This is a genomic window from Kribbella sp. VKM Ac-2566 (assembly GCF_004366005.1).
In the GTDB taxonomy this organism is placed as follows: Bacteria; Actinomycetota; Actinomycetes; order Propionibacteriales; family Kribbellaceae; genus Kribbella; species Kribbella pratensis.
Genome location: NZ_SODT01000008.1, coordinates 975,839 through 1,087,591, shown reverse-complemented (window position 1 = coordinate 1,087,591; position 111,753 = coordinate 975,839). Strand labels below are relative to the sequence as shown.

Genomic DNA, 111,753 nt, shown 5'->3' with positions numbered 1-111,753 from the left:
GTACCGGCGGGCTGCCGCGATCGCCTCGTCCACCCCGGCCGGTGTGATCCCGGCATGTCCGAGGACAACCGACGTACCCGGATAGCGTTCCGCGACCGCCTCGAACAGCCGCGGCGCGTCGTACGGCGACTGATGCTCGGAGTGACTGAGCACGGGACAGCCGGTGGACTCGGCGAACGCCCACACCGCGGCGTACCGCGCGCCGGTGACCGGGTAGCGGTGCAGGCTCGGATGCACCTTGATTCCGACGAACCGGTCGTCTCCCGCGAGCCGCTCGAGCTCGTGCTCCGGCTCCTGCCACGGGTTGATGACCGCGTACGCCGCGATCCGGTGCGGGTACGCATCGACCGCGGCGAGCGACTGCGAGTTGCCCAGGTGCGCGTCCTGCTGGATCGCGCGGTTCGCCGCGAGCACGGTGACGTCGGTGCCGGTCCGGTCCATCACCGCGACCATCGTCGCGGCGTCCGACTCGGGGATGAAGAACAGCGAGTACGGGCCGAGGTGGGCGTGCACGTCGACGATCCGATGCTGCGGCCGGCGCCCGATCATGCTCGTACCCCCTGGAGCAGCCGGCGCGCGTTTCCCGAGCCGACCAGGCGGACCGTCGCGTCGTCGAGACCGGACCACGCGAGCCGGACGATGCTCTCGCCGGGATCGCGGACCCCGAGGCCGGTGGCGAAAAGCAACCGGTCGGCGAGGTCGTTGGCGGCGAGCCACTCGACGCCCTGATGCGCGGCGAAGTCGACGAGATCGACGAAGACGTTGGTGTGCCCAACAAGCGCGGCCCAGAGGTCGCGGAGCTTCCGGTACCCGAGGTTCGACACGACGATCGGCAGCTCCGGGAAGCGGGTCGCGATCGTGTTCAGGTCCGGCCAGGAGAGTTCCGCGGCGTCGACGCACAACGGCAGGCGGTTGGTCTGGAGCGCGTCGTACAATTCGATTAGCAGAGCGGGGGAGAAGCCGTGCGACGCGGGGTGGATGCGGAAGGCCGCGACGCCGTCGTCCACGGCGCGATCCACCAGGTCGGTCAGCGAGTCGAGCTCACCGGACGTCGCCGGGACCGCGGTCCAGCATGCCAGTACGCCGCGGTCGGCCAGGTCGTGTGCGATCGCAGACGCTTCCGCGTTGCCGCCGATCGGGTCGTGCAACCACGATGCCATCGCGCTCACCAGAGCGCCGGACAGCGCGTAGCGGTCCAGATGCGCGGCGATCGCGTCCCGGTCGGTGGGTGGGAGCAGGGAGGCAGGATGCGCGCCGGTGACGATCCGCGCGTCGAACCACCCGCTGGTTACGTCGTCACTCATAGCGAACCCCGTCAACAGTCCACGCCCCGGCGTACGGAAGCGTCAAGTGCGCCCACTCGTCCTCGACGATCGCGTCGATCAGCATCCCGTTGAGCCTGATCTCACCGTGTGCGCGAATCCACAGCCCGCAGCGTCCGGAGCAGGTGATCTCGAAGCGCAGCGTGTCGCCGGTCGGCCTGGCCAGTACGTCGACGTTGTCAGTCGCCCGTAGGAGGCCCGGCAGCGTCCGCACCCGCCACCCGGTTGCCCAGGTCAACTGACCGTCGACGGTCCGCGTCCACGTGGACGGCCCGATCCGGTCGACCGTCTCGTCGAGGGCGACCACCAGCTCACCGTCGACCCGATCCACCGACACTGCGGCCGGCTCGGCGCCGGCGTGCGGCACCAGCACCGTCGTGAAGTCGCCGGTCGACCGCGTCACCGTGAGCGAGTGCAGCGGGCCGTACTCAGCCGTCCGACGCTCCAGCACCGGATGACGAGCTACGCCCTCGGTCAGCTCAACCTGAGTAGCATCACCGGCGTCGATCAACAGCAAGCCCGGTCCGTTGGGCGCAGAGGCGTCGTACGCGAGCTGCCCCACCTCACGCCACGGGTGCAGCGCGTGCCAGCAAGCACGGAAGGTGTGCGTGTCCGGCGCGTGGTCGGTGACAACGACGTACGACGGGCTCTCGCGGACCAGTGCGATCGTTCGGGTCTGCTCGAGGCCGTTGCCGTGGTGACGGCCAGAGAACACGGCGAGCACGTTGGCGTCGACGAGTGGGTCGACGTCCACACTGCGGTCCGTCGACAGCTCCTGGCCGTCGACGAGGATCGTGTTGTGGCCGCGGCCCGACTGGTACCACGTCAGGTAGCCCGGATCGTCGTAGCTCGGTGGACCGCCCGCCTCCCACAGCAACGGCTGCTGCCACCCGTCCAGCACCAGGTCCAGTACGGCGCGATGTGAGTGCGACTCCAACTCGTGCTCGACGTGCGGGCCATGGTTGATCACCGCACGCAGTTCTGGACTCCGCAGGATCGTGTACCCCGACTCCGGCAGCACAGTCGCCTGCGGCAGCTCAGGAACTCCGCCTGGCGACAGCCACCGGTCCTCACGCTCTGGCCGGGCAGGAAACGTCGCCACCTCCGCAGCGAGCTCCGACTGCGACATCCATTGCGCTGCGACCCGCGCGAACACAGGGTCGTTCAGCAGGTAACTGCCGCGCAGCAACGACGCTGCGGGCCACTCGATCCCACTGTCCTGCAGGTGCGGCAGCCAGCCGCCCGACGAGACCAGCTCGCACATCCACGTGTGCATCGCGGCAAAACGGGGATGCGCCGCCACGGCCGGGTCGATCCGTGCTGCTGTCTGCAGAGCCGTCAACACCATCCGGTGGTACCCGGGTGAGCGCTCGTAGTGCCCGCCGTCCGGATAGATGTCCAGTAGCAGGTGCTCCTCGATGCGCTGCCGCGCACGCTCCGCCCACGCCTCAGACTCGACGAGAGACGGCAGCACGGCGCTGAGGTGCAGCAGTTCGGTCGCGCACACCAGTTGCCAGTTCCCGTGCCGGAACACGTCATGCTCGTCGTACGACCAACGAGCTCCGCCGACGAGTGTCGCGACCAGTCGGCCCCACACGCGGTCGGACAGCGGCGAGGAGGTCAGTACCTCGAGTGTCGGCAGCAGACTGCGGCAGCGGGCCCACGTGCCGAGCGAGTACCAGATGACATCGAGACCTGGCCACTCACCGGTCACCGAGTCACGGTGCTCCACCCACTGATCGAGGTGCTTTTCGAACGCATGCAAGTAGCGCTCGTCACCGGTCAGCAGCCACGCCTGCACTCCAGGCGCGAGCCACCCGAGGTAGTGGAAGCCGTACAGCTGCGACCGCCCGAGTCCACGTCCGGTGACATTGACACCATCGAGTAGTGGAGCAGCAGCTGCCAGTACGGCGTCCGGTGTAGCTCGAGTCGCCTCGGCCCACTCCGGCAAAGGCCAGGCGGGTCGCCTCAGCTGCTCGCCCACAAACGCGCGGAGGCCTGCCAGGTCGCCGGCCGGTGAGCCGAACGCCTTGATCAGGTCGTCGGTCCCGATCCGATTGATGCGCCCGTCGATGTGCCGCGGCTTCTCAGGTCCTTCGGTCATGCGACCAGCATGGACACGTCGACGGGCTGGCGCGTCTCGATCGACAGGTGGGCGGCCTCGAGCACGGCGGTGACGTTGCGGCTGCTCTCGATCGTGATGAGCGGTTCCCGACCGGTACGGCAGCAGTCGACCCAGTGCGCGATCGCGTCGGCGTACGCACCGGACGGGATCCCGTGCATGACCCGCTGCAGCATGTTCCGCGGATAGCTGTAGCCGTCCGGCTTTGCCAGTACGACGTTCTCCCGCTGCCGGTCCAGCTGCACCACACCGTCGTCCGCGACCACTGCGACGTACGAATCAACTGTCGTCGGGAACGTGTTCGGGTAGATCCACGCGGACTCGAAGGTCGCCACTGTGCCGCGCGAGTACTCCGCCTGGATCTGGATCGCGTCCGGCGTCTCGATCCCGAGCAACCGGAGTTTGCCCCAGCGCGCGGTCGCGTAGACCCGTCGTACCTGGTCTCGGAGCAGCCATGACACCAAGTCGATGTCGTGGCTGGACAGGAACCAGGCGCAGGTCGTGCGATCCGCCCAGGACAGCATCTCGGTCGGCACGAAGATCGTGTCGTTCTTGCGCGCGTACGCGACCGCAGCGTCGCCGAGATCCGCGAGCAGCTCGTAGGCCTGCGCGTACGCCGGCACCCACCGGTGGTTGAACAGGCACATCGCGATCACGCCGTTCTCGCGGATCGCCTTCACCGCGGCGTCGGCCTCCGCGACCGACGTCGTCATCGGCTTCTCCACCAGGATGTGCTTCCCGGCCTCCGCGGCGCGGACCATCATCTCGCCGTGGACGTCGTCCGGCGTGGTCAGGACGACCGCGTCCACGGCGTCGTCGTCCAGCAGGGCGCCGAGGTCGGGATGGATCGTCGGCCGCGGCGCGCCGCGCTCGGCGATCTCGTCCGCGAGCTGCGCGGCGGAGTCGGCGGATCGGCTGGTCACCGCCGTGATCTCGGCGTCGGCCCGGCCGGACAACGACAACGCGTTGCCGCGGCCCATGATCCCGGCGCCCACGATCCCAATACGCAGCACGCTACTTGCCCTTCGCCAGTGTGTCGTTCCATGCCTTCTCGGCGTCGTCCAGGGCCTGCTTCGCCGACTTGGTCCCGGACATGAACGCCCGCACCTGGTCGTCGAACAGCTGCCGCAGCTGCTCGTCGTTGCCCGACCCCATCGACGCGTCGATGCTCTGCTTGAAGGTGTCGACCAGGATCTTCCGCGCCTGATCAGCCGGCGTGGTGCCGGAGATCTCGGTGAAGAACGGGTCCTCGAGCGCCTTCACCGAGGACGGGTAGATCGGCACCAGCTTGCACAGCGCGAGCTGCTGCTCGGGCGCGGCGACGTACTTGAGCCAGGCTGCCGCGGCGGCCTGGTTGTCCGACTTAGCGGGGATCCCCATCACCTGCTGGCCCGGCATGTAGAACTTGCCGTCGGCACCGGTCACCGGCGGGCCGACCGTGATCGAGGAGTAGACCGCGGGCGCGTTCTTCTCGACGTTCAGCAGCGAGCTGGACACGGCGGCCGGGTTGAACGCGATGCCCTTGTTCTCCAGCGACTGCGGCATGTCCCGCGGGTTCTCGCTGAGGCTTCCGGGGGCGATCGCGCCCGAGCTGAAGAGCGGCTTGAACTTCTCCAGCAGCGCGAGGGTCTCCGGTGTGTTGAACGCGGCCGTCTTGCCGTCCTCCGAGAGCAGCGGGATGCCGTTCGCCTGCACGACGCTGGAGTACGCCATGAAGTTGGTCGCCGACTTGCCGGTCGCGTCGTGGTACGTCTTCGCGAGCGTGAGCGCGTCGTCGTACGTCTTCGGTGGCTTGGCCGGATCGAAACCCGCCTTGGCCAGCAGATCCTTGTTGTAGAACGCCAGTGACGTGCCGCCGTTGTACCACGGGATCGCGATGCGCTTGCCGTCGACAACCAACGGCTCGGCCAGGTTCGGCAGGTACGCGGCGACGTCGTCGGCGCTGAACAGCGAGCTCAGGTCGGCCATCGAGCCGGCGAACAGGCCGGTGGTCGCGGAGGTGAAGTTGACGACGTCCGGCACCTTGCCGCTGGCGATCGCCGCCAGCAGCTTGGTGGTGATGTCGGCACCCGGTACGTCGACCCACTTGATCGAGACCTTCGGGTGCTCCTTCTGGTAGGCGTCGATCCACTTCTGGATGTCCGGCCCGTAGTTCTTCTGCAGGTTGATCGTCCACCACTCGACGTCACCGGAGTAGGCGTCGCCGGACTGTTTCTGGTCGTCACCGCCGCCCGCGGGACTGCCGGACACACAGCCGGTGAGTGCGAGGACGAGCGTGGCGACAACGGCGGTGAGTCGGAGTCGGGCCATCATTGGCTCCTCATAGGGGAATGTCCTAAACCTGGCTTACAGACATCAGAGTGTTCGCCATCTGTTCGCACGAGTCAACGGAAGATGCCGGAAATTTTCTGGAGTTACCGCTTCCGGGCCGCTGCGTTCTGCGTTACGGTTCCCGTCAGCTTGGTATCTGAAATCCGGGTTTCAGACACGAGGAGCGGGTATGCCGGGTTTGAAGGGCCGCGTGGTCGGTCAGCACTGGTACACGCCGTACGTGTTCATGCTGCCCGGGCTGCTGTTCTACGCCGCGATGTTCGCGTGGCCGGCCGTGATCGCGATCCAGCTCGCGTTCTCCGACTACGACATCGTGCATCCGGTGCGCTTCTCCGGGCTGGACAACTTCGTCCGGATGGCGCACGACCCGCGGGTCTGGATCGCGCTGCGGAACTCGCTGCTGTTCGTGCTGATGTTCCTGCCGCTGACCGTGGTCGCGCCGCTGTTCCTGGCGATGCTGGTGAACCTCAAGCTGCGCGCGATCCAGGCGTTCCGGATGCTCTACTACCTGCCGGTGATCACGTCGATGGTCGCGGTGGCGGTCGCCTGGCGGTACGTGTTCAACCGCGAGGGCGTCGTGAACTGGGTGCTCGGCCTGTTCGGCGCCGGACCGACCGACTTCCTGCTCGACCGGCACTGGGCGCTGCCCACGGTCGTGCTGCTGGAGGCGTGGAAGAACGCCGGTCTGTTCATGATGATCTACCTGGCCGGGTTGCAGTCCGTCCCCTCGGACCAGATCGAGGCGGCGACGATCGACGGTGCGAACGCGTGGCAGCGGCTGCTGAACGTCGTCGTACCGTCGCTGCGGCCGACGTTCGCGGTGACGCTCGTGCTCAGCATGCTCGAGGCGATGCGGGCCTTCGAGTCGGTGTACGTGCTGACCCGGGGCGGGCCGCTCGACGCCACTCTCACCCTCGGCTACTACATCTGGTCGAAAGCCTTCGAGGACTACGACATGGGCTACGCGAGCGCCGTCGGCCTGCTGCTGTGGGCGATCATGATCGTCCTGGCCGGCTTCAACCTGTTGGTGACCCGGCGGAGGGACATCTGATGGCCAGGCGGCTTTACCGGCGTACGCCGAGGCTCAACGCGCGCCGGATCGGGCTGTATCTGCTGCTGATCGCCGTCGCCGCGTTGTTCATCGGGCCGTTCCTGATCCTGCTCAGCGCCGCGACCAAGCCCGCCGGCCAGGACGTGTTCGGGTTCCCGCCCGACCTGATCCCGCGGCCGCCGGTGGCCGAATGGTTCCGCGAGGCGTGGACGACGATCCCGTACGCGCGGTTCCTGGTGAACTCGGTGATCTACGTCGGCATCACGGTCCCGGTGTACCTCGTGGTGTCCGCGCTGACGGCGTACCCGCTGGCCAGGATCGCGTTCCGCGGTCGCGGCGTGTTCTTCATGCTGTTCCTGTCGATCATGTTCCTGCCCGGCGAACTGATGCTGATCCCGCGGTTCCTGGTGATGAGCGAGCTCGGGCTGACCGACACGTTCGCCGCGGTGATCCTGCCCGCGATCCTGTCGTCGCTCGGCATCTTCCTGCTCCGCCAGGCGTTCTCGCAGATCCCGGACGAGATCGTCGAGGCCGCCCGCGTCGACGGTGCGAACGAGTTCGCGATCTTCTGGCGGATCTGCGTGCCGATCGTGGCGCCGACGCTCGCCGTACTGGCGATCCTCGGATTCGTGTCGGTGTGGAACAGCTTCATCTGGCCGCTGGTGGTGCTGACCAGCCAGTCCAAGTTCCCGATCGCGCTCGGGATCGCCTACCTGAGCGGCGTCTCCGGCACCGACGTCCGCGGTCTCGCCGCCGGCACCGTGATCTCGCTGGTCCCGGTCGTCGTCGTCTTTCTCCTGCTCCAGAAACGCATCCTCAACAGCATGGGCGGCGCCGTCAAAGGCTGACCCGCCCTCCCGCCCAACCCCCGCCCACCCCCAATTCTTGTGAGGCACCGATGCACCCTGAGCTCAGCCGCCGCACGCTCCTACTCACCACCGCCGCCGGCGGGGTCGCAGCCTGGGCCGGTCTCCCGGCTCTGTCGGCTCTGTCAGCACCCACAGCCGATCCACTCGTCTACGACTCTCCGGCCGCGTTCGACGCAGCGCAGGCCGGCTATCTCGCGTCCAACGCCCAGGACAACGAGGCCGGTCTGTACGCCTGGGGTGAGTCCTACTTCCTGCTGGGCCTGCTGCGGATGTACGAGGCCTACCAGGACGAGCGCTACCTGCGCACGTTCGAGGACCGCGCCAGGCACCTGATGAAAACCACCGACCACGCCAGGCGCGTCGAGGATTACACCGGCCGGGCCGGAAAGGTCTGGCGCACAGCCGGCAACTACACCGCCGGCCACGGCGTGCTCCCCGACGCCACCGGCGCTCCGGCGATTCAGCTCCGCTGGGCCGGGATCAGATCGGCCGAGTCGACCGCCGAGGTGCTGAACGTTGCCGACGGCACCTTCGACCTCGTGCTCCGCAACCCCGCCACGACCACCGTCGTCACGCTGCCCGCCGTCAGCCTCGATCCGGCGTCACCGACGTACGTCGTGACAGCGGTCAACAACGCCTACAACGCATCGCTGCGCTGGACCGCCGTCGATCTGCGGACGGCTCCCGCGGCCGCGCCCGCACCGGCGGCGACCACGATCGCGTTCAAGTCGCAGTACTACGTCTTCGCTGTGCACACCGGCATGATCACGTTCCCGTTGGCCCGCTACGCCCGGATGGTGCTGCAGTCGCCGAAGCTCCGGCGCGGCGAGCGGCAGGAGTTCGCGAGGGAGGTTCTGGATGCGGCGACCGCGGCGGTCGCGTTCCATGACCCGGAGTGGGTGTCGCGTGCGGACGGCACGGGTGACTACGTGTGGCCGAAGGGCGCGCCGATCCCGTTCGACGGGACCATCCAGCCGTACAACCAGAGCCAGGGCATCGGCCAGGTGCTGGTCGAGCTGTTCCGCGTGACCAGGCAGCCGCGCTACCGGACCCGGGTCCTGCAGATGTTGAAGGCGTACGAGCCCGCGCTGCGACTCGTTGGCGACGCCTACGTCTGGACCTATTGGCCGCCGTACAGCCAGCTGTACGCCGGGTACACGAAGACCGCAGGGATCTCGGAGTACACGCCGTCGTACCCGGCCTCTAAGCAGATCGAGGACCTGAGCCACGCCGCGATCAGCACCGAGTTCGTGCATGCGGCGTACGACGCGGGGATCGTGGGCGGACCCGCCACGGACATCCAGCGTTTCACGAAGACGTTCACACAGAAGCTGATCCGGTCCGCGACCGAGGTCTGGTACCGGGTCGACGGGACGGGCGTCGCGGTGCCGGCGAATGCGGTGCAGTGTGCCCGCTGGGGTGCGTACGCCGAGCAGGATCTGCTGGTCTATCAGCAGTCATTGCGCGTGTACGACGCCGTACAACTCGTGCCTGTGCAAGGCTCGCACGCCTTGGGTATCGCGTACCTGAACTGGGCGAAGAACTCTGGTTGGAGGAACAAGTGAGACTGCTCCGGATCCACACCGACGACGGACTGCGCGACGCCGTACTCGCCGACGACGGCCGGGTGGCGACGTTGCCTGGTACGTCGGAGGCGTTCGACCCGGACCGTTGGCGTGAACGGGCCGCCGCGGCCACCGGCCCGGCGGTGGAGTTCGAGGCGGCGCGACTGGCCGCACCGCTCAGCCCCGGGAAGGTCGTGTGCGTCGGACTGAACTACGCCGACCACGCGGCCGAGGGCGGGCAGCAGGCGCCGGCCGAGCCGATCCTTTTCATGAAGGCGCCGGACACCGTGGTCGGCGCGCATGACGACGTGGTGATTCCGCGCGGCGGCGAGAAGACCGACTGGGAGGTCGAGCTGGGCGTGGTGATCGGGCGTACGGCGTCGTACCTCGCCGACGAGGCAGCGGCGATGGAGCATGTCGCCGGGTATGTGCTGGTGAACGACGTGTCCGAGCGGCACTTCCAGCTCGAGCGCGGCGGGCAGTGGGACAAGGGCAAGAACTCGGCGACGTTCTGCCCGCTCGGCCCGTGGATCCTGACCGCGGACGAGGTGCCGGATCCGCAGGCGATCAAGCTCGGGCTGGACGTGAACGGCGAGGCGCTGCAGGACAGTTCGACGGCCGAGATGATCTTCGGCGTCGCGCACCTGGTGCACTACATCTCGCAGTTCATGACGCTCTACCCGGGCGACGTGATCAGCACCGGCACGCCGGCCGGCGTAGGTGCGGGACAGAAACCACCCCGGTACCTACGCGCGGGCGACGTACTACGGGTCTGGGCGGATGGCCTGGGCGAGCAGCACAACCAGCTCGTCGCGGCTCCTTAGGCGTTCAAAGCGGCGGCGATCGTGTCCGCGATCGGGGTGGTGGGGCGGCCGATGAGGCGGGAAAGGTCGGATCCGCGGCCGGCCAGCAGGCCGCGCTTGATGGCGTCGTCGACGCCGACGAGGACGGGGACGAACGGCGCCGGGATTCCGGCAGCTGTCAGCACCTGGGTGAGATCCTCGGGGGAGAGGTTGTTGTAGGCAACGTTCTGACCGGACTGCTTCGACAGCTCGGCGGCGTAGTCGGTCAGTGTCCAGGTCGTGTCGCCGTTCAGCTCGTACGCCTTCTTCTCGTGCCCTTCGCCGGTCAGTACGACGGCAGCCGCCGCCGCGTAGTCCCGCCGCGCGGCCGACGCGATCCGCCCGTCACCCGCGCTCCCGACGACCCCGTTCACCAGCTGTACGGCGATCTGGTCCGTGTAGACCTCGCTGTACCAGCCGTTGCGCAGGAACGTGTACGGCAGCCCGGAATCGAGGATCGCCTGCTCGGTGGCGATGTGGTCGGCGGCCAGCTCGAAGTCCGCGTCAGGTCCGCCGAGCACGCTGGTGTACGCGATCCGCGCGACCCCGGCGTTCATGGCGGCCGTGATGACGGCCTGGTGCTGTTCGAGGCGGTTCGGGTCGAGGCCCGAGATCAGCAGCACTGTGTCATCAGCGCCGAAGGCCTTCGCGAGCGCGTCCGGGTCGTTGTAGTCGGCGACCCGGACCTCGACGCCGCGGTCCGCGATCGGGGCCGCCTTCGCGGCGTTGCGTACGACCGCGACGACCTCATCGGCGGGGACCCGCTGCAGCAGCTCGTCGATGACGAGCGTGCCCAGGTGCCCGGTGGCGGCGGTGACGACGATGCTCATTGATACTCCTAGTCGTTGGGTTCTGTCACCGACAGTAGGCCGCTGTGGCGAGCGGATCTATGTCCATTGAGCGCAGCTTTATATCCGATCGTCTTGATTGGTGCGCGTATGATGCCAGGTATGGATGTGCTTGCCGATGTCGTCGCCGCGATGAGGACCGGCCCGGCCACGTCCGGGCGCACCGACGTCCGGGGGCCGTGGGGACTGCGCTTCGTGCACTCGTTCGGCGCCACCTTCCACCTTGTCCTGCAAGGTACTGCGTGGTTGCTGCCGCCGGACGGCGACCCGATCCCGCTCGGCCCGGGTGACGCGGTCCTGCTGCCGCGCGGCGTCGAGCATGCGATCGCGGACCATCCCGATTCGCCGCTGGTCGACTTCGACCCGTCGGTCGAGGAGCCGCCGCAGGGTCAGGGCGCGCGGTCGTTGCTGCTGTGCGGCACCTACCGGCTGGACCGGGAGCGCCCGCACCCGGTGCTGAGCAGGCTGCCCGACGTGGTCGTCGTACCGGCGAACCCCGGCCGCCACCGGTCGTTGCATACGGCCATCAGCATCCTGGGCGAGGAGCTCGACGCGCAGCGGCCCGGCGCGGCCGCGGTCGTGCCGGCGCTGGTGGATGCGCTTCTCGTGCTGATCTTGCGGGCCTGGTTCGAGGACAGCGACTGCCCGGCGGATCGGGGCTGGTCGCGGGCGCTGACCGATCCCGCGGTCGTGCAGTCGCTGGAGCTCCTCCACGAGCGGCCGGGCGCCGCGTGGACGGTCGCCGACCTGGCCTCCGAGGTCGGGTTGTCGCGGGCTGCCTTCGCGCGGCGGTTCACAGAGGCGGTCGGGGAGCCGCCGCTGACATACCTGTCCCGTTGGCGGATGACGACCGCGGCGCGGCTGCTGCGGGACTGTGATCGCCCGATCGCCACGGTGGCGAAGGAGATCGGCTACACGTCGGAGTTCGCGTTCGCAAAGGCGTTCAAGCGCGACTTCGGCGTACCGCCGGGGACGTATCGCAAGCAGCTCATCCCGGCCTGAGCGTCGCCACCAGTTCGCCACGGCTCCGGACGCCGACCTTGGCGAACGCCGACTTCAGGTGGTCCTGGATCGTGTGCGGCGAGATCGACAACCGGTCGGCGATCGCGCCGGTGGTGTGCCCGGAGATGATCTCCAGACAGATCTCCCGCTCGCGCGTGGTCAGGCCGTACGCCGCGAGCAGCATGCCGACCAGGTGCTGACCCGAGGCAGGCTCGATCGTCACCACCACCTCGTCCTCGCTGTCACCCAGCAGCCGGCTGCCCTGCATCAGCACCCACTCGCCGGCGGCGGTCTGCACCCGCGCCTGGAAGGTGCCGGAGGCTCGGGTGCCCGTGACGACGGCCCGGAGCAGTACGTCGAAGCGTCCCGGCGCGATGTCGTCCAGCTCGTCCTGCCAGATCTGGGCGGCTGCGGTGATCGCCCGCGGCGCGCCGGTCGGTCCGGTGACGACGATCGACGGGCCGACCCCTCCGCGGTACCCGTGTGCGTCCGTCCGTACGGCGACCCGCGTCGCAGCGCCGATGATCGGCGCCACCGACCCGAGGAACTCCACCTCCCGGTCACTGAAGTCGGGACCGCTGCGGACGAACCCGGCCGCGCCCCAACAGTCCCCGTCGACGACGAACGTCGTCCGGACCTCGTGCTCGATCCCGAGCGGCCGCCACACCTCGTTCAGCCGTCGGTGTCCGACCACCTCGCGGTACGGCAGGTCCGACAAGCGTGCGACCTGGTGTGACGTGCGGGCCAGTTCGGCGAACGAGTTCGGCACGGTTCCGGCGTACTCCGTCTCCGCCAGCCGCGGCTCGTACTCGGCTGGGATGCGGGCCGCGCCGCTCGTCATCGAGCTGATCACCAGCGTGCCCGGGTCCATGCCGGCCCAGCAGGTGAGCTCGCTGCCGACGACCTGTTCGACCACCTCGATCGCGGCCGCGTGCAGTTCCGCGACGCCCATCCCCGAGGTCGCCAGTGCCGCGATGTCCCGGCGCGCGGCCCGCGCCCGCCCCTCCCACATGCGCTCAGTATGCGCCGACGTACCCCGGCCGCCTATCCCCGAAATGTGGGGATTCGGGTGGCTGCGACGAGCACAGCCGCACGGGATACCTCCGCCGTACGCCGCTTCCTACCGTCGCAGTCATGAACGAAACAGTGCATCTGAGCAATGCGGGCAGCGGTGTCGAATACGCCGCCCCGGACGCGACCGTGACGGTCAAGATCGGCGCCGAGCACACCGGCGGGCAGTACGAGCTGTTCGAGATCGACGCGCCGCGCGCCGACGCCTCGCCGCCGCACAGCGAGTCGTGGAGCAAGGCGTTCTACGTCCTGCAGGGACGGATCCTCGTCCAGGCAGGGGACCAGGGCTACGACCTCGGACCTGGCGCCTCGATCAGCATCCCGGCCGGCACCGTGAACACGTTCTCGGTGCTGACGCCGTCGGCGAAGTTCCTCGCTGTCAGTCAGACCGGGCGGATGGGCGCGTTCTTCGCGGACCTGGCCGGCGCCGATCCGGCCGACTACGCCGCGCTGGGTGAGATCACGAGCCGGCACGGCGTCAGCCTGGGGGCTGCGTCATGAGGACGGCGGCGCAGATCCTCGCGATCGCCATCGCGGTCATGCTGGCGTGGGTCTGGCTGATGGAGTCGTTCTTCTACCGCCATCCGCGGCTGTATCCGCTGTTCCTGCTGGAGCGCCGGGACTTCGACGCGGTCAGGTTGTGGATCGTGAACCTCGGGTTCTACAACTTCACGACCGCTGTCGCGCTGGCGCTCGGCGTCGTCCTCGCCCGGACCGGGCATGTGCCGCAGGGTGAGGCGCTGGTCGCTTTCACCGCAGCGCAGCACATCTTCCTGGCGCTCGTCCTGCTCGCAACGGAGCGGCGACTCTGGTTGAACACGTTGCTGGAGGGCGTTCCGGCCGCCGTACTGCTGCTGCTCGTTCTGCTGTAGGAAATTTACCAATTCTGCGCAATCATGGGCACGGAGCACCGCACACACTCAAGGTTCCCGAATGGTCACCCGCAGTTCGACCGATCCGGGGGCCTACCGCCCTGAGTACCCGTGAAGGTGAGGCCTCATGAGCCCAATCAGTCGCAGGACCCTTGTTCTCGGCGGACTCGCCGCAGCTGGGGCCGGCGCCCTCCCGGCTGCCGCCCAGTCGTCCGTGATCACCGCCACCGCCGCCGTCCCGTACCCGTTCCAGCTCGGCATCGCGTCCGGTGAGCCCGACGCCAACAGCGTCGTGCTCTGGACCCGTCTGGCACCTTCGCCGCTGAATGGCGACGGCCAAGGCGGCATGGCGAACGCCGATGTCGCCGTTGACTGGCAGGTGTCGACCACCGACACCTTCAGCACGCTGGTCGCGTCCGGCACGGTGACCGCGAAGTACGCCTCCGCCCACTCGGTGCATGTCATCGCAGGCGGCCTCAGCCCGGACGCGGACTACTTCTACCGCTTCCGCGCGCAGGGCCACCTGTCACCCGTCGGCCGCACCCGGACCGCTCCGGCTGTGGGCACCAACGGGCGAGACCTGGTGATGGCCTTCACCTCCTGTGCGCATTACGAGGAGGGCTACTACACGGTCTACCGGCGCATGGCCGAGGAGAACCCGGGCCTCATCCTCTTCCTGGGTGACTACATCTACGAGTACGGCGCCACCACCGGAAGGCCTCGCCTGCACGCGGGTGCGAGCGAGATCGTGTCGCTCGCGGACTACCGTCGCCGGTACGCGCAGTACAAGTCGGACCCCGACCTGCAGGCAGCGCATGCGGTCGCGCCGTGGCTCGTCGTACCGGACGACCACGAGGTGGAGAACAACTACGCCAACATGGTGCGAGCGGACAGTACGCCGTCTCTGACGACAGCGCAGTGGACCGCTCGCCGGACTGCGGCGTACCAGGCGTACTACGAGAACATGCCGCTGCGGCCCGCCCAGGCGAACAGCGGCAACTCGATCCCGCTCTACCGCCGGCTGCGGTGGGGGAGTCTCGCGACGTTCCACATGCTCGACACACGGCAGTACCGCAACGACCAGGCCTGTGGCGACGGCTGGAAGGTGTGCTCCGACGCTGACCTCGCCAGCCGCAGTCTGCCGGGCAACACCCAGGAGACCTGGCTGCTCGACGGTCTCAACCAGCACTACGGCACGTGGGACATCCTTGGACAGCAGGTGTTCTTCGCTCGCCGGTTCGACTCGGCCGGTGCGGGGAGCATGGACTCGTGGGACGGCTACCGCGCCTCGCGGGCCCGCATCCAGCAGGGCTGGATCGACCGCGGAACCCGCAACCCGGTCGTCCTGACCGGTGACGTCCATCGCGCGTGGGCCAGCGATCTGAAAGCCGACTACAGCAACGCGAACTCGGCGGTCATCGGGTCCGAGTTGGTGACGAGCTCGGTCACCTCGAGTGGCGACGGCGACGGGGCAACCACGATCCCGAACCTCGCGGAGAATCCGTGGCTGCGGTTCTACCAGAACCGTCGCGGCTACGTCCGGACGACGATCAGCCCGACCCAGCTGCGGGCCGATTTCCGTGCTGTCGCGAAGGTTTCGGAGCACGGCGCCGCCGTGAGTACGGCGAAATCGTTCGTCATCCAAGAGGGTCAACCCGGACTGCAGGCGGTGTGACGATGAAGAAGACGCTTGCTGTTACAGCGATTGCGGCGACGGTGCTGACCCTCACCGCGACCACCGCCGAGGCGCACATTGCTGCTCCCACCTGGGTGGCGGCGAACAGTGTCTCCACCGGCGATCAGGATGCAGCCTCCGTTGCGATCAACCGCAACGGGTACGTCGCGGTGGCGTGGGAGGACGACCGCGACACCGACAACGCGACCGACAACGTGCACAGCGAGATCTACCTGCGGCTCTTCCGCAACGGCACTGCGGTGTACGAGACGAAGCTGTCCGCGGGCGGAAGTAGCGGTGTGACGAACTGGCGGCACCTGCACCCGGACGTCGGCCTGGACGACAAGGGCAACGCCGTCGTGGTGTGGCAGGACGACCCGGACGGCAACGGGTACTACAACATCCCGTACCGCGTCGTGAACACCGCCGGTACCGTCACAGCGTCCGGCAACTCCAACAGCAGCTCCACCGGCCAGCAGATCAACCCGCGAGTCGCTGTCGACCCGGACGGCGCACCGTCCGGTGCTGCAGTCGCATTCACCGTGGCGTGGGAAGACATCCAGACCGGTACGCCGGCAACAGTGAAGGCGGCCGGCTTCACCGGACCGACCACACGCGCCTGGGAGGTGACCGCCTCGCAGACCACCGGTCAGCACCACAACCCGGATGTGGCCGTGTCGGCGTCAGGTGACGCGGTCGTCGTGTGGGACGAGGACGGCGACGCCAACGGCGACTACAACATCGGACTGATCCGGCTGGGCCGCACGAACGGTGCAGCCACGCTGTCGCGCCGGGTCGCCAACTCGAACACCACAGGTCAGCAGACGCATCCAGCTGCGGCAGCCAACTTCAACGGCGATTTCGCGGTCGCCTGGGAGTCGGCCGGCGCTGTGGCGACGCGTGCGTTCAACACTGCGGGCACTGCTCGGTACGCCGACGTACAGGTCGCGGCTGCTGGTGTGGCACCGTCGATTGGTATCGACGACCAGTCGCAGACGGTCGTGGGCTGGACAGTGGCCGGCGCTGATCCGGACGTGTGGGTACGTGGCTTCGGCACCGACGGCACCGACACAGGTCGGTTGTCGGCGCAGCGGCTGAGCTCCGTGGCCACAGGTAGGCAGGAGCAGATGACGGTCGCGGTGTCGCCGTTCGCCGAAGTAGCGGTCGCCTACACCGACGACAACGACGGAAACACCTACGACCAGGTCTACCTGGGCACGGGAATCTCCAACAACAGTTGGTGAGTCAGCGCGTCGTGGGGGACACCGTGCTCAGTACGGTGTCCCCTGCGTCGACCACTTCGAGGTGGTCGATGTCGCGGAGCGGGATCGACGTACTCGCGGGAACCTGTGCGTGGTAGCTGCCGTTAGCAGCCCACCAGCCGGCTGTCTCTACGGTTCCGTCGCGGCCGTGGACGACGAGCATGCAGTGCTCGTACGGCTTCAGGTCGGTCAGGCGGAGCTGGATGTCCGTGCCCCAGCCACGGCTGACCAGCTTGGCCGTCGTGTCGAGACCGCCAACCCCGTCCGTCGCCGTCCACGTTGCTGACGCCGGCGCGGACAGCAGTCCCCAGCCGGCGACACCAGCCATCGCTGCCGCTGCTGCGGCGGCCAGCACCCACCGCGGCCGCCTCGTCTTGCTCAGCTGAAGCGGTGCGGGCTCCGGCTGCTCCGCTTCGATGTCCTCAACCGGTACGGCGTGCAGCAGCCCAGGCAGATGCGCGAACTGCAGCAACGTCTCGCGGCACGCCGTACAGGTCACGAGGTGCTCCTCGACCGCGAGACGCTCGGTCGCCTCCAGCGCACCGAGCACAAAGGCCCCGATCGACATCGTCTCCGGGCACGTCATGAGCCAGTCACTCCTCGTTCCTCCAGCGCGGCGCGCAACGCGTGCAGTGCGTAGTAGCTGCGCGACTTCACCGTTCCCGGCGGTACACCGAGGACAGCGGCCGCCTCGTTGACGGTGAGCCGGCGGTAGAACAGTTCGACGATCACCTGCCGGTGGTCCTTACTGAGTCCCCGCAGTACGTCGATCACCTGCCAGACCTGCAGCACACGATCGATGTCGTCGCCGAGCGCCGGGAACTCGCGGTCCTCGATCGGCACCTCCGTCGCCCGCGCGGTCTGCCTGCGGCGCCCGGAGATCACCAGGTTGCGGGCGACCGTGAACAGCCAGCGCCCGGCCCGGTCCGGGTCCAGGTCGGCCGCATGCGTCCAGGCGCGCGTCATCGTCTCCTGCACGATGTCCTCGGCGTACTGCCGGTCGCCCACGGAGCGCAGGACATACCCGAACAGCGGCCGCCGGTACTTGTCGTACAGCGCGCGGATCACCGTGTCGTCATCCACACCCAGGGAATACGCGGTACGGCGGTGAAAGGTTCAACTGAACCGCCGGGCCGGATCTCGCGTATCTGTGGGGGAGAGGAGATCTCGATGAAAACCACAATCTTGTTGCTAGGAGCAACGGTGGCGGCGCTCGGCGCGCTCACCGCCTGCGGTGCCGACGCGCAACCTTCCGGTGGTGGCGGCCCCGCGGCGGCCGCCGTCTCGGTGAAGGACGTCAGCGGTGTCGGTCAGACGCTGGTCGACGCCTCCGGGAAGACGCTGTACTTCGCCGACCAGGAAGCCGGCGGCACGATCAAGTGCACCGGCAACTGCCTGAGCTTCTGGATGCCCGCGACCGGCGACGCGCAGGCTGTGAAGGGTTTGGCCACGATCAAACGCTCCGACACCGGCGCGGAGCAGCTCACCTTCCAGGGCAAGCCGCTCTACACGTTCAAACTCGACACCGCCGCCGGCGAGGCCAAGGGCAACAACCTCGCCGACGCGTTCTCCGGCGTCAATTTCACCTGGCACGCCGCGACCACCTCAGCCGCGGCGCCCGCCCAGGCCCCGTCGTCGTCCGACGGCGGCTACGACAACGGCAACGGTTACTGATCCGGCTCGACCAGTACCCGCACGTCCCAGGGGCCGAGGTCCAGCTCGCCGTTGGTCGGCTGGTTCGCGAGTACGTCGTGAGCCGGCCCGGGCAGCTTGAGGTCGACGCTGTCCCACGACCAGTTGTGGACGAACCGGATCCGCCGGCCATCCGCACTGGTCGCGGAGGTGACGGTCACCCCGGCCGGCAGATCGGTCCAGGCCGCGGGTTTGATCCACCGGAACAGCGCCGCGGACAAGGCCGGGTTCGGCACGGTGCCGACGTACGTGATCCGGCCGGAGCCGTGTGCCCGCGAGGTGATCGCCGGCCACCGCCCGAAATGCGGGTCGTCGTAACCCACCAGTACGTCGGCGCCGTCGACGGTGAGCCCATCGATCCAGCGGCTCCCTGCAGCGCCGGTGCCCAGTTCCAGACCGGTGCCGCGTACTGGTACGTCCACGCTGACGTTGCTGAACTCGTCGTACCAGACGCCGGCTGCGGCGGCGAGCTTGGCCGGCTGTACGTCCGTGCGCGCGCGTGCCTCGTGATCGGCATACCCGGTGCGCGGTCCGACGACCAGGTGCCCACCAGCCTCGGCGTACGCGACCAGTTGGTCCAGCAGTTCGGTGTCGGCCAGGTAGAGCGCCGGTACGACGAGAACCGGGGCGTCCTGCACCGAGCCGGTGAACTGGCTCGTGTGCAGGATGCGGACCTGCAGACCGGCGTCGAAAGCCCCACGATAGAAGGCATCGAAGAACCCGTGGTACGAACGCTCGTCCGGGCTGCCGTCCGCGTGCGCGAGCGCCGGGTACTTCTGCATCAGCCACTTGCTCGGCGTCGAGTAGAGCATCGTCACGTCGCTGTCCGGAGTGAGGTCGGCGACGAGTGAGCCGGCGGCCTCGAACTCGGCACCGAGTTGCGTGACCTCCCGGTACATGCGGCCCGGCTGCCCGCTGTGGGGGAGGACTCCGCCCCAGTACGTCTCCGTGCCGAAGTGCAGCGTGTGCCAGTGCCAGTACTCGATCATCTTGGCGCCACGTGACACGAGCGCCCACGCGGCCTGCCGCCACTGGCCGTCGTACGCCGGGCGGTTCTGCCACGGGGCGCCGATCGCCTGGGCGTTGGTCTCGGTGACGAGGAAGGGGCTCTGCTTGGACGAGTACATCCGGTCCGCGCTGAGATAGAGCGCCCAGGTGCCGTTGGTGGTCCAGCCCTGGCTGGCCGACCCGGCGTGCGGGTGCTGCAGTCCGTCCTGCATGGAGTAGTACGGGTTCCCCGCCGTCAGGTCGAGGCGTCGTACCAGCTCGTCGTCGGCGACGGCAGGGCGGTCGTAGGCGATGCAGGTGGTCACAAACTGGTCCGGACGAGCGTACTCGCGGACGATGTCGGCCTGCCAGCCGATGAACTCGGTCGTCTGGTCCGCCTGGAACTGCCGCCACGCGACGTCGTACTGCGGCTGCACGTTGCCGTCCGGCGTCCACAGGTCGGCCCAGTCCGACAGCCGGTGCGACCAGTAGACGAGACCCCACTCGTCGTTCAGCGTCTGCACGTCACCGTACTTGTGCCGCAGGCTGTCCACGAACCGCTGGAACACGCCGTGATTGTGCAGCAACTCGTTGCCCGGCTCGTTGTCGACCTGATAGCCGATGACCGCCGGGTGATCGGCGTACCGTTCCACGATCTTGCGGATCACCCGCTCGGCGTGGAAGCGGAAGCCGGGGTGAGTGAAGTCCACCTCCTGCCGCGCGCCCCACCCGATCCGCTGACCCGTCTTACGCTCCCCGGTGATCTCCGGGTACAGGCGGGCCAGCCACGGCGGGACGGCGTACGTCGGGGTGCCGAGCAGCACCGCGATACCGCGGGAATGCGCGCCGTCGAGAACAGGCTGCAGCCAGTCCAGGTCGAACCGCCCGTTCTCCGGCTCCCATGTCGACCACACCGACTCGCCCACGCGGATCACCGAGAACCGCGCCTCGGCCATCAGGTCGAGATCGAGCTCGAGCCGGTCGTTCGGTTGATATTCGTGGTAGTACGCAGCTCCGAAAAGCACACGTTCGTGCACAGTAGTTTCTCCAAATTTAGAAGGGAATCAGGCTTTGATGCCGCCGGAGGCCAGCCCCGACTGCCAGTACCGCTGCAGCAGCAGGAACGCGGCGATCAGCGGGATCACCGACAGGAACGAACCGGTGATCACCAGGGACAGCACTGCACCGGTCGTCCCGCCGCCGGCACCGGCCTGAGACGACCACTGCGCGAGCCCCACCGTGACCGGGTACAGGTCGGGGTTGTTGAGCATGATGAGCGGCAGGAAGTAGTTGTTCCAGGTCGCGACCAGCGTGAACAGCACCACCGTGACGATGCCCGGGGCAAGCATCCGGGCCGCGACCTGGAAGAAGATGCGGAACTCACCCGCCCCGTCGATCCGCGCGGCCTCGATGATCCCGTCCGGAACCGCGTCCTGGGCATAGATGCGCATCAGGAACAGGCCGAACGGGCTGACCAGTGACGGCAGGATGATCGCCCACGGCGTGTTCACCAGCCCGGCCTTGCTGAACAGCAGGTACGTCGGGATCGCGAGGGCCGTGGTCGGCACCATGATCGCACCGAGCACGAGCCCGGACATCGCGGCGTTCCCCCGGAACCGGTACTTGGCGAAGCCGTACCCGGCGAGCGCACACAGGAACGCCGCCCCGCCCGCGCTGACCACCGAGTAGAAGACGGTGTTGGCCATCCAGCGGGAAAACACCCAGTCGCCGTTCGTCACGGTGGCGCGGATGTTGGACCACAGCGAGAAGTCGTCGGCGAACCACAGGCCGAAGCTCGAGAACAGGTTGCCCACCGTCTTGGTCGAGGCCACGAACAACCAGAACAACGGCAGCAGGAAGTAGATCAGCAACGCCACCATGCAGATGGTCAGCATGTTGCTGTGTCGTGCCCTCATGACCGGCTCCTTCGGGTCGTGACGAACAGAACGGCGTACGACACGACGACGATGACGGCGCCGAGCAGGAACGAGACCGTCGCGGCGTAGTTCACCTCCTGACCCGTGAAGGCCAGGGTGTACCCGTAGAGGTTCGGTGTGTAGCCGCCGTCGATGACGCTGGGCGCGAGCCGCTGCATCAGCTGTGGCTCGCTGAACAGCTGGAAGCTGCCGATGACCGAGAAGATCAGGCAGACCAGCAGGGCCGGCCGGAGCGCCGGGATCTTGATGCTCCACGCCGTCCGGATCGCCCCGGCGCCGTCCACCGCGGCGGCCTCGTACAGGTCGTGCGGTACGGCCCGCAGAGCGGCGTACAGGATGATCATGTTGTAGCCGGTGAACTCCCAGGTGACGATGTTCGCGATGGAGCCGAGCATCCAATCGCTGCTGAGGAACTTCGGTGGCGACAGGCTCAGCTTGTCTGCCAGTTGGGCGAACAGACCGAAGTCCTGGCCGTAGAGGTAGCCCCACATCAAGGTGGCGACCACGGCTGGGACGGCGTACGGCAGGAAGATGCCGAGCCGGAAGCCCTTCGCCACCCGGAGCAGCCCGCTGTCGATGGCCAGCGCCGCGAACAACGCGATCGCGAGCATGATCGGCACCTGGATCAGGAAGAACAGCCCGACCCGGCCGACTCCGTGCAGCAACCGCGGATCCGTGAGCGCCCGGGTGTAGTTGCCGAGCCCGGCGAACACCGTGCCGCCGATCAGCCGCTCCTGGAACAGGCTCAGGTACGCCGCGTACGCGAGCGGCAACACCAGCAGGCCCAGGAAGACCAGCATGAACGGCGCGACGAAGAGGTAGCCCGTGCGGGCGTGGCTCACGCCGCGCGCCCGCCGGCGTACCTCGGCCCGGCTCGGCGCCCGCGCGCCGAGCCGATCGGTCGTGTTGACGCTCATTGCTCGACCTTGAAGCCCTGGTTCTTCGCGTACTTCGTGGTCCGGTCCTGCCACTGGTCGAGGGCGGTGCTGGTATCGCTCTTGTTCGCGAACGACTTACCGACGGTCTCGCCCCAGTCGCTGTAGGCCTGGTCCAGGAACGGCGGCCACTGGAACTTCGTGTCCACGGTGTCGCTGATCCCCGCGAACAGCTTGTTCACCGTCTGGCCACCGTAGAAGGGCAGCGGGCGGTCGACGAACGAGGTGTCGGCCAACAGGGACTTCGTCACCGGGAAGAGGAACTGCTGGGTCGCGAACATCTTCGTCGACTCGGGATCGGTGTTGATGAACTCGGCCAGCTTCGCCGCCGCGATCGGGTTCTTCGTCCCCTGCACCACCGCGGTCGTGGAGCCGCCCCAGTTGCCGGAGACGTTCTTGCCCGCCTCCCATTGCGGGAGCGGCGCCGCGCGCCACTTGCCGCTGGTCGCCTTCGCACTGCCTTCGAGGAAGACCGGGCCCCACGCCGCGGTGATCCAGGTGGCGTACTTGCCGCGGTTCAGCGCCTGGTACCACTGGTCGTTGAAGTCGGCGTCGGTCGAGACCGAGCCGTCCTTGATCAGTCCGCTCCAGTAGTCGGCGACCTTCTTGGATTCCGCACCGTTCAGATCGACCTTGACCGAGTCGGCACCGGTGTTCTCGAACGGCTTCACGCCGGCCTGCCAGAGCAGGCCGAACCACACGCCGGCCTGGCTCTGCGCGAGGTTCGTCAGGTAGACCTTGGGATCCGCGGCGTGCAACTTGCGGGCCGCCGCGGCGAACTCGTCCCACGTCTTGGGTACGGCGATGCCGTACTTGTCGAAGATGTCCTTGCGGTAGAGCATCCCCATCGGTCCGCTGTCCTGCGGGACCGCCCAGACCTCGCCGTTGGAGCCGACCACCTGCTGCCAGGTCCACCCGACGAACTTGTCCTTCAGCGCCTCGGCGCCGTACGGGCGCAGGTCCATCAGGCTCTTGGTGAGCGAGAACGTCGGGATGTACTGGAACTCGATCTGAACGGCGTCCGGGAAGCCGGCCTTGGCTTTCAGAGCCGTGCGCAGCTTGGTGTACTGCGGTCCGCCCTGCCCGGCGTTGACCACCTTCACCTTGATCGCGGGGTACTTCTTCTGGAACAGGTCGACTTCCTTCTGGATGTTCGGCACCCAGGTCCAGAAGGTGAGGTCGGTAGGCGTGGACATGGCCTTGTCGATGTCGGCCTGGCTGACGGTCTTGGCCGCCGCGGGCTGACCGCCGGAGCTGTCACCGCCACCGCCGCAGGCGGCCAGGGCGAGACTGCCGCTCAGGACGAGCGCCGCGGCGAGCGCGACTCGGCGCCGCAGGGATGTGCGTTGGAAACGGAACACGTGGAACAACTCCTTGGGATCTGAGCAAACTTCACCCGGGATCGCGGCCTCGGCCGGCCGGTGCGGACCGCCCCTCAGGGCAGACGTGTCGGTTCAGCGGTGCCGCTCGGGTGGAGCGGCAGTGGAGTGGCGGATGACCAGCCGGAGTGATGGTCGCTCCGGCGCGGGAGACCGGTCGCCGGTGGGCGACTCGATCTCCTTGACGAGGTTGGCGATCCCGCGGGCGACATGGAGGTCGAAGTCCTGCGGGACGGTGGTCAGTGGGGGTGTCAGGAACGCCGCCGTCGGGATGTCGTCGAATCCGACGATGCTGACGTCGCCGGGGACCGATCGGCCGGCCTCGGTCAGCGCGCGCAGCACACCGATGGCCATGTCGTCGTTGGCGACGAAGATCGCGGTGACGTCGTCGTCGGCTGCCAGTTGCTGACCGGCCGCGTAGCCCGAAGCGGGGAGCCAATCACCTTCCAGCACGGGTGGTTCCGGGGCGCCGGCGTCGGCGAGGGCCTGTCGCCAGCCGGCCATCCGTTCCCGGGCGGCCCACCAGCGATGCGGGCCGGCGACGTGCCAGACCGTCCGGTGTCCGAGGCCGAGCAGATGTTCGGTCGCGGCCCGGCCGGCGTCGACGTTGTCGCCGCCGGTGTCCAGGCTCGGCTTCGCGGTGAGACCCGGGAGCCGTCCGAAACTGAGAACCGGGATGTCGACGTCGATCGGCCGGGCGTCGCCGCCCTCGTCGATCGGTTCGGACAAGATGATGCCGTCCACCCCCTGCACCAGCAGGTGCTCGATCGCGTCGGCGACGGTGTCGCCTTCGAGGGTGTTGACGATGCTGACCGAGTAGCCGGTGGTGCGGAGGGTGCGTTCGATCGCCACCAACTGCGTTGCCGGACCGAACAGCGCCGTACCGAGGCAGACGACGCCGATCCGTTGGGTGCGGCCGGAGTTCAGCGCTCGCGCGGCGTCGTTGCGGCGGTATCCGAGCTCCCGCATCGCGGCCTGAACCCGGAGCCGGACCTCCTCCTTGACGTACGGCTCGCCGTTGACGACCCGGGACACGGTCTTCTGCGAGACACCGGCCAGCCGGGCGACGTCCGTACTCCCCGGACGACGGCGCGCCCGACCGTCCTCGGAGCCCGGTTTCGCCACGGTCATGGAGCCTCCACCTCTTGACGTTGTGACTACGCAGTCAGGTTCTGTCTACGTAGTCAGAACGTCAATGGCTCGTTCTATGTGACCTGCATCACGCAAGTTCAGCGGGAGTAGAGGCCGGTGATCCGGCCGCGGGCGATGGTCTTGGCGTCGATCGCCTTCAATGCTTCGTCGAGGCCGGCGCCGTCCAGGAGGCCGGTCGCGCCGGACAACGCGTAGACGGTGAAGCGGTAGTGGTGCGTACCGCTCGGCGGACAGGGGCCGTAGTACCCGGTCTTACCGGCGGAGTTCTTCGCCTGCTTGACGCCCGGCAACACGCCGCCTTCAGCCAGAGAGGCGGCAGCCGCTTCGAGGTCGAGCACGATCCAGTGGGTGAACGTGCCGTGGGGTGCATCGGGGTCGTCGACGACCAGAGCCAACGCTCCGGAGTTCGCCGGGATGTCCTTCCAGGCGAGCGGTGGCGGCACCCCCTCGCCGTCGCAGGTGTACTTGCGCGGGATCGTCTCGCCGTCGCGGAACGCCGGACTGGTCACTGTGATGCTCGAGGGTGCGGTCACGGCAGGCTCCTTCCCGGACCCGGCGCCGCCGCAGGCGGCCGTGCTCATCAGCACAGCCACCAACAGCAGCAGTCGCATGCTTTCAACGTACTACCGGTTCAGCCCTTCGGGACGAAGACGATCGCGTCGCCGACTGCGCGCTCGGCGCCGCCGGTGCTGCTCGGGTGGTTGACGACGGTGCCGTCGCCGAGCGCCATCGCGGTGGAGCCGCCGCCGTCCAGGTTGATGGCGTCGTAGAGGCCGAGTGCCTTGGCTACCGCGGCGGTCTCGTCCATCGTGGTGCCGACGCTCGTGGTCTGGCGGCCGTCGACGGTGGCGAGAACGATCTTGCCGCCGCGCGTGGTCCCGGCGATCGTGCGCGGGTTGCGATCGAAGAAGCTTCCGGTGCCGTCCGGTACGACGATCTCGCCGTTCTTCGTCAACTGGTAGCGACCGGTCACGCCGTACAGGCCGCTGCGCAACGGGACCGTGCGGCCGTTCTCGTCCGACACCGCGAGCTCCGTGCGCAGGCAGCCCTTTGCCAGCTTCAGGAGCGCGACGGTGTCCTGGCCGGTCGCCTGCAATGACGTCTGGCTAGGGCTGAGCGCCGTACCCCGCGTGGTCGACGTACGGACGACGCAACCGCGGCGGTCGAGTACGACCTCGACGCCGGCGCCGGCCGGAGTCGAGGCGGCGAACTCGGGCGTGAACCGGACGACGTCACCCGGCACCGTGCAGGTGGTCTGGTCGGGGAGCGTCGCACACGCGGCCGGGATCACCGGCGGGTGGTTGAGGAACTCGAGTGGCAGCTGAGCGCCGGTGAAGAGATTGCGGACGGCGCCGGTCCAGCGCAGGTGCCCGGTCACCACTCTGTTGCTCTTGGCATCGATCACGAGGTTGGCCTCGGTCGGATCGGCGAGCGGCTCGCTGAGCAGCTTGCCGTCGGAGAGGCCGAGCCCGACCGGGTCGCCCGGGTACTGCGGGTTCGCGGTGAAGGTGAAGAACGACGCGTTCACGCCCGCCAGCGCGCCGGACGACTTCACCAGGTCCGAGGTCTTCTCGACGCGGGCCAGGTCAGGGCCGTACGTCGCCTTCAGGTGGCCGTCGGCCGTCCGGGGGTCGATCGTGAGCACGTTGACGACCCAGGGGCCGCGCGGCGTGGTGTTGATCTGGTCGGCCGGCGCCGGGTCGGTGCCACGGACGATCCGGGTCAGCGTCACGCCGCGCGCCAGCGTGCGGTCGGTCCGGGTCTCGACCAGATCGGCGTCCCCGATCGGCAGGCCCTGCACGGCCGTTTGCAGGCGCACCGGTGCGGCGCCGGCCGTCGACAATCCAGTCGCCAGGACGCCGAACACCGCGGCCGTGCCGAGGGCAGCCTTGAACACTCGAGCGGAAGTAGTCATGCCGCCTATCCTCCGAGCAGGCGGTGGAATCTTTCTAGACCTCGCTCTGACTTGTCAGCATCTTCCAGGTGACGGTTCAGTGCCGCTCGACGAGCCGGATGACCGGGAGCTCGCGATCGGTCTGTTCCTGGTACTTCGCGAAACCGGGCGCCGCTGTGGTGATGCGCTCCCACGCCTCCGCACGCTCCGCTCCGTGCAACTGCTCGGCGTGGACCTCGATCGCCTCGCCGGCGACCTCGATGCGGACCTGGTCGGGGTTCGCGGCCAGGTTGTAGTACCACGCCGGGTTGCCGGCCGCGCCGGCCGCGGAGGCGACGACCAGCCGGTTGCCGTCCGCGTCGGCGAACCAGGCGACCGGCGTCGCCCGCTCGGCGCCGGACTTCCGCCCGATCGTCCGCAGTACCAACGCGTCGCCGCCCCTGAACTTGCCGCCGCCGCGCCGCCGGATGCGACGGGCGTTGAACCTGTTGAACCAGTGCAGGAGCCGGCCGCCGGGCTGCCGAGCGCCGCGAGTGCCAGGACGAGTGTCGAAGCTCATCGGGTCTTCACCGCCTCCGGCGTGTGCACGGTGCGCGTCGTGGTGACCAAGGTGTCGTGGGTGAACGGACGGCCCTCGAGGTTGAAGCTCCAGGACACGGTCGGCGTGATCCGGAGGTACTCCGACGTACCGAACTGACCGTCGCGCTCGACGAGGTCCGCCTCACCGTAGATCCGCAGGTAGCGCGGGACCCACGGACGCGTGGACACCAGATCGTCGACGACGAACGCGACCTTGGTGTTTCCGTCACGGACGTTGCGGTGCTTGCGGGTGCGGACCGGGTCGATCCCGCCGATGTAGAGGTGCGTCCCGTCGTACTCGAAACCGACTGGGACGGCGTCCGGCTGACCGTCGCCCGAGACGGTGGCGAGGCGGCCCAGGGGCTGGGACCGCAGATAGGCGATCTCCGCTTCGCTGAAGGACATCGGTTCTCCTCTGATAGTTAATGGCATTTACTGTATGCGTCATTAACTATACATCCCATGTACCGTGGGGAGGTGAGCAAGACTTCATCGGAACGCGCCCGACCCCGCGGCGGGCGATTCGCCGGGTTCGCGCAGGTCCACGGCGCCGGTGTGGACCCTGCGGAACTGGATGTGGCTGGTGGGTTGGTGCAGCTCACCGGCGTGGTTCAGGGGCTCTACGCGGGCATCTCCGAGCGGCATGACCTGACGCCGGTGCAGGCGAAGCTGCTGTGCGTCCTGCTCGACGGGCCCAAAGGCATGGCTGAACTCGCGCAGTGCTTCGGGGTCGAGAAGGCCGCGCTCACCGGTCTGATGGACCGCGCCGAGAGGCGCGGCCTGGCCGAGCGCTCGCCGGTCCCCGGCGATCGGCGCGCCGTGCAGGTGACGCTGACCGACGTCGGCCGCCGGGCCGCGATCGCCTTCCACGCCGAGGTCGGCGAGGCCCTGAACGAGCTGATCGGGCATCTCAGCGCTGCCGACCGGGAACACTTCCAGGCAGTCATGGCCGGCATCATCACGAGGTGCCGCACGTCACCATCCAGCTCCTGAGCACCCACGCGTCGCGGACAGCGCTTCCCCCTACGATCGACGGGTGTCCACCCCGCTGAGAAGCTGAGATGTCCGCCGTCGTAGGTGCCTTCGGCGCACTGGTCGCTGTGGCCGTGCTGGGGTACGTCGTCGGCATCTTCGGCGTACTGCGGAAGGACGACGAGCTCGTACTGTCTCGGCTGGCGTTCTTCGTGGCGACTCCGGCGCTGCTGTTCACGACCGTCGCGCGGGCGGACCTGCGGGCGATCTTCTCGGTGGTGCTGGTCACGAACCTGGTGAGCCTGTTCGTGGTGCAGGCGTTGTTCCTGTTGATCGCCGCGGTCATCTGGCGGCGCACGCGGTCCCAGGCGACGATCGGAGTGCTCGCGTCGTCGTACGTGAACGCGGGGAATCTCGGCGTACCGGTGGCGGCGTACGTGCTGGGGGACGGTGCGTTGGTCGCACCAATCGTGTTGTTCCAGGTGCTGATCATGGCGCCGGTCGCGTTCGCCGTACTGGACGGTGACCGGCAGGGGAGCGGACGGCGCGTGTCGCTGCGGACCATCGTCACGCGGCCGTTCCGCAATCCGTTGACGGTGGCATCGCTGCTCGGGCTGCTGGTGTCGGTGGTCGGCGTACGGCTGCCGGAGCTGGTGATGCGGCCGATCGACCTGGTCGCCGCAGCAGCGGTTCCCGTCGCCCTGGTGGCATACGGCCTCAGCCTGAGCGCAGGCACCAAGGACTCGATCACCGTACGGCGGGACGTCGTACTAGCCGTTGCACTAAAGACGTTCGTGCAACCACTGACGGCGTACGCAATCGCCCGCTGGGCCCTGGACCTCCACGGCACGGCCCTCCTGGCCCCGACCCTCCTGGCCGCCCTACCCACAGCCCAGAACGTCTACGTCTACGCCGTCCACTACCGAGCCAGCCGCACCCTGGCCCGCAGCGCAGTCCTCCTCAGCACCCTGCTCTCAATCCCGGTCATGGTCCTCATCGCAGGCCTCCTCACCTGAGCGCAATCCTGGAGAAGGCAGGCGTTCCGGGCGACAGCCGGAACTGCACGCCGGAGCCCGAGGAGCGCCATCAGCAAGCTGGGGGTGGGTAGCTCGCGAGCCGGGGCGGCGCCGGGGTGACCGTGGGGAGTTGGTGGGGTGTGGAGACACGCGCTGGTGACTGGGGACAGGCAATAGCAGGTTCCCACCCACCATTGCCTGTCGCACGACCCCGGATCGGGTTGACCCGCTACCTCATCGCTTTGAAGGCTTCTTCGGTCACGGGTTCTACCTGGTCGACCGTCACGCCTTCGTTGGCGGACTGGGCTATGACGGTGAGGGTGTTGGAGCCGCGGTAGCACTGGGTCGGCAGGTTGCCGGCGGCTTCGATGCAGGTGGACTTGCCGATCTTCTTGACCTTGTCCGCGCTCGCACCGGAGTCCGCGACGACCTTGTCGATGTCGACCCGGCCGCGGAGCGCGATCAGCACGTAGAACCGGTCGCCCTCGAGGCTGCCGTACGCCTCGACCATCACCTGCTTGCCGTCGTTGATCCGGCTCAACGCGTCACGGGTCTGATCTAGCTGTGCCTGGCTGCGGATCTCGGGATCGGTGATTCGATCCAGGCCCGCGATCTTGGCGGGCGGGGTGATCGCCCGCTTGGCGTTCAGCAGGCTGAGTGGCACGAGGCCCAAGAAGTACCCGAGCACTGCCAGCACGGTCAGCACGACGACCGCACCGCCAACCGTCACCCAAGGCCCACGAACCTTGAACCGCCGCAACCCCTTCTTCTTCGGCTCCTCACCCGCGTCCGCCGACGCATCCTTCGCCGCGACAGCCGTTCCCCCGGCATCCTTCGCAGCACCCGCCCCGGCAGCACCCGCCCCGGCAGCACCCGCGCCGGCAGCGCTCGCCCCCGCGGCGGCCGTCCCGCCGGCGTTCTTCGTCGCCCCAGCCGCTGTCGTCGCCCCAGCCGCTGTCGTTGCCTCGGCTGCCTTCGGTTCGGCTGCCTTCGGTTCGGCAGCCTTAGGGTCGAGAGCTGGGACGGGAGCCAGTTCGGTGGTGTCCGCGCCGGCGTCGTCGGTCCGGTTCTCGGGACCTGCCGGGCTGGTGGGGTCGCTCATCGATTGGCTCCTCGGACGTCAGGGTCACGGGGTGCGGCGGTCGGCTCGTCCCGATGGTTCCACATCAGGACAAACCGTAGTCGAACCGCCGAACGCACAAGTGCCCGCCTCCCCAGCGGAAGACGGGCACTTGTGTATGCCATCAGAGCGTCGCGACGACCTTCACGGCGTCGGAGTCGTCCGCGTGCCAGACGATCTCGCCGGTGATCCGCCCGGCGGCGCGCAGGTCCGGCTCGGCGCGCTCGGCGAGCGCGAGCCGCGCGGCCGGCCCGGTGACCTCGACCTTGGAGACCTCGGTCTTCATCGAGACCTTCTCCTCGGACTTCGCGCCGCGGATACCCGCAAGGACCTCGGCGACCGCGTCCAGCACCTCAGGCTCCTGCGCCGCGACCGGCAGGTCGCCGTCCGGCGTCGGCCACTGCGAGGTGTGGATCGAACCCTCCTGCCACCACGACCAGACCTCTTCGGTCGCGAACGGCAGGTACGGCGCCAGCAGCCGGAGCTGCACCGACAACGCAACCGCGAGCGCCGCCTTCGCCGAGGCGGCGCCGGCGTCACCCTGACCGCCGTACGCGCGCTCCTTGACCAGCTCGACGTAGTCGTCGCAGAACGTCCAGAAGAACCTCTCGCTGATCTCGAGCGCGCCGGTGTAGTCGTACCGCTCGAAGGCCGCCGTGGCATCGGCGACGACCGCCCGCAGCCGCTGCAGCATCGCGAGGTCGACCGGCTCGGTGACGGCGGACGGGTCGACCGTGGTCGCCCCGAACCCGAGAACGAACTTCGACGCGTTCAGGACCTTGATCGCGAGCCGGCGCCCGACCTTCATCTGCGACTCGTCGAACGGCGAGTCCAGCCCCGGCCGCGCCATCGCGGCCCGCCAGCGCACCGCGTCCGAGCCGAACTTCTGCAGGATCTCCGACGGAATGATCGCGTTGCCCTTGGACTTCGACATCTTCTTGCGGTCCGGGTCGACGACGAACCCGGAGATCATCGACCGCGCCCACGGCAGCGAGCCGTTCTCGAAGTGCGCCCGGACGACGCGCGAGAACAGCCAGGTGCGGATGATCTCGTGGGCGTGCGTGTTCAGGTCCATCGGGAAGGTACGGCGGAACAGGTCGTCGTCCCGCTCCCACCCGCAGACGATGTGCGGCGTCAGCGACGACGTCGCCCAGGTGTCCATCACGTCGGGGTCGGCCTCGAACCCGCCCGGCTTGCCGCGCTGCGACTCGTCGTACCCGCGCGGCGCCTGCGAGGTCGGGTCGATCGGCAGCTCCGCCTCGGACGGCATCAACGGGTGCTCGTAGTCCGGCTCGCCGTCGTGGTTCAGCGGGTACCAGACCGGGAACGGGACGCCGAAGTACCGCTGGCGGGAGATCAGCCAGTCGCCGTTCAGGCCCTCGACCCAGTTCAGGTAGCGGTGCCGCATGTGCTCCGGGACCCAGGCGAGCTCGTTGCCGCGCTCGAGGAACTCCTGCTTGAGCCCGGCGTCGCGGCCGCCGTTGGTGATGTACCACTGCCGGGTGGAGACGATCTCGAGCGGCTTGTCGCCGTTCTCGTAGAAGTTCGCCATCCGCTCGGTCTTCTTCGGCTCGCCGTCCAGGTCGCCGGACTCCCGCAGCTTCTGGACGATCAGCTCGCGCGCGCTGAACACGGTCTTTCCGGCGAGTTCGGCGTACAGCTCCGAACCCTCGAGCCACGCCGGGGTGTCGCGCAGCAGCCGGCCGTCGCGGCCGATGACCGTGCGGACCGGGAGCTGCAGCTCGCGCCACCACTGGATGTCGGTCTGGTCGCCGAAGGTGCAGCACATCGCGATGCCGGCGCCCTTGTCCATCTCGGCGGCCTCGTGCGCCAGGACCGGGACCTCGACGCCGAACAGTGGCGACTTCACCGTCGTACCGAACAGGTGTTTGTAGCGGTCGTCGTCCGGGTGCGCGATCAGCGCGACGCAGGCCGGGATCAGCTCCGGGCGGGTGGTCTCGATGTAGATCGGGCCGTCGGCGCCGTGGAAGGAGATCCGGTGGTAGGCGCCCGGATACGGCCGGGCCTCCATCTCGGCCTGCGCGACCGCGGTCTGGAACGTGACGTCCCAGACCGTCGGCGCCTCGGCCAGGTAGGCCTCGCCGCGCGCGAAGTTGCGCAGGAACGCGCGCTGCGACGTACGCCGGGAGTCCTCGGAGATCGTGGTGTAGAGGTACGACCAGTCGACGCTCAGGCCGACCTGCCGCCACATCGCCTCGAACGCCTGCTCGTCGATGTGCGTGAGCTCACCGCACAGCTCGACGAAGTTCTGCCGGGAGATCGGGACCTGCTTCTTCGGATCCGGCTTGGCCGGCGGGGTGAAGGCCGGGTCGTACGGCAGCGAGGGGTCGCACTTGACGCCGTAGTAGTTCTGGACCCGGCGCTCGGTGGGCAGGCCGTTGTCGTCCCAGCCGATCGGGTAGAAGACCTTCTTGCCGCGCATGCGCTGGTACCGCGCGACCAGGTCGGTGTGCGTGTAGCTGAAGATGTGCCCGACGTGCAGCGATCCCGAGACCGTCGGCGGCGGCGTGTCGATGGAGTAGACATCGGCGCGCTCGGCGGTGCGGTCGAAGGCGTAGGTCTGCTGCTCCTTCCATACGGCAGCCCACTTCTCCTCGAGACCGTCGAGGCTGGGCTTGTCTGGAACACGGGACGTCTGGCTCATGCGCACAATGTTAGTGGTTGTCAAGGGGTGCTCCGACCGCTTTATCCACAGCCCTCTCTAGACTTGGCTTTCTGATGAGCGACCTTTCCTTCGCCGAGGTATCGGCACGGCTCCAGCAGCGCTGGCCGGAGCACAAGATCGAGCCCACCCTGGAGCGCGTGCAGCGGCTCGTCGAGCTGCTCGGCGACCCCCAGAAGGCCTACCCGGTGGTGCACCTGACGGGGACCAACGGCAAGACGTCCACGGCCCGGATGATCGACACCCTGCTGCGCGAGGCCGGGCTGCGTACCGGCCGGTTCACCAGCCCGCACCTGGAGTCGGTCCGGGAGCGGATCACACTGGACGGCGAACCGATCAGCGAGCAGCGCTTCGTCGAGGCGTACGAGGAGATCGCGCCGTACCTCGACGTCGTCGACGCCGAGCAGGAGCACCCGCTGACGTTCTTCGAGGTGATGACCGGCATGGCGTACGCCGTGTTCGCGGACGCGCCGGTCGACGTCGCGGTGATCGAGGTCGGCCTCGGCGGGAGCTGGGACTCCACCAACGTCGCCGACGGCACGGTGTCGGTGATCACCCCGATCGCGGTCGACCACGCGCACCTGCTGGGTGCGGATCCGGTCACGATCGCGGGCGAGAAGTCCGGCATCATCAAGCCCGGCGGTACGACCGTGATGGCCCAGCAGAGCCTGGAAGTCTTCGAGGTCCTGCTCCGCAAGGCCGCCGAGGTGGGCGCGCAGGTCGCCCGCGAGGGGATCGAGTTCGGCGTCGTCAGCCGTGCGCTCGCGGTCGGCGGCCAGGTCGTCTCGATCAAGGGCCTCGGCGGCGAGTACGAGGACGTGTTCATCCCGCTGCACGGCGAGTACCAGGCACACAACGCGGCCACCGCGATCGCCGCGGTCGAGGCCCTCCTCGGCGCCAGCCCGGAGACCGAGGGCCGGGTCACCACCGAACTGCTGCAGGCCGGCTTCGAGCAGGTCACCAGCCCCGGCCGGATGGAGGTCGTCCGGCACAGCCCGACGATCGTCGTCGACGCCGCGCACAACCCGCACGGCGCCGAGGCGACCGCGGCCACGGTCTCGGAGGCGTTCCAGTTCCAGCCGCTGATCGGCGTGCTGGGCTGTATGAAGGACAAGGACGTGTACGGCCTCCTCGAGGCGTACGAGCCGATCATGGAAACGGTCGTCTGCACCCGGAACAGCTTCGTCGAGCGGTCGATGCCGGCCGAGGAGCTGGGGCAACTGGCCGCCGAGGTGTTCGGCGAGGAGCGGGTCCTGGTCCGCCCGCACCTGATCGACGCGATCGACGACGCGATCCGGCTCGCCGAGGAGAACGCGGTCGCGCTCGGCAGTGGCGGCGTACTGGTCACCGGCTCGGTCATCACCGCCGGCGAGGCGCGGGCGCTGCTGGTCCGCAAGGGGAAGGGCGAGCAGTGAGGTCGCTCGCGTCGATCGTGCTCGCGTTCGAGTCGGTCGTGCTCGCGCTGGTCACGCCGGTGATGATCTCGGTGGCGGACATCCGCCCCGCGATCGCGGTCCCGGTCTGTCTCGGCCTGGCGGCGCTCGCGATCGTCTCGGCCGGGCTGCTCCGGTTCCAGGCCGGGTACGTCCTCGGTTCGGTGGTCCAGGTCGGCGCGGTCGGACTCGGCTTCGTCGTCTCCGTGATGTTCGTGCTCGGCGTCGCCTTCGCGGCCTTCTGGGTCGCCGCCATCGTGCTCGGCCGCCGCATCGAGGAAGCCAAGAAGGCGCACCAGGCACAGACCGGTTAGGCTCATCCGCCCCGGCTACTTCGAGAGAGAGTTGACAGATGTCGCAGCGCACCCTGGTCCTGCTCAAGCCCGACACGGTCCGCCGTGGCCTCGTCGGTGAGGTGCTGGGCCGGTTCGAGGCCAAAGGGCTCCGGATCGTCGCCATGGACCTGCGCACGATCGACGGCGAACTGGCCGACCAGCACTACGCCGAGCACGTCGACAAGGCCTTCTACCCGCCGCTGCGGGACTTCGTCACCAGCGGCCCGATGGTCGCGCTGGTCCTCGAGGGCGACGAGGCGATCGAGGTGGTCCGCGCCTTGAACGGCGCCACCGACGGCCGCAAGGCCGCCCCCGGCACCATCCGCGGCGACCTCTCCCTCTCCAACCGCGAAAACCTCGTCCACGGCTCCGACTCCGAGGAATCAGCCACCCGGGAAATCAAGATCTGGTTCCCCGACCTTCCCTGACGGCGTCGCGGACAGCGGACCTTGCGGGACCTGGAGACGGCCGCCGAATCGCAGTAGTTCCAGGTCGTTGCGGACTGCAAGTGCCTGGACCGATACGATCTGTTCTGGGCGGGCGAGTCGTGTCGGTCCACGGGCTGTGCGCGGGCGGCGCTTAGCCTGGGTCGGGGTCGATTGGGAGGTGCCGCGGTGGCGAACAGCATGCTGGGCCGCGACATGGCGGTCGATCTCGGGACGGCGAACACGCTGGTGTACGTGCGTGGCCGCGGCGTCGTGCTGAACGAGCCGTCCGTGGTGGCGACCCGGACGGACGAGCCGCGCGAGGCGGTCGCGTTCGGGCACGAGGCGAAAAAGATGATCGGCCGTACGCCGGGCAACATCACCGCGATCCGGCCGCTCAAGGACGGTGTGATCGCCGACTTCGACGCCGCCGAGCAGATGCTGCGGTACTTCATCCAGCGCGTGCACCGCCGCCGGTACTTCGCGAAGCCGCGGATCGTGGTCTGCGTCCCGTCCGGGATCACCGCGGTCGAGCAGCGCGCGGTCCGCGACGCCGGGTACATGGCCGGCGCCCGCAAGGTGTACATCATCGAGGAGCCGATGGCCGCCGCGCTCGGCTCGAACCTCGAGGTCCGCGACGCCACCGGCAACATGGTCGTCGACATCGGCGGCGGTACGACGGAGGTCGCGGTCATCTCGTTCGGCGGCATCGTCACCAGCCAGTCGATCCGGGTGGCCGGCGACGCCATCGACAAGGCGATCGTGAACTACTGCAAGAAGGAGTTCTCGCTGCTGCTCGGCGAGGCCACCTCGGAGCAGATCAAGATGACGATCGGGTCGGCGTTCCCGACCACGGACGGCCCGGACAGCGAGATCCGCGGCCGGGACATGATCTCCGGGCTGCCGCGGACCGTGAAGGTGTCGTCGGCGGACATGCGGCAGGCGATCGAGGAGCCGATCACCGCGATCGTCGACGCGGTCAAGGCCACCCTGGACAAGACGCCGCCGGAGCTGGCCGGCGACATCGTCGACCGCGGCATCGTGCTGACCGGCGGCGGTGCGCTGCTGAAGGGCATGGACGAGCGGCTGCGGCACGAGACCGGCATCCCGATCCACGTCGCCGAGAACCCGCTGGACGCGGTCGTCCTGGGCGCCGGCAAGTGCGTCGACAACATCGAGACCCTCAACCGCATCCTGGTCACCGACAACCGGCGCTGAGGTAGCAGGCGATGCTCAAAGACCTCGGTACCCCGACGACCAGGAGCGCGTTCCGGTCGGCGGGGGAGACCCCGCTGCGTTCGGCCGGTACGCCGCGCGACGTGCGCCGCCGCCGTACCGTGCTCGTGCTCGTGATCCTGGCCTGTTTCACGCTGATCGTGCTCGACGCCCGCCGGTCGGCCGGATCGCCGGTCGAGCCGCTGCGGGAGGCCGCGGCCGGCGTTTTCGGCCCGCTGGAGTCCACCGCGACCTCGGCCCGGCAGCCTGTGGACAACCTCCGCGACAGATTCGCGGAAATGGACAGGTTGAAAGCAGAGAACGAAAAACTGAAGAAGGACAACGAGGACCTGACCCGGGAGCTGACCACCTCCGACTACGCCCGCAACCGTGCGCAGGAGCTGGACAAGCTGCTCAAGGTCGCTCCGGCGTACACGATGACGCCGGCCCGGGTGATCGGGATCGGCAGTGCGCAGACGTTCAGCCACACGGTCACGATCGACGCCGGGACGGCGGACGGCGTGCACACCGACATGACCGTGCTGAACGGGACCGGTCTGGTCGGCCGGGTGGTGCGCACCACCCAGGGGACCGCGACCGTGCTGCTGATCGGCGACCGCAACTCGACCGTTGGCGGCCGGCTGAACGCGTCGATGGCGCTCGGTTTCGTCTCCGGACGCGGCGAGGTCGGCGGCACCCTCGACTACAAGCTGATCGACCCGAAGGCGCGGCCGAAGGTCGGCGACCGGATCGTCACCTGGGGCTCCAGCGGCAACGCGCCGTACGTGCCGGGCGTCCCGATCGGCGTCGTCACCTCGGTGACGGCGAACGAGGGGTCCCTCGGGTCCACCGCGACCGTCAAGCCGTACGTCGATCCGACCCGGATCGACACCGTCGGCGTGGTGACCGGACCACCTGCGCGGCCTCCGCGCCCTCAGATCACCGGAAAGGGGAACTGACGTGATTGCACTACGGATCGGGTTGGCTGCCCTGTTCCTGATGATCGCCGTCACCGTGCAGACGTCCGTGCTGACGAACATCGCGGTCGCCGGCGTGACGTGCGACCTGACGCTGATCGTGGTGATCGCGCTGGCGCTGTCCCGCGGGCCGGAGTGGGGCGCGATCGCCGGTTTCGCGGGCGGTCTGCTGCTGGACGTCGTGCCGCCGGCCGACCACACCGCCGGACGCTGGGCGTTGTCGCTGGCCATCGCCGGGTACATCGCCGGGCTGATCCGCCGCGAGACCTCCGGCAGCCCGGTCGGGCCGCTCGGCGTCGCGCTGACGGTCGTGCTCGGGACGGCGGTCTCGTTCTTCGTCTACAGCGCGACCGGATCGCTGCTGCACGACCCGTCGGTCGACTGGGGTGAGTTCGGCGTTCGCCTCGGCATCGCCGCCGGGTACGACGTGGTCGGTGCGATCGTGGTGATCCCGCTGGTCATGTGGATCATGGGCCGCGTCCAGCCCGCCCGCGAACGCCGGCGAGTCGCCCCATGAGCACTCATCTGTCCTGCCACTCCCGTCGCCACGTTCTCCCGCCCGAAGGGTCGTTGCCATGAGCTGGGACGGCCTCGAGGCCCCGCTCAAGGCCCGGCTCCGGTTGTTCGTGATCGGGGTGCTGGTCTTCTCGTTGCTGTGCACGCTGTTCGGCCGCCTCTGGTACATGCAGGTGATGTCGAGCGCGGACTACAGCCAGGCGGCGACCGCGCAGCACATCCGGCAGGTGCTCGTCCCGGCCCCGCGCGGCACGATCGTCGACTCGCAGGGCCGGACCCTCGTCGGCAACCGGGTCTCGGTGGTGATCACGGTCGACCGCTCGGTGCTCGCCAAGCTCCCGGAGAGCCAGCAGAACGTCGTCCTCGCCCGTCTCGCGAAGGTGCTCGGGCAGAAGCCGAAGGACCTCAAGGCGCGCACGATGCTGTGCGGTGAGCCGGGCGCGTCCAAACCACCCGCCTGCTGGAACGGTACGCCGTACCAACCGATCCCGGTCGCGAAGGACGTCAGCGAGCAGGTCGCGATCGAGGTGATGGAGCGCCGCGAGGACTTCCCGGGGATCGCCGCCGACTCGCAGACACTGCGCGCGTACCCCTCGCCGTACAAGGTGAACGCGGCACACATCCTCGGGTACCTGTCGCCGATCACCACCGAAGAGCTCGAGGACATGGACAAGGCCGGGCAGGACTCGGTCCCGCACCGCTCGGACCTGGTCGGCCGGGCGGGCGTCGAGCGGTCGTACGACAAACTCCTGCGCGGTACGCCGGGCGAGAAGGACGTGATCGTCGACGCCGTCGGGTACACGACCGGTATCAAGAAGCAGACCGCTCCGGTCCCGGGCGCCACGCTGGTGACGACGATCGACGCGCGCATCCAGGCGTCGGTCGAGGCCCAGCTGAAGAACGCGATCATGACCGCCCGGAAGCAGTACGACAAGATCACCAAGAAGAAGTACGTCGCCGACTCCGGCGCCGCGGTCGTGATGGACACCAAGACCGGCCGGGTCGTGGCGATGGCCAGCTATCCGACGTACGACCCGGGGGTCTGGGTCGGCGGCATCACCCAGCGCGAGCTGGACGCGCTGTACTCGACCAAGTCCGGCACTCCTCTGGTGTCCCGCGCACTGCAGGGGCAGTTGGCGCCGGGGTCGACGTTCAAGCCGATCACCACGGCGGCCGCGATGGGCGCCGGGTACAGCCCGAAGACGCGGCTCGACTGCTCGTCGTACTTCGAGGTCGGCAACCGCCGGTTCAAGAACTACGAGTCCGCGTCGTACGGGATGATCGGCTTCGACCAGGCGCTGGCGCTGTCCTGCGACACGTTCTTCTACCGGATCGCGTACGCGCTCTGGCTCAAGGAGGGCGGCAACTCCAGCGACATCGGCACCCGCGACCCGCTGGTCGAGATGGCGCAGAAGTTCGGGCTCGGCAAGCCGACCGGGATCGACCTGCCCGGCGAGGTCAGCGGCCGGATCGCGGACCGCAAGTGGAAGAAGACGTACTACGACTCGCAGAAGGACTACTACTGCAAGATCGCGGCCAACCCGCCCGCCGGGACGTCGGCGTTCCTGAAGCAGTTCGCCCGCGAGTTCTGCGTCGACGGGTACAAGTACCGCGCCGGCGACGCGGTGAACTTCGCGATCGGCCAGGGCGACACGACGATCACGCCGCTGCAGCTCGCGACCGTCTACTCGGCCCTGTCGAACGGCGGCACGCTGTACGAGCCGCGGGTCGTGCAGTCCTGGGTCGGCGCGAACGGCAAGCCGCACGAGATCAAGCCGGTCGTGAAGTCCAGGCTCCCGGTCCCGCGGAACACCCTGAAGTACATCGACACCGCGCTGAAGCAGACCACCGTCTCGGGTACAGCGGCCTGGAAGTTCCAGGGCTTCCCGCTCGACAAGATCCCGGTCCGCGCCAAGACCGGTACGGCCGAGGTGTACGGCAAGCAGACGACGTCGTGGCTCGCGTCGTACACCGATCGGTACGCCGTGGTGATGATGATCAGCCAGGCAGGTACCGGTTCGGGCGCCGGCGGTGACGCGGTCCGCAAGATCTACGAGACCCTGTACAACATCAAGCCCGCGCCGCCGCCCGGTCAAGGAAAGCCGGTGCAGTGAGATGGCGTTACTGACCCCGATCCGGACCCGGCCGCGGATGGACCGCCGGTCGACGGTGTGGCACGTCGACTGGATCCTGGTGTTCGGCGTCGTCGCACTGTCGTTCATCGGCGCCCTGCTGATCTGGTCCGCGACCCACAACCGCACTTCGCTGACCGAGGGCAAACCGGACGCGTTCCTGGTCCGGCACGCGCTGAACTTCGCGATCGGCCTGGTGCTGGCGATCGGCGCCGCGATCACCGACCACCGCCGGGTCCGGATCCTCGCCCCGCTGCTGTACGCCGGCTCGGTCGTCGGACTGATCCTGGTCCTGGTGCCCGGCGTCGGCTCGACGATCAACGGTTCCCGGTCGTGGATCCAGTTGCCGTTCATGTCGATCCAGCCGAGCGAGTTCGCCAAGCTCGCGGTGATCGTCGGTATGGCGTTGCTGATCGCGGAGAAGAGCGAGACCGATCGCCACGAGGACGCGCGGACCATCGACGTCGCGCAGGCGGTCGGGGTCGCCGCCGTACCGGTGGTCCTGGTGATGCTGCAGCCGGACCTCGGCACGGTGATGGTGCTCGGGTCGATCGTGTTCGGGATCATCGCGGTCTCCGGCGTACCCAAACGCTGGATGCTCGGGTTGCTCACCGCGGGCGTGCTGGTGGCGGCGATCGCGATCAAGCTGCAGGTGCTGAAGGAGTACCAGATCGCCCGCTTCACCGCGTTCATGCACCCGTCCTCGGACCCGCAGGGCATCGGGTACAACGTGAACCAGGCGCGGATCGCGATCGGGAACGGCGGGGTGTTCGGGCAGGGCCTGTTCCACGGCGGCCAGACGCAGAACGCGTTCGTCCCCGAGCAGCACACCGACTTCGTGTTCACGGTCGCGGGCGAGGAGCTCGGGCTGATCGGGGCCGGCACGATCATCGTGCTGTTCGCGATCATCCTGTTCCGCGGGCTGCGGATCGCGGTGACCGCGCGGGACGCGTTCGGCCGGCTGGTGGCGACCGGGATCGTCTGCTGGTTCGCGTTCCAGGCGTTCGAGAACATCGGGATGACGCTCGGCATCATGCCGGTCACGGGCCTGCCGCTGCCGTTCGTGTCGTACGGCGGTTCCTCGATGTTCGCGTGCCTGCTGGCGGTCGGCCTGCTGCAGAACATCCACCTCCGCTCGCACCGCTACTGACCGCTCGACTGACCCGTCAGGTACGCTGCTCCCTGCTCGGCCCCCGCCCAGAGCCTCGGAAGGCCCATGATCAGGTCAGTTTCGTTTCCGCTCACACCCGTCCTCATGCTGTCTCTCGCCGCCTGTGGGGGAGGGGACGACAAGCAGGTCGCCGGTCCGCCGCCCAGCACGCCGGCGCCGACCTCTACCGCCACTGCCTCGACGCCGGCCGCACCTGTCACGCGGACGACCGCCGAGCTCACCAAGGCGATGCTCGAGCTCGCCGATCTGCCGAGCGGGTTCACGGAGGACAAGGAGGAGGCTGACGAGGGCTCCAAACCGTTCTCCTCGTCGAGCAGCCGGTGCAAGACGCTGGTGAAGTACCTGAACGCCACCAAGGCGCCCGGCTCGAAGGCCAGCGTGACCCGGACGTTCACCGGCGGTCAGGAAGGCCCGTACATCGACTACGGCCTCGACGCGATGGGCACCGCGGACGACGTCACCGACCTCCGCGACAAGTACGCCGAGGCCGTCGACTCCTGCACCAAGCTGACCTTGAAGACCGACGGCGCCGCCAGCACGTCGATGAAGGTCGAGAAGATCACCGCCCCGCAGTACGGCTCGAAGCCCTTCGCGTTCCGCCTCACCGGCACCAGCGGCCCGAAACGCGGCCTCGAGTACGCCGCCGTCGTCACCGGCGTCGACGACGTGATCATCTCCGTCGGAGTCCTCGCCGGCCAGGGCACCGAGCTCGACCCCGCCACCGAAGCAGCCGTCACGAAGGCCCGGCACGTCCTGAAACCCGCCTGACCCGGAGAAGCTTTGCGCTGTGTGGCACGTGTTGGATGGCGGTATGAGTTCTGATCTCGAGGTAGCGATCGCGGCGGCTGCGGCTGGGGCTGCCGTGGTGCGGGGCAAGTACGGCACTGTGGTCGCGCGGCATGGCAAGTCGGCGACGGACTTTGCGACGGACGCCGATCTTGCCGCCGAGCGGGCGATCGTCGAGTTGATCCAGAGTGCGCGGCCCGGGGATGCGATTCTCGGCGAGGAGTACGGCGCGAGCGGGGAGGCCGATGCTTCGCGGCGCTGGTTGGTCGATCCGTTGTGCGGCACGCTCAACTTCGCCGCTGGTACGCCGCTGTTCTCGGTCAACGTTGCGTTGCAGGTCGACGGCAGGACAAGCGTCGCCGCGGTGGCGGACCCGGTCTCCGGTGAGATCTTCTGGACCGATAGCGAAACCACAAGCGTCCGTCGCGACGGTTTCGATCTGCCGCTGGTGCCGTCCGCGGACTCGCTGCTGGTGGACGTCAACCTCGACCCGATCACGGACGGCGGGTTTCTCGGGTCGCGGCTGCTCGCGGATCCTGCCTTCCGGGGCGCGTTCGGTCAGCGAGTCCTGTCGACGACGTTGGCGGTCGCGTGGGTGGCGGCGGGGCGACGTACGGCGTATGTGACCGATGGCAGCCTTCGCGACAGCGTTCATTTCACAGCCGGCCTCGCGCTCTGCCGCGCCGCCGGGTGCGTCGTGACCGATCTGCGTGGGGGTCCGCTCCACTCCGGTCCGGGAGTCATCGCCGCCGCCGATGAGAAGAGCCACGCGATCCTGCTCGAACTCATCACCCCGCACTTGCCCGAATAGCTGGTGAAGGGGAGCACCCCATCAGCGGCGGACGGAGCGGCCCGATCAGCGGTGGAGCGGGCGCGCTCGGGTCAGCGCTGGAGCGGGGGCGCTTGGGTCAGCGGTAGAGGGGGAGTGCTCCGGTCAGGGAGTCGATGGAGGCGCGCGGACCGTAGAGGGCCAGGCCCAAGTACTCGATGTCCTCGGGCTTCGTGCCGGCGAGCGTCGTGGACATCTGCTCGTAGGTGCGGGCCCGCTGGGCGACCTGGTGCATGTCGTGGATCGTGACGTCGGGGCGCGCGGCAGCCTCGGCCCGGAGCGTGCTGAGGGTGTCGGCGGGGGCGCGGAGGATCGGGATCGGGTATGCGCACATGCCGGTGTGGGGGACGCCGGCGGCATCGGTGGTGTCAGGTCCGACGGTGTCGTCGTGGTGCCTGCCGACGCCGACGCCGAGCAGGGCGGCGGTGTTGAGGGCGACACCGATGGGGGCTTCGGCCGCGATGATCACGACCATCTTGTTCGTCAGCACGGCGGTCACGCTAGCCCGATAGGCGGCCGATCTCGGCGTACTCCGAACATCGTTCGGCGGATCTGGGAAACTGGGCGGCATGGACGAACTTGATACGGCGCTGCTGCGGATGCTGCAGAACGACGCCCGCCGGACCAACCGGGACATGGCGGCCGAGCTCAAGATCGCGCCGTCGACGTGTCTGGAGCGGATCCGCGGGCTGCGCGATCGTGGGGTCATCAGCGGGTACCACGCGGCCGTCGACCTGAAGGCGATCGACCGGTCGACCCAGGCGATCATCTCGATCAAGCTCCGCCCGCAGGCGATGGCGGTAGCAACCGCCTTCCAGAAGTACGTGATGGACCTGCCGCAGACCCTGGACATGTTCATGGTCTCCGGCGGCTCCGACTTCCTCGCCCACGTTGCCGTCAAGGACACCGAGGCGCTCCGCGACCTGGTCCTCGCCCTCGCGAAACGCCAGGAGATCGCCGACATCCGCAGCTCGGTCGTCTTCGAGCACCACCGCCGCACGACAGTGATGCCGCTACCGGACCACTGACCCCAGACGCCGAATCAGCTCGTGGTGTGCAGTTCGACAGGTGGTGTTGGGCGGTGGGGTAGTGCACCTGAGCGTGGCGACGTCGGATGCGTACGGTGTCTCGGGGTGCTCTACCTGTCGAGAGTGCACATCATCGGGGTTGTCAGGTCGCGCTCCGCGTCCGGGCGGGCGGAGTTTCGTAAGGTGGGGGCATGCGACTGAACTACGTGGAGACAGGACCGGCCGATGCGCCCGTAGTGCTGCTCGGGTCGTCGCTCGGTGCCGATCAGGGGATGTGGGCGCCGCAGGTCGACGTACTGGCGAAGCGGTTCCGGGTGGTGGCGTTCGATCACCGGGGTCACGGCGGGTCGGAGGTCCCCGACGGGCCGTACACGATCGACGACCTGGGCGGCGACGTCGTCGAGTTGCTGGACACGCTCGAAGTCGAGCAGGCGTCGTACGTCGGGATCTCACTCGGCGGCGCAGTGGGCCTGTGGCTGGCGCAGAACGCCCCGGACCGCTTCCACCGTTTCGCGCTGCTCTGCCCGCCGTCCAACCCGGCCGAGAACCCGCAGATGTGGACCGAGCGGGCCGCCCAGGTACGGGCCGAGGGCACCCAAGCCATCGTCGACGCGACCCTGGGCCGCTGGTTCCTCCCGGAGTTCAAGGACACCGAGCCCGTACGACGGATGCTGCTGGACTGCCCCGCCGAGGGCTACGCCGCCTGCTGCGAGGCCCTCAGCACCACCAACCTCCTCCCCGGCCTGTCCACGATCACCGCCCCGGTCCTCCTGATCACGGCCGAATCCGACACGTCCGTCCCACCCGAAACCGTCGTACCACTGGCAACCCAGATCCCCGGCGCCCACCTGGAAATCATCGAAAACGCCGCCCACCTGGTCACCTACTCCCACCCCGAAGTCATCAACCCCCTCCTCCTCGCCCACCTCGGCTGAATGCGGCATCCAGCCGTCGCGGCGTTAGGCTGGTGGGTGCTCTGATCGCTGACTGGAAGTGGCTATGACTGTCGAATCGCTGTTCCCGCGCCTGGAGGCGTTGCTGCCGAGTGTGCAGAAGCCGATCCAGTACGTCGGTGGTGAGCTGAACTCGGTCAGCAAGGAGTGGGACGCCGTCAGTGTCCGGTGGGCGCTGATGTACCCGGACGCGTACGAGGTCGGGCTGCCGAACCAGGGCGTGCAGATCCTGTACGAGGTGCTGAACGAGCGCGACCACATCCTGGCCGAGCGGACGTACTCGGTCTGGCCGGACATGGAGAAGGTGATGCGGGACAACGACATCCCGCAGTTCACCCTGGACAGCCACCGGCCGGTGCGCGCGTTCGACGTCTTCGGGCTGTCGTTCTCGACCGAGCTCGGGTACACGAACATGCTGACCGCGCTCGACCTGGCCGGGATCCCGCTGCACGCGGTCGACCGCACCGACGAGGACCCGATCGTGCTGGCCGGCGGGCATGCCGCGTTCAACCCGGAGCCGATCGCGGACTTCATCGACGCCGCGGTGCTCGGTGACGGCGAGGAGATCGTTCTGGCGATCTCCGAGGTGATCCGGGAGTGGAAGGACGAGGGCCGCCCGGGCGGTCGCGACGAGGTACTGATGCGGCTGGCGAAGTCCGGCGGTGTGTACATCCCGAAGTTCTTCACCGTCGACTACCTGCCGGACGGCCGGATCCAGCGCGTCGTACCCAACCGCCAAGGCGTTCCGTTCCGTACGGCGAAGCACACGGTCATGGACCTCGACGCGTGGCCGTACCCGAAGAAGCCGCTGGTCCCGCTCGCCGAGACCGTGCACGAGCGGTACTCCGTGGAGATCTTCCGCGGCTGCACCCGGGGCTGCCGGTTCTGCCAGGCGGGCATGATCACCCGGCCGGTGCGCGAGCGCAGCATCACCACGATCGGCGACATGGTCGAGAACGGGCTGAAGCAGTCCGGGTTCGAGGAGGTCGGCCTGCTCAGTCTCTCCAGCGCCGACCACAGCGAGATCGCCGACGTCGCGAAGGGCCTGGGGGACCGGTACGAGGGCAGCAACGTCTCGCTGTCGTTGCCCTCGACAAGGGTCGACGCGTTCAACATCACGCTGGCCAACGAGTTCTCCCGCAACGGCCGGCGCAGCGGTCTGACCTTCGCGCCGGAGGGCGGGTCGGACCGGATGCGCAAGGTGATCAACAAGATGGTCACCGAGGAGGACCTGATCCGCACGGTCGCGGCGGCGTACAGCCACGGCTGGCGGCAGGTGAAGCTGTACTTCATGGTCGGCCTGCCGACCGAGACCGACGAGGACGTGCTGGCGATCGCGGCCCTCGCGAAGCGGGTGATCGAGACCGGCCGCGAGGTGTCCGGCCGGCGCGACATCCGGTGCACGGTGTCGATCGGCGGATTCGTGCCGAAGCCGCACACGCCGTTCCAGTGGGCCGCCCAGCTCGGCGCGGAGGAGACGGACGCGCGGCTGGCGAAGCTCGGTGCGGCGATCCGGTCCGAGAAGGGCTACGCGAAGGCGATCGGTTTCCGGTACCACGACGGCAAGCCCGGCATCATCGAGGGACTGCTGTCCCGCGGCGACCGGCGCGTCGGCCGCGTGATCGAGGCGGTGTGGCGCGACGGCGGCCGCTTCGACGGCTGGAGCGAACACTTCTCGTACGACCGCTGGATCGAGTGCACCGCGAAGGCGCTCGCCGACGAGCCGGTCGACCTCGCCTGGTACACGACGCGCGAGCGCGAGTACGCCGAAGTACTGCCGTGGGACCACCTGGACTCGGGGCTGGACCGCGACTGGCTGTGGGAGGACTGGCAGGACTCGCTCGAGGAGGACGGCGCGATCGAGGTCGAGGACTGCCGCTGGACGCCGTGCTTCGACTGCGGCGTCTGCCCGCAGATGGGCACGGAGATCCAGATCGGTCCGACCGGCAAGAAGCTCCTGCCGCTCTCGGTCGTCTAGGTTGTCAGCGGCCTGAGCTCAGCCGGGCGACGAGCTGGTCGCGCAGCGGTTTCGGCGTGAGCTTGACCAGGTCGGCCACGGTGACTTCCTGCAAGGTCGAGCGCCACGCCTGGTGCGCGCGATCCATCACCGCCGCGACCCCGCACGGCCGGCGGCACAGCTCCGGCGGAGTGGCGGCAAGTCCCCGCTGCCGGATCTCCTGACAGGTGAACGGTGAGGCGCTGCCCTCGATCGCCTCGACGATGTCCAGTGCCGTGATCCCGGCCGGGTCGCGCGCGAGCCGGAACCCACCGGTCGGGCCGGTGGTCGCCACCAGGACGCCGGCTCGCACCAGGGCCTTGAGGTGCTTGGCGAGGTAGGCCTCGGGCAGGTCGTAGTTCTCGGCGAGCACACGGCGCGCCACTGCTGTCCCCGTGGGCGCCTGCGCGATCACCGCGACGCTGTGCAGCATCCACTCCACACCCTGGGACAGTTTCATCCCGAAACGATAGCACTTCATGGATATAGTGGATAACAAGTATCCATGATAGATATGTTGCCATGACTCGTCCTGCAACGGATCCCCAGGCCGGAAGCCGTTCGGTCCCGGCGGCTGTCCTCGTCGCGCTGCTGACGGGGACGTTCATGGCCCAGTTCGACTTCTTCGTGGTGAACGTGGCCGCGCCGTCGATCGGGCTCGATCTGCAGGCCACCGAGGCCGAGCTGGAGCTCGTGGTCGGCGGCTATGCGTTCGCCTACGCCGGCGCGCTGGTGCTGGGTGGCCGGCTCGGCGACCTGTTCGGGCACCGGAGGCTCTTCGTGAGCGGAATGATCGCGTTCGCCGCGACCTCCGTGCTGTGTGGCCTCGCGGTCAACTCGGGGCAGTTGATCGGCGCGCGGCTCGGTCAAGGACTCTCGGCAGCCCTCATGCTCCCGCAGGTCCTGGCGCTGATCTCGTCCGGCTCGTCCGGTCACGGACGCGCCCGGGCGATGGCTTGGTACGGCGTAGCCGGCGGAGTCGGCTCGATCGCGGGACAGGTGCTCGGTGGTCTGCTCGTCACTGTGGATCTGGCCGGCCTCGGCTGGCGCCTGATCTTCTTGATCAACGCGCCGATCGGTGTGATCGGTGCGCTCTTCGCCCAGCGAGTCCTGCCGGGCCAGGAGCCCGGCCGGAGCAAGGGTGCCAAGCTCGATCCGCTCGGCGCCTTGGGCTTCGCGGTCGGGCTCGGTCTGCTGCTGGTGCCGCTGACTGTCGGTCGCACCGCCGGTTGGCCCCTGTGGGTGTGGATCCCGCTGGCGGCCTCGGTGCCTGCTCTGGCGGCGACTCTGCGGTGGCAGCAGGCTCTGCACCGGCGCGGCGGTCAGCCGCAGTTGGAGCTTTCACTGTTCCGCGCCGCGTCGTTCCGCTCGGGGATCCTGTCGAACCTTGCCTTCATGCTGTACTTCCCCAGCTACATGTTCACGCTGGCGCTGCTTCTGCAGGGTGGTCTCGGGCTCGGGGCGTTCGAGGCCGGGCTCGTCTTCGTGCCGGCCGGCGTGACGTTCTCGGTGAGCGCGTTGCTCGCGCCACGCCTCGCTGCCCGGTACGGATCGTCCGTCCTGGCCGGCGGCTGCCTGCTGGCCGCCGCCGGCCTGGCCGCGCTGGCCGTGGTGACCGCGACCGGCGGCGCCGACGCGTCGGTCGCGGTCATCGTTCTGATCACCGCTGCGATCAGCTTCGGCAACGGGTTGATCCTTCCCTCGCTGATCGGCGCCGCCCTGCTGGACGTGCCGCCGCACCACGCAGGAGCCGCGGCGGGCGCGCTCACGACGACCCAGCAGTTCGGCAGTGCGGCAGGTGTGGCGTTGGTCGGGACCATCTACTTCGCCGCAGCCGAGCATGGCGCTGGGATCGGCATGGCATGGGCATGCGCGGTGAACGTCGTACTGGTCCTGTCCGTTGCTGCCGCCGTCCGCTACGGGCTCGTCGTACACCGGCGAACCGCCGTCCACCAGCGGAGTCAGTTGCAGTAGTACGCCGGGGTTGGGGTCGTCTCGGTCTGGTCCTGCCAGTGGGCCACGCCGACGTAGTAGCCGCAGCCGGTGCCTTCGTCGAACCAGGCGCCGCCGCCGGAGTACGCGTACGTCTCCGCGACCGTGGTGAACGGTCCGCTCGCGCTGGCGCCCTTCTGCAGCTCGACGCGCACCTCGGTCACGCTGTTGGAGCAGCCCTCCAGGCCCACGGCGACGTACAGCATCAACGCCGAGTACCCGACCGACTTCGCCGTCACCAGATCGCAGGCCGAGGTCGAAGCCTTGGCCGGCGCCGCGACCGTCAGACCTGCCGCAGCCGCCGCAACGGCCGCGACCGTCGTTACGAGTTTCCGCATCTGACCACCCTTTAGTTGGAAACCTACAGAGGGTCAGCAGATTAGGTCACTCAGTTACGAGACGTCGAGACTTTCGGCGCGGCGGAGAGAAGCAAGTCGGTGAGCAAGAGCTCGTCAGCGCTGCCCAGAACCAGGTCGGCCTCGGCCACCGCGTCGGCCGTGACGAACGGATTGGGTACGGCGACGGCGTACATGTCGGCCGCCTGCGCCGCAGCCACCCCGTGCGCCGTGTCCTCGACAGCGATCGCCGATGAGCCCGGTACGCCGAGACGCTGCAGCGCCAGCTCGTAGATCGCCGGATCGGGTTTGTGCGTCTCGACCTCGTCGCCGGTGACGATGTGGTCGAAAAGATCGACCGCACCGACCCGCTCCAGGTGGCCGACCACCCACTTGCGTGGCGAGCTGCTGGCGATCGCCACCCGAAGGCCCAGCTCCCGCGCCGCCGCGATCCAGGCCCGGATCCCCGGCCGGAAGTCGAGCTCGGCGTGCAGCCGCTCCCGGTGCGCGAGGCGGCGAGCGTGACTCGCCGTCCGGTCGAAGTCGGTGCCGACGGCCGCCGCGAGGATCGCGTACCGGTCCTCGGTGATGTCACCGCCGTGGCCGGGCCAGAAGCTGTCCAGCTCGAGTTCGAGACCGTGGTGCGCCCACTCGGCCCGCCAGCTCTCGACCATCGTGGTCTCGGTGTCCATCAGCAGGCCGTCGAAGTCGAACACGATCGCCTGCACCTCGACCGGCACGAGCCGCGTGGCGAGCCGGTGGATCTGGGCCGCGCTCAACCCCAGCCAGGACAGGTACGCACGCACGCCGCCGAGCTCGTCGAGGTGCTCGAGTGACCCGAGGATCGTCTCCGGAAGGGTCCGGGTGAACTCCGGTCCGTCCTGGATCCCGAGGTGCACCTCGCTGATCGCGTAGTCGGCCGCGATCAGTTCCCGCGGTACGCCGGCCAGGTCGAGCAGCACCGCGATCGTCAGGCCGGTCCGGTCCTTGCCCGCCTTGCAGTGCACCACGACCGGCCGATCCGCCGGCGCGTCCGCGATCGCGGCGAAGATCCGGCCGATGTGGGCCGCGTTGCGCGTAAGACTGTTGCGGTAGACATCGACCAGCCGCGGCTCCGCATCCGCATCACGCAGCCGCTCGGCCTCCGGGTCGATCCACGGGATCCGCTGGTACGCCGGTGTGCCCTCGAGCGGATGTGGTTGCTTGATCTCCCAGTCGGACCGCAGATCGAGAACGAGTCCCGCGTCGAGCGCCTCGAAAGCGGCCAGGTCCGCGGCGTCGAGGGAATCGCTGCGGACGACGGCCCGCGGCCGGGTCTGGACGCCGTACCGCGTCGGAAGTCCGCCAACGTCACGCGCATTCGGGCTCCACATACCTGACAGCTTAGAGGGTGTCTGAGGACCCTGCGCCTACTGCGCGGGGTCCTCAGACACCCTCATACCGTGCCCAGCGCCTCGAAATCGTGCCAAGAACCGTCGAAAGCCTTGTGGAGCAAGGCGGAATCCGTGCTGACCGCGAAGACGTCGATCCGGCCCGGGCCCCAGGAGACCACGGAGCCGGTGGGGCGTGGGCGCACGGTCGCGGGCTCCAGCCAGCCGGCGAGGGCGGCGATGTTCATCCGCAGGATCTCTGTGGCGAACGACCAGTCGATGAAGTTCAGTGTGTCGTTGGCGGAGTGGATGTGACCGTTCGCGCTGTCCGCACCCTCGATCGTCAGCACCGCGGGCATCCCCGCGTCGATGAATGGAACGTGATCGCTCGCGAACGGGTTGAGCGAGGTCTCCACCTTCAAACTTGTGTACGTCGCGGCGGCGGTCGCCAGCGCACTGATCTGAGCGGCCGATACCTGTGCGCCCTCGAGGAGAACGGTCGGTGTAGCGGAGTTCTTGGTCGCGATCATGTCCATGTTGAGTACGGCGCGGACGCGGGATCGCTCGGCCGGCGGCAGCGTGGCGACGTACTGCTTGCTGCCGAACAGGCCCTCCTCCTCGCCGCCGAACAGGATCAGGCGAATGTCGTGTTTCCACAATCGGATTGCCAACAATCGACCGAGCTCCAGCACCCCGGCCGATCCGCTGCCGTTGTCGTCGGCTCCCGGTGCCGCTGCGGCCGGGCCGCCCGCCAGGTTGATCGAGTCCAGGTGGGCGGTGACGATCACCAGTCGACGGCCGGATCCGATACCGGCCCGGTCGCCGATCAGATTCGCGGAGCGGCCGGCGCCCACAGTGACCGGCGTCCGGACCATTTGGTAGCCGAGGGCCACCATTCGGTCGGCGGCGAAGTCCATCGCCTGCGTGAACGTCGTACTCAGCGAATGCCTGGTCGGCAGGCTCGCCAGCCAGGTCAGGTCGCTCTGGTACGCCGTCGTGGACACGTCGGCGACGAGTTGCGCGACGGCCGGGTCAGCGCGCGCCGGTACGACGGGAGGGGTGTCGATGACCGTCGTACCGGCTCGCAGGGGCTCGATTCGCCAGCAGTGGTTGGACCGTCGACGGGGCTTGTCGGCGGCTGAGATCACCAGGTGCCGGCCGTGATCGAGCAGGGGGGAAACGTCGGGGTACTCGTTCTGGAAGCTGCGGCCCACCTGGGTGACGAGCAGCAGTCCGGGAGCGGTTCGGGAGGCCCGGCCGAGGCGTTGGTCAGCCGGGACCCAGAGGAGCGTCCGCTCCCCGAACCGCGCCGACTGCGCGCCGTCGGCCGCATCCGCAGTCGGTACGACCAGATAGCGCACGGGTCGTGTGGTCATGGTTGTCCCCAAGCGATCTCGAGGCGGTCGGGTGTCGCCGAGACGATGCGCCCGGGTCCGGCTTCCAAGGACGTTCCCTGGAAGGGGTTGGCATCGGCCGGGGCGGGGGCGAGGCGGCCGTCTGGGGTCCAACGACCCACCGGACCTGCCTGCGGGGCATCGCCGCGGCCGATCATCAGGGGAACGAACGTTCCGTCCGCGCGGAACTCCACCCCCCGCCGGCCGCGGGCCGGCGGGAAGGCGTAGTCGTCGCGCCGGTAGACGCTGATCCCGTCGTGGTCTTCCTCGACGGAATGTGTCCAGTGCCCGATCGGTGAGGTGGTCAGAGCCCCACCCCCTGGTGGATCGTGGCCGGCGAGTCGGGCACCGTCACCTTGAAGTCACTGATGACGCCGCCGAGCGGCTCGTAGCCGTTCCACGCCGATCCGTCCCACCACTTGTGGTAGAGCTGCTTGTCGGTTCCGGTGACGAACACGTCCAGCCGGTTCGTGTCCCACGAGACCACGCGCGGCTCGTCGGTGCAGATCCCGCCCAGGTACTCGTACCCGGTGAGCGACGGTCCCCACGCGGAGCCGTCCCACCACTTGTGGTAGAGCGCCGAGTCCGTTCCGAGCACGAACACGTCCAGCCGGTCCGGACCCCACGAGACCACGGTCGGCGCCGTCGTACACACACCGCCCATGTACTCCCAGTCCGACCACGCCGACCCGTCGTACCACTTGTGATACAACGCCGAGTCGGTGCCGATGACGAACATGTCCAGCCGGTCGGAGCCCCAGGCGACGACGCGCGGCGGTGAGGCGCAGACGCCGCCGAGGTACTCGTACCCGTTCCAGGCCGTGCCGTCCCACCACTTGTGGTAGACCGCGTTGTCCGTGCCGAGCACGAACGCGTCGAGCCGATCGGGGCCCCAGGCAACAACCTCCGGTGGGCTCATGCAGATCCCGCCGAGGTATTCGTAGCCGTTCCAGGCCGTGCCGTCCCACCACTTGTGGTACAGCGCCCGGTCGGTGCCGAGGACGAACGCGTCGAGCCGGTCCGGGCCCCAGGTCGCCAGCCGCGGCGGGCTCATACAGACGCCGCCAAGGTTCTCGTAGCCGTTCCAGGCCGTGCCGTCCCACCACTTGTGGTACAGCGCGTGATCGGTGCCGAGGACGAACGCGTCCAGCCGGTTCGGCGCCCAGGACGCGACTTCAGGAGCGCTCATACAGATACCACCCTGGTACTCGTAACCTGCGACGGACGGTCCCCAGGCCGATCCGTCCCACCACTTGTGATACATCGCCAGGTCGGTGCCGAGCACGAACGCGTCGAGCCGGTTCGCGCCCCACGCGACGACCGATCCGGCGGGTTCCGGCGTACCGGCGCCGCCGAAGTCCGGAAGGTCCTTGCGCACGGTGTCCAGACACGCGTGCATCCGCGTCACCTGGTCGGTGGTGAACATGACCATGCCGCGATCGTCGGTGTAGTCCATGTAGTCGTAGAACAGGTCGCCGTTCGGCCCGTTGCTGCAGGTCACGTGCGGGAACGTCGGTACGCCGAAGTTCGGGCCGGCCGCGTTCGGGGTGTCGGCGCACTCGTCGCTGCCGCTGCAGCCGCTGCCGTCGTCGCCCCAGATGTGCAGCAGGTTCAGGTAGTGCCCGACCTCGTGGGTCGCGGTCCGGCCGAGGTCGAACGGCGCTGTCGCCGTACCGTTCGTGCCGAAGCCGCTGTGCAGGATGACCACGCCGTCGGTGTTCGCCGGGCCGCCGGGGAACTGTGCGTACCCGAGCAGGCCGCCGCCGAGCTGGCACACCCAGATGTTCAGGTAGTGGGCGGTGTCCCACGGGTCGATGCCGCCGGTGGCGGACGACTTCACCTTGTCGTCGGTGCCGAAGCTCGCCGTACTCGTCTGGGTCCGGGTGACGCCGGTCGTCGGGTTCCCGTTCGGGTCCTCGGTGGCCAGGTAGAACTCGATCCGGGTGTCCGCGATCAGGCCGCTGAACACGCCCGGAACGATGCTCGTGTCCGGGTTGGTGGCACGGTAGTCGCGGTTCAGTACGTCGATCTGGCTGTCGATCTGGGCCTGCGAGATGTTCTGCGCGTTGGTGTTCCAGACGACGTGGACAACACAGGGGATGCGGGCGATCCCGGTGAACCGTTGCTGCGCTGCGACGTAGCTCATCGTCGCGGTCTCGAGTGCCGATCGAGCTGCGGCGTACGCCGGTGAGGTCGACAGCAGTCGCCGGTGCACGTCCATCACGCCGCACTGGCGACGGGTCGGGAAGTCCGTGCGTCCGCTGTCGGTCGCGCCGCTCATACCGGCACCACCGGCCTGGCCGCCGCCCGACATCCCGGCACCGCCAGGCGATCCGCCACCTGTCATGCCTGCCCCGCCGGGTGTTCCGCCGCCGCTCATTCCGGCGCCTGCCGGCGATCCGCCGCCGCCCATGTCCGCGGCCGGCGATCCGCCTCCACCTATGTCTGCGGCCGGCGATCCGCCGCTCATGTTCGTCGTACTGCCGGAAGCCGGCATCCCGTTCGCCGTGGGTTGTTCGCTGGTGGCATGCCCGTTCGACTCGCTCGCCGGGGCCTCGCCCGGCATCCGGTCGTCCCGGTGCTTGTCCGCCCGCCCGTTGGCCTTCCTCGGCATCTCTCCCCCTTCTGCGGGGGCGCACGAGCAGGCCGGCGCACGCCGAACCGAGGAGAGACCACCCCCAGCGCACCCCTCGACCGAAGACGGTCCTGCCGCCTTCCCCCACCGAACAGTCGGCCCCCAAGTCGCTGCTCTGGTTTCACGATCCGCTCATCACCGCCCGTGCACAACCCTTCGCGGACCGGCAGTAAAAATTCACGTGATTCGCTGTGGTGGTTGACGAATTTCAAGCGCTTGGAGGGGTCCGGTGACGACGGCCGCTGCGCCGGATGCGACCCTGTGGTCGTGATCGGGTCTCGGAAGCCGGCGGCCCGCCTGGTGCTGACAGTGGTTCTGCTGTCCTGGGTAGTCCGGGACGCGATCGAGCACCACGGCCGGATCCACGCGGTCGGCACGAAGGTCGTGGTCTGTACCGCCGAGCACCCGCATGACGGACGGGCGCAGGTGCTGGATCACCTGGCCGACTGCGCCTACCGCGCGATGCGCAAGCTGTAGCTAGAGCGTTCGCTCCCACATCGTGCGTTGGGCGACCGGGCGGAAGCCGAGCTTGGTGTTGACGGCGATCATGGGCGCGTTCTCGGGGGCGTTCCAGGTGTGGAGTACGGCGGGGAGCGCGACGTCGGCTTGGAGGGCGCGGAGATTGGGGCCCTTCACCGCGATCCCGAGACGGTTGCCGCGGTGCGCACGTCGTACGTAGGTGTCGTACTGGTTGAGTCGGTCCGGGGTTTCCGGCGTACCGCCCATCTGCGTGTACGCCGCCAGCTCGCCGGACGCGGTGTGTACGGCGGCTGTGGTGTAGGTGAACCGGCCCTGGGCGACGCGGCGCTCCTCGGCGTCCCGGACGAGGTCGGGCGTCCAGCGAACCGCCTCGGAGGTGCGATCGCCGGTCGGTACGTCCTCGCTCATCCCACTCAGCAACTCCACGAACTGCTCGAGCCACTCGTCCGGCGCGTGCTCCCGCCACTGGACGATCTCGTACCCGTCGACCGGCTGCTCCCCCACGTCGGTCATCGGCAGCTCGGCGACCTGATGCAGCTCGGCATGCTTCTTCACGAACCCCCGCGCCGCCGCGAACGCCGTACCCGGGCTTTCGCCGGTCACCGGATCGCCGGCGACGTTCGTCCCCGAAACGATCCGCCGGCCGTCGGCCCTTGCGCGCTCGATCGCCGCGTCGAGCAGCTTCGTCGCAACCCCACGCCGCCGGTACGCCGGAGCAACCGCGAGCTCCACGTCCACGGCGTCGGTGTTCCCCACCAACCACCAGTCGAGCCACGCGACCCCGAGCCACGTGTCTCCGTCCACCAGCCCGAGCCCGTCCGCCCGCACTTCAGCATGCTCCCGCGCCATGAACACCCGAGCCTCTTCGAGCCCCATGCCCGCCGGAAACTCCAACTCTTCCCGCCGTACGTCGAACTTCACCTCGTAGAACCGTCGAAACGCGTCCGCATCCCGCCCGTCCACCCGCACAATCTCCACCCCGCGACCCTAAGCCGCCCCATCCGCCGCTGCCCGCGAATTACCATCCTCCGATGGGCCCGGCACCGCAGCACCACTTCGGTGTCTACGCCCGCATCCGCGACGCGGACCGCATCCTCCTGATCCACAAGACCCGGGGCCCGTACACCGGCCTCCTCGACCTACCTGGAGGGAGTCCCGAACCGGGGGAGTCCTGGTCGGACACCCTCGAACGCGAACTCCAGGAAGAGCTCGGCCTGCACCTGGCGACGGTCGGCCACTTCAAGCCCTTCGCCCTTCACGTCCGAACGACCTCCACCGGCGCGCCCATCAACTTCCACCACCGCGGCGTCTTCCTCGACCTACCCCGCCCACCGACCGCGCCGTCCACGCTCGTCTCCCCGGACACAGCCGGGTGGCAGTGGTTCGACACCAGCACCGACGACAAGACCCACCTGAGCCCCGTCGTACAGGCTGTCCTGGCCCTCTGATCCAACTGGGAACAGGTGCTGGGGAGTGGGGACAGGCAATTGCCTGTTCCCAGTGACCGTGGGGTGTGCCGCGCTAGTGGAGGGCTCGGTTGGCGGGTGGGCGAGGGAGCGGTTGGACCGAGCCGAGGAGTTCGTCGGCGAGTTGTTCGGGGGACCGGGCTTCGGTGACGTCGAGGCGGTTCAGGGCGAGTTGTTCTACGAGGGCGAGCATTCTCGTCTGGTAGCCGATCGACCGGGCGAGGAACTTGTCGACCAAGTAGCGGCCCTCCGCAGGCAGATCGTCGTACCTGCTGGTCCTGTGCATGCGGGCCGACAGGACACGCTCATTCGCGCTGAGCCACACAGCAGAGGTGTACGGCGTGGTCAACCGCGCCACGTTTGCGGGCCAGATCCCCGATCCCTCGAGCACCAACCCCGCCGCCGCAGTTGAACGACCCGTGACCAGCTCCTCGATCCGCGGCCACATCCGCTCGTAGTGGTCGAGCAGCGCGTCGACCAGCTCCTCGCCGGTCAAGGACCGATAGTGCTCGACGACATGCGACGGCACCTCGTGGTACGGCGTAGCCCACGGTCGCCCGGGATGCCTGCCGAGCTTGTCTGTGGACAGGTAGTCGAAACCGAGTCGCGCTGCCAGAACCTGGGCAACCGTCGACTTCCCGACATTCGAGGTCCCACCGACCAGCACCACGCGCACGTCGTGCACTGGAGCCATTCAGTGGTGGGGGCGGAGGGCTCGGTTGGCGGCGGGTTCGGCTATTTGGGTGCGGAACTCGTTGGCGGGGTAGACGCCGAGGATGCGGACCTCTACCGAGAAGAAGGCGAGTTCCTCGAGCGCCAGCGCTACGTTCGGGTCCTCGGGGTGGCCTTCGATGTCGGCGTAGAACTGGGTGGCGAAGAACATGCCGCCCAGCTGGTACGACTCCAGCTTGGTCATGTTGACGCCGTTCGTCGCGAAGCCGCCGAGGGCCTTGTACAGCGCGGCGGACACGTTCCTTACCCGGTACACGAACGACGTGATGGTCGGCCCGGACCCTACCGGCGGGACCTCGGGTTCGCGCGACAGGACCAGGAAGCGGGTCGTGTTGTGGTGCTCGTCCTCGACGTCGGACGCCAGTGTCTCGAGCCCGTACAGCCCGGCCGCGGCCCGCGGGGATAGCGACGCGACGGTCGGATCGCCCAGCTCCGACACCTCACGCGCCGCGCCCGCGGTGTCGTCGGCAACGACCGTCGACCACCCGTGCTCACGGATGATCTTCCGGCACTGCCCGAGGGCGTGCACATGGCTGCGGACCGTGCGGATCTGGTCGAGCGACGTACCGGGAACACCCAGCAGCTGGAAGTGGATCGGCAGGAAGTACTCGCCGACGATGTGCAGCCCGGACTCCGGCAGCAGGTGGTGGATGTCCGCGACCCGGCCGGCGATCGAGTTGTCCACCGGGATCATCGCGAGTCCGGCACGTCCGCTGCTGACCGCCTCGAGCGCGTCCTCGAACGTCGTGCATGGCAACTGCTCGCGGTCCGGGAACATGTCGGTGCACGCCATCGCCGAGTTGGCGCCTGGCTCACCCTGGTAAGCGATCGGTCCGTCCACGATCTCCCAGAGTAGACCCACCCGATCTCACGAACCGGATCAGGTGTCCGTCTTGCGGACCTTCTCCGGTGCCCCGGTGACCGCGCGGCCCTCGAGCGCCTTGGCCTTGGTGGCGTACATGTCGATGTACTCCTGCCCGGACAGCTCCATGATCTTGTACATGATCTCGTCGGTGACCGCCCGCAGGATCAGCCGGTCGCTCTCCATCCCCTCGTACCGGGAGAAGTCCAGCGGTTCACCGAACTTCACCGTCGGCGAGGCGAACGACGCGACGATCTTCCCGGGCGGGGCGACCACGTCGGTCCCGATCACGCCGCACGGGATCACCGGCACCTTGGCCTCGAGCGCCAGCCGCGCGACGCCGGTCCGGCCCTTGTACAGCCGCCCGTCGTGCGAGCGGGTGCCCTCCGGGTAGATCCCGAACAGCTCGCCGCGCTCGAGCACCTTCATCCCGGCCCGCATCGCGCCCTCGGACGCCGACCCGCCGGACCGGTCGATCGGCACCTGGCCGGTGCCCTTGAAGAACCCGCGCTGGAACCGGCCTTTGATCCCGGCCCCGGTGAAGTAGTCGGACTTCGCCACGAACGTGACGCGCCGCCGCAGCACCAGCGGCATGAAGATCCAGTCGGAGTACGAGAGGTGGTTGCTGGCGATGATCGCGGCGCCGGTCTCCGGGATGTTCTCGGCGCCGACCACGTTCGGCCGGAAGATCCGCTTCACCGGCGGTCCGACGAGCACGTTCTTCAGCACCCAGTAGATGCCCTTGCCGTCGCCGTCGCCGGCATCCACGACCGCAGGGTCTGGCTCCCGCCGCGGCGACTGTGCCGGTTCCGTCATCGGTGGTCCCTTCCGTAGAGGTCACGCAAGAGGTCACGCAGCCTCACGCGTTCCCCGACCCCTCATGATGCCGCACGATTGCCCGCTTGGCTCGTACGTCGCCACGCGGGAAGTCCTCACACTCGGCGGCAGGCCTTCGTAAGCTGCTGACGGCACCGTCGCCCAGGTGGGGGAGAGATCCATGCGCACGAAGCTCGTCACCGCAGTTCTAGCACTGCTAGCTGGAGTCCTGGTGACCCTGCCCGCGAGAGCGGCCGCCCCGGACGCGACCGTCGTACCGATCCAGGTGACCGGTCCGGCGGCGTCGCGGTTCAACCTGGTGGTGATGGGCGACGGCTACACGGCGGCCGAACTGCCGAAGTTCCGCGAGCAGCTGGACAAGCACCTGAACATCCTCTGGAGCATCGAGCCGTTCAAGTCGTACCGGAACTACGTCAACGTGTACGCCGTCGAGATCGCGTCCCCGGAGTCCGGCGTCGACTGCGATCCCGGTCTGACCGACCCGAAGCGCGACACCCCGCTGCAGATGGGCTTCTGGGGCGGCTGCAACCCGTCCAGCGTCCAGCGCCTGCTGACGGTCAGCCAGGCCGCCGCGACGCAGTACGCCGACCTCGTCCCGGGGACCACGAGCGCCAACCGGCAGATCCTTGCTATCGGCAACAGTGACACGTACGGCGGTGCGGGCGGGACGTACGCCACGGCGTCCGGGGGCAACGCGCTGTCCGCCCTGATCACGCCGCACGAGCTCGGTCACTCGCTCGGCGGGCTGCAGGACGAATACGACTATTACGCCCGCGGCGAGCGCGGTGCGCCGTACGTCGGTCCTGAGCCGTCCTCGATCCACCACACGCTGCTCACCGAGAAGCAAATGCTGGATCAGCACAAGAAGTGGTGGCGCTGGCTGGGGGAGAAGTCCGAGTCCGGCGGGACGATCGGCCGGTACGAGGGCGGCATGTACGCCGGTTCGGGCGTCTGGCGGCCCAGTGCGCACTCGATGATGAAGGCCCTCGGCTACTACTTCGACCAGCCGTCGCGGGAACGGATGACCCAGCGCCTCTCCGCCAAGGCGAACCTCTTCCAGGACAGCACCCCGGCCGGACCGGTCGCGCCCGACCAGGTCGTTTGGCTGCAGACCCTGCACCCGGTCGACCACGAGCTCGACGTCACCTGGGCCGTCGACGGTACGGCGCTGCCGACCGCGAACGCCCGTTCCGTCGACCTGTCGACGCTCGATCTCGCGTCCGGGCCGCACACGCTTTCCGCGACGATCGTCGACCCGACCGAGTTCATCCGCGATCCCGCCGTACGGCCGACGGCCACTCGTTCGTGGACAGTCGACCCGTCCCTTCGGGCGGCTGCACAAACGTTTGAGCCGACGTTCATCGGGTCCACGTCGACCGAGCATCCGGTCGGCGCCGACGAGGTCGTGTACGCCGAGACCAAGCAGTCCGCCGGCGCGATCGTGTGGAAAGTCGACGGTCGGATTGTCGACAACCCAGGCAACGATCGCGATTTCGATCTCGCCCCGCTGAAGCTGACCGGGCGGCACACCCTGACCGCGCAGACCGGCTCCGAAACACTCAGCTGGGACGTCGACGGCGTACAGCCCGTCGTGACGCCCACGATGTCGAAACCGCTGCTCACCGTGCAGAAACCGAGCGGGCCGGAGTACATCTACAACGACGCGTTCACGATGGGTCTGGCCGCGACGGACGACAGCGCGGGGTACGTCGTACCGGAGTTCCGCGTCGACGGGGACGGTTGGTACAACTACTACGGCTGGCCGACCGACGCATCCGCGCCGTTCCGGTTCACCGCCGAGGGCACCGCGATCGACCAGCTCGTGTACGGAAAACTCGGCGTACCGCGGATCGTTCCGTGGGACGAGGTACCACCTGGCTACGGGCGTCATCAGGTCGAGTACCGCGCCATCGATGCCCCCGGCAACATCGGTGACCCGCGCCGGTTCGCGGTCACGCTCCTGCGCCCGGCACCGGCGTGTACGACGACACTCACCGGGACGCACGACCGCCCGCTGTACCTCAGTAAAGGCGTGACGTGCCTGACCAACGCCACCGTCAACGCCGCCGTCGTGGTCGCCGCCGGCGCATCCCTTGTCGCCACCGACTCGCGCGTCAACGGCCCTGTCCGTGCCGATCAGGCGGCAGACCTGCACCTGCTGCGCTCCACGATCGGCGGACCGGTCAGCGCGAGCGGCGTCACCCGCAGCCTGGTCGCGGTCGGCAGCACCGTCCAGGGACCGCTGTCCGTCACGGGCAGCCGCACGACCGACCCGGTCACGCTCGCCGGGAACACCGTCAACGGTCCGCTCAGCTGCTCGGCCAACTCCCCGGCGCCGACCAACCTGCAGGCGCCGAACCAGGTCTCCGGGCCACGTTCCGGTCAGTGCGCGAGGCTCTGAGCCGGACGGACATGCAGGTGAGTTTCGCCGACATGTTCCCGGCGATCGGGATCTTCTAACTTTCTCGGTGCGGGGAGTTCCCGCCGTACCGAAGGAGTGAGATGAACGGACTGCGGGTGGCCTCGTTGATGGCGGCCACGATGACGACGGGCCTGGTGGCCGGCGTGTACGGGATCTACGCGAACGCGTTCATGCCCGGGCTCGCGAAGACCGACGACAGGACCTTCGTCGGGGCGTTCACGGCCGTCGACCGGGCGATCGTGAACCCGCTGTTCCTCGGCCTCGGGTTCGTCGGCGCACTGCTCTTCACGTTGCTCGCGGGCCTGCTCAGCCTCAAGGAGAGGGCGCTGCCGTGGATCGCGGTCGCGTTCGTGCTGTACCTGGTCTCGATGATCCTGACGATGGCGGTGAACGTACCGCTGAACGACGCCCTGAAAGCGGCCGGTGATCCGGCCACGATCGACGTCGCGGCGGCCCGCGCGGCGTTCGACGAGGCGAAGTGGGTGGCCTTCAACCTGGCCCGGACCCTGCTCGCCCTGGTCTCGTTCGGCCTCCTCGGCTGGGCCCTCTACCTGACCGGAAGATCCGCCGCCCAGCCCTGAGATTATTCGCAGTATTTCCAGGTACGGTTCGTCGAATCGCGACCTGGGGAGGCGCAGGTGGAGGACCCGACGGACTGGTGGGACCATCGGCCGGTCTTCTCGACCACCGACAAGATGGCCCGCATCACCGGGCTCGCCCCTGGCGCGCGGCCTGGACGCGTGACGACACGCTTGCTGGTCTCGGTTCTGCTGTGCTTCCTGGGGTGGGGCGCCGTGAGCCTGCTGGGTACGTCGGCTCTTTGTGGCGCGACGTCGGCTCCGGCCGGCACCTGTGCCGTCGACATCCACATCTCAGCCGGCTGGTTCATCGCGGCAGCTGTCGTCGTGGGCTACCTGGTCCTCGCCGTCACGTCCGACCTGACCGAGAACGCACGCCAGCGGCTCGGGCAGCGGCGTGCGGCGTCCCTGCTCCGCTCTGCCCCGCTCCTGGCCGGGATGTCCGTCGGGGCCTTCATCTCGGCCGCCACCGCGGTCGCGCCCGATCCGTCCGACGTACTCCGGCGTACCGTCCACGGCGAAATCGGCACCGAATCCATCGCCATCTCGGCGGTCGTGGCGATAGTGACCGGACTCTGGGCCGTCACCGTGGCGGTTAGGCTGCCGTCGGCACTGCAGCACGCGCGGCAGCGTCAGGCGACCATCGAAGGACTGCGACGGGACGGGCGCCAGTACGCCGGGCAGGTGAAGCTCGGCCGTGTCGCGATCTGGCTCGGGAACAACCCCGAGTTGGAGGTCACGATCGCGTACGAGTCGCCTGCCGGCTCGCACGAGGTACAGGCGCGGATGCGGACGTCGCCCGACCGGGTGCCGGCGGACGGCAGCCAGGTCGTCGTCTTCGACGACCTCCGTGGCGTCGTTCATGTCGAGCTCGATACCGCCGCTGAGCCGGCCTTCGAGCCGGAGGCGCGGTACGCCCCGTCGGAGTGAGTGGGTTCTGAGAGACTGTGCGCGTGCCACCAGTTCAAGCGCCGCCGTCGCAGCAGCTCCCCGCGGTCCAGAAGCTGCGGGTGAGGTTCGCCAAGCGCGGACGGCTGCGATTCACCTCACACCGCGACTTCCAGCGGGCGTTCGAGCGCGCCGTACGGCGGGCCGAGCTCCCGGTGGCGTTCTCGCACGGTTTCAGCCCGCACCCGAAGATCTCGTACGCCGGTGCCGCGCCGACCGGGGCCGCCTCCGAGGCGGAGTATCTGGAGATATCGCTCACACACGAGCGGGACGCCGACCAGGTCCGGGCCGCCCTGGACGAGGCGCTGCCGCCCGGGCTGGACGTCCTCGAGGTGGTCGTCGCCGGGCCGGGTGCGCTGGCCGAGCGGCTGGAGGCCAGTGAGTGGCAGATCGCGCTGCCCGGAGCGGATCCCGAGGCGGCCGCCGCGGCGGTGCGGACGTTCCTCGAACAGGACGAAATTCTGGTCGAGCGCATGACCAAACGGGGAGTTCGCTCGTTCGACTGTCGGGCTGCTGTTCTCCGACTCACCGTCGCGAGTGAACCGGGGCCGGTTGCGGCGTGTGCGATACTGCAAGTGGTGTTACGGCACGGAACCCCGGCCGTGAGACCCGACGACGTTCTCGCCGGCGTGCTCGAGGTAGCGACGCTCCCGGTGACGGGCCCGGCTCTTTTGACCAGGCTCGCCCAGGGCCCGCTCACCACGGACACCGGCACGGTGGAAGATCCGCTCGCTCGTGACCGCGACGCCAACCAGGCGACCGCGACCGGCCAGGCAGATCCCCGCCAGACGCACACAGCGGAGGGCGACGCCGCCGCTCCCTCTGTGCCCTGAGCGCGGGCGGAGCGGATCCAGCAGGCTTCCGCCGTACCGCGGCCCGTGCACCATCCGAGGGCCCGGTGAGGCGAACCGTGACCGCCTTGTGGCCGCGCCGGACCCGTGACAGGGGTCGCCGGATGCGCCGGAGGGCTTGAGGAGACCCGCACTACATGCTCGACAACGAGCCGACCACCGAAGCAGCCGGCACGGCTGCCCCCGCCCAGTCCGCCGCCACCCGCAAGACTGCGAAGACGGCCGCTGCGAAGAAGACGACGACGACGCGTAAGCGCGCCGCGAAGAAGACCGCTGAGCCGGCCGCTGAGGCCGCTGAGCCGGCCAAGAAGACGGCTGCCAAGGCGGCCGCCAAGAAGGCGCCGGCCAAGAAGGCTGCGGCGCCCCCCGCGAAGAAGGCCGCGGCAGCCAAGAAGACGGCCAAGCGCACCACCAAGAAGGCCGCGTCCCAGGACACCTTCCCGGAGCTGTTCGCGCCGCCTGCGGAGACCCCGGCGGAGACCACCGCGGAGGCCGAGCCGACCGCTCCGGCCAAGAAGACCACCCGCAAACGCACCACCAAGAAGACCGCGGCCACCCCGACCACCGACGCCCCGGCCGCGGCCGACACCGCCGGCTCCGCGTCTACGGGCTCCGCGCCCGCCGACGCCACAGCGACCGCCGGCACCGACGAGCACGCCAGCACTTCCGGTGCTGGGGCTGCTGAGGCGCCGGCTGCTAAGCGCGGCTCTCGGCGCCGTACGACGAAGTCCGCCGCGGCAGCGGCCGACTCGGCAGCGGCCAACTCCGCGGCGTCCGACGCCCCGACCACGGCTCCCGATGCTCAAACGGCGGCTCCCGTGGCTCAGACGGCTCCCGACGCCGCGGCTGCTGTGAACGTCGAGACCCAGGCCGAGGAGCCGAGCGCACGGCGTACCCGCCGCCGGCCGGCTGCTGCGCCGGTGCTGTTCCAGGCGCCGACCGACGTACCGCAGTCAGACGAGCCCGCGACCGCCAAGACCACCCAGCCCAAGACCGGTCAGGCGAAGACCGGCCAGCCCGCTCAGGCGGAGACTGCCGCAGTGGACGGCGCGGCCCCGGAGCCGGGTGCCGACGAGCAGCCGACCGGCACGCGCCGCCGCCGGAGCCGTCGCGGTCGCGACGCCGAGGCCCGCGACACCGCGCCCGAGGCGACCACCGACGACGCCCCGCGGACCGTGAGCGCCGACCAGGCCGACGGCGAAGCCGACGCGAAGCCTGAGGGCCGCTCCAGCCGCAGGACCCGCACCAGGACCAACGCCGAGACCGCCGCCAAGAGCGACGACACCGACGAGACCACCGACGCCGACGCGGAGGCTGCTGACAGCTCCGCCGACGGACAGGGTGAGGACGGCGAGGAAGGCACCCGCCGTCGCCGCCGTCGCCGTGGCGGTCGCCGTCGCCGCAAGTCCGGTGACGCGGACGGCGCGGACGACAACGCCGACGAGCAGTCCGACGACGACCAGGACGACGAGTCCGAGCAGGACACCGACGCCCAGGCAGCTGACTCCGATGCCGACGTCGAGGCCGACGCGGACGAGGACGGCGAAGCGGGCGGCAGCTCCACCCGCCGTCGCCGTCGCCGTCGCCGCCGCAAGGGCGAGGACAGCGCCGCGTCCCCCGACGACCCGGACGAGACCGTCGTACGGGTCCGTGAGCCGCGCAGCAAGAACAGCGCGAACGAGGTCACCGCGATCGAGGGCTCGACCCGTCTCGAGGCGAAGAAGCAGCGTCGCCGCGAGGGCCGCGCCGCCGGCCGTCGCCGGGCGCCGATCGTCACCGAGGCCGAGTTCCTGGCCCGGCGCGAGTCGGTCGAGCGGACGATGGTGATCCGGTCCCGCGAGGACGTGACCCAGATCGCGGTCTCCGAGGACAACGTCCTGGTCGAGCACTACGTGACGACCGCGGAGCAGACCTCGCTGATCGGCAACGTGTACCTCGGCCGCGTGCAGAACGTGCTGCCCAGCATGGAGGCGGCGTTCATCGACATCGGCAAGGGCCGCAACGCGGTGCTGTACGCCGGTGAGGTCGACTGGGCGACCCTTGGTGGCGCCAACGGCCCGCGCAAGATCGAGCAGGTGCTGAAGTCCGGTCAGTCGGTCCTGGTCCAGGTGACCAAGGACCCGATCGGCCACAAGGGCGCCCGCCTCACGAACCAGATCAGCCTGCCCGGCCGGTACGTCGTGTACGTCCCGCGCGGCGGCAACGGCGGCATCAGCCGCAAGCTGCCCGACACCGAGCGGAACCGGCTGAAGACGATCCTCAAGGACATCGTCCCCGACGAGGCCGGCGTCATCGTCCGGACCGCCGCCGAGGGCGCCTCGGAGGAAGAGCTGACGTCTGACGTCAGCCGCCTGCAGACGGCCTGGGAAGAGATCGACAAGCTGTCCAAGAACGGTCAGTCCCCGCAGTTGCTGTACGGCGAGCCCGACCTGCTGATCCGCGTCGTACGGGATCTGTTCACCGAGGACTTCGCCAAGCTGGTCGTCTCCGGCGACCGTGCGTACGACCAGGTCCGGGAGTACGTCGAGGGCGTCGCGCCGCACCTGGTCGAACGGGTCGAGAAGGCCCACAGCGACGTCTTCTCGGACTACCGGATCGACGAGCAGATCAAGAAGGCCCTGGACCGCAAGGTCTGGCTGCCGTCCGGCGGCTCCCTGGTCATCGACCGCACCGAGGCGATGACGGTCGTCGACGTGAACACCGGCAAGTTCACCGGGTCCGGCGGCAACCTCGAGGAGACCGTCACCAAGAACAACCTGGAGGCGGCCGAGGAGATCGTCCGGCAGCTCCGGCTCCGCGACATCGGCGGCATCATCGTCATCGACTTCATCGACATGGTGCTCGAGTCGAACCGGGACCTGGTGCTGCGCCGGCTGGTCGAGTGCCTGGGCCGCGACCGGACCAAGCACCAGGTGGCCGAGGTCACCTCGCTCGGCCTGGTCCAGATGACCCGGAAACGGATCGGCACCGGCCTGCTCGAGGCGTTCAGCGAGAACTGCGACCACTGCGGTGGCCGCGGCCTGATCCTGCACGACGAGCCCAAGGAGTCCCGTCGCCGGGACGGCCGCAACGGCCAGAACAACGGCCAGAACAACGGCCAGAACAACGGCCAGAACAACGGCCAGAACAACGGCCAGAACAACGGCAATGGTCAGGACCAGAAGCCCGCGCAGGCGGAGGAAGGCGGCCGGAAGAGTTCGCGTCGCCGCCGCGGCAAGGGCCGGGGCGACGACGAGCAGGCCACGGAGCCCGAGGCGCCGCAGCACAACGGCGACGCCGCCCAGAAGCTGGCCCAGATCGCCGCCGCCTCCGCGAAGGCGGACGAACAGTCGGGCGAGCAGTCGGGCGAGCAGACGGGCGGTACGCCGGAACCCACCGGCTACCCGGTGTCCGCCGGCGCCGACGAGCACGTGAGCCCCGAGGCCACCGGCTTCCCGGCCCCGGAGACCGCGTCGGCCGCCTCGGAGACCGCTGAGGCAGCGGACGCCGCGCAGAACGGCGCCCCGAAGAGCACCCGGCGGCGACGCAGCAGCCGCAGCCGGAGCAAGACCGCTACCGACAGTGAAACGACCGAACCCTCGGAGCTCGTCACCACCGGTAGCTGACGCGATGTGATGTGGGTCCCTCACGGGCCGGGGCAGCCAGTTTGACCCGCTTGTGAGGGGACCCGTAAACTTGAGCGTCGGCGCGCGTTCCCCGCGTGCCATGTTTGTGTGGGCCGCCAGGTCTGTGCAGGCCCCCGTAAGTTTTCCGATCCAGCAGAGAGTGAGATCCACGGTGTACGCGATCGTGCGCAGTGGCGGCACCCAGCAGAAGGTCGCCGTCGGCGATGTCATCGAGATCGACAGCCTGACCGACCAGGTGGGCGACACTGTGTCGCTGCCGGCGGTGCTCGTCGTGGATGGCGACACCGTGACGGCCGACGCTGCGGCGCTCGCCAACGTGGCCGTGTCGGCCGAGGTCCTGGGCCGCACCAAGGGCCCGAAGATCCACATCCTCAAGTACAAGAACAAGACCGGTTACCGCAAGCGCCAGGGGCACCGTCAGCACTACACCCAGGTCAAGGTCACCGCGATCGACGCGAAGAAGAAGTGAGCTGATCAAGACATGGCACACAAAAAGGGAGCAGCGTCGACCCGTAACGGTCGCGACTCCAACGCCCAGCGCCTCGGCGTGAAGCGGTACGGCGGTCAGCTGGTCAACGCCGGCGAGATCATCGTCCGTCAGCGTGGCACCCACTTCCACCCGGGCAACCTGGTCGGCCGTGGCGGCGACGACACGCTGTTCGCGCTGGCCGAGGGCAAGGTGGAGTTCGGCACCCGGCGCGGTCGCCGCGTCGTCAACATCGTCCCGGCCCCGGCGGAGTAACACCGCCACCCGGACGTATCAGCAGCTCTGCAAAGGGCGGGTCGCGGAATTCCGCGACCCGCCCTTTTGCTTTACCACTACGGACGCCCACACCATCACAACCGGCCCTACCGCCGGAGCGTGAGCGGGAGTCGCCGCGGAGTGCGGCGATTGTGATGGCCTGGCGGTCCGGCCCCTACAGAAAGCAGAACCACCGATGGCCATCCCCAGCTTCGTCGACCGCGTCACGGTGCATGTCACCGCGGGCCGCGGCGGAAACGGCTGCGCCTCGGTGCACCGGGAGAAGTTCAAGCCGCTCGGCGGCCCCGACGGCGGGAACGGCGGCGACGGCGGCAGCGTGATCCTGCGCGTCGATCCCGACGTCACGACGCTCGTCGATTACCACCGCTCCAGCCACCGCACCGCCACGAACGGTGCCCAGGGCAAGGGTGACCACCAGGCCGGCGCCAACGGCGGCGATGTGGTCCTCGGCGTCCCGGACGGCACCGTCGTCAGTACGGCGAGCGGCGAGGTTCTCGCGGATCTGGTCGGGCCGGGCGCGGAGTTCGTCGCGGCGCAGGGCGGTAAGGGCGGTCTGGGCAACGCAGCGCTGGCGAGCAGTTCGCGGAAGGCGCCCGGGTTCGCGCTGCTCGGTGAGGAGGGCGAGGAGCGGACGCTCGTCCTGGAGCTGAAGGTCGTCGCCGACGTCGGCCTGGTCGGGTTCCCGAGCGCCGGCAAGTCGTCGCTGGTCGCCTCGATCAGCCGCGCCCGGCCGAAGATCGCGGACTACCCGTTCACCACCCTGATCCCGAACCTCGGCGTGGTCGTTGCCGGTGACACCACGTTCACCGTCGCCGACGTACCCGGTCTGATCGAGGGTGCGAGCGAGGGGCGCGGGCTCGGGCACGATTTCCTGCGGCACGTGGAGCGGTGTGCGGCACTGGTGCATGTCATCGACTGCGCGACGTACGAGCCGGGCCGGGATCCGTTGAGCGACCTCGACACGATCGAGGGGGAGCTCGCGGCGCACGGCGGGCTCGAGGACCGGCCGCGACTCGTTGCCCTGAACAAGATCGACGTACCGGACGCCCGCGAGATCGCCGAGATGGTGCAGGCCGAGCTCGAGGAGCGCGGGTACCGGGTCTTCCCGATCTCGACCGCTTCGCACGAAGGCCTGGAGGCCTTGAAGTTCGCGATGGCCGAGATCGTCGTCCGGCGGCGTGCGGAGCAGGCGAAACCCGACACCACGCGGATCGTGATCCGGCCGCAGGTGCAGGGCGGGCCCGAGTTCAAGGTGAAGAAGCTGCCGGACGACAGCGGCTGGCTGGTGCAGGGCCAGAAGCCCGAGCGCTGGGTGCGGCAGACAGACTTCGCGAACGCGGAGGCGACCGGGTACCTCGCCGACCGGTTGAACCGGCTCGGGGTCGAGGAGGAGCTGCTCAAGCTCGGTGCGAACCCGGGCGACGCGGTCGTGATCGGGGACGGACCGAACGCGATCGTGTTCGACTTCGCGCCCGACGTCCAGGCCGGTGCGGAGATCCTCGCCCGGCGCGGTGAGGACCACCGGCTCGAGGAGGATCGTCCCGCGGCGCAGCGGCGGCGGACGAAGGACACCGAGTACCACGCCTTCCGGGAGGGCGAGCGGACCGAGGACTGGTCGGAGTACGGCCAGAACTGGGACGCCGACGAGGTCGACCTGTCCCCGGCCGAGGCGAAACGAGCAGCAGACGCTGCGGCGAAGCTGGCGCGCAAAGAGGCGCGCGAGCTGGCGGCGCAGGAGGAACTCGACCAGAACGGTTGATCCATGACGGTGCATCCCAGGACAGGGCGCGCGGAGGCTGTGAACGCCACGCGAATCGTCGTGAAGGTCGGCTCGTCGTCGCTGACCCAGCGCGGCAAGATCGACCTCGAACGGCTCCGCCTGCTCGTCGACGCCATCGCGGCACGCCGGGTGGAGGGCGCCGAGGTCGTGCTCGTCTCGTCCGGCGCGATCGCCGCCGGCCTGGCTCCGATGGGATTGCGGACCCGGCCGCGTGACCTGGCGACGCAGCAGGCCGCCGCGTCGGTCGGTCAGGGACTGTTGATGGCCCGCTACAGCGATGCCTTCGCGGCGCACGGTTTGCGGGTCGGGCAGGTGCTGCTGACGGTGGACGATGTGACGCGCCGATCGCACTACCGCAATGCCTACCGGACGTTCGCGCGGTTGCTCGAGCTGGGCGTCGTACCGATCGTGAACGAGAACGACACGGTCGCGACCACCGAGATCCGCTTCGGCGACAACGACCGGCTCGCGGCGCTGACCAGTCATCTCGTGCACGCCAACCTGCTGCTCCTGCTCTCCGACGTCGACGGTCTGTACGACGGGGATCCGCGCAAACCCGGTACGTCGATGGTCACCGAGATCCGTGGCGCCGCCGACCTGGAGCCGCTCGCGATCGGGAAGACCGGCTCGTCGAGCGTCGGCACGGGGGGCATGCAGACGAAGGTCGAGGCGGCCGCAATCGCTACGGAGGCAGGGATTCCGGTGATCCTGACCTCCGCCGGGCGGGTCGGCGAGGCGCTCCGCGGGGAGCCCGTCGGTACGCTGTTCCACCCGACCGGCCGGCGCCGCAAGACGCGCCTGCTGTGGCTGGCCCACGCCACGTCGGGTCAAGGCATCCTGCGGTTGGACGAAGGAGCCGTCCGTGCGGTCACGCAGCGCCGCGCATCGCTCCTACCGGCCGGAATCACCGCGGTAGAAGGCACTTTCTCCGCCGGCGACCCGGTAGACCTCGTGTCGCCGACGGGTGTCGTCATCGCCCGCGGGCTGGTGAACTACGACGCCTCCGAACTCCCCGACCTGCTCGGCCGCACCACCCGAGACCTGGCCCGCGAGCTAGGTGCGGCGTACGAGCGCGAGGTAGTCCACCGCGACGACCTGGTTCTCCTGTGAGGAAGGTGGCGTGGGGCCTGGTCGCGGCGTGGATCGTCCACGACCTTGAAGAACTGGCCACGATGCCGTCGTTCTCACAACGCACCGACCTCCCGGCGCCGCTGGCGAAGGTGCTGCCGATGTCACGCACCGAGGCGACCACCGCGATCGCCCTGACCGGGGTAGCCATGGCAGCCGCTTCAGCTGCGGGTGCTGCGACGGGTGGGCGGAGCAAGTTCTTCCAGGCAGCATTGGCAGGCTTCGGCCTGCACGCCGGCACCCACTTGGCACAGTCCGCCGTACTGCGCCGCTACACCCCCGGCCTGATCACGACTCCGTTGGTGGTGATCCCGTTCAGCGCGTGGGCGTGGCGGCGACTGAAGAGCGAGGGCGTACCCATCGCTCCGACCGATCGCCGCCTCACCGTCGCCCTGGCCGCGATCGTCCCGCTGCCACACGCGATCGCCCGTCTTCCCCGCCTGCGACGGACCTGAAGCCCATCACAATGCGTGTCCGGTGGCCGCCGCCACGCTCGGTCGCGCGTTCTGCGAGCGATTGTGATGGCCTGGCGATCCGCGGATCCCCACCACTCATCAACCCCGTCCGGACGGGCGATCTGTCGGGATGCTCACGCGCGGTCGCGGCGAGGAGCCGGCGGTTGATGAGTGGCAGGCGTCCGGGCCGTCTGGTGAGATCGGCGTCCTTCTTCGTGAGTGTCGGGTCATACGATGAAGGGGTGAGCGAGATCATCGAGTTGGCGCGGCGGGCGCGGGTGGCGTCGTACGCGTTGGCGGAGGCGTCCCGGGCGACCAAGGACGCGGCGTTGCACGCGATGGCGGCGGCGCTGCGGGCGAACACCGACGCGATCGTCGCGGCGAACGCGAAGGACGTGGCGGCGGCGCGGGATGCCGGAACGCCCGAATCCACGGTCGACCGGCTGGCGCTGGACCCTTCGCGGGTCGACGCGATGGCGGCCGGGCTGGAGCAGCTCGCGGGGCTGGCGGACCCGATCGGTGAAGTGGTCCGCGGGTACACGCTGCCCAACGGACTCGAGCTCCGCCAGGTGCGGGTACCGTTCGGCGTCGTCGGGATCATCTACGAGGCCCGGCCGAACGTGACCGCCGACGCCGCGGGCATCTGCCTGAAGTCCGGGAACGCGGTCCTGTTGCGCGGTTCGTCGTCCGCGGCAGCGTCCAACGAGGCGATCATCGCCGTACTGCGGGACGCCGCCGAGTCGGCCGGGCTACCGGCGGACGTCGTGCAGGGCGTGCCGACGGATCGGGCCGCAGTGAAGGAACTCATGCAGGCGCGCGGTCTGGTCGACGTACTGATCCCGCGCGGCGGCGCCGGGCTCATCCAGACGGTGGTCAGCGAGTCGTCCGTGCCGGTGATCGAGACCGGGGTCGGCAACTGTCACGTGTACATCGACGCGGAGGCGGATCTCGACCTCGGCCTGGAGATCCTGCTCAACTCCAAGACCCAGCGCCCGAGCGTGTGCAACGCGGCCGAATCCCTGCTGGTGCACGCATCGGTGGCCGACGAGTTCCTGGCCCGTGCGCTGCCCGCGCTCGCCGAAGCCGGCGTCACCGTCCACGGCGACCCGAAGGTAGTTGCGATCAGCAACAACCGGCCGACGACGGACGCGGGTGCCGCCGTCGAGGGTGCGGATGACGTCGAGGGTGCGGGTGCCGTGGTGGGTGTTGGTGCCGTGGTTGGTTCGGTGGTGGAGGCGACCGAGGAGGACTTCGGGGCGGAGTACAACTCGCTCGATCTGTCGGCGGCCGTCGTCGACTCGCTCGAGGACGCGGTGCAGCACATCCGCCGCTACAGCTCCGGTCACACCGACGCGATCATCACCCGCTCGCAGGCGGCCGCGCGCCGGTTCACGACCGCAGTCGACTCGGCGGCGGTCGTGGTGAACGCGAGCACCCGCTTCACCGACGGCGGCGAGTTCGGCTTCGGCGCCGAGATCGGCATCTCCACCCAGAAACTCCACGCCCGCGGCCCCATGGGCCTGCCCGAAATGACCTCGACCAAGTACGTGGTCACCGGCGAAGGCCAGATCCGCACCTAAATCACCCGAGTAACCGCGCCCCGTCATGCACCTGCACGACGGGGCGCTCGCCTGAGACCACCGCAAGCGCCGCGCAATGCTCTACCCCCACCTCCAAATCCCGCACCTGAACACCATCCGGCACCGCCGCGCGCAGATCCCCGCGTAGTCCTTCACCAGTTGCCTTCACGACTGCCTCTTTCCGCGTCCAGTACGTCGTGAACGCCCGCGCCTTCGCGACCCCGTCGTACCCGCTCAACTCGCGCATCTCCGCGTCCGTCAACGCAACCCGAGCCACCGCATCGACGTCGACCCCCAGGTCGACCTTCTCCACATCCAGCCCCACCGGCCGATCAGCCACCGCGATCCCCACCAGATCACCCGAATGCGTCACCGACAACTCGACCCCCGCAGCCCGCACCTTCCCATGCGGCTTCCTGCACGCCGGGCACGTCCTGTCCAAGACAACCCTTGCTGCAGGCAATGAAAACCTCTGAGCCAGCACTCGCCGCACCAACGTCACCCCCAGCAGAAACCGCGCCTTGTCCGCCTCCCGCAGATAAGCCGCCAACCGCCCCCGCTCGACCTCATCCAGATCCCGCACGAACTCGTCCCGAGCCGCCTCAACCCCCACCCACCAAACCTCAACCCCCACACCACCACCCCGCGCATCACCACCCCGCGCATCACCACCCCGCGCATCACCACCCGGCGCATCACCACCCGGCGCATCACCACCCGGCGCGTCACCACCCGGCGCGTCACCACCCGGCGCGTCACCACCCGGCGCGTCACCACCCGGCGCGTCACCACCCGGCGCGTCACCACCCGGCGCGTCGCCACCCCGCGCCGTCATCCCGGCTCGCCGTTCCCAGGTCGCTTCACGTCCGACCTCGTCGTTCCTGTGCCGGTCACGTCCCGACCCCTGTGCCGGTCACGTCCCGACCCTGTGCCGGTCACGTCCCAACCCCCTGTGCCGGTCACGTCCCAACCCCCTGTGCCGGTCACGCTCCGACCCTGTGCTTCGGGGTGTGCTCATACCGGGCCCGGGGTCCAGGTGAGGGTGCCTGTTCGGAGGTCGTGGAGGACCGAGTCGATCCACTTCGCCTCGGCCACGGCGACCGCGACCTGGTACTCCGTCTCGAGCAGCGCGAACCGGGGGACCGGCTGCCCGTCCACCTCCGACCGAAGCTCCAGTTGCAACTCCGCGATCCGCTTCGTCAACCGCTCGCGCCGCTGACCAAGCAACTCACCCGCGGTCTCCGGCGGCACCAGCATCACGAACGACAACCCCGCCGGGAACTCCGGGAACTCGTTCCGCGGCGTCGTCAGGATCTCCGCCAACCATTCCCGGCAGATCTCCCGCCCCTCAGCGGTCAGGTGGTAGACCGTCCGCTCCGGATACCGCTCGTCCTGCTCCGTCGCGCCGGCCGTGATCAGGCCGGCTTCCTCCAGACGCACGATCATCCGATACAGGCTGGTCCGCTGCCCGACGTTGACCACCTGGTCCTTGCCCCATTGCTTGATCAGCCGCTGGATTCCGTACGGATGCATCGGCCCGTTCTCCAGCAGGCCGAGGATCGCCAGCGCCAGCGTTGAGCGTCGAAAAGTCACCCCTCCACCATAGGGGACAAAGAAACTAGTTGCAATGTAACTAGATCGCATGTAACTATCGATCCATGAGAGCAGCAGAACTGACCCAGGGCACCGTCACCTCCCGCGACGGCACGGAGATCGGCTACTACAAGACCGGAGAGGGCCCGGCCGTCGTCGTCCTGCACGGCAGCATGGAGTCGGCCCGCAGCCACACGCTGTTCGCGGAGGCGCTGGCCGACGAGTTCACCGTCTACCTCCCGGACCGTCGCGGCCGCGGGCTCTCCGGCCCGCACAAGCCGGACCACGGCGTCCGCACCGAGATCGAGGACCTGGACGCCGTTCTCACCGCAGCCGGAGCCGAGCGCGCGTTCGGCGTCAGCGCCGGGGGAGCGGTCGTCCTGGAGGCCGCCCGCACCCTCCCGAACCTCAAGCAGATCGCGCTCTACGAACCTGCGATCGTCGCCGACGGCGCGCCGCATCGCGAGTGGCTGGCGCGGTTCGACCAGGAGATCGCCCGCGGCGACGTGGCCGGAGCGATGGTGACGAGCATGTTCGGCTTCGAGATGGCGCCGGCGTTCCTCAAGATGATGCCGCGCGGCCTGCTGCGCTGGATGACGGAGAAGATGATGGCGAAGGAGGAGCGCCAGGCCGACACCGGGGCGATCACCATGCGCCAGTTGGCTCCCACCGTCCACGCCGAGGGCACGGTCGTGGCCGAACTGGGCGGCACCTTCGACAAGTTCCGCACCGTCGAGGCCGAGGTCCTGCTCCTCGGCGGCCGCAAAGGTCTTCCAGGCCTCGCTCCCGGCCGAGCGACCTTGGAGAAGGTGCTGCCGCACTGCCGCCGGATCGAGTTCGACGGCTACGACCACGGCTCGTCCTCGGACCCCGGCGGCGTCAACCCCCAACGGCAAGCCCGAGGTCGTACGGCGCATCGCCGCCGAGGTGAAGTCCTTCTTCAAGCAGTCGTGAGCGCCCACTCGACGGTATCCGCGATATCGGAGACCGGGTACCGCACGGCCTGCACCACCCGGTCCGCGCCAACCACCAGCACGACCCGCTTCAACCGCTCGTACCCGCCGGCCCGGAAGGTCGGCAACCGCAGCGCCGCCACCAGCTCCAGATCGACATCGGACAGCAGCAGGTGCGGGATCTCTTCCGCCCGGGCGAACGCCTGCTGCTCATCGGTCCGCTGAGTGCTCACCCCACGGACCGCGATCCGCTGAGACGCGAAGTCGTCGTACCGGCCCGCGAAGAGCCGATTCTCCAGCGTGCATCCGGCCGCTCCGGCGATCTCGTCCCATCCGTCCGGTAGTCGAGTTGGTCGCCCGGTCGCCGGGTACCCGAACAGCACAGTCGCTCGCGCGTCCGCGTCCACCACGTCAACCGTCGTACCAGCGATCGACGGCAAAGCGACGTACGGCACCCGTTGACCCACCAGCTCCTGCAGGCGTTGCGCCGGCGGCTCGTCCGCGGTGTTCGTCCCGGTGAGTGACCCGTCACCGAGCAGCCAGCGGTCACCCCAGTCCTGCAGCGCGACGAGGACCGGCAGCAGTGCGCGCCCACGCGGCGTCAACTCATAGGCGTAGCGCGTCGGCCGGTCCTGGTACGCCGACCGCTCGACGATCCCGCTCTCCAGCAGGCCGTTCAGCCGCTCGGTCAGCACCTTCCGGGAGATGTGCAACGACCCCGCGAGTTCGTCGAACCGCGCCAGCCCGCGGGCCAGATCGCGGACGATCAGCAGTTCCCAGCCGTCGCCGATGACGCCGAGGGACTGCGCGATCGCACAGTCCGGCTCCGGCGAGAAGGTGCTCCGCCGCATGTCCGCGCTCCTTGGAATCCCGGTTGCTGGCACAGTGGCCGGTCGAGTAAGTTCCCAACAGGAACTCACTATAACCGAGGGGGCGGACGTGTACTGGCGCCGGATCGCGGAGCTGCCCACCTGGCTCAAGGCGGTGATGGTCGGCCAGCTCGTCAACGGGGCCGGCGCGCTCGCCTGGGTCTACCTCACGCTCTACCTCGTCGGGGACCGCGGTATGTCGGCGCAGCAGGCCGGGTTCGCTGCGGCGGCGTACGGCGTCGGCCTGGTCGGCGGCAACCTCGGCGGCGGCTGGTTCGGCGACCGGTTCGGTCTGCGTACGGCGGCGCTCGCGAGCCAGCTGCTGTGGGCGGCCGCGTGCGTCGCGATGCCCTTCGTGCCGGGAGCAGCGCTAGCTTTTCTAGCAGCGCTAGCGGGGCTGTTCGGCGGGGCCGGGCGTCCCAATCTGAGCGCCCTCGTCACGACGTCGCTCCCGCCCGAACGCCGGCGCGAGGGTGTCGCGCTGTCCCGCACCGCAGCCAACGCCGGCTTCACCATCGGACCGCCCCTCGGCGGCCTGCTCGCGGCGTACGACTTCTCGCTGGTCTTCGTCGTCGACGCCGTCACCAGCCTGGTCATGGCCGTGATCGTGTGGCGCTGGGTTCCGAGTGCGCGTCGTACTCCGGGGCCGTCGGCAACCGGTTTGTGGAAGTCGGTGCTGGGCGATCGTCCGGTCCTGATGGTGCTGGCGACGATCGTGGTGGTCGACACCGCCTACCGGCAGATCTTCGCCACGATGCCGCTGCTCCTGCGCGATGCGGGTACGCCGGCCGTCGCGTACGGCGTACTGCTCGGGGCCAGTTCGGTCGTCATCGTCCTCTTCGAGGCGCCGATCGCCGTACGCCTCCAGGGTCATCGCGCGACCCGGGTGATCGCGGCCGGCTTCGCGTGCATCGGCCTGGGGCTCGCGATCATCGGCGTCTGGCCGGCGCTGGCGGGGGCCGCGCTCGCGATCGTGGTGATGACGGCGGGGGAGATGCTCTACAAGCCGACCGCCACCGCGCACGTGGCCGATGCGGCGCCGGAGGGGATGGTCGGGCGGTACTCGAGCCTGTACGCCGCCGCGTCGATCAGCGGCATGTTCCTCGCGCCGGCGCTCGGCGGTGCGGCGTACCAGCACGCGCCGCGATTGCTCTACCCGGTCGCCGCAGGCCTGGCGCTGGCTGCGGGCGCCGTACTGCTGCTCACTCGGGTAAAGGCGCGGGACGTCCTTCCCAGCGAGTCGACAGCACAACCGTCGTCCGCGTCCTGACCACGCCGTTCACGCGCCGCAGCGAGCCGACGACCGCCTCCAGTTGCGTCACGTCGGCCACCCGAACCTTGACCACGAGCTCCTGATCGCCGGCGACGAACCAGCAGTCCTCGACTGCGGGAATCTCGCGGACCTGCTCGACGATGTCGTCGGTCTCGACGTCGTCGCGCTGGAACAGCCCGATCAGCGCGCTCGTGCCGAGGCCGACCTGGTCCGGGGCGACCACCGCGCGGTAGCCGAGCAGTACACCGCGCTCCTCGAGACGTCGTACCCGCTCCTGGACGCTCGGGCCGGACAGTCCGACCACCCGGCCGAGCTCGGCCCAGCTGGAGCGGCCGTTCAGCCGGAGCGCCTCGATCAGCTGCCGATCGATCGCGTCCATGACGCCTCCTATTCACCGCTGATTCCAAGGCGAGGAATGTCCTGCGCCTTTAATTCGTTTGTGAGAGCGTAACTCTTACCGTACAATTTGAGGTACCGGGGACAGTTCGCCCCGGTTCCGCCGTACCAACCCTGTGAAGGAACCATGATCACCCCCGAAGTTGCCCGTGCCCGGATCGACGAGATGCACCGCGCCGCAGCGCAGGCCCGCCGCGCGCACGCCGTTCCGTCCACCTGGCGCCGGCTGCTGACCCGCAACGCCCGCCACAACTGACCTTCCTATCGCGACCGGTGTCCCGCAGCGAGCGTCCGGGGCCACCGGTCGCTGTCGTTCCGGCGGTCACGAGATAGGCTCTGCCTCATGTTCACGCTCCTGGTGCCGCAGGTCGCGGCTCTCGAAGAGGCCGCGGTCGAGGCTTCGCACATCTCGAAGTGGTGGTACGGCGGGTTCGCGCTCTTCGTCCTCGTCCTGCTGCTGCTCGTCACCGTCATCATGGGCAAGGGCCGGCCGCACAGCTGAGGGGCTTGGTGAAGGGCTGACGTGGCTTTTGTGGAGCGGGTACGACGCATCGGCGTGATGGGTGGCACGTTCGACCCGATCCATCACGGGCACCTGGTCGCGGCCAGCGAGGTGCAGTCGTACTTCGACCTCGACGAGGTGATCTTCGTCCCGACCGGCCAGCCGTGGCAGAAGTCGGATCGCAAGGTCTCGCCGCCCGAGGACCGGTACCTGATGACGGTCATCGCGACCGCGTCGAACCCGCGGTTCTCGGTCAGCCGGGTCGACATCGACCGGCCTGGTCCGACGTACACGATCGACACCCTGCGGGACCTGTCCAAGCTGTACCCGGATGCCGAGCTGTTCTTCATCACCGGCGCCGACGCGCTCGCCCAGATTCTGACCTGGCGGGACGTCGACGAGATGTTCAAGCTGGCCCAGTTCGTCGGCTGTACGCGGCCCGGCACCGAAAGCCTCGAGCTGCCGCTGGACCAGCTGCCGATGAACCGGATCACCCTGCTCGAGGTGCCGGCGCTGGCGATCTCGTCGACCGAGTGCCGTGCCCGGGTCGCCAAGGGCAACCCGACCTGGTACCTGGTGCCGGACGGCATCGTCCAGTACATCGCCAAGCGTGAGCTCTACACCAACCGTTAGGACGTTTTATGCCTGCCAGTGAACGCGCCATCGAGCTGCTGACCGCGGCTGCGGAAGCGGCCCACGACAAGAAGGCCGAGAATGTCCTCGCCTTCGACGTGTCGGAGCAGCTCGCCATCACCGACGCGTTCCTGGTCGCGTCCGCCTCCAACGACCGCCAGGTGCGCGCGATCGTCGACGCGATCGAGGAGAAGCTCCGCGTCGACTTCGACGCGAAGCCGGTCCGCCGGGAGGGCGCCCGCGAGGGCCGCTGGGTGCTGCTCGACTACCTCGAGATCGTCATCCACGTCCAGCACGACGAGGAGCGCTCGTTCTACTCGCTGGAGCGCCTGTGGCGCGACTGCCCGGTCATCCCGCTGCCGTCGCCCGTCCCTGGTTCGGCTTCGGCGGAATGAGCGCGGGCCGACTGATCGTCTGGCGGCACGGCCGGACGGAATGGAACCTGCACGACAAGATCCAGGGTCAGGCCGACATCCCGCTCGACACGGTCGGCGTAGCGCAAGCACGCGCCGCGGCCGCACGACTCGCGTCCCTCGCGCCGACACGGCTCTTCGCCAGCGACCTGCAACGCGCCGCGTCCACCGCGGGTGAGCTCGCCGCACTGATCGGCCTGAAGATCGAGTACGACGAGGCGCTCCGCGAGATCGACGTCGACGACTGGGCCGGCCTCACCATGTCCGAGCTCGCCGCCGTCAACCCCGAGGCGGCTACCCGGATCCGCAGCGGCGAACCGCAGCGGCGCGGCTCCAACGGCGAAACCGTCGAAGAAGTCGCTGATCGGTTCGCGGACGCGCTGTCCCGGATCTCCGCGGAGGGATCCTCCGAGGACACCATCGTGATCGCCACCCACGGCCTCGCCGCCCGCGTCGGCATCTGCCTGTTCCTCGGCATCCCGCAAGCCAACTGGCCCGCCTTCGGAGGCCTCGCCAACTGCAACTGGGTCTCCCTCCTCCCCGGCCGCTCCGGCTGGCGAATCGAAGAATGGAACGCCGGCTCCCTCCCCGAACCAGTAATGAGCGACGACCCCCAAAGGTAAGCAAGACACCGCTTCGCGGCGGCTGTCTTTTGCGCCTTCGGCGGGCGCGCATCCTGCCCCTCGGCGAACCGTCCACGGCGTACGAACCGTGGTTGAGGCGCGCAGGATGGACACCGCTTCGCGGCGGCTGCGTGAGGCGCGCGCCCCGCGCCTCACGCACTGTCCTCGGCGTACCAACTGTGGTTAGAGAACGCAGCGGTAACCGCTTCGCGGCGGCTGTCTTCTGGCCGCCTCCGGCGGTGCGCGCACTGGTCCTCGCCGCACGGCCCGTGGCGGATTGGTTGCCCCCGTGGAGTGGTGTGGCAGGGCAACCGGTTGGTGGTGGATCCTGCCTGCCCCGGGGCCGCGGTGCGACGTACTGTGTGCGGCGGATAAACCGTGCAGATCAGGCTCTCGTCGTACCCGCCGACAGGCCGCAAACAGCCTGTTGTCTACCTCACCAGCCCCACGAGGGAACCGATTTTTCTTTGCAGGCACTCATCCGCTAAGCTTTCGGAGTCGCAAGACACCGCGGGGCTTTGGCGCAGTTGGTAGCGCGCTTCCATGGCATGGAAGAGGTCAGGGGTTCGAATCCCCTAAGCTCCACCGCAGATCAGAGGCCGGTTCTCCACTCGGAGAACCGGCTTTCTTCATGACTTGAGTGACTAAGTGAGTGACGACAGGTTCCGGCGCAAGGTCTGGTCCATCGCCTCCGCTCCCTCGATCAGGAACGGCCGCCGTAGCTGTGCCGCAGCTCCCCGGCGACAGCTCATCGAGGAGTTGCGAGCACCTTGCCGATGGCGTGCCGCGCGTAGTTCGCGAGGGCCGGGTTGGTGTCCTTGAAGTACCGCAGCACAATCAGGGCCTGGGACAGCACGCGGCCGCGTCCGCGGGGCCATGTCGCGTCGTCCAAGTCGCCAGAGGCGTGCCGGCCCTCCGGACAGCCTGACCTGCGCTCAAACTCGCCTCGCAACATCTCGCAACAACCCTTGACCGCAATCACGTGCAAGCGGAGGGTAGTCACCGGCAACCAACCGCAACCGCCCACCCAGGGAGATCAACATGCGTCTGACCTTGATCGCAGGCGATCCCGATTCGAACCCGAACAACTCACCCACGCTCTACAAGACCGACCGGGGCAGCTGGGTCGTCCAAGGTTGGGTCATCAACGACGCGGACGCGCTCGCTACGCTCAACCTTCCTGATGGTGAGTCCGCCGTCGAGATCCCGGATCGGATGATCCCGTTCTTCTTCCAGGAGGGTCGTGCAGCAGATAACGTCTGACGATCTGTCCGAGCTGCTGTCGTCGTTTCAGCGCTCGGCGGTTCACCTCGAGACCCGTGATGCCTACGGCACCGAAACTGAGCTGCCCTATATGGCCAAGTGGGCTCGAGGCGAGCCGGATGACCTTGCCTGGCTCGAAGAGTGGTGCCAAGAACTGCGCGACCACGTGCGCGCCGGTCGGAGTATCCGGCGGGCCCGCGTCGTCTCCGAGCCTCTGAGCGACTACCAGCGCTGGAGTTACAGCATCGCTCACCCCATGGTCGACGCAGGCGAGGACATCCGCTGGGTACCGCGCCGGCTCACGTCAACCATCTGCCTGCCGGGCAACGACTTCTACCTCATCGACGACCAACAAGTCGTGTTCTTGCACTACGCCGGGTCCGGCTTGAACACGGCCTTCACCATCACGACCGACGCGGCCGTCATCGAGATGTGCTCGGCCGCCTTCGAGAAGGTCTGGGCACTCTCCATTCGGCACAGTGAGTACAAGCCCGTCTGACGCCGCCCGCAAGGCTCAGCAAGCACTCGGCCTGCGGCTGCGGGAACTGCGCAAAGATGCCGGTCTGTCCGGTCGCGAACTCGCGGTCGCGACAGGCTGGCACTTTACGCGTGTCAGCAAGATCGAGAACGGCGTCCAGGGCCCGACCGATCCGGACATCCGCACCTGGTGCGCCGCCTGCTCAGCCGAGGACCAGATCCCCGACCTCATCGCGCAAGCCCGCGCCGTGGAGTCCATGTACATGGAGTTCAAACGCCGTACCCGCGCCGGCATGAAGCAGCTCCTCCAGACGCGCGGCGACCTGTTCGAGCGAACCGAACGTTTTCGGATCTACGAGCACAACGTCATCCCCGGCTTGTTCCAGACCGCTGAGTACGCCGCCGAGTTGCTGAGCTTCTGGATCGACTTCTTGGACACGCGTAACGACATCGAGGCCGCGGTGGCGGCCCGAATTGAGCGCCAAGCCATCTTGTACCGGGCAGCCAAGACCTTCTCCGTGGTTCTGGAAGAAGCCGCTATCCGCACGCAGTTCGGCACCGCGGCCACTATGGCGGGCCAGCTCGACCGCTTGTTGTCGGTCATGACACTGCCCAACATCTCGTTTGGCGTCGTCCCCCTAATGGTGCAGCGCCGGACCGTGGGGTCGACCGGCTTTTGGATCTTCGATGACGCACTGGTGTCGCTTGAAACGCCGACCGCCAGCATCGACGTAAGTCAGCCTCAAGAGATTGGGCTGTATGAGCGAATGTTCGAGGAACTGCGTCAGCCGGCGGTCTACGGACGCGATGCCCGCCGCCTGATCCTGCGCGTCCTGGACGAATTGGGGTAGCAACTGCTCGCAACTACCTGGTAGTTGCTGGCGGCCCCTTTGTAGCGTCGTTGGTATGACCACCGCCGTGCGCACTCGGGATCTGCAGCGCGTACATCCCGCAGGGACCTGCTACTCGCTCTCCTGTAACTGCGATCCTGAGGACCGCGGTCAACAGTCCGAGCATCCGCGCGCCTGCGCCTACCTGCGCGAACATCTCTTGATGTGCACGTCTGAAGTCAACCGGACCAAGGAACGCCTAACTCAGTTCGCTGCGACCTCCGACCTCGAACTGGCGGCCATCTTTGTTGAGGAAGGCACCCGATCGCCGGCTGCCTTCGGCCGCCTGCTTGACACTGTCGTCCGCGACCAGATCGAGAGGGTGCTCCTGCCGAGCATGCTGCACTTTGCTGTGCTCGGGTCTCCGGGTCGTATCAGGGACTATTTCGAAGCCGCAACTGGTGCACAGGTGCTCACGATGCCGTGATGGCTCCCACCGGCCAGGCGAGCGCCGTCCGAGCTCCCACGCAGACGCTCGGCCTCGCTTCCCATTCGTCCCTGCCTGAGCTCTCGTCACCCCTGTATTCCCCTGACGGCTCAGGCGGGGACCCAAGACCGGCCGGCGCGGTGTAGTGAATGAGGCCTGCACTGCGCCAGCCGTTCCACTAGTACTTGCGAGCCGTTCCTCTAATCATGAGGCCTACACGAAGCTGCGAGCACCTTGCTGACGGCGTGGTGTGCGTAGTTTGCGAGTGCTGGGTTGGTGTCCTTGAAGTAGCGCAACACGATCACGGCTTGGGAGAGCACGCGTCCGCGACCGCGGAGCCATGTCGGGTCGTCCACGTCCAGCGTGGCGCGGAACTCGTCGTGGACGCTCGCGGGCAGCAGGTACCACACGGGGAACAGATCGCACGCCGGATCGCCGACACCGCACGTCTCGAAGTCGAGTACCGCGGTCAGCCGGCCCTCCGCCGACACGAGCAAGTTGCTCGGCGTCAGGTCCGAGTGCACCCACACCTCGCGCCCGTCATACGGCGCCGTGAGCGACTCCTCCCACGACGCCAGTGCTGCGTGCGTGTCGATCAGGCCATCCAGCTCGCTGATCGCCTCCCGCGTCGCGGAGTCCATCGAGACCATCGGAGCGCGCGTCCGGCGCTCGCCCGGGTACGCAGGTGGCCGGTCCGGCAGGTCGATCCGTCGGAAGGCGTCGACGAACGCCGCGAGGTCCGTCGCCAGCCCACGCGGATCAACCAGCGCGTGGGGGGACGGGTGCGTGCCGGCGAGCCAGCGGTGGACGGACCACTCGCCTGGGTACGCCGCGGTGGCCGAGCCGATCGCCTCGACAGAAGGGATGGCCACGGGCAGGAACGGCGCGAGTGCGGCGAGTTTTGCCTGCTCCCGTCGTACTTCGTCGGTGATCGAGGGGCGGTGCGGCAGCCGTACGGAAAGGTCGGTACCGAGGCGGTAGATCGCGTTCACCAATCCGCTGGAGTCGACCGGCTCCAACGGCAACGCGGCCCACTGCGGGAACTGCGCGGCCACCAGCTCGCGGACGAGCGGTGTGCTGATGGCTGCCTGGTCGACGTGGGAAGTCACGAGCCCATCCGACCGATCGGCCCCGTCCGCTGTCAACCGAGTTCTGATCCTGCCGTGCCGTGGATCCCCGCGACGGCCCATCATGCTGGAGTTAGCTCCCAGCGAATCAGAGGCCGGTTTACCAGTCGGGCCTTTGCATGACGGCAGTATCTCGTCCATCGCTCCGCACGACGGCGGCTCGTTGGCCGCGACGGCGCGTACGTCGTCGTGGCAGTTTGGGCTTCCGGACGCTGATCGTCCGGAATCGGGCGTACCGTGCCAATATGTCCGACTTCACGATCAAGGCGCTCACGCCGGAGACGTTCGACGACTTCGCCGCTCTCGTCGAGCGGAACAAGGGCATGTTCGCCAGTTGCTGGTGTACGCATTTCCATCCCGAGTGCGCGGAGAAGGGGCAGAGCGCCGAGGGGAACCGGGCGCTGAAGCAACGTCTGGTCGCCGAGGGGATCGCGCACGCGGCGCTGGTTTACGACGGCGATCGAGCCGTCGCCTGGGCGGAGTACGGATCACCCGAGGAACTGCCCAACATCCAGCACCGCAAAGAGTACGTCGCCACTGCCGAGCGGCTGCCCGACTACCGGGTCACCTGCATCCTGGTCGAGCGCGATCGTCGCGGTCACGGCCTTGCGGCGATCGCCCTGCGCGGAGCCGTCGGGTTGATCGCGCAGGCCGGAGGCGGCCTGGTTGAGGGCTATCCGCACGACACCGGCGGGGTCCGGAAGAAGAACTCGTCGTTCCTCTACAACGGCACCCGCACGATGTACGAGCGCGAGGGCTTCACCTACGACCGGCCCAAGGGCCTGGGCAACTGCGTAATGGTCCGCGAGGTCGCCCCGGCCACGCGCGGCTGAACCCGTCTCTCGCTCCACCGCAGGTGAGGAATGTCAGGAGGCTGTTGGCGGCCAGTGGTGGTTGCGCCACTCGGCCCAGGTTGCGAATCCGGCCGGTGGGTCATCGATGGGTTCGGTGCCGTCCAGTTCGCCTGGTGTCGGGATATCGATGCTGGCGGCCCACTCGGCCAGTTCCTCGTCGGACATGGGCCAGGTCGTGTGTGGCGCTTCGGCTTGGCGCTGATCGAGTCGTTTCCGCTGTTCGGTTGCGGCCAGTTCGAAGTACCGCATCTCTACCTTCGCGCCGATGTCTGCTGCGGCCTGCCGTAGAGCGGAGCGTTCGTCCCGACTCCAGAGGCCGTAGTCGATCACGACGTTGTTGCCGAGTTCGAGAGAGCGCAGGCCGATCTGGATCAGTCGTCCTTCGATCACACGCTGGGCCGCGGGCGGGTTCTCGTGCCCGTAGAGGGCCTTCACCCATTCGTCCTTCGTCAAGCGAAGTGCCTGGTGCTCGATCTCTATGCGCCGCGCAGCAGTGGTCTTCCCGGTACATGGAAGTCCCACGGTCAAGAACAGTGTTGGTTGCCTGGTCATCACCGCCCATCCAAGCAGACCGGCTCACGCCGCGATGCCTTTCAGCTTGTACTCCACCCGTAGTTCGTGATCGGGCCTCAGGAGGCTGCCCAGGATCCGCATGATCAAATTGTGTGCCGGCGAACGGGCGGTGCAGTACGACGCTTTGAGGCGGGAGGCTCAGTAGTGGACGACGGGGCACTGATCGGGGGCATGGCCAACGCGGGCGCGGTCGTTCGCCGCGGCGCGGTGGTGGAGCGGCCGGCACCACCCAACGCCCGAGCGATCCACGCTCATCTCCAAGCGCTGGCGGACAACGGGTTCGACGCCGCCCCCATCCCGCTACGGATCTCTCCAATGGGACGTGAGGAACTCACCTTTATCCCTGGCAATGTCGCCCTGGCGCCCTATCCGGCATGGGCACTGACGGAGACCGCCGTGCGCTCCGTGGGGGCTTTGCTGCGGCGTTTGCATGACGCGTCCGCGGACATACCCCTCGACCCCTCCGCCGGCTGGGCCTCGGATCTCGCCGATCCGCAGGGCGGCACGCTGCTGTGCCACAACGACGTCTGCGTGGAGAACGTGATCTTCCGCGACGGCCGCGCAGCTGCCGTGATCGACTTCGACCTGGCAGCCCCTGGCCGACCGGTGTGGGATGTGGCGATGGCGGCCCGCTACTGGGTGCCGATGCTGGACCCCGAATCGGCGGCCGTGTCGGGGCGCGACCAGCTCGACACCATGAAGCGCCTGCGCGTCCTTGCCGACGGCTACGGTCTGGCGCCGCAGGACCGCGTTGACCTGCCGGCTGTCATCGAGCAGGCAACCGAGGTCGCCCGATCCTTCGTTGCTACCCGCGTGGCCGGCGGTGACACGACTTTCACGCTGGCGTTGGCCGAGCACGGCGGTTGGGAGCGATGGGATCGCATCCAGGCATGGATGGCCGCCCACCGGGACGCATTCGCCAGGGCTCTTCTGGCCTGAACGGCCAAGCCGTCCCGATGCATCAACGACCGCGCTCAGAGGCAGTTGGCCTGTCGATGTAGTTTCATGCCAGTTCAACGGTCTTGGAGGAGTTGATGCTGGGATGACGCCACGATCGATGCCCACACAGGATGACGTGCTCGGGTACTTCGACACGTTGTCGAACTGGGGGCGGTGGGGCGATGACGACGAGCTCGGCACTCTGAACCACATCACCGACGAGGTCCGGCTGGCGGCGGCGCGGGCGGTGCGCCACGGCCGGAGTGTGTCGTGCGCCTGGGAGATCGCCGTACCGGAAGAAATGGAGCGGGCCACGAACTCGTGCCCGTGCGCCGTCGACATGCCGGGAGCCGAACACATGCCGCCCCATTTCCACAAGGACCGGCACTGGGGCTTCTCGAACGAGCGGCTCGGCATCATGTTCCACGGCAACACGATCACCCACCTGGATTCCCCGTGCCACATCTTCTGGGACGGCAAGATGTACAACGGCCGATCGCACTCGCTGGTCGACGCGGAGACCGGTTCGGCCTGGGCGGCCGTCACGGCGGCGGCGAACGGGATCGTCACGCGGGGAGTCCTCCTGGACGTTGCAGCAGTCCGCGATGTGCCGTGGCTGGAGCCAGGTGAAGGAGTGTTCCCCGAGGATCTCGAGGAGGCCGAGCGTCGCCAGGGTGTGCGCGTGCAATCCGGCGATGCGGTACTTCTGCGGACCGGCTACGGCCGCGCTCGCCACGGGGCAGGTCCCGCCGGCGGCATCACGCAGGCCGGGTGGCACGCGTCCTGCCTGCCGTGGCTGCGGGAACGGGAGGTCGCGTTGATCGGCGCCGACACGCCCCAGGACGTACAGCCTTCCGGGTACGACGTACTGATGCCGGTGCACGCCGTGAGCCTCGTCGCCATGGGTCTGTGGATGCTCGACAACTGCGACCTGGAGGAGTGCGTGGCAACGGCTGCCGAACTCGGCCAGTGGGACTTCCAGCTCGCGGTCTCGCCGATCCGCTTCGCCGGTACGTCGGGCAGCCCAGTCAACCCGATCGCCACCTTCTGACTGCGATCCTCGCGCACATCAGGAGGCCGAACGTCGCAGGGCGGCGTACTGTCGAAGGCATGGACGTGGGGGCGGGCCTTCGGGAGCGTATGGAATCTGGGTTGTGGCCACTGGTTGAGGGCTTTGTCAGCTCGCACGACGTGGCAGGGCTGGCGGTTGCGGTGGTGCGGGATGAGGAGGTTGTCTCGCGTGGGTTCGGTGTTCGTGACGTCGGGACCGGTACGCCGGTCACGCCCGAGACGATGTTCCACCTGGCTTCGGTGTCGAAGCCCTTCGTCGCGACCGCGATCGTGTCTGTGGCGACCGCTCGCGGCGCTGGCGAGCCGGTGCTCGATCTCGATGCTCCAATCACCGATTGGGTGCCTGAGTTCACGCTGGCCGACGGTCGCGAAGGGGAGGTCACAGCCCGGCGCCTGTTGAGCCACTCGAGTGGACTCCCCGACGTCGAGGGCTACGGCTGGCACGATCCTCAGCTCGGCGACGAAGCGCTCAGCGAGTTCGCTCGCAGCATCTCGGACTGGCGTCTGCAGTCGGAGCCGGGCTCGGCGTTCTCCTACTCGAACGCCGGGTTCGAGCTGCTCGGGCTGTTGCTGTCCAGGGTCATGGGCACGACGTTCGAGAAGGCAATGCAGCAACAGGTCCTCGCTCCACTCGGACTGCGGAACAGCACCTTCCTGCGCGGCGACGTACCCGCGCACCTCGCTGCGTCACCGCACGTGGGAATGCCGCTGTCGGTGCCCGAGGGCGCCTATCCGTACACCAGGCGCCATGCGCCCAGTTCGACCCTGCACTCCAACCTGGTCGAGATGTGTCGCTGGATGGTGGCCCACTTCGAACCGGTCAAGGGATCCGACGGGCACTGGGCGCGGCTGGATCCTGGACTGGTCGAGCAGATGTGGCAGCCGGTGATGCCGGTAGAGCGCCCACCGTGGATGGATTCGGTAGGACGCAGCTGGTTCGTGGGCAGCTATCGCGGGTATCGAACGGTGGGCCACGGCGGCTCGGACCCCGGGTTCGGGTCGAAGGTAGTGATGGTGCCTGAGCTGCGGACGGGCGTCGTTGTGCTGGCCAATTCCAACAACATCCCTGCGCCGGACATCGCCGCGGCGGCGCTCGATGTCGCCCTCGCCGACGTACCGCTCTCGGCGAAGCCTGACGGGATGACCGACCTCCGCGCCTTCCCGCGCTCGGTCGTCGGACCTGTCGCCGAGGTGCTGAGAGCGTCGGGACCGGAGGCCGCCAAGGTGGAGCTCGGCCGACTGGCCGGGGTCGAGCCGGCCGAGTTCGACCTCGACGAGGGATTCGTCGACGCGACGTGGGGAGCGATGGAGCTGCACCGCCCGAGCCTGGTCTGGCCCCTCCTGCGACTGTGGACCGACGTATGCCCGGACTCATCCGATGCCTGGACGATGACCGGATGCGCCCATCAGCTCGACGGGCAGCTCGACCTGGCGAGGAGCGCCCTCCGCCGCGCCATCGACCTCAACCCCGAGAACGACGACGCCGCGCAGATCCTGAGCAAGATCCCATCCTGATCCGGCGGCCGAACCCTCCATGACACGGAAGAGGCCAGGGATCCCTAAGCTCCACAGCAGATCAGAGGCCGGTTTCCCACTCGGGAGACCGGATTCTCGTATGACCTGACTGCTGGGCGAAGCTGTCAGATTCATCCCCGCGGGGTGACGTTGCCCCGTGGGTTGGCGGCGACGATGGGTGCGGCAGGCGCGTAGGCCCGCGTCACGTTGGCCGCGAACTGGACAAGAACAGCGCAGTCACCGTGTTGGCCTGCGCTCGGTTTGATGGAAGGCAGGGAGTGCACCATGGCCGCGTTTACGGTGTGGAAGTTCGATAGTCCGGCCGGCGCCGGGGGCGCTGCCTCGATCCTCAAGGGCTGTGAGGCAAATGGGATGGTGAAGGTCCTCGACCACGCGGTCGTCTCGTGGCCCAAGGGTGAATCGCATCCGACCACCAAGCAGAGTCACGAGGAAACCTGGCGTGGAACGGGGTGGGGGGCATTGTGGGGAGTCCTCCTCGGTTCCCTCTTCTTTGTGCCCGTGATCGGTGGCGTGGCCGGGGCCGCGATCGGCGCGATCAGCAAGATGACGCAGGACGCCGGAATCACCAAGGAGCAGCTGCACAAGATCCGCACCGAGGTGACAGCTCCGCGCAATTGGCGGCGTGGGTTTGGGGAGGGTTACTTCCCGGATGGGGTAGGTAATCCTCCCCAGGTTCGGGACCTCAGCTGGTGAGGTTTTGGAGGAAGCGGGTGGGGGTGAGGGTGTAGTTGTGGGATTGGTAGAAGGTGTGGGCTTGGGTTCGGTGGGGTGAGCTGGTTACTTCTATGCGGAGGCAGCCGTGGTGGGTGGCGAAGGACTCGGCGGCTGCGATGAGGCGGGAGCCGATGCCTTGGCGGCGGGCTTGGGTGGAGACGACCAGGGCGACGATGCGGGCCCAGGTGCCTTCGCGTTCGAAGAACGGGCAGGTGTGTACGGCGATGACAAACAGCACACCCTGGTCGGTGTCGGCGACGTAGACCGCTCCGGCGGGGTCGTCGGACCAGGTCTGGATACGGGCCGCGGTCGCCGCCGGATCAGATTGCGGATAGCCCAGCTCGGCCAGTAACTCGTTGATGGCGACGGCGTCCGAAAGGCGGGCGAGACGGATGTCCATCAGGCGATCGGGAAGTCGAAGTACGTGTCCGGGTACGGCTCGTCCAGCAACGTGTAGTGCCACCACTCGTGGTCGCACCGGCTGAAACCCGCGGCCTCCATGATCGAGCAGAGACGCCGGCGGTTCTCAGCTTCGAGCGAGGTGATGCCGGTTGCGCCGTGGTGCGAGATCGAGTCCATCAGGTCGTGGTGGCCGCCCATCGGAGCCAGCTCGCCGGTCGTCAGGTCGTACAGCGTGAGGTCGACGGCACTTCCGCGGCTGTGGCCGGACTTCGTTGCTACATAGCCCTTTTCGAACATCTCATGACGGTCGATGTTCGGATAATGCCGTAGCTTCGTCCGCCCGTCCTCCGGCTGCTCGGCCCAACGCAGGAAGCTGTCCACGGCACGTTGCGGCCGATAGCCGTCCCACAGCAGCAGACCGAAGCCCCGCGGTTCCGCCTTCTCTCGCGCTCTCTCCAAGGCTGCGCAAAGAGCTCGGGTGCCGACGATGCGGTTCACCAGGTAGCCGTCCACCGGTTTGCCGGTGAAGTTGTCCCACGTGGCGTACTTGGAGTCCCACCGAATCCCTGACGTCACCTCGTCCACAAAGGCGAAGTCAGCGTTCACTGCAGCTTCCCGGTCAGAGTCACCGACACCAGCCGATCGATCACTTCACTCAGCGGTACGCCGGCGGCCGCCATCATCCTGGGATAGCGGCTGTACGACGTCATACCGGGCAAGGTGTTGACCTCGTTGAGGACTGCCTTCCCGTCCGCCGTGAGGAACATGTCGACACGCGCCAGCCCGCCGCACCCCAACGCGCGGTACACGGCCTGCGCTGTCTCCTGGATGAGCGCACGCGACTCCTCCGAGATGTCGGCGGGTACGACGAACGTCGAGTTCTCGGAGCCGGTCTCAGGGGAGTCCTCCTGGTGGATCTTGAAGAAGCCGTGCGAGAGCGCGATGCGATCGAGCTCGCCGGTCATCAGATCCACCTCGTTCCCGAGGACCGCGCAGCCGACCTCACTGCCGATGACAGCCTCTTCGATCAGCACCTTCGCGTCGTACAGGCCCGCAGCTTCCAAAGCATCAGGCAGTTCCGAACTGCTGGACACCTTGTTGACGCCGAAGGACGAACCCGAACGCGCCGGTTTCACGAAGACGGGATACGGGAGCTCCTCGGGATCGAGGTCGGGCGTGGCTGTCCAGAAGTTCGGCGTCGCGATGCCGGCGCTGCGGGCGACCGTGTAGGTCAGGGACTTGTCGATGCACTGCACGGAACTCTGCACATCGCAGCCCACGTAGGGGATTCCGGACAGTTCCAGCAGGCCCTGGATCGCGCCGTCCTCGCCGCGTTTGCCGTGCAGCACCGGAAACACCAGATCGAGGTTGATCGTCCGGTACTGCCCCTGCCGGATCCGCGAACCCAGCCGGTCGGACTCCAGCACGAGCAGGCCCTGCATGCTGCTGTCGGGCGACAGGACCACCGGGCGGCAGTTGCCGTTCTCCCAGTCCGGACCAGGGCGGTCGCAGAGTTTCCAGGCGCCGTGCTCCGTGATGCCGATGTAGAACGGCTCGTACTTGTCGAGGTCGAGGTTCTTCGCGATCTCCTGCGCGGACTTGACCGAGATGTGGTGCTCCTCGGAAATGCCCCCGAAGAGGACGCCGATCTTCAACCTATCCATGCTGTTCCCTGCTTCCGAAGTTCAGGCAATTGATGATGGAGTTCTCGACCGTGTCGCTCAGTGCGTGGTCGGTGTAGTAGGCGGTGTGCGGGCTGATGATCACGTTCGGCAGTTTCTGCAGGCGCAGCAGCAGGTCGCTCTCGACTGGTTCGTCGCGCCGGTCGGCGTAGAAGATGCCTTCCTCGCCTTCGAGTACGTCGAGTGCGGCGCCGCCCAGCCGCCCGCTTTCGAGGGCGTCGACCAGTGCCTCGGTGTCGAGGAGTGCTCCACGTCCGGTGTTGACCACGAACGCGCCGGGCTTCAGTTGCCCGATTCGCCGGCGATCCAGGAAATGATGGGTTTCCGCGGTAAGCGGCGTGTGCAGCGTGACGATGTCGCTCTGCAGCAGGAGTTCGTCCAGCGGAACACGTGTTCCGGGATCCTTGTCATAGGCGAGCACTCGGCACCCGAACCCGCGCAGCCGGTCGATCACCGCCCTGCCGATGCGACCTGTTCCGATGACCCCGACGGTCAGGTCCCGGAGCTCTAGCCCGCGGGTGGCACTCAACCGATAGTCGTGGACGTCGGCGCGCCGGAGGACCGACTTCATGTTGCGCACCGCCATCAGCATCAGCATCAGCGTGTAATCCGCCACGCTGTCAGGCGAGTAGGCGACATTCTCGACGCAGATGCCGACGCGCTCGGCGTACCGCACGTCGATGTGGTTGTATCCAACGCTTCGGGTGGAGATGTACGCCACGCCGATCCGGCTGAGGGCGAGCAGGGTGGCGTTCGTGACGCGAGTCTTGTGGCCGACGCTGATGCATCGGCTGCCGAGGGCCAGTTCGGCAAGGTCCTCGGACACTGCCGCTGACGTGATGATCGGAGCGATGCCGAAGCGTGGCGCCAGTTCCCGGAACAAGGCGGCCTCGTCGGGTTCACAGCCGAAGACGGTGATGCCCGCGACGGTGCGCCGTCCCGCGGTAGCAGCCGGTTCGCTGTAGGTCATGCCTCCAAGTCAAAGGGAGGTCGTGTTGCCAGCCTGTATCCGGTTTTCGATATGCCGACGAAATGTCGCCGGGTCGCGCCACCAGCGACGCGACGCCAACGCGGCCAGCCCGGCACCGGCGGCGTTGAGCAGTACGTCGTCCACGGACGACACCCGATCGAGCCGCAGCACGTACTGCGCGATCTCGATCAGCAGCGAGCAGCCCGCTCCGAGTGCGAGGACGCGCGGTATCGATGCCAAAAAAGAAAACCGAAGCGGTGCGAAGAATCCGAGCGCCGCGAACACCAGCAGATTGCCGACGATGCCAGGCGCCGTCATCGAGAACAGATCCCGCAGCGGTATCAGGCTGAACCGACCCGGGACCTCGCCGGCATGACTGCCCGGCAGCATCGTCATCCAGACCCACGGCACCGTCCCGTAGATCATGCCGACCTCGGCCACCGACGTACGCCAAGGCCGCGCGCCGGAACGTCGCCACACGAGAAGGAAGACCACCAGCACGGCCACCGGCGCGGCGGCGATCGTGAGCAGTACGACTCCGTTGAAGGTGCTGACCAGGTGGTGCCAGTCCTTGACCATCACGCTATCTTCGCTTGCCTCTCAGGTACTCGCGCCGCCTCATGTAGAGGTCGAAGGCTCGATACATCACCGGCCGCAGCGGCAGGTCCCACTCCCCGACGTACCGTACCGCCTGACCGCCGGTGCCGACCTTGAACTGGATCAGTCCGACGTGCGGGTCGTCGACGTCGAGGGTCGGCGTGATGCCGCGGAGGTCGTAGACGTCGCAACCGGCCGCGAGCGCGTCGCGCATCATCGCCCACTGGCAGGCGTTCGAGCCGCGCACCTCCCGTTTCTCGGTCGCGGAGGCGCCGTACGAGTACCACGCATACGCTCCGACCCGGACCAGGATCGTGGCCGCGACCAGATCGCTCTGGTGGTGGGCCAGGTAGAGCTTGATCCGCTCGGGGTCCTCCGCGCTCAGCTCAGCGAACATCGTCTCGAAGTACCGCAGCGGCCGCGGCACGAAATGATCGCGCTCGGCGGTGTGCACGTACAAGTCGTGAAACGCCTTCAAGTCCGATCCGACCGTGACCTCGACGCCCGCCTTGGCCGCCTTCTTGATGTTGCGGCGCCACAGCTGATTCATGCCCCCGAGTACGTCGTCCTCGCTCCGCCCGGCCAGCGGAACCTCGTACTTGAACTGCGGCTGCCCGGCCCCGAACCCGTCCTCCGGGCTCTGCGCCAGCCAACCCGCGTCGCGCAGCCAACCAGCCACGCGCGCACCGACCGTATCGACGCTTCCGCCAGGCACGTCCGTGAGCCGGCTGATGTCCGGGTCCGCGATCCCGGCCTTGACCTGCGCAGCGCTCCAACTGTCCGTTCGGAGCGGCGGCACCAGCCGGATCGCGAACGCACCCTGTGCCTTCAGGTACGCCGCCAACGGGTCGAGCCACCTGCTGAGATCGCCGGTCCAGTCGATGGACGGCCCATCGGGCAGATAAGCCAGCGTATGGCGCTCCAGGCGCGGCACCGGCCGGTGCAGCACAAGGCCCGCCCCGGCGAGCCGCCGCCCGTCGTACCAGCCGAGAGACTCGCTCCGCCACTCGGTCTTCACGCGGCCCCACGCGGGGGTCTGAAGGAAGCTGACCGACCGCTGGGCCCGGACGAACTCCAGATGCTCCGCCGAGGTGATCGGCGCGACGGTCAGCGTCACCCCTGCATCCTCGGATCGTGCGTCGGGTCGGCGTACCTGGGCGGGCACCCGCGCGTGACGGCCTCCGGGCGCAGCTCGTAGTGCCACGGCTCGTTGTCGTAGATCTGGCACAGCCCATACCTGGAACCATGCTCGGACAGCCAGGCCGTCGCGTCGGAGCGCCCGATGTCGATCGCCTGCCCCGCCACGTGCGGCGACGTCGTAGGGGTGGCGACCCAGCGGGCCGCTTCCTGCTCGGAGCCGTACTTCGAGACCGCCTCCTGGAGCAGGTGCTGCTGGTACGCCGGCGTACGCCAGCCGCTGTTGACGTAGAACTTGACCCCATCGTCCGCGGCATCCGTCGCAGCCTTGCGCAGGGCAACGAGCAGCGCGGGATCGAGATTGGCGACCGCGGGGATGTCGTCGAAGACCGTGACACCGTCAGGTACGGCGCCGTCCGTCTCGCCGAGCGTGGATCCGACCGAAAAGGACGGGAACGCGAGCGACTGGTGGATGAACACGCCGATGATCGCCACGTTCGCGATCAGCAGCGTCGCACGGATGGTCATCTTGGTACGGCGGCCTGCTGCCGGTGCGCTGACGGACATGGGTCCAGTCAAAACAGGCGGGTGTTGTCGGCGCGTATCCGGTTTTGGATATGCGGGCGATATGTCACGCCTCGTACCATCGAGACTGTGCGGGTACTGATCGTCGAGGACGAACCTGAGATGGCGGACGCCATCCGGGCCGGCCTGCGCCTCGAAGCGATCGCCGCCGACGTGGCCGGTGACGGCGACACCGCGCTGGAACTGCTGAGCATCAACACCTACGACATCGCCGTTCTGGACCGCGACATCCCCGGCCCGTCCGGTGACGAGATCGCCAAGCGGATCGTTGCCTCCGGCAGCGGTATGCCGATCCTGATGCTGACCGCGGCTGACCGGATGGACGACAAGGCGTCCGGGTTCGAGCTCGGCGCCGACGACTACCTCACGAAGCCGTTCGAACTTCAGGAACTCGTCCTCCGGCTCCGGGCGCTCGACCGCCGGCGCGCCCACAACCGGCCGCCGGTGCGGGAGATCGCGGGACTGCGGCTGGACCCGTTCCGCCGCGAGGTCTACCGCGACGGCCGGTACGTCGCTCTCACCCGCAAGCAGTTCGCCGTCCTCGAGGTCCTGGTCGCCGCCGAAGGCGGGGTGGTCAGCGCCGAGGATCTCCTCGCGCGGGCCTGGGACGAGAACGCCGACCCGTTCACGAACGCCGTACGGATCACTGTCTCGGCCCTGCGTAAACGCCTCGGTGAGCCCTGGCTGATCGCGACGGTGCCCGGCGCCGGCTACCGCATCGACACCGCATCCGATCCAGCTTCGGGCACAGCATCCGGCACTGGAGCTGAAGGTCGTGGATAGGGAGCCGGGGCTGAGCGTTCGGCTCAAACTCACCCTCAGTTACGCGGGCTTCATCATGGTGGCCGGTGCCTTGCTGCTCGCGGTCGTCTGGGTGTTCCTGCTGCGTTACGTGCCCGACGTGACCATCGGCCCGATGCGCACCCCCGATCGGTCCGACCTGATCCGTGCCTTCTTCCCGAAGGTGACCATGATGCTGGCGCTCCTGCTGGTCTTCGGTCTCGTCGGCGGCTGGATTCTGGCAGGCAGCATGCTCGCGCCGCTGACTCGGATCACCAACGCGACCCGCCTGGCCGCGAACGGTTCGCTGTCGCACCGGATCCATCTGGAGGGCCGCACCGACGAGTTCCGCGAACTGGCCGACGCCTTCGACGTCATGCTCGCCCGGATCGAAGCGCACGACGCCGAGCAGCAACGGTTCGCGGCGAACGCCTCCCACGAACTGCGCACCCCGCTGGCGATCACGCAGACGCTGCTCGACGTGGCCCGCAAGGACCTGAACCGCGACACCGGCGAACTCGTCGAGCGCCTCCATCTGGTCAACACGCGGGCGATCGACCTCACCGAGGCGCTGCTCCTGCTCAGCCGCGCCAACCAGCGGACCTTCATCCGGGAACCCGTCGACCTGTCCCTGCTGGCGGAAGAGGCCACCGAAACGCTGCTTCCGCTCGCGGAGAAGCGCGGCCTCACCATCGAGACCTCGGGGGACGTAACCCCCACCATGGGGTCGAACTCGCTTCTCCTGCAGTTGACGACGAACCTCGTGCACAACGCGATCGTCCACAACCTGCGGGACCAGGGCAGCATCTGGGTCCGGACCGGCGTCGGGCCCCGAACCGTGCGGCTCACCGTCGAGAACACCGGCCAGCAACTCACCGCACACCTGGTGTCCACGCTGGTCGAGCCATTTCAGCGCGGTGCCGAACGGGCCCGCTCCGACCACGCAGGCGTCGGCCTCGGCCTGGCCATCGTCAACAGCATCGCGCAGGCCCACAACGGAACTCTCACCCTCACGCCGCGCGACGGCGGCGGGCTCCGCGCCACCGTGGAGCTGCCCCTGCGGAAAGTCGAGAGGAGCCGGGCGCGACGAGCCCGCGACGCCGCGGGGCCCGAAATCTGACCTAAGCCGCCTTGGCCGTAAGAGTCAGGTGGGTGATGCCGCTCGGGCTCGAGACCACCTCGATGTCGTACTTGTCCTCGAGCGCCTCCAGCCCGTCCCACAGCCGGACACCGCGGCCCAGCAGGATCGGGACCTGGGCGATGTGCGCGTAGTCGACCAGACCCGCGGCGAGGAACTCCCGTACGACGGTAGCCCCGCCGCCGAGCCGGATGTCGCCGCCGCCGGCCGCGGCGCGAGCCTGCTCGAGCGCCTCGCTCGGCGTGGCGTCGACGAAGTGGTACGTCGTCCCACCCTCCATCTCGACCGACGCGCGCGGGCGGTGGGTGAGCACGAACACCGGCGAGTGGAACGGCGGGTTCGGACCCCACCAGCCCTTCCACTCCGGGTCGTCCTGCCATCCGGGCGGACCGAACTTGCCGGCCCCCATGATCTCGGCGCCGATCCCGGGCTCGTGCCGTTCGGCGAACGCGTTCTCGATGCCGACGGTGCCACCGGGCAGGCCGTCCGACGCGTGGAAGAACCGGGTGCCGACCAACCACTCGTGCAGCCGCTCGCCGGCGTGCCCGAACGGGGCCTCCAGGGACTGGCCGTCCCCGGTGGCGAAGCCGTCGAGCGAGATCGCGAGATTGTGAACACGGACTTGGGACATCGGAATGCTCCTTTGTTTCGGCGCCGCCTTCCGGCGCCCTCACGGGAAGGTCGGCGCCGGCCTTCCCGTCTTGACATCACCACACCGAAAATCTGCTTTTTGCCGCTGGTTCACCGTCGAAATGAGTCTGATTAGCGTGTGCTCCGGGCGGGGCACAGTGTCCTGCTCGCTCAAGGAGGATGCGCAGATGGAGAGAGCTCACGTCAACAGGAGGACGGTCCTGGGCGGCCTGGCCGGGGCTGTCGGCGCCGCGGCGTTACCCGGCGGAACGGCGTACGGAAGCACCTCCACGGAGGCGAGGCCGCTGCGGCGGTACCCGGCGGCCTGGCCGGAGCTGGAGCCGTACGGCGCGGCTGACACCCGGCTCGACCTGTGGCCGCGTGACGACAACTCCTTCGTTCTGCCGCTCGAGCTACGGCCTCGTGACGAGGAGCTCGGGCGGGTGTGGATGCGTGACACGTACGTCAACTGCTTCACGGTCGACGGCCGCCCGCTGTACGTCGCAACAGGTACGACGCGCGTACCGGGGCGGCCCGCGGCCGGCCCGTGGAACGACGGCATCTTCGTCTGGACCGCACCGTCGCTGCACGGTCCGTGGCGGCTCGCCGACACGAGTGGGATCCGGCCCGACGCGGAGCGGGGGAAGGTCTGGTCACCCGAGTTCGTCGGCGAGAACACGCCCGGCCGTACTGTCGTCGCTCCATGGCAGGAGTACTGGTACGACGACCAGTTCGGCAAACGCGGAAACGCCTGGGCTCCCGAACTGCACTACTTCCGCGGTACCTGGTACATCGTCGCCTGCATGGGCGACCACTCCCGCAAGGTCGGATCGTTCCTGCTGATCAGCGAGGGCGGCGTCGAGGGTCCGTACCGAGTTGCCCAGGGCAACCTCACCAAGCCGTTCGGCGACTCCTTCATCGGCGGCCCGAGCTTCATCCTGCCCGGTGCCTACCATCACATCGACGGCGGGCTGTTCTCCGAGGGCGACGACGCGTGGCTCGTCCTGCACAACAACCTCTACGCGCGGTTCCGCGACGACATGGAGGACATCGTCCCCTCGACCAACCTGCCCACGTTCCAGCAGACCCCGTACTCGCCTGAGCCCTACCTCGAGGGTGCGTACGTGATGAAGTACGGCGGAAAGTACTACCTCATGCACGCCGCGTGGGACCGCGCGTCGACGAACCCGGACGGCAGCGCGCGCAACGCGTACGACCCGGCCGCGCCGGGCCGCGTCCAGTACCAGTACGACCTGATCATGGCGATCTCGGACCGCTTCGAAGGCCCGTACTCGAAACGCTGGACCGCAGGTGTCGGTGCCGGTCACAACAACGTGTTCGTCGACGCCTCCGGCCACCTGTGGGCGACCTTCTTCCGCAACCCCGCCTTCGGCTACTGGGCCGACCCCACCCGCATCGCCGACGCCGCAGTCCCCGGGGTCGTCCGCATGGAATGGACAGGCCCAAACACCAACCGCCTCTACGTGCAACGCCGCAACAACGGCCTCACAACCAGCGGCTGAGGAGCCAGACCATGCCACCAACGCGAATCCTCACCCGAGTTATCGCCGTCGTCGGTGCGCTGGCCCTGGTGAGCGGCGGCTCCATCACCGGAGCCGCCGCGCCGGCACCCGACGCCTCAACCGAACCGCTTCCGGCGCTCGGCGCCCTGGGGGCCAACTACAACGAGAACCTGGACCAGTTGAACTATCTCGAGCTGCGGACGGCCCGCGCGAGCTGGGTCCGCGGCTTCTACACGCTGCCCGAGGCCGACGCCGTACCGCCTGAGCAGAGCGAGACTCTGCGGGTCATGCGCGACGCCCACAGCCGCGGCTACAAGACCCTGCTCAGTCTGAAGTTCCCGAAGACCTCGATGTCGTTCCCGCGACCGGGCAGCCCGGAGATGGCCGCCGAACTCGCGCGACTGGACCGGGTGCTGCCTCTGGTGTTCGGGACCGTCGACATCGTCACGATCGGCAACGAGCCGTTCATCGAGAGCCTGCCGGCTGAGCGCGACGAGCGTCTCAACGAGTTCTACGAAGCCGTGGCCCGCAATGTCGTCAACGCCCGGCCGGCTGGAAGCACCACCCATCTGTTCATGGGCGCCCTGAACCGGCTGGATCTGCCGCAGAACCGCACACCCGCCGTCGAGCGCTATCTGCGCTTCGTCCGCGAGACGCCCGAGCTCGAGGGCGTCGACCTGCATCCACACGTCGCCGACGAGGCCGCGATCCAGGCCTTCCTCGACTACACGTTGCCCAGGCTCCGGCCGAGCCAGACGTTCCTCGTCACCGAGTTCTCCCTCGTCTGGTACTGGCAGCAGCACCTCACCGACCGCATCCCGGTGGCCTTCGCGCAGCGATACGGCTATTCGCCGGACCGTCAGGTGTGGGAAGTCATCGGAGACGCCATCAAGCATCCGTTCCCCGCACGCAAATGGAACGACCTGCTGTCCGAGAGCCCATGGTTCGAGTCCAAGAAGCACTTCCTGCGGGACGAGCTGGACCGCTTCCGCGCCACGGGCCGACTGGCCGTCGCGACGTACGGCTTCCGGCAGATCCCGTCGATGACGGCCGGCTGGAGCGCCACCAAGGCACCGTGGCTGTTGAACAGTGTGTTCGCACCGCTGACGGTGCGGTCGCGCGACGACGCGATGTCGACGCCTGGCTATTCCTGGATCGACGACTTCCGCGCCCTGCAGTGAAGAGACCGTGGGCCCTCGAGCTGAGGGCCCACGGCAACTACTTCTGGTACGTCGTTTCGTCGAGGCCGCTCATGGTGGGGTCGTAGGCGACGTCGCCGACGTCGTACATGGACGTCATCCAGTGGTAGAAGTTGTCGCCGCGCTCCCGGAGCACCGTGTACAGCCGCCGCATCATCCGCGACCGTACGCCGGCCTGCTCCGGGTGCTGGTACACGTTGAGTAGTTCGTCCGGATCGAGTTCCAGGTCGTAGAGCTCGTTCACCGAGTCCGGATTCACCACGAGCTTGTACCGGTCCGTGCGCAGCATCCGTTGCGGATAAGGGAAGTGGTGCCCGTGGAACTCGCACACGATGTCGTCGTCCCACTCGACCTGCTCGTCGTTCACCAGCGGCAGCAGACTCCGCGAGTCGACGGCCGCCGTCGGGTCGGCTCCGGCCAGTTCGAGGATCGTGGCGGTGCAGTCGAGCAGGCTGACGAACTCGTTCCGTACGACGCCCTCCGGCTGTCCCGGCACGCGGATCAGGCCGGGCGTGCGGTAGATGTCCTCGTACATCGCCGGCCCCTTGTCGTGCAGCCGGTGCGAGCCGGTGAACTCCCCGTGGTCGCAGGTGAAGAAGACCGAGGTGTCGCCGGCGAGCCCGAGCCGGCGCATCGCGTCCAGGACCCGGCCGAGCTGGAAGTCGATCAGCGCGACGTACCCCTGATAGATCGCGATCAGCTTACGTGTGGTCTCGATCGGCATGGTGTCGAACGTCCAGTGCGCGCTGTAGTTCTTCTGCACCATCGGCTTACCCTGGAACGTCTCCGCCACCGATCGTGGCAACTCGACGTCCGCGGGATCGATCAGGTCGAAGTACTCGTCCGGGAGGATGTACGGCAGGTGCGGCCCGAAGAAGTGCAGCGCCAGGAAGAACGGCTGCTCCCGTTCACGGACGTCCGCCGCGTACCGCTCGAGCATCTCGATCGCACGAGTGGCGAGGTAGTGCTCGAACGTCGCCTCCACCGGCTGGTGCAGCCGGGCGGCAAGCAAGTTGCCCGGCCCACCGTTGGGCAGTGTGCCGCGGATCCGGTCCGAGATCTCGTACGGCGGTAGGCCGCGCTCCTCAAGGTACGCCAGGTAGTCGGGGTGATCCACCGGGTTGTGCCAGCCGGGCAGATCGGGGCCGTCGAACCCGAAGTCACCGGCCGACTTCTTGGTACCGACATGCCATTTGCCGATCAGTCCGCAGTTGTACCCCTTGTCGCGCAGCGCCTGGGAGAAGGCGAACGTTCCTTCGCCCAGATCCTCGAGGTACCCGACGTTCCGCTCGTAGTTCGCCAGCAGCTTGTGACGGAACGGCGCCTGTCCGGTGAGCAGGCTGGCGCGAGCCGGCGTACAGATCGCCGTCGGCGTGTACCAGCGGTCGAACCGGGTCCCGGTGCGGGCCAGCTCGTCGAGGTTCGGGGTGGTCCCCAACTGGTTGCCGTAGGCACCGAGCGTGTCGGCCCGGTGCTGGTCGGTCATCAGGAACAGGATGTTCTTCGGCTCGGTCACTTGGCCGCCGCCGCGGTGAACAGGTCGCCGGTGTAGTAGGTCTTCGGATCGGCCTTCGACTTCAGCTTGCCGGCCTGGACGAAGTAGTCGGCCATCCCGTTCAGCCACTTGCCGATCGTGCCGTCCTTGGTCTTCGCGTCCAGTTCGTCGACCGACAGCACCTTGACGTGGCCCGCGTCGGCCTTGACCTGGTCGACCGGCACGCTGAGCATCTTCGCGGTCAGTTCGATCGACTTGTCCATGTTGGCGGAGCGGTAGGCCATCGCGTCCCGCAGTACGGCGATCGTCTTCTCGGTCTTGTCCTTCTGACCGGACACCACGTCGTTGCCGGCCACGAACGCGGTCGGGAACGAGACCTGGGACTCGAAGTCGGAGTTCTTGGCGAGCTCCGTCAGGTCCGGGACCTGCTTCTTGATGGTTCCGATGGCGGGGTACCAGAAGCCGGCGGCGTCGATCTTCTTGGACGCGAACGCCGACACGATCGTCGAGGCGTCCATGTTGACGACCTTGACGTCCTTCTTCGTCATCCCGGCCTTCTGCAGCGCGAGGGTGAGGATCATGTCACCGGACGTGCCTTCCGGTACGCCGACGGTCTTGCCGCGGAGCTGGTCGATCGAGGTGGTGCCGGAGCGCGCGATCACCCGGTCGGCGTTGCCGAGGGTGTTGATCGCGACGATCTTCGCCTGCCCGGACGCCGGCAGCCAGAACGCACCCGGGCCGATGTAGCCGAAGTCGAGGTCGCCGGTGCCGAGGGCCTGGATCTGCAACGGGCCGTTCGTGAACACCTTGGTGTCGGCCTTGAGGCCGTGCTTCTCCCAGAGCTTCTGATCCTTCGCGATCGCGAGCAGGCTGGTGCCGTTGTAGTCGGCGATGTAGCCGAACTTCACCTGCTGGAGGTCGCCGCTCGCGCTGTCGTCCGAGCCGCCTCCGCAGCCGGACAGGGCGAGCGCCAGGGCGGCGGCGCCGGCGGCCAGGGCCGTCAGTTTGCGTGAGAGTGACATGAGACGTCCTTAGGATCGAGCCGTCGCGGGTGACGGCAGAGAGGTTCCGGAATCGGCCGAGCTGCGGCCGTCCTGGTGGTACACGGAGTGCCAGACCCGGTTGCGCAGTACGGCGAACTCGGGGCTGAGGCGGAAGTCCTCCGACCGGGGGTACGGCAGGTCGACGTCGATCACGTCGTAGATCCGCCCGGGCCGGGCGGCCATCACGATGACGCGGTTCGCCAGGAAGACCGCCTCGTCGACGTCGTGGGTGATGAACATGACCGTGCGCTGCTCCTGGCTCCAGGTGTCGAGGAGCTGCTCCTGCAGCTTGACCCGGGTCAGGGCGTCCAGGGCCCCGAACGGCTCGTCCATCAGCAGGATCGACGGGTTCACGGCGTACGCGCGGGCGATCGCGCACCGCTGCCGCATACCGCCGGACAGCATCTTGGGCAGCGCGTCGGCGAATTCGCCGAGCCCGACCAGGTCGATGAAGTGCTGGGCCCGTTCGCGTCGCTCGGCCTTGCCTGCGCCTGCGGTCTTGAGGCCGAACTCGACGTTCTTGCGCACGGTGAGCCACGGGAAGAGCGCGTACTGCTGGAAGATCACGCCACGCTCGGGCCCGGGACCTGACACCGGTACGCCGTCCACGAGCGCGCGCCCCGAGGTCGGTTCCTCCAGGCCCGCGAGGATGTTCAGCAACGTGCTCTTCCCACACCCCGACGGCCCCACGACGGTGATGAACTCGTTGTCGGCGATGTCCAGAGACACCTCGTCGAGTGCGGTGAACATGTCCTTGCCCAAGGCAAACGTCTTGGTGACGGACTGGACGGAGATCTTCATCGGCGCTCCTGCCATCCGGTGAGTTTGCGTTCGGCCATCAGCAGGACGCGGTCCATCAGCAGGCCGAGGATCCCGATCGAGATCAGGCCGACGAAGATCGTCGGCAGGTCGTAGTAGAGCTGCGCGTTCTGCATCCGGAAGCCGAGGCCCTGCTGGGCGGCGATCAGCTCGGCGGCGACCAGGGTGGCCCAGGCCGAGCCCAGACCCACCCGCATGCCGACGAGGATGAACGGCGTCGACGCGGGCACCACCACCCGGGCGAAGATGCCGGCGTCCTTGGCGCCGAGCACCCGGGCGGCGTTGATCAGCGTGCGGTCGACGTTGACCACGCCCTGGAAGGTCGAGATCACGCAGGCCAGGAATGCGGCCAGGAAGATGACGAAGATCTTCGGCGCCTCGCCGATCCCCATCAGCACGATGGCCAGCGGGATGATCGCCAGCGGCGGAACGGTGCGGAAGAACTGGATCCACGGCTCGACCAGTCCGCGGATCACGGCGTACCAGCCCATCAGGAACCCGACGGGAACGGCGGCGGCGGTGCCGAGCGCGAAGCCGATCAGGACCCGCGTCAGGCTGGCCAGGACGTCCTTGCCCAGCGTGCCGTTGCCGATCAGGGTGATCGCCTGGGCGACGACCTCGGGAGGCGTGGGCAGTTTGAGTCCGGCGAGAGCCAGCGCCCACCACACCGCGATACCGAGGCCGACCGAGACCGTGTTCAGGAGCAGGGGAAGACCACCGGCCCGGGCGCGCGTTCGTCCTCCGGCGCGGTCGCGCGGCTTGGCGCCGCGGGCGGTCTGGTCACTGATGACGGCCATCGGCCACTCCTCGGGTCTGCCGCGGGCGGATCGCCGTCCGCGAACCGGCGCCGGACGGCGCCGGTGTCTCTGGGTAGCCCGCCAGGAGCGGCGAGCTGTGGAACACCGCGGCGAGTGCGCCGAGTGCGCCGTCGTCGTCGGCGAGGTGCGCCGCCCGTACGCCGGGGGAGGCGGCGCCCGGGAAGAGCTCGTAGGCGACGGTCGCGGCGGCCTGCTGGACGATCACGGGCGCGAGCCGGGTGATCTCGCCGCCGATCACGATCTCGGCGGGGTTCAGCGCCATCGCGACGGCGGCGAGCACGCGGCCGACCGCGGCGGCAGCGTCGCGCAGTACCCGGTCGGCCACCGGGTGCGAACGGGCGACCGCGGCCGCGAGGTCGTCCAGGCTCTCCACCGGGAGCCCGGCGGCCCGGCAGGCGGCCAGGATCGCTGGGACCGAGGCGATGGTCTCGAGGCAGCCGTTCTTGCCGCAGCGACAGAGGTCGCCGTCGGCCCGCACCGTTACGTGGCCCAGTTCGCCGGCCAGCCCGGCGGAACCGGACACGAGTCGGCCGCCGACCACCAGCCCGCCGCCGACTCCGTCGGACAGGCGGACGTAGAGGAGGTGCTCGATCGCCTTCGCGCCGAAGATCGCTTCCGCTAGCGCTGCTAGCCGGGTGTTGTTGTCGACGATCACCGGTGCGCCGAACCGCTCGCAGAATGCTTCGTCGACCGAGGCCTCGTGGAAGCCGTCGGCAGCCGCCCGGTGGGACGGGTAGTCGCGCACGCCCGGCTTGCCCGAGTACGGCCCCGGGATGCCGATCCCCACACCCTGCAGGGCGCCGTAGTGGACGCCGTACTCGTCGCTGAGCCGCTCCACCAGGCGGAACGCGACGTCGAGCCGGGTCGGCCAGTCGACATGGTCCTCGTACCGGTCGGAGCCCGAGGCCACGATCTCGTGCGAGGCGTCGGCCACGACGACGTGCACGCGGCGATGCCCGAAGTCGACGCCCATGAACTGTCCGGAGGCCGGATCCAGGGCCAGCCGCTCGGCGGGCCGGCCGCTGCCCTCACGGTGCGCCGCGTCGGTGTCGGTCACCACGATGGCGCCCCGCTGCAACAGGCTCCCGGTGATCTCGGACAGGGTGGTACGGGACAGGCCGACGGCACGGGCGATCTGGTTCCGGCTGAGCGCGCCCTGCTCCCGCAGCACCTGGAGGACCCGCTCTTCGTGGGTCCTCCGCACCAGCGCCTGCACTCCTGGATAGGTCTGCACGATGGTGACGCTAGGAACCCGGAATTATTCCGTCAACACTCCGACAAAATTCAACTCCCTTTTCGACGGCCGCGACGCAATTCCCCGCCGGGCTCGCGCCTGGTCACGGCTGCAGGAGCGCCTTGATCGCCTGACGACCGTCCATCGCCTCATAGGCCCTGGCGGCATCGGACAAGGGGAGGGTGAGGTCGAAGACCTTGCCCGGGTCGATTTCGCGCCGGGAGATCAGGTCGATCAGCGTGGGTAGGTACTGGCGGACGGGCGCGGGTCCGCCGTGCAGGTGCACGCCGGAGAAGAACAGCTCGTCGCCGGGCAGCGCCACGTCGTGGGCAACACCAACGTAACCGACGTGACCACCGGGGCGGGTGGAGCGGATGGCCTGGAGCATCGACTCCTGGGTGCCGACGGCCTCGATAACGCTCTGCGCGCCGTAGCCGTTGGTGAGCTCCTTGACGCGCGCGACCCCCTCGTCCCCGCGTTCGATGACGATGTCTGTCGCGCCGTACTCCAGTGCGCGGCTCTGCCTGGACTCGTGACGGCTCATCGCGATGATGCGTTCGGCGCCGAGGTGCTTCGCCGCGAGTACGCCGAGGAGCCCGACCGCGCCGTCGCCCACAACGGCCACCGTCTTACCCGGTCCCGCTTGGGCCGCGACCGCGGCGAACCAGCCGGTCCCGAGCACGTCCGACGCCGCCAGGAAGGAGGGAACCAGGTCAGCGTCGGGCAGGCCGCCGGTCGCGACCAGAGTGCCGTCCGCGAGTGGTACCCGGGCCAGCTCCGATTGGGTGCCGATGGCACCCATCAGCTCGGCGTGGACGCAGCGTGACTGGTAACCGGCCCGGCAGATCTCGCACGTGTTGTCGGAGGCGAAGAACGAGCCGATGACGAAGTCGCCGGGCTTCACGGTGGTCACCTCGGAGCCGATCTCCTCGACGACACCGACGTACTCGTGCCCCATCGGCGTCGGCCCGGCGAGCTTGTCCTGGCCGCGGTACGGCCACAGGTCGGAACCGCACACGCAGGTCGCGCTGAGCCGGATGATCGCGTCGGTCGGCTTCTGGATGATCGGGTCGGGGCGGTCCTCGACGCGGACATCGCCGGGACCGTACATCATGACTCCACGCATGGCTGGGAACCTTTCTGGTTGGTGATCAGTGCGATCAAGGACGCAAGGGTGAGGGCAACCACGATGGATGCCATCGGTACGGCGGTACTCGCACCGCCGATGCCTGCGAGTGGGGCGATCACTCCGGCGGTACACCACTGCAGGAAACCCAGCAGTGCCGATCCGGTACCGGGATGCTCCGGAATCTGAGCTGAGGCCAGTGCCCCGGCGTTCGGGCCGACGAATCCCTGGGCGGTCATCAGGACGAAGAAGCCGACGAGCGCCACCCCGAGCGGCATGCCGAACCAAAGCGCGCCGGCGAGCAGGAGAGCTCCCGCCAGACCGGTCACGACCAGTCCGAGGAGCACGATCTTCCGGGTCGGGACACGATCGGCCAGTCGTGCGGAGAGCAGTGTCGCGATGGTCAGGCCGACGGCGTTGAACGCGAAGTCCACCGAGTACGCGGCCGGGGAGAGGCCGTTCATCGATTGCAGCACGAAGGCCGACGTGGCGACGTACGCGAAGATCGTGCCCATCGAGAACGCGAACACCAGCAGGTACCCGAGGAAGCCGCGGTGGCGCAGGACGCGACCGGCCGGCCGGACGGAATGGTATCCACGCCGGAGCGTCTCGGGCACGCCGAACGCGACCGCCACCACCATCAGCGCGGCGAGGGTGGCGACGACCCAGAACGACACGCGCCAGTGGGTGAACTGCAGAACGGCTGCCCCGAGCAACGGTCCGACGATGGGCGCGATCCCCGCGACGCCGGCGACCACGTTCATCGCCCGGACCAGCCGCGCTCCGGAAGTCAGGTCCACGACGATCGACCGGGCGATGACCATCGCCCACCCGCCGCTGAACCCCTGCAGCAGCCGGGCGACCATCAGCACGCCGATCGTCGGGCTGAACGCGCACAGGACCGACGCAGCCATCAGTACCAGGAGCGAGACGAGCAACGGGCGACGCCGGCCGACGCGGTCCGAGAACGGTCCGCCGAGTAGCTGGCCCAACGCCATACCGACGAAGAACGTGGTCAGGGTCAGCTGCACCTCGGTTGCGCCGGTGCCGAGATCGCGCGCGACCAGCGGGAACGCCGGCACGTACATGTCGGTGGCCAGTGGCGCGATCGCGGTGATCAGCACCACCGTGGCAAGCACAGTGGCGGTCAGCGCCGCGTCACGGCTGGTCGGCTGCGGCCGGGTGACGGTGCGGGGCATGTCTCCATGCAAGCGCCGGCAGAGACGCTGAAGAAGTCACGCTCGAGAGGTGTACCAGCAGTACATCCCTCGCGAGGTACGCCGCCGGTACTGTCGATGACATGGACAACAAGACCGAGGTCCGTGAGTTCCTGACGTCACGACGGGCGAAGCTGACGCCGTCGGACGTGGGACTCCCGGCGGTCGGCCAGCGCCGCGTGGCCGGTCTGCGGCGCAGCGAGGTGGCCATGCTGGCCGGGGTGAGCGTCGAGTACTACGCGAAGCTCGAACGCGGAACGATCGCGGGAGCCTCGTCGGCGGTGCTCGAGGCCATCGCACAGGCGCTTCGGCTCGACGACACCGAGCGCGCGCACCTGCTCGATCTCGCCCGGACGGCCGACGGCATCCCGACCTCGGGCCGCCGTCGTCGCCGTACGACGGCGCAGGCAACCTCTCGGCCGAGCCTCCAGTGGGCGCTGGAGGCGATCACCGACGGGGTCGCATTCGTCCGCAACCCGGCGCAGGACCTGCTCGCCACGAACGCGCTCGGACGGATCTTCTACTCGCCGGTGATCGGCGAAGGTGGCCGGACGCCGAACCTGGCCCGCTTCCAGTTCCTCGACCCGGCCTCGCGCGACTTCTACCCGGACTGGGACCTGTTCGCGCACATGTGCGTCGCGATCATGCGCGCCGAGGCAGGCCGCGATCCGCACGACCGCGGGCTGCAGGACCTGGTCGGCGAGCTGTCCACGCAGAGCGAGACGTTCCGCCAACTGTGGGGCGCCCACGATGTCCGGACCCACGGCAGTGGCACCAAGCGATTCCACCACCCCGAGGTCGGCGACCTCACCCTCGTCTACGAGGAACTGGCGATCACGGCCGAGCCGGGCCTCGTCCTCCTCGTCTACACCGCCGAACCCGGGTCTCCGTCCGCGGAGAAGCTGCGGCTCCTCGCCTCCCTCGCCGCCGACCGGACGCCGGCCCGGTAGTGCGAACCGCTCCGTGTGTCAGCTGACCGTGCGGCGGAGGGTGATGTTGCCGCCGTGGGTGCGGGCGCGGACGGTGACTGTGCGGGCGGGGTTCTCGATGGACTCCAGGTCGTTGAACACCCGACCGATCGAGGTGTGGGCGTCCAGCGCGGCCGCGGTGCCCGCGGGGACGCCGATCGCGACCTCGCCGGTGGCGGTGTAGAGGTCGAGGGTGCCGGTGCCGAGGGCGCCGACGCGGATGTCGCCGTTCGCCGTCCGCGCGTTGACCTCGGTGCCGGCCGCCTCGACGGTGATGTGGCCGGTGGCGGACTTGGCGCGCAGCGTGCCGGCCACCTTGCCGACCCGGATGTCGCCGTTCGCGGTCTTCAGCTCACACGAGCCGACCTCGCCCTCGACGACGTACTCGCCCTTGGCCGTGTACCCCTGGACATCGGACCCGGTGGGCAGCTCGATCAGCACCTCGACCGCGCCGTACCGCTTGCTGAACACGGACCGCAGCTTCGGGTGCCTGACCTGCAGCTTCCCGTCGGTGAACTCGATGACCACCTGCTCGGCGGCCTTCACGTCCAGCTCCCAGGTGGGGTCGACGGGCCGGACCTCGACGACGGTGTCGTTCCGGTCGCTCGCCTTGACGGTGATGTCGCCGAAGATGATGTCCACGGCGGCGGAGATCGGTGCGGGGGTGCTGAAAGTAGACATGTGATCGCTCCTTGAGGGTCAGTGCGGACAACTCTGGCCCGACCTCCTGACAGGGCTCTGTGATCCCGGCAGCCACGGTGCTGACACCGTGTAGGCGGCGTGTCAGGTGCGTGTCAGGACACCCGCCGAAGGTGTTCCCATGACAACTTCGGCGATCGCGGTCACAGGACTGCGCAAGGCATTCGGCGACAAGACCGTGCTCGACGGGATCGACCTCGACGTCCCCGCGGGTACCGTCTTCTCCCTGCTCGGCCCGAACGGGGCCGGCAAGACGACGACGGTGAACGTGCTGACCACGTTGACCAAGCCCGACAACGGCACGGTCCGGGTGGCCGGGCACGACGTCGCGACCGACGCGAAGGCGGTCCGGTCCGCGATCGGCGTCACCGGCCAGTTCGCGGCCGTGGACGAGCTGCTGACCGGCCGCGAGAACCTCCAGCTGATGGTCGACCTGAGCCCGGGCGCGGGAAACGAGGTCGTCGGCCGGCTCCTGGAGCGCTTCGACCTGGCAGAGGCGGCCGACAAGGCCGCGGCGACGTACTCCGGTGGTATGCGCCGCAAGCTCGACCTGGCGATGACCCTGGTCGGCGACCCGCAGATCATCTTCCTCGACGAACCGACGACGGGCCTCGACCCGCGCAGCCGGCGCACCATGTGGACGATCATCCGCGAACTGCTGGCCGACGGCGTGACCATCTTCCTGACCACGCAGTACCTCGACGAGGCCGACCAGCTGGCCGACAAGATCGCGGTACTCGACAAGGGCCGATTGGTTGCCCAAGGCACCCCGGAAGAGCTCAAGCGGCAGATCCCCGGCACCCACGTCCGGTTCCGCTTCGGCTCCGTCGAGGCCCTCGACACCGCCGCCCGGATCATGCCCGACTCGACCCGGGACGACGACGCGCTGACGCTGCGGGTCCCCAGCGACGGCGGCACCCAGTCGGTCCGCAAGCTGCTCGACCGGCTCGACGAGTACTCGGTCGACGCCGACGAGTTCTCCGTCAACACCCCTGACCTCGATGACGTATTCCTCGCCCTGACCGGCCACGACACCGCGGAGGTAGTCGCGAAATGAAGAACCCCTCGATCGTGATGCTGCGCCGCAACCTGAAGCACATCGCGCGGAACCCGACGTCGGTGTTCAACGCGGTCCTGATGCCGGTCGTGGTGATGCTGATGTTCGTCTACATGCTCGGCGACGCGTTCAGCGTCGGCGTCCCGTACGTCGACTACGCAACGCCCGGCATGCTCCTTCTGGCGGTCTGCTACGGGCTCGGCGCCGTGGCGACGGCAGTGAACTCCGACATGACCAAGGGCATCATCAACCGCTTCAAGGTGATGGACGTGCCGCGGGGCGCGGTCCTGACCGGGCACG

At 68.4% G+C, this 111,753-nt stretch carries 114 protein-coding genes, 1 tRNA gene and 1 pseudogene (2 of these 116 only partly in view); 63 read left to right on the top strand and 53 right to left on the bottom strand.

What is annotated here, in order from left to right; translation table 11 throughout:
- The 5 genes in view from EV647_RS08080 to EV647_RS08060 are tightly spaced (at most 1 nt apart) and all read right to left on the bottom strand, a layout consistent with a single transcriptional unit that may run on beyond the window.
- On the bottom strand, window positions 1-549 hold the 5' portion of the coding sequence (locus EV647_RS08080) for an amidohydrolase family protein (protein ID WP_134000568.1). The gene continues 249 nt to the left of window position 1, outside the view; only the first 549 of its 798 coding nucleotides appear in the window; its start codon is at window positions 547-549; its stop codon lies beyond the left edge, outside the window.
- On the bottom strand, window positions 546-1,304 hold the full coding sequence (locus EV647_RS08075) for an amidohydrolase family protein (RefSeq protein ID WP_134000566.1): 759 nt from the start codon (window positions 1,302-1,304) through the stop codon (window positions 546-548). The genes EV647_RS08080 and EV647_RS08075 overlap by 4 nt, the downstream gene beginning before the upstream one ends.
- Complete coding sequence (locus EV647_RS08070) at window positions 1,297-3,426, bottom strand: heparinase II/III family protein (protein ID WP_134000564.1); 2,130 nt, start codon at window positions 3,424-3,426, stop codon at window positions 1,297-1,299. Before EV647_RS08070 ends, EV647_RS08075 begins: the two co-directional genes overlap by 8 nt.
- Window positions 3,423-4,457, bottom strand: coding sequence for a Gfo/Idh/MocA family protein (locus EV647_RS08065; RefSeq protein WP_238177086.1), 1,035 nt, complete (start codon window positions 4,455-4,457; stop codon window positions 3,423-3,425). Before EV647_RS08065 ends, EV647_RS08070 begins: the two co-directional genes overlap by 4 nt.
- A 1-nt stretch (window position 4,458) precedes the next feature.
- A complete protein-coding gene (locus EV647_RS08060) occupies window positions 4,459-5,754 on the bottom strand; it encodes an ABC transporter substrate-binding protein (protein WP_166680245.1) in 1,296 nt (431 codons plus the stop codon).
- Between the two features lie 190 nt (window positions 5,755-5,944).
- Here EV647_RS08060 and EV647_RS08055 point away from each other — a divergent pair, with 190 nt between their 5' ends.
- From EV647_RS08055 to EV647_RS08040, 4 genes are read left to right on the top strand one after another with little or no spacing between them, the layout of a single operon-like run.
- A complete protein-coding gene (locus tag EV647_RS08055) occupies window positions 5,945-6,826 on the top strand; it encodes a carbohydrate ABC transporter permease (RefSeq protein WP_134000561.1) in 882 nt (293 codons plus the stop codon).
- On the top strand, window positions 6,826-7,674 hold the full coding sequence (locus EV647_RS08050) for a carbohydrate ABC transporter permease (protein ID WP_134000559.1): 849 nt from the start codon (window positions 6,826-6,828) through the stop codon (window positions 7,672-7,674). Before EV647_RS08055 ends, EV647_RS08050 begins: the two co-directional genes overlap by 1 nt.
- A 50-nt stretch (window positions 7,675-7,724) precedes the next feature.
- On the top strand, window positions 7,725-9,260 hold the full coding sequence (locus tag EV647_RS08045; RefSeq protein WP_134000557.1) for a hypothetical protein: 1,536 nt from the start codon (window positions 7,725-7,727) through the stop codon (window positions 9,258-9,260).
- Window positions 9,257-10,084: a fumarylacetoacetate hydrolase family protein gene (locus EV647_RS08040; protein ID WP_134000555.1), complete on the top strand. Its 828-nt coding sequence runs from the start codon at window positions 9,257-9,259 to the stop codon at window positions 10,082-10,084. The genes EV647_RS08045 and EV647_RS08040 overlap by 4 nt, the downstream gene beginning before the upstream one ends.
- Here EV647_RS08040 and EV647_RS08035 read toward each other — a convergent pair.
- The gene (locus EV647_RS08035; RefSeq protein ID WP_134000553.1) at window positions 10,081-10,932 is read right to left on the bottom strand and encodes an SDR family oxidoreductase; all 852 of its coding nucleotides are present in this window, start codon (window positions 10,930-10,932) and stop codon (window positions 10,081-10,083) included. The two genes, EV647_RS08040 and EV647_RS08035, sit on opposite strands and share 4 nt — an antisense overlap.
- 120 nt (window positions 10,933-11,052) lie before the next feature.
- Here EV647_RS08035 and EV647_RS08030 point away from each other — a divergent pair, with 120 nt between their 5' ends.
- Complete coding sequence (locus EV647_RS08030; RefSeq protein WP_134000551.1) at window positions 11,053-11,952, top strand: AraC family transcriptional regulator; 900 nt, start codon at window positions 11,053-11,055, stop codon at window positions 11,950-11,952.
- On the opposite strand, the gene EV647_RS08025 is transcribed toward EV647_RS08030, so the two are convergent.
- Window positions 11,939-12,964, bottom strand: a complete 1,026-nt coding sequence (locus tag EV647_RS08025; RefSeq protein WP_134000549.1) for a helix-turn-helix transcriptional regulator — start codon at window positions 12,962-12,964, stop codon at window positions 11,939-11,941. The genes EV647_RS08030 and EV647_RS08025 overlap by 14 nt on opposite strands.
- A gap of 122 nt (window positions 12,965-13,086) precedes the next feature.
- Here EV647_RS08025 and EV647_RS08020 point away from each other — a divergent pair, with 122 nt between their 5' ends.
- From EV647_RS08020 to EV647_RS08005, 4 genes are all read left to right on the top strand, one after another.
- Entirely contained in the window at window positions 13,087-13,524 is a 438-nt protein-coding gene (locus tag EV647_RS08020; protein WP_134000547.1) for a cupin domain-containing protein, read from the top strand.
- Window positions 13,521-13,895 carry a DUF1304 family protein gene (locus EV647_RS08015; protein WP_134000545.1) on the top strand — a complete coding sequence of 125 codons (375 nt, stop codon included), beginning with the start codon at window positions 13,521-13,523 and terminating at the stop codon, window positions 13,893-13,895. Before EV647_RS08020 ends, EV647_RS08015 begins: the two co-directional genes overlap by 4 nt.
- Window positions 13,896-14,022: 127 nt before the next feature.
- Window positions 14,023-15,570: an alkaline phosphatase gene (locus tag EV647_RS08010; protein ID WP_134000543.1), complete on the top strand. Its 1,548-nt coding sequence runs from the start codon at window positions 14,023-14,025 to the stop codon at window positions 15,568-15,570.
- 2 nt (window positions 15,571-15,572) lie between these two features.
- Window positions 15,573-16,814 carry a hypothetical protein gene (locus tag EV647_RS08005; RefSeq protein WP_134000541.1) on the top strand — a complete coding sequence of 414 codons (1,242 nt, stop codon included), beginning with the start codon at window positions 15,573-15,575 and terminating at the stop codon, window positions 16,812-16,814.
- A 1-nt stretch (window position 16,815) separates the two neighbouring features.
- Here the strand turns inward: EV647_RS08005 and EV647_RS08000 are convergent, their stop codons facing one another.
- On the bottom strand, window positions 16,816-17,418 hold the full coding sequence (locus EV647_RS08000) for an anti-sigma factor (protein ID WP_134000539.1): 603 nt from the start codon (window positions 17,416-17,418) through the stop codon (window positions 16,816-16,818).
- Window positions 17,415-17,915 carry a sigma-70 family RNA polymerase sigma factor gene (locus tag EV647_RS07995; protein WP_134000537.1) on the bottom strand — a complete coding sequence of 167 codons (501 nt, stop codon included), beginning with the start codon at window positions 17,913-17,915 and terminating at the stop codon, window positions 17,415-17,417. The genes EV647_RS08000 and EV647_RS07995 overlap by 4 nt, the downstream gene beginning before the upstream one ends.
- Window positions 17,916-18,002: 87 nt before the next feature.
- On the opposite strand from EV647_RS07995, the gene EV647_RS07990 reads away from it, so the two are divergent.
- A complete protein-coding gene (locus EV647_RS07990) occupies window positions 18,003-18,506 on the top strand; it encodes a hypothetical protein (RefSeq protein ID WP_134000535.1) in 504 nt (167 codons plus the stop codon).
- On the opposite strand, the gene EV647_RS07985 is transcribed toward EV647_RS07990, so the two are convergent.
- From EV647_RS07985 to EV647_RS07945, 9 genes are all read right to left on the bottom strand, one after another.
- Window positions 18,500-20,536, bottom strand: a complete 2,037-nt coding sequence (locus tag EV647_RS07985; RefSeq protein ID WP_134000532.1) for a beta-galactosidase — start codon at window positions 20,534-20,536, stop codon at window positions 18,500-18,502. The genes EV647_RS07990 and EV647_RS07985 overlap by 7 nt on opposite strands.
- 39 nt (window positions 20,537-20,575) lie before the next feature.
- Window positions 20,576-21,427 (bottom strand): carbohydrate ABC transporter permease, encoded by an 852-nt coding sequence (locus tag EV647_RS07980; protein ID WP_202876072.1) that lies wholly within the window; start codon window positions 21,425-21,427, stop codon window positions 20,576-20,578.
- Complete coding sequence (locus tag EV647_RS07975; protein ID WP_134000530.1) at window positions 21,424-22,365, bottom strand: carbohydrate ABC transporter permease; 942 nt, start codon at window positions 22,363-22,365, stop codon at window positions 21,424-21,426. Before EV647_RS07975 ends, EV647_RS07980 begins: the two co-directional genes overlap by 4 nt.
- Window positions 22,362-23,744 (bottom strand): ABC transporter substrate-binding protein, encoded by a 1,383-nt coding sequence (locus EV647_RS07970; protein ID WP_202876071.1) that lies wholly within the window; start codon window positions 23,742-23,744, stop codon window positions 22,362-22,364. Before EV647_RS07970 ends, EV647_RS07975 begins: the two co-directional genes overlap by 4 nt.
- A gap of 93 nt (window positions 23,745-23,837) precedes the next feature.
- Window positions 23,838-24,893 carry a LacI family DNA-binding transcriptional regulator gene (locus EV647_RS07965; RefSeq protein WP_134000528.1) on the bottom strand — a complete coding sequence of 352 codons (1,056 nt, stop codon included), beginning with the start codon at window positions 24,891-24,893 and terminating at the stop codon, window positions 23,838-23,840.
- 98 nt (window positions 24,894-24,991) lie between these two features.
- Window positions 24,992-25,525, bottom strand: a complete 534-nt coding sequence (locus tag EV647_RS07960) for a YbhB/YbcL family Raf kinase inhibitor-like protein (protein WP_134000526.1) — start codon at window positions 25,523-25,525, stop codon at window positions 24,992-24,994.
- 20 nt (window positions 25,526-25,545) lie between these two features.
- Entirely contained in the window at window positions 25,546-26,829 is a 1,284-nt protein-coding gene (locus EV647_RS07955) for a phosphodiester glycosidase family protein (protein WP_134000524.1), read from the bottom strand.
- A 76-nt stretch (window positions 26,830-26,905) separates the two neighbouring features.
- Window positions 26,906-27,367, bottom strand: a complete 462-nt coding sequence (locus tag EV647_RS07950) for a nitroreductase/quinone reductase family protein (RefSeq protein WP_134000522.1) — start codon at window positions 27,365-27,367, stop codon at window positions 26,906-26,908.
- On the bottom strand, window positions 27,364-27,792 hold the full coding sequence (locus EV647_RS07945; protein ID WP_134000520.1) for a PPOX class F420-dependent oxidoreductase: 429 nt from the start codon (window positions 27,790-27,792) through the stop codon (window positions 27,364-27,366). The genes EV647_RS07950 and EV647_RS07945 overlap by 4 nt, the downstream gene beginning before the upstream one ends.
- A 72-nt stretch (window positions 27,793-27,864) precedes the next feature.
- Here EV647_RS07945 and EV647_RS07940 point away from each other — a divergent pair, with 72 nt between their 5' ends.
- Window positions 27,865-28,380, top strand: a complete 516-nt coding sequence (locus EV647_RS07940) for a MarR family winged helix-turn-helix transcriptional regulator (RefSeq protein WP_166679818.1) — start codon at window positions 27,865-27,867, stop codon at window positions 28,378-28,380.
- Window positions 28,381-28,448: 68 nt separating this feature from the next.
- Window positions 28,449-29,375: an AEC family transporter gene (locus EV647_RS07935; RefSeq protein ID WP_134000516.1), complete on the top strand. Its 927-nt coding sequence runs from the start codon at window positions 28,449-28,451 to the stop codon at window positions 29,373-29,375.
- A 229-nt stretch (window positions 29,376-29,604) separates the two neighbouring features.
- On the opposite strand, the gene EV647_RS42875 is transcribed toward EV647_RS07935, so the two are convergent.
- Together EV647_RS42875 and valS are read right to left on the bottom strand one after the other, a co-directional pair.
- On the bottom strand, window positions 29,605-30,477 hold the full coding sequence (locus EV647_RS42875) for a hypothetical protein (protein ID WP_238177085.1): 873 nt from the start codon (window positions 30,475-30,477) through the stop codon (window positions 29,605-29,607).
- 142 nt (window positions 30,478-30,619) lie between these two features.
- Window positions 30,620-33,160 carry a valine--tRNA ligase gene (gene valS, locus EV647_RS07925; RefSeq protein WP_134000514.1) on the bottom strand — a complete coding sequence of 847 codons (2,541 nt, stop codon included), beginning with the start codon at window positions 33,158-33,160 and terminating at the stop codon, window positions 30,620-30,622.
- A 74-nt stretch (window positions 33,161-33,234) separates the two neighbouring features.
- On the opposite strand from valS, the gene EV647_RS07920 reads away from it, so the two are divergent.
- The 10 genes from EV647_RS07920 to EV647_RS07875 all read left to right on the top strand — a co-directional run bounded on the left by EV647_RS07920 (window position 33,235) and on the right by EV647_RS07875 (window position 42,979).
- Window positions 33,235-34,593, top strand: a complete 1,359-nt coding sequence (locus EV647_RS07920) for a folylpolyglutamate synthase/dihydrofolate synthase family protein (RefSeq protein ID WP_134000512.1) — start codon at window positions 33,235-33,237, stop codon at window positions 34,591-34,593.
- Window positions 34,590-34,925, top strand: a complete 336-nt coding sequence (locus EV647_RS07915; protein ID WP_134000510.1) for a DUF4233 domain-containing protein — start codon at window positions 34,590-34,592, stop codon at window positions 34,923-34,925. Before EV647_RS07920 ends, EV647_RS07915 begins: the two co-directional genes overlap by 4 nt.
- Before the next feature lie 38 nt (window positions 34,926-34,963).
- The gene (gene ndk, locus EV647_RS07910) at window positions 34,964-35,374 is read left to right on the top strand and encodes a nucleoside-diphosphate kinase (RefSeq protein ID WP_131343263.1); all 411 of its coding nucleotides are present in this window, start codon (window positions 34,964-34,966) and stop codon (window positions 35,372-35,374) included.
- Between the two features lie 198 nt (window positions 35,375-35,572).
- Window positions 35,573-36,589, top strand: coding sequence for a rod shape-determining protein (locus EV647_RS07905; protein ID WP_130383542.1), 1,017 nt, complete (start codon window positions 35,573-35,575; stop codon window positions 36,587-36,589).
- 11 nt (window positions 36,590-36,600) lie between these two features.
- Window positions 36,601-37,545 (top strand): rod shape-determining protein MreC, encoded by a 945-nt coding sequence (gene mreC / locus EV647_RS07900; protein ID WP_134000508.1) that lies wholly within the window; start codon window positions 36,601-36,603, stop codon window positions 37,543-37,545.
- A gap of 1 nt (window position 37,546) precedes the next feature.
- Window positions 37,547-38,080, top strand: a complete 534-nt coding sequence (gene mreD / locus EV647_RS07895; RefSeq protein WP_134000506.1) for a rod shape-determining protein MreD — start codon at window positions 37,547-37,549, stop codon at window positions 38,078-38,080.
- A gap of 58 nt (window positions 38,081-38,138) precedes the next feature.
- A complete protein-coding gene (mrdA, locus tag EV647_RS07890; protein ID WP_134000504.1) occupies window positions 38,139-40,193 on the top strand; it encodes a penicillin-binding protein 2 in 2,055 nt (684 codons plus the stop codon).
- Window position 40,194: 1 nt separating this feature from the next.
- The gene (rodA, locus tag EV647_RS07885) at window positions 40,195-41,361 is read left to right on the top strand and encodes a rod shape-determining protein RodA (protein ID WP_134000502.1); all 1,167 of its coding nucleotides are present in this window, start codon (window positions 40,195-40,197) and stop codon (window positions 41,359-41,361) included.
- A gap of 105 nt (window positions 41,362-41,466) precedes the next feature.
- Complete coding sequence (locus EV647_RS07880; protein WP_134000500.1) at window positions 41,467-42,150, top strand: hypothetical protein; 684 nt, start codon at window positions 41,467-41,469, stop codon at window positions 42,148-42,150.
- Between the two features lie 43 nt (window positions 42,151-42,193).
- Window positions 42,194-42,979 (top strand): inositol monophosphatase, encoded by a 786-nt coding sequence (locus tag EV647_RS07875; RefSeq protein WP_134000498.1) that lies wholly within the window; start codon window positions 42,194-42,196, stop codon window positions 42,977-42,979.
- 97 nt (window positions 42,980-43,076) lie between these two features.
- Here EV647_RS07875 and EV647_RS07870 read toward each other — a convergent pair whose 3' ends face one another.
- Entirely contained in the window at window positions 43,077-43,487 is a 411-nt protein-coding gene (locus EV647_RS07870; protein WP_166680244.1) for a DUF2000 domain-containing protein, read from the bottom strand.
- Between the two features lie 79 nt (window positions 43,488-43,566).
- On the opposite strand from EV647_RS07870, the gene EV647_RS07865 reads away from it, so the two are divergent.
- The 3 genes from EV647_RS07865 to EV647_RS07855 all read left to right on the top strand — a co-directional run bounded on the left by EV647_RS07865 (window position 43,567) and on the right by EV647_RS07855 (window position 46,956).
- A complete protein-coding gene (locus EV647_RS07865) occupies window positions 43,567-44,025 on the top strand; it encodes an Lrp/AsnC family transcriptional regulator (RefSeq protein ID WP_134000494.1) in 459 nt (152 codons plus the stop codon).
- A 191-nt stretch (window positions 44,026-44,216) separates the two neighbouring features.
- A complete protein-coding gene (pcaD, locus tag EV647_RS07860) occupies window positions 44,217-44,960 on the top strand; it encodes a 3-oxoadipate enol-lactonase (protein ID WP_134000491.1) in 744 nt (247 codons plus the stop codon).
- A gap of 64 nt (window positions 44,961-45,024) precedes the next feature.
- A complete protein-coding gene (locus tag EV647_RS07855) occupies window positions 45,025-46,956 on the top strand; it encodes a TIGR03960 family B12-binding radical SAM protein (RefSeq protein WP_134000489.1) in 1,932 nt (643 codons plus the stop codon).
- Between the two features lie 4 nt (window positions 46,957-46,960).
- On the opposite strand, the gene EV647_RS07850 is transcribed toward EV647_RS07855, so the two are convergent.
- On the bottom strand, window positions 46,961-47,434 hold the full coding sequence (locus EV647_RS07850) for an Rrf2 family transcriptional regulator (RefSeq protein WP_134000487.1): 474 nt from the start codon (window positions 47,432-47,434) through the stop codon (window positions 46,961-46,963).
- A 62-nt stretch (window positions 47,435-47,496) separates the two neighbouring features.
- On the opposite strand from EV647_RS07850, the gene EV647_RS07845 reads away from it, so the two are divergent.
- Window positions 47,497-48,948 carry an MFS transporter gene (locus EV647_RS07845; protein WP_134000485.1) on the top strand — a complete coding sequence of 484 codons (1,452 nt, stop codon included), beginning with the start codon at window positions 47,497-47,499 and terminating at the stop codon, window positions 48,946-48,948.
- Here the strand turns inward: EV647_RS07845 and EV647_RS07840 are convergent.
- The 4 genes from EV647_RS07840 to EV647_RS07825 form a co-directional block, all read right to left on the bottom strand.
- Window positions 48,936-49,304: a hypothetical protein gene (locus tag EV647_RS07840; protein WP_134000483.1), complete on the bottom strand. Its 369-nt coding sequence runs from the start codon at window positions 49,302-49,304 to the stop codon at window positions 48,936-48,938. The two genes, EV647_RS07845 and EV647_RS07840, sit on opposite strands and share 13 nt — an antisense overlap.
- A gap of 50 nt (window positions 49,305-49,354) precedes the next feature.
- Window positions 49,355-50,674 (bottom strand): HAD-IA family hydrolase, encoded by a 1,320-nt coding sequence (locus EV647_RS07835; protein WP_134000481.1) that lies wholly within the window; start codon window positions 50,672-50,674, stop codon window positions 49,355-49,357.
- A gap of 62 nt (window positions 50,675-50,736) precedes the next feature.
- Window positions 50,737-52,047, bottom strand: a complete 1,311-nt coding sequence (locus tag EV647_RS42495; RefSeq protein WP_202876070.1) for a M28 family metallopeptidase — start codon at window positions 52,045-52,047, stop codon at window positions 50,737-50,739.
- 322 nt (window positions 52,048-52,369) lie between these two features.
- Window positions 52,370-54,679 (bottom strand): M43 family zinc metalloprotease, encoded by a 2,310-nt coding sequence (locus EV647_RS07825; protein WP_238177084.1) that lies wholly within the window; start codon window positions 54,677-54,679, stop codon window positions 52,370-52,372.
- A gap of 288 nt (window positions 54,680-54,967) precedes the next feature.
- Here EV647_RS07825 and EV647_RS07820 point away from each other — a divergent pair, with 288 nt between their 5' ends.
- Window positions 54,968-55,177, top strand: a complete 210-nt coding sequence (locus EV647_RS07820) for a hypothetical protein (RefSeq protein ID WP_134000479.1) — start codon at window positions 54,968-54,970, stop codon at window positions 55,175-55,177.
- Here EV647_RS07820 and EV647_RS07815 read toward each other — a convergent pair whose 3' ends face one another.
- A complete protein-coding gene (locus EV647_RS07815) occupies window positions 55,178-56,158 on the bottom strand; it encodes a GNAT family N-acetyltransferase (protein WP_238177083.1) in 981 nt (326 codons plus the stop codon).
- A 53-nt stretch (window positions 56,159-56,211) separates the two neighbouring features.
- On the opposite strand from EV647_RS07815, the gene EV647_RS07810 reads away from it, so the two are divergent.
- Window positions 56,212-56,628, top strand: coding sequence for an NUDIX domain-containing protein (locus EV647_RS07810; RefSeq protein WP_134000477.1), 417 nt, complete (start codon window positions 56,212-56,214; stop codon window positions 56,626-56,628).
- Window positions 56,629-56,701: 73 nt separating this feature from the next.
- Here the strand turns inward: EV647_RS07810 and EV647_RS07805 are convergent, their stop codons facing one another.
- Genes EV647_RS07805 through EV647_RS07795 form a run of 3 tightly spaced genes read right to left on the bottom strand, consistent with a single transcriptional unit; the run spans window position 56,702 to window position 59,056 of the window.
- The gene (locus tag EV647_RS07805) at window positions 56,702-57,331 is read right to left on the bottom strand and encodes a hypothetical protein (RefSeq protein WP_202876069.1); all 630 of its coding nucleotides are present in this window, start codon (window positions 57,329-57,331) and stop codon (window positions 56,702-56,704) included.
- 9 nt (window positions 57,332-57,340) lie between these two features.
- Window positions 57,341-58,219, bottom strand: a complete 879-nt coding sequence (locus EV647_RS07800) for a prephenate dehydratase (RefSeq protein WP_133782039.1) — start codon at window positions 58,217-58,219, stop codon at window positions 57,341-57,343.
- A 39-nt stretch (window positions 58,220-58,258) separates the two neighbouring features.
- Window positions 58,259-59,056: a 1-acyl-sn-glycerol-3-phosphate acyltransferase gene (locus EV647_RS07795; RefSeq protein ID WP_134000474.1), complete on the bottom strand. Its 798-nt coding sequence runs from the start codon at window positions 59,054-59,056 to the stop codon at window positions 58,259-58,261.
- A gap of 181 nt (window positions 59,057-59,237) precedes the next feature.
- Between EV647_RS07795 and EV647_RS07790 the strand changes: the two genes are divergently transcribed.
- From EV647_RS07790 to EV647_RS07740, 11 genes are all read left to right on the top strand, one after another.
- Window positions 59,238-61,478: a M64 family metallopeptidase gene (locus tag EV647_RS07790; protein ID WP_134000472.1), complete on the top strand. Its 2,241-nt coding sequence runs from the start codon at window positions 59,238-59,240 to the stop codon at window positions 61,476-61,478.
- Between the two features lie 101 nt (window positions 61,479-61,579).
- Entirely contained in the window at window positions 61,580-62,080 is a 501-nt protein-coding gene (locus EV647_RS07785; RefSeq protein WP_134000470.1) for a DUF1772 domain-containing protein, read from the top strand.
- Between the two features lie 57 nt (window positions 62,081-62,137).
- A complete protein-coding gene (locus tag EV647_RS07780) occupies window positions 62,138-63,007 on the top strand; it encodes a hypothetical protein (RefSeq protein WP_134000468.1) in 870 nt (289 codons plus the stop codon).
- Window positions 63,008-63,030: 23 nt separating this feature from the next.
- The gene (locus EV647_RS07775) at window positions 63,031-63,858 is read left to right on the top strand and encodes a TIGR03936 family radical SAM-associated protein (RefSeq protein ID WP_134000466.1); all 828 of its coding nucleotides are present in this window, start codon (window positions 63,031-63,033) and stop codon (window positions 63,856-63,858) included.
- Between the two features lie 155 nt (window positions 63,859-64,013).
- Window positions 64,014-67,481 (top strand): Rne/Rng family ribonuclease, encoded by a 3,468-nt coding sequence (locus EV647_RS07770; RefSeq protein ID WP_134000464.1) that lies wholly within the window; start codon window positions 64,014-64,016, stop codon window positions 67,479-67,481.
- Between the two features lie 172 nt (window positions 67,482-67,653).
- Window positions 67,654-67,971: a 50S ribosomal protein L21 gene (gene rplU, locus EV647_RS07765; protein ID WP_133780972.1), complete on the top strand. Its 318-nt coding sequence runs from the start codon at window positions 67,654-67,656 to the stop codon at window positions 67,969-67,971.
- A gap of 12 nt (window positions 67,972-67,983) precedes the next feature.
- The gene (gene rpmA, locus EV647_RS07760) at window positions 67,984-68,244 is read left to right on the top strand and encodes a 50S ribosomal protein L27 (protein WP_132405181.1); all 261 of its coding nucleotides are present in this window, start codon (window positions 67,984-67,986) and stop codon (window positions 68,242-68,244) included.
- A gap of 196 nt (window positions 68,245-68,440) precedes the next feature.
- Complete coding sequence (gene obgE, locus EV647_RS07755; RefSeq protein WP_134000462.1) at window positions 68,441-70,024, top strand: GTPase ObgE; 1,584 nt, start codon at window positions 68,441-68,443, stop codon at window positions 70,022-70,024.
- Window positions 70,025-70,027: 3 nt separating this feature from the next.
- Complete coding sequence (gene proB / locus EV647_RS07750) at window positions 70,028-71,155, top strand: glutamate 5-kinase (protein WP_134000460.1); 1,128 nt, start codon at window positions 70,028-70,030, stop codon at window positions 71,153-71,155.
- Window positions 71,152-71,628: an HXXEE domain-containing protein gene (locus EV647_RS07745; RefSeq protein WP_202876068.1), complete on the top strand. Its 477-nt coding sequence runs from the start codon at window positions 71,152-71,154 to the stop codon at window positions 71,626-71,628. Before proB ends, EV647_RS07745 begins: the two co-directional genes overlap by 4 nt.
- 242 nt (window positions 71,629-71,870) lie before the next feature.
- Entirely contained in the window at window positions 71,871-73,208 is a 1,338-nt protein-coding gene (locus EV647_RS07740; RefSeq protein WP_134000458.1) for a glutamate-5-semialdehyde dehydrogenase, read from the top strand.
- 1 nt (window position 73,209) lies between these two features.
- Here the strand turns inward: EV647_RS07740 and EV647_RS43360 are convergent, their stop codons facing one another.
- Both EV647_RS43360 and EV647_RS07730 read right to left on the bottom strand, forming a co-directional pair.
- Window positions 73,210-73,821: a 4'-phosphopantetheinyl transferase superfamily protein gene (locus EV647_RS43360; RefSeq protein ID WP_166680243.1), complete on the bottom strand. Its 612-nt coding sequence runs from the start codon at window positions 73,819-73,821 to the stop codon at window positions 73,210-73,212.
- A gap of 401 nt (window positions 73,822-74,222) precedes the next feature.
- Window positions 74,223-74,801 carry a PadR family transcriptional regulator gene (locus tag EV647_RS07730; protein ID WP_202876066.1) on the bottom strand — a complete coding sequence of 193 codons (579 nt, stop codon included), beginning with the start codon at window positions 74,799-74,801 and terminating at the stop codon, window positions 74,223-74,225.
- Window positions 74,802-74,866: 65 nt separating this feature from the next.
- Here EV647_RS07730 and EV647_RS42865 point away from each other — a divergent pair.
- Window positions 74,867-75,646 (top strand): annotated as a pseudogene (locus tag EV647_RS42865) (alpha/beta fold hydrolase); the annotation flags it as partial.
- Between the two features lie 95 nt (window positions 75,647-75,741).
- Here EV647_RS42865 and EV647_RS07720 read toward each other — a convergent pair.
- Entirely contained in the window at window positions 75,742-76,605 is an 864-nt protein-coding gene (locus EV647_RS07720; protein WP_134000450.1) for a winged helix-turn-helix transcriptional regulator, read from the bottom strand.
- Between the two features lie 88 nt (window positions 76,606-76,693).
- On the opposite strand from EV647_RS07720, the gene EV647_RS07715 reads away from it, so the two are divergent.
- On the top strand, window positions 76,694-77,893 hold the full coding sequence (locus EV647_RS07715) for an MFS transporter (protein WP_238177081.1): 1,200 nt from the start codon (window positions 76,694-76,696) through the stop codon (window positions 77,891-77,893).
- Here EV647_RS07715 and EV647_RS07710 read toward each other — a convergent pair.
- Window positions 77,826-78,275: an Lrp/AsnC family transcriptional regulator gene (locus EV647_RS07710; RefSeq protein WP_134000446.1), complete on the bottom strand. Its 450-nt coding sequence runs from the start codon at window positions 78,273-78,275 to the stop codon at window positions 77,826-77,828. The genes EV647_RS07715 and EV647_RS07710 overlap by 68 nt on opposite strands.
- 144 nt (window positions 78,276-78,419) lie before the next feature.
- Between EV647_RS07710 and EV647_RS43355 the strand changes: the two genes are divergently transcribed.
- The 6 genes from EV647_RS43355 to EV647_RS07690 all read left to right on the top strand — a co-directional run bounded on the left by EV647_RS43355 (window position 78,420) and on the right by EV647_RS07690 (window position 81,048).
- Window positions 78,420-78,548: a hypothetical protein gene (locus EV647_RS43355; protein WP_255512140.1), complete on the top strand. Its 129-nt coding sequence runs from the start codon at window positions 78,420-78,422 to the stop codon at window positions 78,546-78,548.
- Between the two features lie 87 nt (window positions 78,549-78,635).
- Window positions 78,636-78,794, top strand: coding sequence for a hypothetical protein (locus EV647_RS41915; protein ID WP_165546626.1), 159 nt, complete (start codon window positions 78,636-78,638; stop codon window positions 78,792-78,794).
- 21 nt (window positions 78,795-78,815) lie between these two features.
- Window positions 78,816-79,427, top strand: a complete 612-nt coding sequence (gene nadD / locus EV647_RS07705; protein ID WP_134000444.1) for a nicotinate-nucleotide adenylyltransferase — start codon at window positions 78,816-78,818, stop codon at window positions 79,425-79,427.
- 8 nt (window positions 79,428-79,435) lie between these two features.
- Complete coding sequence (gene rsfS, locus EV647_RS07700; protein WP_131343193.1) at window positions 79,436-79,822, top strand: ribosome silencing factor; 387 nt, start codon at window positions 79,436-79,438, stop codon at window positions 79,820-79,822.
- Window positions 79,819-80,463, top strand: a complete 645-nt coding sequence (locus EV647_RS07695; RefSeq protein WP_134000442.1) for a histidine phosphatase family protein — start codon at window positions 79,819-79,821, stop codon at window positions 80,461-80,463. The genes rsfS and EV647_RS07695 overlap by 4 nt, the downstream gene beginning before the upstream one ends.
- A gap of 512 nt (window positions 80,464-80,975) precedes the next feature.
- Window positions 80,976-81,048 (top strand) — tRNA-Ala (locus EV647_RS07690).
- Between the two features lie 163 nt (window positions 81,049-81,211).
- Here EV647_RS07690 and EV647_RS07685 read toward each other — a convergent pair.
- A complete protein-coding gene (locus EV647_RS07685) occupies window positions 81,212-81,355 on the bottom strand; it encodes a hypothetical protein (RefSeq protein ID WP_202870867.1) in 144 nt (47 codons plus the stop codon).
- Window positions 81,356-81,504: 149 nt separating this feature from the next.
- Here EV647_RS07685 and EV647_RS07680 point away from each other — a divergent pair, with 149 nt between their 5' ends.
- From EV647_RS07680 to EV647_RS07665, 4 genes are read left to right on the top strand one after another with little or no spacing between them, the layout of a single operon-like run.
- A complete protein-coding gene (locus EV647_RS07680) occupies window positions 81,505-81,726 on the top strand; it encodes a hypothetical protein (RefSeq protein WP_134000440.1) in 222 nt (73 codons plus the stop codon).
- Window positions 81,707-82,225, top strand: coding sequence for a DUF6879 family protein (locus EV647_RS07675; protein WP_134000437.1), 519 nt, complete (start codon window positions 81,707-81,709; stop codon window positions 82,223-82,225). Before EV647_RS07680 ends, EV647_RS07675 begins: the two co-directional genes overlap by 20 nt.
- Complete coding sequence (locus EV647_RS07670) at window positions 82,206-83,054, top strand: helix-turn-helix transcriptional regulator (protein ID WP_134000434.1); 849 nt, start codon at window positions 82,206-82,208, stop codon at window positions 83,052-83,054. Before EV647_RS07675 ends, EV647_RS07670 begins: the two co-directional genes overlap by 20 nt.
- A 55-nt stretch (window positions 83,055-83,109) precedes the next feature.
- Window positions 83,110-83,520, top strand: a complete 411-nt coding sequence (locus tag EV647_RS07665; protein WP_134000431.1) for a hypothetical protein — start codon at window positions 83,110-83,112, stop codon at window positions 83,518-83,520.
- Between the two features lie 200 nt (window positions 83,521-83,720).
- On the opposite strand, the gene EV647_RS07660 is transcribed toward EV647_RS07665, so the two are convergent.
- Complete coding sequence (locus EV647_RS07660; protein ID WP_238177077.1) at window positions 83,721-84,629, bottom strand: aminoglycoside phosphotransferase family protein; 909 nt, start codon at window positions 84,627-84,629, stop codon at window positions 83,721-83,723.
- A gap of 263 nt (window positions 84,630-84,892) precedes the next feature.
- Between EV647_RS07660 and EV647_RS07655 the strand changes: the two genes are divergently transcribed.
- Window positions 84,893-85,480, top strand: coding sequence for a GNAT family N-acetyltransferase (locus EV647_RS07655; RefSeq protein WP_134000428.1), 588 nt, complete (start codon window positions 84,893-84,895; stop codon window positions 85,478-85,480).
- A 33-nt stretch (window positions 85,481-85,513) separates the two neighbouring features.
- Here EV647_RS07655 and EV647_RS07650 read toward each other — a convergent pair whose 3' ends face one another.
- Window positions 85,514-86,053 carry an ATP-binding protein gene (locus EV647_RS07650; RefSeq protein WP_134000425.1) on the bottom strand — a complete coding sequence of 180 codons (540 nt, stop codon included), beginning with the start codon at window positions 86,051-86,053 and terminating at the stop codon, window positions 85,514-85,516.
- A gap of 165 nt (window positions 86,054-86,218) precedes the next feature.
- On the opposite strand from EV647_RS07650, the gene EV647_RS07645 reads away from it, so the two are divergent.
- The 4 genes from EV647_RS07645 (at window position 86,219) to EV647_RS07630 (ending at window position 90,313) form a co-directional block, all read left to right on the top strand.
- Entirely contained in the window at window positions 86,219-87,013 is a 795-nt protein-coding gene (locus EV647_RS07645; RefSeq protein WP_202876064.1) for a phosphotransferase, read from the top strand.
- 118 nt (window positions 87,014-87,131) lie between these two features.
- Complete coding sequence (locus EV647_RS07640; protein ID WP_134000422.1) at window positions 87,132-88,064, top strand: cyclase family protein; 933 nt, start codon at window positions 87,132-87,134, stop codon at window positions 88,062-88,064.
- Between the two features lie 59 nt (window positions 88,065-88,123).
- Window positions 88,124-89,599: a serine hydrolase gene (locus tag EV647_RS07635; RefSeq protein WP_134000419.1), complete on the top strand. Its 1,476-nt coding sequence runs from the start codon at window positions 88,124-88,126 to the stop codon at window positions 89,597-89,599.
- A gap of 285 nt (window positions 89,600-89,884) precedes the next feature.
- Window positions 89,885-90,313, top strand: a complete 429-nt coding sequence (locus EV647_RS07630) for a DUF1269 domain-containing protein (RefSeq protein ID WP_134000417.1) — start codon at window positions 89,885-89,887, stop codon at window positions 90,311-90,313.
- Here EV647_RS07630 and EV647_RS07625 read toward each other — a convergent pair.
- Genes EV647_RS07625 through EV647_RS07595 form a run of 7 tightly spaced genes read right to left on the bottom strand, consistent with a single transcriptional unit; the run spans window position 90,303 to window position 95,689 of the window.
- Entirely contained in the window at window positions 90,303-90,734 is a 432-nt protein-coding gene (locus tag EV647_RS07625) for a GNAT family N-acetyltransferase (RefSeq protein ID WP_134000415.1), read from the bottom strand. The two genes, EV647_RS07630 and EV647_RS07625, sit on opposite strands and share 11 nt — an antisense overlap.
- Window positions 90,734-91,342: a D-Ala-D-Ala dipeptidase VanX gene (gene vanX, locus EV647_RS07620; RefSeq protein WP_134000412.1), complete on the bottom strand. Its 609-nt coding sequence runs from the start codon at window positions 91,340-91,342 to the stop codon at window positions 90,734-90,736. Before vanX ends, EV647_RS07625 begins: the two co-directional genes overlap by 1 nt.
- Window positions 91,339-92,400 carry a D-alanine--(R)-lactate ligase gene (gene vanA / locus EV647_RS07615; RefSeq protein ID WP_134000409.1) on the bottom strand — a complete coding sequence of 354 codons (1,062 nt, stop codon included), beginning with the start codon at window positions 92,398-92,400 and terminating at the stop codon, window positions 91,339-91,341. The genes vanX and vanA overlap by 4 nt, the downstream gene beginning before the upstream one ends.
- A complete protein-coding gene (locus tag EV647_RS07610; protein WP_202876062.1) occupies window positions 92,393-93,388 on the bottom strand; it encodes a D-isomer specific 2-hydroxyacid dehydrogenase family protein in 996 nt (331 codons plus the stop codon). Before EV647_RS07610 ends, vanA begins: the two co-directional genes overlap by 8 nt.
- 9 nt (window positions 93,389-93,397) lie before the next feature.
- A complete protein-coding gene (locus tag EV647_RS07605) occupies window positions 93,398-93,967 on the bottom strand; it encodes a VanZ family protein (RefSeq protein WP_134000406.1) in 570 nt (189 codons plus the stop codon).
- Window positions 93,968-93,971: 4 nt separating this feature from the next.
- Window positions 93,972-95,102: a peptidoglycan bridge formation glycyltransferase FemA/FemB family protein gene (locus EV647_RS07600; protein WP_134000403.1), complete on the bottom strand. Its 1,131-nt coding sequence runs from the start codon at window positions 95,100-95,102 to the stop codon at window positions 93,972-93,974.
- Window positions 95,099-95,689 (bottom strand): M15 family metallopeptidase, encoded by a 591-nt coding sequence (locus EV647_RS07595; RefSeq protein WP_238177074.1) that lies wholly within the window; start codon window positions 95,687-95,689, stop codon window positions 95,099-95,101. The genes EV647_RS07600 and EV647_RS07595 overlap by 4 nt, the downstream gene beginning before the upstream one ends.
- Window positions 95,690-95,776: 87 nt before the next feature.
- Between EV647_RS07595 and EV647_RS07590 the strand changes: the two genes are divergently transcribed.
- Both EV647_RS07590 and EV647_RS07585 read left to right on the top strand, forming a co-directional pair.
- Window positions 95,777-96,490: a response regulator transcription factor gene (locus EV647_RS07590; RefSeq protein WP_134000400.1), complete on the top strand. Its 714-nt coding sequence runs from the start codon at window positions 95,777-95,779 to the stop codon at window positions 96,488-96,490.
- Entirely contained in the window at window positions 96,483-97,607 is a 1,125-nt protein-coding gene (locus tag EV647_RS07585) for a HAMP domain-containing sensor histidine kinase (RefSeq protein WP_134000397.1), read from the top strand. Before EV647_RS07590 ends, EV647_RS07585 begins: the two co-directional genes overlap by 8 nt.
- 1 nt (window position 97,608) lies before the next feature.
- Here the strand turns inward: EV647_RS07585 and EV647_RS07580 are convergent, their stop codons facing one another.
- The gene (locus tag EV647_RS07580; protein WP_134000394.1) at window positions 97,609-98,256 is read right to left on the bottom strand and encodes a dihydrofolate reductase family protein; all 648 of its coding nucleotides are present in this window, start codon (window positions 98,254-98,256) and stop codon (window positions 97,609-97,611) included.
- A gap of 187 nt (window positions 98,257-98,443) precedes the next feature.
- Here EV647_RS07580 and EV647_RS07575 point away from each other — a divergent pair, with 187 nt between their 5' ends.
- Window positions 98,444-99,778, top strand: coding sequence for a family 43 glycosylhydrolase (locus EV647_RS07575; protein WP_134000391.1), 1,335 nt, complete (start codon window positions 98,444-98,446; stop codon window positions 99,776-99,778).
- 11 nt (window positions 99,779-99,789) lie between these two features.
- Complete coding sequence (locus tag EV647_RS07570; RefSeq protein WP_134000388.1) at window positions 99,790-100,959, top strand: hypothetical protein; 1,170 nt, start codon at window positions 99,790-99,792, stop codon at window positions 100,957-100,959.
- Between the two features lie 37 nt (window positions 100,960-100,996).
- On the opposite strand, the gene EV647_RS07565 is transcribed toward EV647_RS07570, so the two are convergent.
- The 7 genes from EV647_RS07565 to EV647_RS07535 form a co-directional block, all read right to left on the bottom strand.
- Entirely contained in the window at window positions 100,997-102,493 is a 1,497-nt protein-coding gene (locus EV647_RS07565) for a sulfatase-like hydrolase/transferase (protein WP_238177073.1), read from the bottom strand.
- Window positions 102,490-103,494 (bottom strand): aliphatic sulfonate ABC transporter substrate-binding protein, encoded by a 1,005-nt coding sequence (locus tag EV647_RS07560; RefSeq protein WP_134000385.1) that lies wholly within the window; start codon window positions 103,492-103,494, stop codon window positions 102,490-102,492. Before EV647_RS07560 ends, EV647_RS07565 begins: the two co-directional genes overlap by 4 nt.
- 9 nt (window positions 103,495-103,503) lie before the next feature.
- Window positions 103,504-104,316 (bottom strand): ABC transporter ATP-binding protein, encoded by an 813-nt coding sequence (locus EV647_RS07555; RefSeq protein WP_238175203.1) that lies wholly within the window; start codon window positions 104,314-104,316, stop codon window positions 103,504-103,506.
- A complete protein-coding gene (locus EV647_RS07550; RefSeq protein ID WP_134000379.1) occupies window positions 104,313-105,131 on the bottom strand; it encodes an ABC transporter permease in 819 nt (272 codons plus the stop codon). Before EV647_RS07550 ends, EV647_RS07555 begins: the two co-directional genes overlap by 4 nt.
- The gene (locus EV647_RS07545; protein WP_134000376.1) at window positions 105,115-106,386 is read right to left on the bottom strand and encodes an ROK family transcriptional regulator; all 1,272 of its coding nucleotides are present in this window, start codon (window positions 106,384-106,386) and stop codon (window positions 105,115-105,117) included. Before EV647_RS07545 ends, EV647_RS07550 begins: the two co-directional genes overlap by 17 nt.
- 103 nt (window positions 106,387-106,489) lie before the next feature.
- On the bottom strand, window positions 106,490-107,512 hold the full coding sequence (locus EV647_RS07540; protein WP_134000374.1) for a zinc-dependent alcohol dehydrogenase family protein: 1,023 nt from the start codon (window positions 107,510-107,512) through the stop codon (window positions 106,490-106,492).
- Window positions 107,497-108,711, bottom strand: a complete 1,215-nt coding sequence (locus EV647_RS07535) for a multidrug effflux MFS transporter (protein WP_134000372.1) — start codon at window positions 108,709-108,711, stop codon at window positions 107,497-107,499. Before EV647_RS07535 ends, EV647_RS07540 begins: the two co-directional genes overlap by 16 nt.
- 101 nt (window positions 108,712-108,812) lie before the next feature.
- On the opposite strand from EV647_RS07535, the gene EV647_RS07530 reads away from it, so the two are divergent.
- Window positions 108,813-109,679, top strand: coding sequence for a helix-turn-helix transcriptional regulator (locus tag EV647_RS07530; RefSeq protein ID WP_134000370.1), 867 nt, complete (start codon window positions 108,813-108,815; stop codon window positions 109,677-109,679).
- 18 nt (window positions 109,680-109,697) lie between these two features.
- On the opposite strand, the gene EV647_RS07525 is transcribed toward EV647_RS07530, so the two are convergent.
- Window positions 109,698-110,378, bottom strand: coding sequence for a DUF4097 family beta strand repeat-containing protein (locus EV647_RS07525; protein WP_134000368.1), 681 nt, complete (start codon window positions 110,376-110,378; stop codon window positions 109,698-109,700).
- A gap of 139 nt (window positions 110,379-110,517) precedes the next feature.
- On the opposite strand from EV647_RS07525, the gene EV647_RS07520 reads away from it, so the two are divergent.
- Complete coding sequence (locus tag EV647_RS07520; RefSeq protein ID WP_134000366.1) at window positions 110,518-111,453, top strand: ATP-binding cassette domain-containing protein; 936 nt, start codon at window positions 110,518-110,520, stop codon at window positions 111,451-111,453.
- A protein-coding gene (locus EV647_RS07515) for an ABC transporter permease (RefSeq protein WP_134000364.1) crosses the window boundary here: on the top strand, window positions 111,450-111,753 show its beginning. Its footprint extends 440 nt past the window's final position; 304 of the gene's 744 nt are visible here — the first part of the coding sequence; its start codon is at window positions 111,450-111,452; its stop codon lies off the right edge, out of view. The genes EV647_RS07520 and EV647_RS07515 overlap by 4 nt, the downstream gene beginning before the upstream one ends.

Excerpts from the sequence above, each read along its gene's own strand:
- EV647_RS08075 (WP_134000566.1), bottom strand. The coding sequence starts at position 1,304 with ATGAGTGACGACGTAACCAGCGGGTGGTTCGACGCGCGGATCGTCACC.
- EV647_RS08070 (WP_134000564.1), bottom strand. The coding sequence starts at position 3,426 with ATGACCGAAGGACCTGAGAAGCCGCGGCACATCGACGGGCGCATCAAT.
- EV647_RS08060 (WP_166680245.1), bottom strand. The coding sequence starts at position 5,754 with ATGGCCCGACTCCGACTCACCGCCGTTGTCGCCACGCTCGTCCTCGCA.
- EV647_RS08055 (WP_134000561.1), top strand. The coding sequence starts at position 5,945 with ATGCCGGGTTTGAAGGGCCGCGTGGTCGGTCAGCACTGGTACACGCCG.
- EV647_RS08050 (WP_134000559.1), top strand. The coding sequence starts at position 6,826 with ATGGCCAGGCGGCTTTACCGGCGTACGCCGAGGCTCAACGCGCGCCGG.
- EV647_RS08045 (WP_134000557.1), top strand. The coding sequence starts at position 7,725 with ATGCACCCTGAGCTCAGCCGCCGCACGCTCCTACTCACCACCGCCGCC.
- EV647_RS08035 (WP_134000553.1), bottom strand. The coding sequence starts at position 10,932 with ATGAGCATCGTCGTCACCGCCGCCACCGGGCACCTGGGCACGCTCGTC.
- EV647_RS08030 (WP_134000551.1), top strand. The coding sequence starts at position 11,053 with ATGGATGTGCTTGCCGATGTCGTCGCCGCGATGAGGACCGGCCCGGCC.
- EV647_RS08025 (WP_134000549.1), bottom strand. The coding sequence starts at position 12,964 with ATGTGGGAGGGGCGGGCGCGGGCCGCGCGCCGGGACATCGCGGCACTG.
- EV647_RS08020 (WP_134000547.1), top strand. The coding sequence starts at position 13,087 with ATGAACGAAACAGTGCATCTGAGCAATGCGGGCAGCGGTGTCGAATAC.
- EV647_RS08015 (WP_134000545.1), top strand. The coding sequence starts at position 13,521 with ATGAGGACGGCGGCGCAGATCCTCGCGATCGCCATCGCGGTCATGCTG.
- EV647_RS08010 (WP_134000543.1), top strand. The coding sequence starts at position 14,023 with ATGAGCCCAATCAGTCGCAGGACCCTTGTTCTCGGCGGACTCGCCGCA.
- EV647_RS08005 (WP_134000541.1), top strand. The coding sequence starts at position 15,573 with ATGAAGAAGACGCTTGCTGTTACAGCGATTGCGGCGACGGTGCTGACC.
- EV647_RS08000 (WP_134000539.1), bottom strand. The coding sequence starts at position 17,418 with ATGACGTGCCCGGAGACGATGTCGATCGGGGCCTTTGTGCTCGGTGCG.
- EV647_RS07990 (WP_134000535.1), top strand. The coding sequence starts at position 18,003 with ATGAAAACCACAATCTTGTTGCTAGGAGCAACGGTGGCGGCGCTCGGC.
- EV647_RS07980 (WP_202876072.1), bottom strand. The coding sequence starts at position 21,427 with ATGAGGGCACGACACAGCAACATGCTGACCATCTGCATGGTGGCGTTG.
- EV647_RS07975 (WP_134000530.1), bottom strand. The coding sequence starts at position 22,365 with ATGAGCGTCAACACGACCGATCGGCTCGGCGCGCGGGCGCCGAGCCGG.
- EV647_RS07965 (WP_134000528.1), bottom strand. The coding sequence starts at position 24,893 with ATGACCGTGGCGAAACCGGGCTCCGAGGACGGTCGGGCGCGCCGTCGT.
- EV647_RS07960 (WP_134000526.1), bottom strand. The coding sequence starts at position 25,525 with ATGCGACTGCTGCTGTTGGTGGCTGTGCTGATGAGCACGGCCGCCTGC.
- EV647_RS07955 (WP_134000524.1), bottom strand. The coding sequence starts at position 26,829 with ATGACTACTTCCGCTCGAGTGTTCAAGGCTGCCCTCGGCACGGCCGCG.
- EV647_RS07950 (WP_134000522.1), bottom strand. The coding sequence starts at position 27,367 with ATGAGCTTCGACACTCGTCCTGGCACTCGCGGCGCTCGGCAGCCCGGC.
- EV647_RS07945 (WP_134000520.1), bottom strand. The coding sequence starts at position 27,792 with ATGTCCTTCAGCGAAGCGGAGATCGCCTATCTGCGGTCCCAGCCCCTG.
- EV647_RS07935 (WP_134000516.1), top strand. The coding sequence starts at position 28,449 with ATGTCCGCCGTCGTAGGTGCCTTCGGCGCACTGGTCGCTGTGGCCGTG.
- EV647_RS42875 (WP_238177085.1), bottom strand. The coding sequence starts at position 30,477 with ATGAGCGACCCCACCAGCCCGGCAGGTCCCGAGAACCGGACCGACGAC.
- valS (WP_134000514.1), bottom strand. The coding sequence starts at position 33,160 with ATGAGCCAGACGTCCCGTGTTCCAGACAAGCCCAGCCTCGACGGTCTC.
- EV647_RS07920 (WP_134000512.1), top strand. The coding sequence starts at position 33,235 with ATGAGCGACCTTTCCTTCGCCGAGGTATCGGCACGGCTCCAGCAGCGC.
- ndk (WP_131343263.1), top strand. The coding sequence starts at position 34,964 with ATGTCGCAGCGCACCCTGGTCCTGCTCAAGCCCGACACGGTCCGCCGT.
- EV647_RS07905 (WP_130383542.1), top strand. The coding sequence starts at position 35,573 with ATGCTGGGCCGCGACATGGCGGTCGATCTCGGGACGGCGAACACGCTG.
- mreC (WP_134000508.1), top strand. The coding sequence starts at position 36,601 with ATGCTCAAAGACCTCGGTACCCCGACGACCAGGAGCGCGTTCCGGTCG.
- mrdA (WP_134000504.1), top strand. The coding sequence starts at position 38,139 with ATGAGCTGGGACGGCCTCGAGGCCCCGCTCAAGGCCCGGCTCCGGTTG.
- rodA (WP_134000502.1), top strand. The coding sequence starts at position 40,195 with ATGGCGTTACTGACCCCGATCCGGACCCGGCCGCGGATGGACCGCCGG.
- EV647_RS07880 (WP_134000500.1), top strand. The coding sequence starts at position 41,467 with ATGCTGTCTCTCGCCGCCTGTGGGGGAGGGGACGACAAGCAGGTCGCC.
- EV647_RS07875 (WP_134000498.1), top strand. The coding sequence starts at position 42,194 with ATGAGTTCTGATCTCGAGGTAGCGATCGCGGCGGCTGCGGCTGGGGCT.
- EV647_RS07865 (WP_134000494.1), top strand. The coding sequence starts at position 43,567 with ATGGACGAACTTGATACGGCGCTGCTGCGGATGCTGCAGAACGACGCC.
- pcaD (WP_134000491.1), top strand. The coding sequence starts at position 44,217 with ATGCGACTGAACTACGTGGAGACAGGACCGGCCGATGCGCCCGTAGTG.
- EV647_RS07855 (WP_134000489.1), top strand. The coding sequence starts at position 45,025 with ATGACTGTCGAATCGCTGTTCCCGCGCCTGGAGGCGTTGCTGCCGAGT.
- EV647_RS07850 (WP_134000487.1), bottom strand. The coding sequence starts at position 47,434 with ATGAAACTGTCCCAGGGTGTGGAGTGGATGCTGCACAGCGTCGCGGTG.
- EV647_RS07845 (WP_134000485.1), top strand. The coding sequence starts at position 47,497 with ATGACTCGTCCTGCAACGGATCCCCAGGCCGGAAGCCGTTCGGTCCCG.
- EV647_RS07840 (WP_134000483.1), bottom strand. The coding sequence starts at position 49,304 with ATGCGGAAACTCGTAACGACGGTCGCGGCCGTTGCGGCGGCTGCGGCA.
- EV647_RS07835 (WP_134000481.1), bottom strand. The coding sequence starts at position 50,674 with ATGTGGAGCCCGAATGCGCGTGACGTTGGCGGACTTCCGACGCGGTAC.
- EV647_RS42495 (WP_202876070.1), bottom strand. The coding sequence starts at position 52,047 with ATGACCACACGACCCGTGCGCTATCTGGTCGTACCGACTGCGGATGCG.
- EV647_RS07825 (WP_238177084.1), bottom strand. The coding sequence starts at position 54,679 with ATGCCGAGGAAGGCCAACGGGCGGGCGGACAAGCACCGGGACGACCGG.
- EV647_RS07810 (WP_134000477.1), top strand. The coding sequence starts at position 56,212 with ATGGGCCCGGCACCGCAGCACCACTTCGGTGTCTACGCCCGCATCCGC.
- EV647_RS07795 (WP_134000474.1), bottom strand. The coding sequence starts at position 59,056 with ATGACGGAACCGGCACAGTCGCCGCGGCGGGAGCCAGACCCTGCGGTC.
- EV647_RS07790 (WP_134000472.1), top strand. The coding sequence starts at position 59,238 with ATGCGCACGAAGCTCGTCACCGCAGTTCTAGCACTGCTAGCTGGAGTC.
- EV647_RS07785 (WP_134000470.1), top strand. The coding sequence starts at position 61,580 with ATGAACGGACTGCGGGTGGCCTCGTTGATGGCGGCCACGATGACGACG.
- EV647_RS07770 (WP_134000464.1), top strand. The coding sequence starts at position 64,014 with ATGCTCGACAACGAGCCGACCACCGAAGCAGCCGGCACGGCTGCCCCC.
- rpmA (WP_132405181.1), top strand. The coding sequence starts at position 67,984 with ATGGCACACAAAAAGGGAGCAGCGTCGACCCGTAACGGTCGCGACTCC.
- obgE (WP_134000462.1), top strand. The coding sequence starts at position 68,441 with ATGGCCATCCCCAGCTTCGTCGACCGCGTCACGGTGCATGTCACCGCG.
- proB (WP_134000460.1), top strand. The coding sequence starts at position 70,028 with ATGACGGTGCATCCCAGGACAGGGCGCGCGGAGGCTGTGAACGCCACG.
- EV647_RS07720 (WP_134000450.1), bottom strand. The coding sequence starts at position 76,605 with ATGCGGCGGAGCACCTTCTCGCCGGAGCCGGACTGTGCGATCGCGCAG.
- EV647_RS07710 (WP_134000446.1), bottom strand. The coding sequence starts at position 78,275 with ATGGACGCGATCGATCGGCAGCTGATCGAGGCGCTCCGGCTGAACGGC.
- EV647_RS43355 (WP_255512140.1), top strand. The coding sequence starts at position 78,420 with ATGATCACCCCCGAAGTTGCCCGTGCCCGGATCGACGAGATGCACCGC.
- EV647_RS41915 (WP_165546626.1), top strand. The coding sequence starts at position 78,636 with ATGTTCACGCTCCTGGTGCCGCAGGTCGCGGCTCTCGAAGAGGCCGCG.
- rsfS (WP_131343193.1), top strand. The coding sequence starts at position 79,436 with ATGCCTGCCAGTGAACGCGCCATCGAGCTGCTGACCGCGGCTGCGGAA.
- EV647_RS07695 (WP_134000442.1), top strand. The coding sequence starts at position 79,819 with ATGAGCGCGGGCCGACTGATCGTCTGGCGGCACGGCCGGACGGAATGG.
- EV647_RS07680 (WP_134000440.1), top strand. The coding sequence starts at position 81,505 with ATGCGTCTGACCTTGATCGCAGGCGATCCCGATTCGAACCCGAACAAC.
- EV647_RS07665 (WP_134000431.1), top strand. The coding sequence starts at position 83,110 with ATGACCACCGCCGTGCGCACTCGGGATCTGCAGCGCGTACATCCCGCA.
- EV647_RS07655 (WP_134000428.1), top strand. The coding sequence starts at position 84,893 with ATGTCCGACTTCACGATCAAGGCGCTCACGCCGGAGACGTTCGACGAC.
- EV647_RS07650 (WP_134000425.1), bottom strand. The coding sequence starts at position 86,053 with ATGACCAGGCAACCAACACTGTTCTTGACCGTGGGACTTCCATGTACC.
- EV647_RS07640 (WP_134000422.1), top strand. The coding sequence starts at position 87,132 with ATGCCCACACAGGATGACGTGCTCGGGTACTTCGACACGTTGTCGAAC.
- EV647_RS07635 (WP_134000419.1), top strand. The coding sequence starts at position 88,124 with ATGGACGTGGGGGCGGGCCTTCGGGAGCGTATGGAATCTGGGTTGTGG.
- EV647_RS07630 (WP_134000417.1), top strand. The coding sequence starts at position 89,885 with ATGGCCGCGTTTACGGTGTGGAAGTTCGATAGTCCGGCCGGCGCCGGG.
- EV647_RS07625 (WP_134000415.1), bottom strand. The coding sequence starts at position 90,734 with ATGGACATCCGTCTCGCCCGCCTTTCGGACGCCGTCGCCATCAACGAG.
- vanA (WP_134000409.1), bottom strand. The coding sequence starts at position 92,400 with ATGGATAGGTTGAAGATCGGCGTCCTCTTCGGGGGCATTTCCGAGGAG.
- EV647_RS07610 (WP_202876062.1), bottom strand. The coding sequence starts at position 93,388 with ATGACCTACAGCGAACCGGCTGCTACCGCGGGACGGCGCACCGTCGCG.
- EV647_RS07605 (WP_134000406.1), bottom strand. The coding sequence starts at position 93,967 with ATGGTCAAGGACTGGCACCACCTGGTCAGCACCTTCAACGGAGTCGTA.
- EV647_RS07595 (WP_238177074.1), bottom strand. The coding sequence starts at position 95,689 with ATGTCCGTCAGCGCACCGGCAGCAGGCCGCCGTACCAAGATGACCATC.
- EV647_RS07580 (WP_134000394.1), bottom strand. The coding sequence starts at position 98,256 with ATGTCCCAAGTCCGTGTTCACAATCTCGCGATCTCGCTCGACGGCTTC.
- EV647_RS07575 (WP_134000391.1), top strand. The coding sequence starts at position 98,444 with ATGGAGAGAGCTCACGTCAACAGGAGGACGGTCCTGGGCGGCCTGGCC.
- EV647_RS07570 (WP_134000388.1), top strand. The coding sequence starts at position 99,790 with ATGCCACCAACGCGAATCCTCACCCGAGTTATCGCCGTCGTCGGTGCG.
- EV647_RS07560 (WP_134000385.1), bottom strand. The coding sequence starts at position 103,494 with ATGTCACTCTCACGCAAACTGACGGCCCTGGCCGCCGGCGCCGCCGCC.
- EV647_RS07555 (WP_238175203.1), bottom strand. The coding sequence starts at position 104,316 with ATGAAGATCTCCGTCCAGTCCGTCACCAAGACGTTTGCCTTGGGCAAG.
- EV647_RS07550 (WP_134000379.1), bottom strand. The coding sequence starts at position 105,131 with ATGGCCGTCATCAGTGACCAGACCGCCCGCGGCGCCAAGCCGCGCGAC.
- EV647_RS07540 (WP_134000374.1), bottom strand. The coding sequence starts at position 107,512 with ATGCGTGGAGTCATGATGTACGGTCCCGGCGATGTCCGCGTCGAGGAC.
- EV647_RS07535 (WP_134000372.1), bottom strand. The coding sequence starts at position 108,711 with ATGCCCCGCACCGTCACCCGGCCGCAGCCGACCAGCCGTGACGCGGCG.
- EV647_RS07530 (WP_134000370.1), top strand. The coding sequence starts at position 108,813 with ATGGACAACAAGACCGAGGTCCGTGAGTTCCTGACGTCACGACGGGCG.
- EV647_RS07525 (WP_134000368.1), bottom strand. The coding sequence starts at position 110,378 with ATGTCTACTTTCAGCACCCCCGCACCGATCTCCGCCGCCGTGGACATC.
- EV647_RS07520 (WP_134000366.1), top strand. The coding sequence starts at position 110,518 with ATGACAACTTCGGCGATCGCGGTCACAGGACTGCGCAAGGCATTCGGC.